The organism is Labrys sp. KB_33_2, assembly GCF_052114505.1.
Classification (GTDB): Bacteria; Pseudomonadota; Alphaproteobacteria; order Rhizobiales; family Labraceae; genus Labrys.
Genome location: NZ_JBFREW010000009.1, coordinates 170,033 through 251,513 on the forward strand (window position 1 = coordinate 170,033; position 81,481 = coordinate 251,513).

An 81,481-nucleotide genomic window follows, 5' to 3' on the forward strand; every position below is an offset into this window, starting at 1 on the left:
GCGCACAACCCGCCAGGGCCGGGCCAGCGCGATCGGTTTTGCCATTCTGAGCGTCGTGGTGGTTCGCATTCTCGGCTTCATCGCCACGCAGAGTCTGAGCGTACACACGGCTGGCGGCGTCTATATCGCATTCGGCGTGCCGGTCCTGACGTCCCTGATCTGCCTTGCCGTCATTACCGGCCATTTGCGCCTGTCGCTGCCGCGCAGCTTGACGAACTGGTACAATGACCTGACTTCGCGCCTCGCCAACCGGACGGCGCGCGCATGATCATGACCTCCACCCTCGGCCGTTACCTCAGCAAGCGCTTCCTGATCGCCATTTTCGGCGTGCTCGCCTTCTTGTTCGTCATGATCTTCCTGCTGGATTTTGCCGAAACCAGCCGGCGCGCCAGCGACTTGCCACATGTATCCGTAGGCTCGATCGCCACTCTGTCTCTGCTGCGGACGCCCTCCATCATCGAGCAGACCCTGCCCTTCGTCTTCCTGTTCGGGGCCATCATCTGCTTCGTCAATCTCAGCCTACGGCTCGAACTGGTGGTGATGCGCGCCGCCGGCCTGTCGGTCTGGCAGTTCCTGGCCCCGCCGATCATCTGTGCCATCCTCCTCGGCCTCCTTGCCGCGATGGCCTTCAACCCGCTCTCGGCAGCGCTGAAAACCAGAAGCGACGTGCTCGATACGCGTGTCTTCGGCTCTCGCCAGGTGCGCGACGACGACAAGAGCCGCTGGATCCGCGATGGCCAGGCGGTCATCCATACCTCGGCCGAGAATAGCGACAACGGCGCGCTGACGGGGGTCACCATCTATGCCCTCGATGCCGATGGCCGCTTTATCAGGCGCATCGAGGCGGATACCGCAAAACTTGACAAGGGTGCCTGGCATCTATCCAAGGTTCAGGAATTCATCCCCAACCAGTCAGTAAAAACCTCAGAAACCGTTGATTTTCCTAGCAATTTGACCAAGTCTCAGGTTGATCAGCAATTTGCGGTGTCGGCAGACAGCGTGTCTTTCTGGAGACTCCCTTCATCAATCGAACAACAGGGCGCCGCGGGACTTGAAGCAAATGACTACCGGTTGCAATATCAGACGCTTCTTGCTCGTCCCCTGCTGCTCGTGGCGATGGTGCTGATCGCCGCGACGGTATCGCTTCGGTTTGCTCGCCTGGGTGGTATTGGTGTGATGATCTTGAGTGGAATCGGGGCGGGTTTCTTGCTGTATGTCGTAACCAAAATGGCCAAGGACCTGGGCATTGCGGGGCTGGTTGCGCCGGCCGTCGCCGCTTGGACTCCGGCCGCCATTGCGGCCCTGATCGGATTTACCGTGTTGCTTAACCAGGAGGATGGCTGATGCGCGTATCAGCTCGCCACTTCCTTACGACCATGCTGTGCACCACCGTTGCGGTTGCAGCGCTGTCGTTTGCGTTGTTGCCATCGAAAGTTCACGCCCAGGAGAACCTGCTCGGGCCCTTGGGTGCACGTTCCGATGGTGCCGGAGGCCAAGGCAGCTCCAACATGGTCCTCAAGGCCAGGGAGATGCAGTATGATCAGGACAACGAGGTCGTAACGGCCATCGGCACGGTGCAGATCTACTACAATGGCCGCGCCCTGCAGGCAGACCGTGTGGTCTATGACCGCAAGGGCAAGCGCGTGCGCGCCAACGGCAATGTCGTGATCACCGAAGCCGACGGCACGAAGACCTATGCCGATAATTTCGACCTCACCGACGATTTCAAGGACGGCTTCGTCAATTCGCTGAAGACGGTGACGGCGGACGAGCTCTATATCGCCTCCAACCGGGCCGAGCGCACCGGCGGCAACGTCACCGTGTTCCAGAACGGCATCTATTCCGCCTGCTCGCCCTGTGCCGACAATCCGCAAAAGCCGCCGCTGTGGCAGATCAAGGCTGTCAAGGTCATCCACAACCAGCAGGAGAAGATGATCTATTTCGAAGATGCTCGCTTTGAGTTCTTCGGCATGCCGATCGCCTACCTGCCCTATATGTCGACCCCCGACCCGACCGTCACCCGCAAGAGCGGCTTCATCACGCCGCGCTATTTCCATAGCTCCCGGATCGGCTATGGGGCCGAACTGCCCTATTTCATCGACCTCGCTCCCAACTACGATCTGACGCTCACGCCCGGCTATGCCAGCAGTCAGGGGCCGACGGGCCAGATCGAGTGGCGCCATCGCACGCTGAATGGCGCCTATTCGGTGATGGCATCGGGTGCCTTTATCAGCGACCCGGACAAGTTCGCCAATGAGGATATTGGCAAGCCGAATTGGCGCGGCTCGATTTCGTCCAAGGGCGAATTCTGGCTGAACGACAAATGGCGCTTCGGCTGGGACGGCTCGCTGCTGAGCGACAAATATTATTGGCGCGACTACCGGCTCGACAATCTGCGGGGCAAGACCGAGGCGACCTCCACCGTCTATCTGACGGGCGTGGGCACCAAATCCTGGTTCGATCTGCGCGCTTATTATTTCCAAGGCCTGACCACGGCCGACGTACAGAAGCAATTGCCCGTCGTCGCGCCGGTGCTCGACTATGACTATATCGTCGACCACCCGGTGCTCGGCGGCGAGCTGGGCTGGAATTTCAATCTGACCAGCCTGACGCGTCAGCAGGCTGCCTTCGACAATATTCTGGGCTACAACTGCGACAACCTCTCTCCGAAAACCCGGACGAACTGCCTGCAGCGCGGCATTGATGGCACCTATACCCGCGCCTCGATCAACGCCTATTGGAAGAAGACCTTTACCGACACCTATGGGCAGCAGTGGACCCCCTTCGCCTATGTCCGCGGCGATCTGGGCTTCACTCAGCTCGACGGCAACCCTGCCGACCAGTTCGTCAGCAACAAGAAGAACGATACGGCCGCACGCCTGGTGCCAGCCATCGGCCTCGACTATCGCTATCCCTTCATCTCGCAGTCCGATTGGGGTACGCAGATCATCGAACCGATCGCCCAGATCATCCTGCGCCCCAAGGCGATGCAGAGCGGCGTCTTCCCCAACGAAGACGCACAGAGCCTGATTTTCGACGACAGCAACCTGTTCGCCTGGGACAAGTATTCCGGCTATGACCGGGTCGAGGACGGCTCTCGCATCAATGCTGGCCTGCAATATTCGCTGACCACGAATGGCGGCGGCTACTATAATGCCATGTTCGGCCAGTCCTATTCCTTCGGCGGCACCAATCCCTACACCACCGGCGACATGGCCAATACGGGCCTGCAGTCGGGACTGGATCGCAACGTTTCCGACTATGTCGGGCGTGTCTATCTGCAGCCGGTGAACAATTTTGCCGTGATGTCGGGTGCCCGCTTCGACCAGAAGAACTGGGACATGCGGCAGTTCGAGATCGGTGTCCTCGGCACCCTCGGACGCCTGAAGGCCGATGTCACCTATGCGCGCTATGATGCCCAGCCCCTGCTTGGGCTCGACGATCGCGAAGGCGTCAACGGCAAGGCCGCCCTGAAGCTGAGCGAGAACTGGATCGCCAGCGCCGGTGCTCTTTACGATATGAAGACGAAGAAATTCGCGTCGAGCTATGCTGGACTGACCTATGTCGACGCCTGCATCGCGCTCGGTATGAGCGTCTCGCGTTCCTATGACACCACGTCGTTGAAATACGACACCACGGTGCAGTTCCAATTGCAACTGCGTGGCCTCGGCGTCAGTGGTAGCCCGAAGGAATTCACCAACAAGGTCTGGAACAACGACTTCGACGATCTCAATGTCACCAAGCCGAGCAGCTATACCGACCGCTACGGCAATCTGAAGACCTTCTGAGATCAAGCGAGCCCATCTGACCTGACAATGCCGACCGAACAGCCCGCCCTGCCGATTGTCTTGACCATGGGAGAACCGGCTGGCATCGGGCCCGAACTGATCGTGATGGCAGGCGCGGCCCGCCGGGAAGGGGCGCCCTTCTTCGTCTATGCCGACCCCGCCCTGTTGTCGGCGCGCGCCAGGCGGATCGGCCTGGACCTTGCCATCATCGAGACCGACGAAGCCGGCGCGCCTGCAGCCTTTGCGCGCGGCCTTCCCGTCGTCCCCCTGCTAAATCCGGTACCCGATCGGCCCGGCAAGCCCAATGTCGCTGGTGCCGGTGCGGTCATCGAGTCGATCGAACGAGCCATACTGTCAATTCGCGAGAACCATGCTCGGGCCGTGGTGACGTCACCGATCATGAAGGAGGTGCTCTACCGCGCCGGTTTCGGCCATCCCGGGCACACCGAATTCCTGGGCGAACTGGCCCGGCGCCATTGGCAGGGCGATGGCAAGCCGATTCTTCCCGATCGAGCCAATGATGGGCAATATCGAGAATCTGCCTTTAGGCCCGTGATGATGATCTGGTCCGAAACCGTCGCGGTTGTGCCGGTCACCATCCACATCCCCCTGGCCGAGGTGCCCACGGCCCTCACCGAGGACTTGATCTACGAAACAGGCCTGATCGTTGCCCAGGACCTCGGGGCCCGCTTCGGTATCGCCGCACCGCGCCTCGCGGTTGCCGGGGTCAATCCCCATGCCGGCGAGAACGGCACTTTGGGCGGCGAGGACAACGCCGTGGTCGCACCCGCCGTCGCCAGGCTCAGGGCCGCCGGCATCGACGCCCGGGGTCCCCTGCCCGCCGACACCATGTTTCATGCCCGGGCGCGGCAAACCTATGATGCGGCCCTGTGCATGTATCATGATCAGGCCCTGGCACCGGCCAAGGCGCTGGCCTTCGACGAGGCCGTCAACGTGACCCTGGGCCTGCCCTTCGTCCGCACTTCGCCCGATCATGGCACGGCCTTCGATCTTGCGGGCACGGGCAAGGCCAACCCTTCCAGTTTCTTCGCCAGCCTGTCACTGGCCGACAGAATGTCACGTTAGAGCAGAGTGCGATTCCATCGAATCGCACTCTGCTCTAACTCCTTGTCTTGGCGCGTCTTTGCGATTCCGGGCAACGCCGTCAGATCGCAAAACGCTTTGGGGCCCGTCATGGTGCAGATCGATACTCTTCCCCCGCTGCGCGAGGTCATCCGCCAGCATGAATTGATGGCCAAGAAGTCGCTTGGCCAGAACTTCCTGCTCGACCTCAATCTCACCGCCAAGATCGCGCGTGCCGGCGGCTCGCTGGAGGGGGTGAATGTGGTGGAGGTCGGCCCCGGCCCTGGCGGCCTCACCCGGGCGCTACTGGCCTGCGGAGCGAGGCACGTGGTTGCGGTGGAACGCGACGAGCGCTGTCTGGCGGCCTTGGCCGAAATTGCCGCTCATTATCCCGGCCGGCTGACCGTGCATGCCGGCGATGCCCTCGAAGCCGATTGGCCGGCCTTGATCGCAGGACTGGAAGGGCCGGTCCGCATCGCCGCCAACCTGCCCTACAATGTCGCCACGCCCCTGCTGATCGGCTGGCTGAAGACCGAGCCTTGGCCGCCCTGGTTCCAGTCGATGACGCTGATGTTCCAGAAGGAGGTCGCCGAACGTATCGTGGCAACCGAAGCGGACGATGCCTATGGCCGCCTCGGCGTCCTGGCCGGGTGGCGGACGGAAGCCGAAATCGTTTTCGACGTACCGCCAAGTGCCTTCGTGCCGCCGCCCAAGGTCACCTCTTCGGTGGTGCATCTGCGCCCGCGGCCGACGCCCCTGCCCTGTACCGCAGCCGCCCTGGAACGGGTCACGCAGGCGGCCTTCGGCCAGCGGCGCAAAATGCTGCGCCAGAGCCTCAAAGGGCTTGGTGGCGATCTGGCGGCCGCGCTGGCCGATACGGGCCTGCGTCCGGAGATGCGAGCCGAGGAAGTTCCCGTGGCCGCCTTCGTCGCCCTTGCGAACACCTTGAAATAGAACCACGAAGCCAGGGGGATCGACGCCCCCCGTCCCGTCAGCGCCCGCGCGTCAGGGCGTCGAGATCCGCCTTCAAGGTGTCGACCAGGCGGCTGACCTGCGACTTGTCCTGGCGCTTCATGCGCTCGACGTCGAGGATTTCCTTGAGCTTGGCATAGGTGGTCTGCAGATCGGTGTTGACCAGCACATAGTCATATTTGGTCCAGTGGCTGATCTCGACGCGGGCATTCTGCAGGCGCTGCAGAATGATCTCCGCGCTGTCCTCGGCCCGCCGCTCGAGCCTCGCCTTCAGTTCGGCCACCGATGGCGGCAAGACGAAGACGGACACGATGTCGGGCCTCATCTTGTTGTAGATCTGCATGGTGCCCTGCCAATCGATGTCGAACAGGACATCGCGTCCAGCGGCCAGCGCCTCCTCAACCGGCCTTGCCGGCGTGCCGTAGTAGTTGCCGTGGACCTTGGCCGATTCCAGCAATTCGTCTCTTTCGCGCATGGTCTCGAAGGTGCCTGCGTCGATGAAGCGATAATGGACCCCATCGATCTCGCTGCCGCGGCGCGGGCGAGTGGTGACCGAGATCGACAGATGCATCGATTTGTCCTCGGCCAGAAGCAGGCGCGTCAGCGTGGTCTTGCCGGCGCCGGAGGGCGAGGAAACGATCAGCAGAAGGCCCCGGCGCTGGGGAACGGACGCAGTGCTACTCATTCGATATTCTGAACCTGTTCGCGGAATTGCTCGACCACTGCTTTGAGAGAAAGGCCGGTCGCGGTCAAGCTGACATCATTCGCCTTGGAGCAAAGGGTGTTGACTTCCCGGTTGAATTCCTGGGCGAGGAAGTCGAGGCGCCGTCCCACCGGCCCGCCCTTGGCCAGGAGATCGCGAGCAGCGGCAATATGGGCGTGCAGCCGGTCGAGTTCCTCGCGTATGTCGGCCTTGGCGGCCATCAGGATCGCCTCCTGGTGCAACCTATCGGGATCGAGCGACGACGACGCATCGAGGAGAGCGGCAATCTGCGCGGCAAGCCGATCGCGCACCGCCGCGGGCTGGCGCGCCGGATTGGCGTCCGCTGCATGCGTGAGGGCTTCGATCTCGTCGATGCGACCGAGCAGGACGCGGGCGAGTGCCTGCCCCTCCTGGCGCCTCATCTCGGCGCATTGGGCAATGGCCTTGGCGAACCCCTCCAGCAGGGCCCCCTGCAGCGCGGTGCGCCCAGCCTCGTCCTCCTCCTGGTCCTCGACCTCGAGCACGCCCTTGATGGCAAAGAGGCCATCGAGGCGCGGTGCTGCCGCATCCACCTTCTGCGAGGCCTCGGCCATCGCCGTGACGATGGCATCGAGCACCGCTTGATTGATGCGGACCACCGGCGCCACGGCGTCACGCTTCAGCGACAGGCCGATCTGACACGAACCACGGGCAAAGGCCGCGCCCAAAGCGGCACGCGCCGACGCCTCCAACGCATCGAATCCCGGAGGCAATCGGAAGCGGACATCGAGGCTTTTGCCATTGACGGTCTTGATTTCCCAGGCCCAGCGGTTCGCGCCGGTCTGTCCTTCTACCCGGGCAAAGCCGGTCATGCTGACAACGGACATCTTCCTACATTCCATACGGTGATTTCAGCGTCCGGCCGGATGATTTTACCGGCAACGAAAACTGAGCGCTCGCCCTCGACGCGCCGTAAGCGCGCCGAACAGAGCCTGACGGAAGATAGAGCCCAAGGGCTCCGCGCTCAAGCCAATCCCATGCAGCCGGCTTACTGCACCGTCTGCGGCGAGTTCAGATCGAAGGTCTTGTCGAGCAGCGGATCATGGGTGGTGTTAGCGACGGGATCGTCAAAGCCACCCTTCTTGGGCTTTGCGGCCTGGGTCGGGTCAGCATTGGGAGCGGCCGGCGCCTGGGCGGCCGGAGGCGTCGAAGGGGCTGGAGACGCCGACGGAGCCGATGGGGCAGGCAGCGGGATATCGGCCGCGGGCGCAGGCGACGGGGCAGGTGCCGGCGGCGGCGTGGGCGCGACCGGAGCCTCGGCCTCGGTCTGCTGCTTGCAGGCCTTGCTGCCCTTCTTGCAGGGCTTGGCCGGGGGCTTGGCGACGGGTGCCTCAGCCGGGGCAGGTGCCGGCGGCGCAGCAGCGTCCGGTTCGGGCGCAGGCGGGGACGGCGCTACTGGGGCGTTGCTGCCCTGTTGCTGGAACTGGCGCCATTTGGCGACATTCTTGTTGTGCTCGTCCAAGGTGGGGGCGAAGGCATGCCCGCCCGTACCGTCGGCGACAAAATAGAGATCCTTGGTGGCCAAAGGCGTCGCCACGGCCTGCATTGCAGCCTTTCCGGGATTGGCGATGGGGGACGGCGGCAGGCCGGATATGGTGTAGGTGTTGAAGCGCGTCGGCTGCGTGAGGTCGGCGCTGGTCAAGGCCCTGTCGAGCTTGCCCTTGCCGCCGACCATGCCATAGATCACGGTCGGATCGGATTGCAGGCGCATGTTCTTCTGCAGCCTGTTGATGAAGACGCTGGCGACATGCGGACGTTCGTCCGCTTGGCCCGTCTCCTTCTCGACGATCGAGGCGAGCGTTACCATTTCCGCCGGACTCTTCAGCGGCAGGTTGGCGGAGCGCTGCTTCCAGATCTGGTCGACTAGGGCCCGTTGCTCTTCCTGCATCTTGCGCACCATGGCCGAACGGGTGGTGCCGCGCTCATATTTGTAGGTATCGGGCAGCAACGCCCCTTCGGCCGGCACCGGCGGGGCATCACCCGTGAGCAGGTCGTCCTGGTTCAGCCGGTCGATGATCATCTGGCTGGTAAGGCCCTCGGGGATGGTGATCGAATGCTGGATCACCTTGCCGTCCACCAGAATGTTCATGACGTCATACATGGAGACGCCCGGCTTGAAGGCATACTCGCCGGCCTTCAGATCATTGCCGTGGCCGAGCATGTAGACGCCGGTGGTGAAGGTGGTGGCGCCATCGATCACACCCTGGCGTTCGAGGGAATCGGCGATCTCGTCGCGGCCGCTGCCCTTTGGCACATAGACCGTCTTGGCTTCCGCCAGCGGCCCGGCCGACGTGAACTGACGCAAACCGAAATAACCACCGATAGCGACCAGCATCAGCAGGACGAAGACGGCATTGCCAGCCACCACAAAGGGATTGCGCACCGCGCTCGAACGTGTCGGCGGCTTGGCGACAGCATCGGGCTGGATCATGTTGCGGGATCCGCGCGAGCCGGCTGCGCCTTTCCCGAAGGAGCGCGAGCGTTCGTTCGCTAGTCCCGAATCATCCCGATCATCGACCATAGAAACCTCGTACGCCTACATAGATGCCCGGCCAGGCCCCGCGAGCGTTACATCTCGCCAAAATGCCAACCTGATTGTGCCGCGCTTGGAAGTAGCAATTTGTTTCGGCAAAAATGCATCAAAATACGAACAATAAGGCGGCCTCCGATTCCGGGAATCGGAAGCCACATCGCGTTTGTTTCAACCGGCATGCCTCGCGAATATGGCGAAAATGCCAGCCGGGCCTCTGCAGCCGCGCGCCGAATCCCGGCGAGACGTCAGTCTGCCTTGCGCAAAATGATGGAGGCGTTGGTGCCGCCAAACCCGAAGGAATTGGAGAGCACCACGTTCACCTCGCGCTTGCGAGCCGTCAACGGCACCAGATCGATCGGGGTCTCCACTTCGGGATTCTCCAGATTGATGGTGGGTGGCACGATCTGATCGCGAAGGGCCAGGATCGAGAAGATTGCCTCGATCGCACCGGCAGCGCCAAGCAAATGGCCGGTCGCCGATTTGGTCGACGACATCGAGGCCGTCGCGGACGCATTGCCGAGCAGGCGCTGAACGGCGCCGAGCTCAATCGTATCGGCCATCGTGGAAGTGCCGTGCGCGTTGATGTAGTCGATCTCGCCGACGGAGATCCCCGCCCGCTTCACCGCCATCTGCATGCTGCGGAAGGCGCCGTCACCATCTTCGGACGGTGCGGTAATGTGATAGGCGTCGCCCGAAAGACCATAGCCGATGACTTCGGCATAGATCTTGGCGCCACGCGCCTTGGCGTGCCCATACTCCTCCAGCACGACGCAACCGGCACCCTCGCCCATGACGAAACCATCGCGATCGCGATCATAGGGGCGCGAGGCGCGCGCCGGTTCGTCGTTGAAGGAGGTCGACAACGCGCGGCAGGCGGCAAAACCAGCAAGGGCGAGACGGCAGACCGGAGATTCGGTACCACCGGCTACCATCACCTCGGCATCGCCGAGCGCGATCAGGCGGGCGGCATCGCCGATGGCGTGTGCGCCAGTCGAGCAGGCCGTGACCACCGCATGGTTCGGCCCCTTCAGGCCATGGCGGATGGAGACCTGGCCACCGGCCAGATTGATCAGGCGGCCGGGAATGAAGAAGGGCGAGATGCGCCCTGGGCCGCGATCCTTCAAGGTCAGCGCGGCGTCTTCGATGCCCTGCAGGCCACCGATACCCGAGCCGATCAGGACACCGGTCTCTTCCTGATCCTTCTGCGAAGCAGGATGCCAACCGGCATCGTCGAGAGCCTGGGTCGCGGCGGCCATGGCAAAGACGATGAAATCGTCGACCTTGCGCTGCTCCTTGGGCTCCATCCACTGGTCGGGATTATAGGTGCCGTTGCTGCCATCGCCAGCCGGGATCAGGCCGGCAATCCGGGCCTTGAGATCCTCCGTCTCGAAACGGTCGATCTTGACGATGCCGCTCTTGCTCGCAAGGAGATTGGACCACGACGTTTCGACATCGCCACCCATCGGGTTGACCATGCCGAGACCAGTTACGACAACGCGCCTCATAGAACCTCCAAAGGCCGGGGAATCGCCCTCCCCGGCTACTCAAACCCGATTGATCGCAAGATTGCCTGGCGCAAGGCTAGCACAGAATGCGGACGCTCCGAGGATCGCCCCTTCCAATGCTTCGAACGCATTGCCCTTACGCTGAACTGGCAGCCTCTATGTCTGCTGACACTCCAGACCTCCCGGCAATGATGCAATCTCGTCCCCCGGCCGGTCGATGGATGGATATCGGGGAGCCTGCGCTCCCCGATCGTCTCAGGCCGTAGCCTTGGTCAGGAACTTGACAGCATCGCCGACGGTCAGAATCGTCTCTGCGGCATCATCGGGGATTTCGCAGTTGAACTCTTCCTCGAAAGCCATGACCAGCTCAACCGTGTCGAGAGAGTCAGCGCCCAGATCGTCGATGAAGCTCGCATTCTCGGTGACCTTGTCCGGATCGACGCCGAGGTGTTCAACCACGATCTTCTTCACGCGGTCTGCGATATCGCTCATTTTTCGTTCCTTTGATAAACCAAGACTGCCTGCCGGCACTTTATTCCGCCGCCGGTTAGGCGGTCGGTATTTGATAGTTCCTTGAGCCGGGGCCAATCCTTCGATCGGCCTCCGATTATCCCGGACAATCACATTCATAGGGGCCATCGGAATGTCCCTCGGCGGTGATTAACACACTTCAAATGCCATTGCCAGCGGGCATCCCACCAGTGGAAACCACTGCGGAATTGACTTCTAACTCGTTCAAATCATTGCCATTCCGCCGTTAATATTCAAAGTTTGCCCGGTGGTGTAGGCAGCCTCCGAAGAGGCAAGGTAAACGGCTGCGGCCGCAATCTCGTCGACATGGCCGAGCCGATGCACGGGGATAGCGGCAAGGATCGGCTCCATTTGCTTCTCGTTGAGGGCATCCGTCATCGCCGTTTCGATAAAGCCCGGCGCGATGCAATTGACGGTGATTCCGCGGCTGGCCACCTCGTGGGCCAGTGATTTGGACATGCCGACCAGGCCGGCCTTGGAGGCGGCATAATTGGTCTGCCCCGGATTGCCGATGACACCGGACAGGGAAGCGATGTTGATGATGCGTCCGGTGCGGCGCTTCAACATCCCCTTCACGGCGGCTCGCGACAGATGGAAAGCGGCGGAAAGATTAACGGCGATGACGCTATCCCAGTCCTCGTCCTTCATGCGCAGCATCAGATTGTCGCGGGTGAAACCGGCATTGTTGACCAGAATGTCCAACTGACCGAGGGCTGCCTCGACATTCGGAACCAGCGTGCCGAGCTGTTCCTTATCGGTGAGGTCGCAGGCGAAGACATGAGCACGGTCACCGAGCTTGGCCGCCAGTTCCTCCAGCACCGCCTTGCGCGTGCCCGAAAGCGCTACCGTAGCGCCCTGGCGGTGCAGCGATGCGGCAATGGCCGCTCCGATTCCGCCCGTGGCTCCGGTCACCAGGGCTGTCTTGCCAGTAAGGTCGAACATCGTCATCCCCAATCGAGTGCTGCCGGTCGCTGCGGGCGCACCTTTATTGTTTATCCTCACCCGAAATGGCCACCTGCTGTCGGACGGGTGGCCGCGGGCCCTTTCATCGCAAGGTCGGCGCGAATGCCGCGACATCGTCCGGCGTGCCAATGCTCACCGCTTCTACGCCGGAGGCTATGCGCCTGACCAGCCCGCTCAGAACCTTTCCGGAGCCGACTTCCGCCAGCTTGGTGACACCGGCTCCGGCGAGATATTCGACGCTTTCGCGCCAGCGCACCGTTCCCGTCACCTGCTCGACGAGACGACGGCGGATCTCGGAAGGATCCACGATCGGCCGGGCGAGGACATTGGCGACGAGGGGCACGGCCGGGGCCGCGATGGCAACCTTCTCGAGCGCCTCGGCCATGGCATCGGCGGCCGGCTGCATCAGGGCGCAATGGAAAGGCGCTGAAACCGGCAGGAGGATGGCACGCTTGGCACCCTTGCCCTTGGCGATCTCCAGCGCGCGCTCCACCGCTGCCTTGGTGCCTGAGATGACGACCTGGCCCGGTGCATTGTCGTTGGCGGCCTGGCAGACCTCGCCCTGCGCCGCCTCGGCGGCGACGGCAACTGCCTGCTCATAGTCGAGGCCGAGAAGAGCGGCCATGGCGCCAGTACCCACCGGCGTCGCAGCCTGCATCGCCCGTCCGCGAATGCGCAGCAGCCGAGCCGTATCGGCGATCGTCAGTGCACCGGAGGCAGCCAAGGCCGAATATTCGCCGAGCGAATGGCCGGCGACGAAGCTGGCATGTTTCTTGAGGTCGAGGCCGGCCTCGTCCTGCAGCACGCGGAAAGCCGCCAGCGAGACGGCCATCAGGGCCGGCTGGGCGTTCTCGGTAAGAGTGAGGTCGTTCTCCGGGCCATCCCAGATCACGGCCGTCAGCTTCTGGCCAAGCGCAGCGTCGATCTCGTCGAAGACGGCGCGGGCGACGGGAAAGGCATCGGCTAGCGCCTTGCCCATACCCACGCTTTGGCTTCCCTGGCCGGGAAACGTGAAGGCGATACTCATGCAAGAACCCCGTTTGAGACGGCGCGTTGAGACAATAGGCTGGTGCCTAAGTCAAGTCCGAAGCATGACAATACCCGTACATCTTGCATAAATTCGGCAAAACTCGGCCTTTTGTGGCCGTCGGCGGAGGCGTTCGGCAATTCGGCTCACGAGGATGGCATCAGCGCCAAACTTCCCTGTATCGAGAACTGATCGAACTTGCTCCAGATACCCGCGGATATTGCGCCTCGGGGGTTCTCAATTCTTGAGGGCCGCCATCTTCTTCTCGACTTTCGCAAGAAAATGACGACGTTGCGTTTCACTGGCTTCGTCCAGGCGGTGCAAGGCCAGCCACAAGGTGCGGCAGCGCGGCGCGCAAAGTGCCCGCAAGCCACGCAGAAGAATGTTTCGGCCCGGCGCCTTCATGAACAACGTCCACCACCACCAGGGCGATCCCAACGTGGAGATAACCGCCAGCAAGCGGATCTGCGTCAGCACCGGCCCGATCGCCTTGCCATTTTCGGGCATGGTGAAAGTGGCATGCGGCACCCAGACCCGCTCGAGCCAGCCCTTCAGCATGGCGGGCGGTCCGTACCACCAGGTGGGGTAGATGAAGATCAGGCCCTCGCACCAGCGAAGGTGCGCCAGGTGCTCAGCCACGGGCGCCTCGTTGCTTCCGCGTTCGTGGTAGCCGCGCCGCTCCTCCGCGCTCATGACCGGGTCGAAATTCAGGGCGTACAGGTCGATCAGTCGCACCTCATGCCCCGCCCTTTTCAGCGTTTGCAGCGCCGTATCCCGAATGGAGGCGCCAAAGCTTTCCGAACACGGATGGCAGTAGACGAGGAGCAGTTTCATCGCGAGCACTCTGAGTATCGTGCCGAAAAGTGGACACCTGTTTTCGGCAAAAATGATGCGACAACAATAACCTATGGCTCGGACCCGATTCAGAAATCGGGTCCGAACCATAGTCGGAAAATGATTCCGGATCCCTGCATAAGAGCCCGGAGTACGGCGCTTTTCCAGTACAGCGGGAAGCGTGACTCAAGCGGTGATCAGCTCGAAGCGATCGACGTCGACCATGCCCATGTCGGTGATCTTGAGATGGGGAATTACCGGCAGGGGCAGGAACGCAACCTGCAGGAAGGGCTCGGCCAGGGTGACGCCGAGGGATTTGGCGGCCGCGCGCAGCGGGATCAGGCGATCACGCACCTCCTCGAAGGTGAGCAGGCTCATCAATCCCGCTACCGGCAGTGCCAATTCGGCCAGGATGACGCCATCCTGGGCTACTGCGAAGCCGCCGCCGATCTCACCGAGATGGTTGACCGCCAGCGCCATGTCCGCGTCGTCGGCGCCGACGACGCAGATATTGTGCGAATCGTGCCCCACTGAAGAAGCGATCGCCCCCCGCTTCAGGCCGAAACCCTTGACGAAGCCACGCCCGATATTGCCATTGACGCCGTGCCGCTCGACCACGGCCACCTTCACCACATCCTGGTCGAGGTCGATGCCGCGATAACCATTCTGATAGGGCAGGCTCAGCCGCAGATGCTCGGTGATGATCTTGCCGGGCGCCACTCCCATCACCGGCCCCGTCGGTCCGCTCGCCGCCACACGGAAATCGGCGGCCGAGACACAGGGGGCTCTAATAGAGCCTAGACCCACCGGCGCAATTCGGGTCCGTCCCTCGAACAGGCCGTCCTCCACCAGCCGGCCCGCACTGATCACCTGTCGTACAGCGCAATGATCGAGATCCTCGATGAGCACGATGTCGGCCCGCTTGCCCGGCGCGATCACGCCGCGATCCTTGAGCCCGAAGGCCATGGCCGCCGACAGGGTGGCGGTGCGATAGACCGCGAGCGGCTCGGCACCGAGGGCGATGGCGGTGCGGATCATGAAATCGAGATGGCCCTCTTCGGCAATGTCGAGAGGATTGCGGTCATCGGTGCAAAAAGCGAGATAGGGCGAATTACGGATGGTGATCAGTTCCGCAAGAGCGTGCAGATCCTTGGAGACAGAGCCCTCGCGGATCAGCAGCGTCATGCCCTTGGCGAGCTTCTCCCGGCCCTCCCTGGCCGTCGTCGTCTCATGGTCGGTGCGGATGCGAGCGGCGAGATAAGCGTTGAGATCGGTGCCTGACAGCAGCGGAGCATGACCATCGATGTGACCGTCCTGGAACGGCAGAAGCTTGGCGAGGCAAGCGGGATCGGCGTTGATCACCCCCGGAAAATTCATGAATTCGGCCAGGCCGATCACGCAAGGGTGGTTCATGAACGGCTCGAGGTCCGCGGCCTCGAGCCTCGCACCGGCGGTCTCCAGATGGGTCGAGGGCACGCAGCTCGAAAGCTGGACGCGCAGATCCAGGGCCGTATGGCCGGCGGCTTCCAGGAAGTAGCGGATGCCCTCGACACCGACAACATTGGAGATCTCGTGCGGGTCGCAGATGGCGGTGGTCACGCCATGGCGCAGCACGCAGCGATCGAACTCGGCTGGCGTGACCAGCGAGGATTCGACATGCAGATGCGTATCGATGAATCCGGGCACGGCCACGAGCCCCCGCCCATCGATCTCGCGCCGGCCGCGATAGCTGGCATAGGTCCCGACGATGCGGTCCCCGCCGATGGCGATGTCGGTCTCGGTCAGATCGCCGCTGACGAGGTCGAGCAGGCGCACATTCTTGATCACCAGGTCAGCCGGCTCGGTGCCTCGCCCCTGGGCGATCAATCGGGCGAGTTCACTGGCGTCCATCCGGGCGATTCCTTCTGCTTGCAAGCGATCAGCTTAGACCTCGGAGCGCGGACTTCCAGTCCGCTCTTGGAAACGTCGTGCTTTGGAAGAAAGGAAGAGCGGATATTGCGCCATGCCCGCATGACGCTGAGAAGTCCGCGCTCCAGGCTTTGCCTCAGCCCACCACCCGTCCATCCGCCACCGTGATGACCTTATCGGCTCTGCCGTCGACGTCCTCGGGCGTATGCGTCGTCATCAGTACGGTCAGGTTCTTCTCCCTGCGCAGCGTGTCGATGAGATCGACCATGTCGGCGCGCATGGCGGGATCAAGCCCCGTCAACGGCTCGTCGAGCAGCAGCAGCGGGCGCGTGGTCAGCATGGCGCGTGCGAGCGCCACGCGCTGGCGCTGGCCGCCGGAGAGCTCGGAAGGCAGCCGCGCTTCCATGCCGCCCAGGCCGACATGATCGAGCATCGCCGAGATGGCCTGACGATTGGCCGCGGAGAGCCTCAGGGATGGCGACAAGGCCAGGCCGGCGTTCTGCAGGGCGGTGAGATTGGGCAGGAGATTATGGTCCTGGAAGACGATGGCCACGGGCCTGTCGGCCGGCTTCAGAGGCAGGAGATCGACACCATCGAAGCTCAACCGGCCGCTCTCCGGCTTCTCAAAACCGGCAATGGCGTGCAGCAAGGTGGACTTGCCGCCGCCGGATGGACCGACCATGGCCGCCAGCGCGCCGCGGGAAACGGTGAGGTCGTAGCGCCCGGTCCAGTCGTCGATGGTGATGGTGAGACTATCCACGACGAGCATATCGGCCTCCAAACCGTCCAGCCACCAGAAACAGGACCAGCACCAGCCCGGCGAGCAGCGCGGCGATGCCATCGGCCTCGGCGACACGATAGGAACCGAGCTTGGCATAGAGCAAGGCCGGCAGCGTCACCAGACTCTGCGAGCCGAACAGGGCCACGACACCGAGATCACCGAGCGACAGCGCCATGGCGAGGGCGAAGCCCGCCGTTGCGGAGGGTGCCAGCAACGGCCATTCGATCAGACGCAGCCGGGTCCAGCCGGTCAGGCCGAGATTGTCGGCCAGCCGGCCGTAACGCTCCTGCGCCAGGGCCATGGGCGGATCGACGAGCCGGTGCACGAAGGGCAGCGCCATCATGGCGTTGACCAGCACGAGAGCCGGCATGGCCACGAAGTCGGTGACGCCCAAAGCCCGGGCGATCACGTAGAGGCCGGCGGCGAAGGCCAATGGCGGTGCGGCTAGCGTGAGCAGGGGAGCCGCCGCCATCAGCCTGGCAAGGCGCGGCCAGCCCTGCCCCATCAGGGCCAGGCGCGAGCGCGACAGCAGGAGGGCGGCCGCCAGCGACAGCGAGGCAGCCGCCAATGCGACCACCAGGCTGGTCGCCAGAGCCCGGGGTACCTGCGGGTCAATCCCTGCCAGCAGCGTGCGGCCGGCATGGAGGACGGCCAGCAAGGGAGGCAGCAGCAAAAGCAAAGCGAGGCCGATGACCACCGTATCCGCCAGCCGCAGCCAGCCTGCTTCCCGATCGGGCCGCTCCAATTTGCGCCCGAGGCTGGCGGCTTCGGGAGGACGCACCAGCAGGGGCGCCGCAAGCGTCACCAGCACTGCCATGGCAGCAATCTGCAGCAAGGCCAGCACGGCGGCCCTGGCGAAATCGGCATCGGAATGGATGGCCTGGTAGATCGCAACCTCGAAAGTGGCGCTGCCGGGGCCTCCTCCGAGCGTGAGGGGAATGGCGAAAGAGGTTGCGCAGGCGATGAAGATCAGGAGGGCCAGCGCCGGCAGGTCCCGCTGCAGCACTGGCCAGTCGATACGGCGAAAAATGGTTGAAGGCGGCAGGCCGAGCGAGGCCGCCAGCCGCCAATGCTCCCCCGGCACGGTCTCCAGTGCCGCGAGGAACACCCGGCTCGCGAAGGCTCCGTTGAAGAAGACATGCACCATCAGAATGCCGGTAAGCCCGTAGAGCGAGATGCCCGGCAGGCCGATGGCCCCCAGCACGGCGTTGACGATGCCGGCCCGGCCATAGATGCCGGCAAAGGCGAACACGGCCACGATCGAAGGCAGCGCGGCCGCGACGCCGAACAGAGCCAGCAGCAGGCGGTGCCCTGGGAATTGCCGCCGGGCCAGCGCCAGGGCAACCAACGCCCCGAACGACAACGACAGCAAGGTGGAGAGCAGCGCCTGATAGACAGTGAAGCCGGCAATCGAGACGAGATAGCCGACATTGCCCTGCCAGGCATCGCCGCCAGCCGCGAGGAACAGGCTGGCGAGCGCTGCGAGCACGAGCGCGGCAAGGGCGCCAAGGAGAATCAGGCCGGGCATTCAGGATGGAGCGCGTTTATCCTCCCCTGGAGGGGGAGGGTGGAGGCTCGGCGTTTCGGAGCCACTGTCAGCTTCATTCGTCTCTCGTTCGTCACTTGGCCATGGCGGCCAGCCATTCGTCGATCCAGGCCTTACGATTCTCGGCGAGCTTGGCGGGATCGGCCATCAGGGCCTTGGCCGGAACGGCAACGGCCTTGAAGCTCTCCGGAAGTCCTGCCGCCGGCGTCTTGGCCGGATACATCCAATTGGTCTCGGGCAACGCAGCCTGGGCCTCGTCCGAGAGCAGGAAGGTGAGGAATTGACGCCCGAGCTCCTGTTGCTTGGAACTCGCCACCACCCCGGCGACTTCGACCTGGGTCTGATGGCCTTCCGGGAACATCGCGGCCTTGTAGTTGGTCTTCTTCTCGGCGCCGATGTGATAGGCGGGCGAGGTCGAATAGGAGAGCACCATGTCGGCCTCCCCCTTCAGGAACAGGCCATAGGCTTCCGACCAGCCCGAGGTGACGGTGACGATGCGCGGCTTCAGCGACTTCCAGGCCTCGGGGGCCTTGTCGCCATAGACGGCCCTGACCCAGGCGAGCAGGCCGAGGCCCGGCGTGGAGGTGCGCGGATCCTCGATCACCAGCTTGGGGCCGTTCTTGTCGTCGACCAGTTCCTTCAGGCTGGCCGGCGGGGTCTTGAGCTTGTCGCTGTCATAGACGAAGGCGAAATAGCCCCAGTCATAGGGAATGAAGGTCTTGTTGGTCCAAGGTTCGGGCAGAGAGAGCTTCTCGGCTGCCACGCCATGCGGCACGAAAAGACCGGACTTTTCCGCCTCTCCCATCAGATTGTCGTCGAGACCGACGACAACATCCGCCTTGGTCGAGGCGCCTTCAAGCTTGAGCTTGGCGAAGAGAGCGCCGCCGTCATCGGCGGTGACATAGGTCAGTTTGCAGTTGCACTTGGCCTCGAAGGCGGTTTGCAGCGGCTTGCCGGGACCGTATTCGCTCGAAAAGCTCTCATAGGTGTAGACGGTGAGCACCGGCTTGTCCTCGGCCGAGGCCGTCGTGGCAACGGTGGCCAGTGCGAGAGCGGCGAGCAGTTTCCTCAGCATAGCGTCCTCCATGTCGAAAACGGTTCGATACGGACGACGGCGGTGAAGAAAATTGCGGTGAAGCTGAAAGCTTCGAAGCTCATCCCTCCGCCGGCACGACCCGGATCAGGTTCGATGGGTTAGACGAAGCTTGCGGCCACCGTCTTCTCAGCCCTTGCGGGCACCCCATGAGACGATTCCCGTGTTAGCGCTTTCCCGAGGCAAGGGAAAGCCCGTTTCGTGGCGGAGATCGCCCACGGCCGACAAGGCGCAAAACTGAAGAGGTTATCCGCCTGCCATCAAGCGATGCCGAGCCGGGCCGCTGCGAAGGGCCGAAGGCGCGGATCCTCATAATCGGGAATCGCCAGTTCCACGCCCGCAGCCAGCAGTGCCTCCTCGCTCATGCTGGTAGCAAGACCGATCACGGCAAGGCCCGCTGCCTTGCCGGCCGTGATACCCGAGCGTGAATCCTCGAAGGCCAGGCTGGAAGCAGCCATTCCCTGCAGGCGTTCCAGGCCAACGAGATAAGGATCCGGATGGGGCTTGGGATTGGTAACCTCGGCGCCGATCACCACGGTAGGGAAGCGCTCCACCAGGCCTAGATTGACGAGTTGATGCTCCGCATTGTCCCGCGGCGCATTGGTGACCACACCGATCGGCACGCCGTTCTTTTCGAGCCAGTCGAGAAAATCCGTCAGCCCCTTTGCCGGCTTGAGCCCGACGAATAGGCTGCGAAACATCGCCTCCTTGTCGTCGACGAGCTTGAGTGCGACATCCTCGTCCAGATCCTTCAGGAAGTTCCTGGCGAGCAGGCTGTTGGGCTGGCCCATGATCTCGGAAACATAGGTATCAAGGGAGAGTTCGATGCCATGTGGCGCCACCATCTCGCGCCAGGCCTCGTAATGCAGGTGATCGGCATCGACCAGAGTGCCATCGAGATCGAAAAGGGCAACGGACTTCACGAAGCAAAACCTTCCAAAACAGGCGAGAGCTGAGGCTCTTCGCGGAACTGCACGGCATGGAGGGCGGCATAGCGCCCCCCTTTGGCGAGCAGCTCTTCATGGCTGCCCTCCTCGACCAACCGACCGCCGTCGATCACGCAGATCTTGTCCGCCTCCTGGACGGTCTGCAGCCTGTGGGCGATCACCACGACGGTACGGCCAGCGCAGAGATCGTCCAGAGCGTTCTGGACGGCCTGCTCGGACTGGGAGTCGAGCGCTGCAGTGGCTTCGTCCAGGAGGATGACCGAGGCATCGCGCAGAATGGCGCGCGCAATCGCGATGCGGGCGCGCTGGCCGCCGGAGAGCTGCAGGCCGCGCTCACCGACCTCGGTGTCGTATTCTCGGTCGAAATCCACGATGAAATCATGGGCATGGGCTGCTTTGGCGGCGGCCTCGATCGCCTCCTGTGACGCGCCTGGCCGGCCGAAGGCGATGTTCTCCCGGATGGTTCCGGCGAACAGGAACACGTCCTGCCCGACATAGGCCATGGCGCTGCGCAGACTGGCGACGGAAACCGACGCGATATTCTGCTCATCGATGCGGATCGTCCCGGAGCCCGGTTCGTAGAAACGCAGGATCAGGTTGAGCACGGTCGACTTGCCGCTACCCGACGGCCCGACCAGGGCCGTGGTCTTGCCGACTTCGGCGATCAGGGAGAGATCCTGCAGGACCGGCTCGTCCGGCTTGTAGCCGAAATTCACACGGTCGAAGACGATGTGGCCACCCTTGTTGACGAAAGCCGGCTTGGCCTCCTCGATCGGCCCTTCGCGCGCCGGTTCATCGACGATGTCGTAGAACATGCTGACGCCGGTGACGGCCGCGTTCAGATCGACATTCACACGGGCCAGAGCCTTGGACGGGGCATAAGCAATGAGGAAGGCGGCCAGAAAGGAAGTCAACTGGCCGACGGTGAGTTGGCCCTCGGTGATGCGCCAGCCGCCATAGACGATCACGGCCGCGATGGCAAAGCCGGCCATGGTCTCCATGATCGGGCCGGTCCGATTGCCAAGCCCGGCCATCTTGTTGGCGGCCGATTGCGCTTCGGCGACCCCGCCCGCCATGCGCTCCCGCATCGCCTCTTCCATGCCGAAGGACTTGACCACCCGGATGCCCTGCGAAGTCTCCTGGATGATGCCGGTGATGCGAGCAGTACTCTGATATTGGCGGGTCACCACGCGCTTGATGCGCTTGGTAATGTAGCGGATGCCGAGCACTGCCGGCGGCATCACCACAATGGCGGACAGGGCCAGCAAGGGATCGCGGATGATCATCACGGCGATCAGGGCCGCGACCTGAAGCACGTTGGAAACGGAGGTGACCAGCAAATTGGAGGCAATGCGCGAGCAGTTGGCGATGAAGCTATTCGAGGTCACCATCTCGGTGGAATGGCGCGCGGTGAAATAGGCCATGTCCTGCTGGACGACATGGTTGAACAACCGCTGCTGCACGCTGGCAATGATGGAATTGCCGATACGGGCGAGCACGGTGTCCTTGGTATAGGCGGCCGCACCGCGAACCAGGAAGACCGCAACGACTATCAGCGCAAGGCCGGCAATCTGCCCCATGCTCTGCTTTTCTGCCATGGCACCAATGACCGGGCCGATCAGCCAGGCCACTAGCCCCCCCATCGACGCTTCGATGGCGCCGGCCGCGATCGCCATGCCATAGGCGCGGGTATGCTTGCTGCCCTCGTCGGAGAACAGGCGCCGCAGCAAGGGTATGGCAGGCACTGAATTCTGGGCCTTGGTCGAAATGGTGGTCACTCCTAAGCGGATTTGCGCCTTCTGGTGAACCCAATAAATCGCAAAACGCTCTGACAATTGCCGCGCTTCTATCACCGGCGTGAAATTAAGGCCAGATGGGGGCACTGGTACGGCGCCAGACAAGATCGGTGATCAGGCAGCCGGAAAACGGGCAAAAAGAGCCTGCGCCTCCGCCATGCCCTCGGGATCATTGACATTGGCAAAGGGGTCGAAGGGGTCCGCCGACCATACCACCTCAGCAAAATCGTGCCGCCGCAGGATGGTCTCGACCCGGCGCTGATCTTCCTCCACCAGGGCCTGCCGCAGAGCGGCACGCAGATGAACGGGCCAGAGCGCCGCGGTCGGGTGACGCCGGCCGGCGGAGACCGCGACGGCACCTCTCCCCGTCTGCGTACCGGCACGCAATCTTGCCACCAGGTCTTCAGGCAGGAAGGGCGCGTCGCAGGGCACCGCGATCACCTCGGCAAAACCGGCCTGCGCCGCATGATCGAGACCGGCGAGCACGCCGGCCAACGGTCCCGGGAAATCCGGCACGCCGTCCGGCAGGATGGGGAGGCCCAGCGTTTCAAAGCGCCCGGCATCGCCATTGGCGTTGAGAAAAAGCGCATCGACCTGAGGGCGCAGGCGCCCAGCGATGCGCTCGAGGATCGTTTGCCCGCCCAGAAAGGACAGTCCCTTGTCACCGCCGCCCATGCGCCGCGACAAGCCGCCGGCGAGGATCACCCCCATGACGGCGCCATCAGCTTTCTTGATGTCCTGGTTCAAAGTCACTGCCCCTGCGGTTTTCCAGGATCAAGGACACCGTGCTTGGCCGATAAAGCCGTCGTTTACAAGGATGCCGATCTGAAGATCGGCACACCATGCCTCGCCTGCCTCACCTGCGTAAAGCCATCGCCTACGCGTTCCACGTCCGCGCCATCCCCCGCAAGTCTGGGATGCGTCGCGACGACGCACAATGGTTGAATGGCGGCCTCGGGCTCGCTACAGCGATAGATATGTCCGCTTTTCCGCCCTCGCCACCGGCCGCCGACCAAGCCTTGCACAGCAATCCGGCCTTGCGCAGCAACCCGGCCTCGCGCATCGACCTGCGCGGTCTCAAATGCCCGCTGCCCGTGCTGCGCGCGCAAAAGGAACTGGCACGCCTTGCTCCCGGCGACCGTCTCATCCTCGAATGTACCGATCCGATGGCGGCGATCGACCTGCCCAATCTCATGCGCGAGACCGGTGACATCTATGAAGGCCGCAGCGAGGAGCCCGGCTTCACCGCCCACCATATCCGCAAGGCGCCCACGCCATGATGCGGCTGATGGGCCTGTCGGGCTGGAGCGGCGCCGGCAAGACGACTTTGATCGCCGCCTTGATCCCGGCCTTGCGCCGTCGAGGCCTGACGGTGTCGACTATCAAGCATGCCCACCACGCCTTCGATGTCGACAAGCCGGGCAAGGATTCCTACATCCACCGCGAATCGGGGGCGCAGGAAGTGCTGGTCGCCTCGGCTCATCGCTTCGCTCTGATGCATGAGCTGCGCGGGGCGCCCGAACCCTCGCTCGGCGAACTGCTCAAGCGCCTGACGCCAGTCGACCTCGTCATCGTCGAGGGCTTCAAGCGCGATCCGCATCCCAAGATCGAGGTGCACCGCACCGCGACCGACAAGGACTACATCTATCCGGCCGACCCTTACATTCGCGCCATCGCCACCGACGCGCCCGGCCCCTTCCCGATGCAGCGCTTCGACCTCGACGACATCGAGGGGATCGCCGATTGGGTCATCCGCGAGGCCGTTCCCATCGAACCTGGGGGCGTCTTCGCTCTCTGAGCAATCAGAGCGCCTCCATTCCCTCAGCCAGCCAAGGCAGATCACAGCCGGGAGTTCTCCATGTCGATGCGCCCTCTCCTCCTCGTCACCGGCGGAAGCCGCGGCATCGGGGCCGCAGTCTCACTCAAGGCCGCCGCAGCAGGCTACGACCTCATCATCAACTATCGCAGCGACCATGAAGCTGCCGAGGCCGTGGCGCGGGCCGCCCGCCTTGCCGGGGCGCGGGTTCTCGTCCTCGCCGGCGACATGGCCAGGCAAGATGACATCGCGGCCTTGTTTGCCGCCATCGACGATTTCGGCAGGTTGACCCACCTCGTCAACAATGCCGGCATCACCGGCAAGTCCGGCAAGCTCGCCGACACCGATCCGTCCATCATCCGCGAAACCATCGATCTCAACGTCACCGGCGCCATCCTGGTGGCGCGCGAAGCGGCCAGGCGGCTTTCGACCCGGCTGGGCGGATTGGGTGGGGCCATCGTCAACATGTCATCCGCCGCAGCCACCTTGGGCTCGCCCGGCGAATATGTCTGGTATGCCGCGTCCAAGGCGGCGATCGACGGCTTGACCTATGGCCTTGCCCGCGAGCTCGCCAATGAGGGCGTGCGTGTCAACGCCATCCAGCCCGGCATGGTCGATACCGAGATCCATGCCCGCAGTACGGGCGACGCCGGACGTGTGGAACGCATCAGGCCAAGCATTCCCATGCAGCGCATCGGCTCAGCCGAGGAGATCGCCGACGCGACACTTTATCTGTTGTCCGAAGCCTCGAGCTACGTCACCGGCTCGATCCTGCGGGTATCGGGTGGTCGCTGAGGCATTGGCTGGAAACAACTAAAACGCTGCCTTTGTCATGCCCGGGCTTGATCCGGGCGTCCCGCGCCTCCCGTCTTCAACGTCTGGAGGGGCCGTGGATTGCCGGGTCAAGCCCGGCAATGACAAAGGTCGGGCCAATTCGATCCGTTTATTGACGGACGAATCCCAAAGCAAATACCGGCCTTAATATTCGCGTTCGTAGTAGATGCCGCCCTTGGAACCGTCGGTGCCGGCCTGGCCGCGCAGTTTGAGGTTCTTGGTGACGTCGAGATTGATGGTGGCGTCTGTCTGGCCGCCCACGCCTGAGGTTACGCCGAGATAGATCTTGTCGCCGATATAGGTGCCGGCCTGCACGGCCGCGTTGCCGCTGGAATCGGTGACCACGCCGAGATTGTCGAGCCCGGTCGACTTGCGGATCTTGTCGAGCAGGCCGGGGCCGGAAGGACCGCCAGCGAGCTGGGCCACGGCGGTGGCAAGCTGGGCGAGCTGCAGCGGCGACAGGTCCTGGATGCTGCGACCGAACAGGAACCGGGCCATCACCTCGTCCTGCGGCAACTGGGGCACCGAGGAGAGTATGATCTGCGGATCGGAGGCGCGTCCGGTCACGCGTACCGTCACGGTGATCGCGCTGTTACGGGTGGACGCGGCGAAATCGATGTTGGGATCGAGATCGCCGACAAGGGTCACCTTGCCGCTGTCGAACACGATGTGCTGGCCGATGACGTCGAGCGAACCGCGCCGCATCTCCAGGAAGCCCACCGGCGCGATGTTGGCGACCGAGCCCTTCAGCGCCATCTGGCCGCCGAGTTCGGCATCAATGCCGCGACCGCGCACGAAGATGCGGGCCGGCGCGTCGATGGTGAGATCGAGCACCACATTGGGGCCGGAACTGGCTTTGCCCTTCTTGGGCTTGCCAGCCGCAGCGGTGTCCTTCGCCTTTGCGAGGGTCCGGGCCACCTCACGCGGCGGCTTGAGATGCTTGACACCGAGCATGGCGGCATTGGCGGCAAAGCGTTCGGGAATGGTGATCTCGGCCCGCTGGATATCGATACGGCCACCGATAACCGGCCTGGCCATCAAGGGCCCGCGTATCGTGATGTCGCTGGAGACGATTGCCGTCGCCAGATTGCCGTCGGTGAGCTTGGCGTTGCGCGTGGTGATCTTCAGGTCAGCGGCGAAATCGGGCTTCAACCCGACCGAACCGCTGACGCCGATGCTGCCGCCGCCTTGGGTGGTGGCACTGAACTGGGCAATGGTTGCCCGGTCGCGGTCGAAGCGGATGGTGCTGCCGATTCCCGTCAGCTTCATGCCGGTCTCGGGATCGGTCACCGTGCCGCCGGCGATCACCGCCTGGCCTGATACTGATGGCGCCGAGATCGATCCGCCGGCCTTGGCATTGAGGGTAAGCGTGCCGGTCACGCGGCCGCCACGGTCACGCAAGGCGCCATTGGCCAGAGCGAGCGGCGCCGAGGCCTGCACGTCGACGGAGAGGCCTGCTCCCTGCAAAGGGACACGGCCGCGCGCCGTGACCGACAGACCTCCGGCTCCCGTCAGGCTGGCATTGCCGATGGTGACGGCCTTGCCCGCATAGCGGCCATTGGCGGCAAGCTGCAAAGCCGGAATGCCGAAGCCCTTGGTGGCGGCGACGCCGAGGCCGGCGCCCTTCACGTCGAACTCCGCCACCGGGTCGGCCGGTTTGCCGGAGAGTTTCACATTGGCCGACAGCGTGCCGGTGGCACCGAGGCCCGGGGAGGCGATATTGGCGAGCGACAACGGCAATTGACCGACGACGACGTTCATCGCCAGGGTCTCGCCAACCTTGCCGTCGATAGAGACGACACCACCCTGCCCGATCCGCAGCACGGCCCTGGGGATCGAGACCCCGCTCTTGCGGCTGGCGATGGTGACGGGAGACTGGAGGGAGGCTGAGATGCCCTCCTGCGAGACGTTGAGCGTATCGAGCCTGGCGTCAAGTCCATCCCCGGCTGGCTTCACCGCACCCGACAGGGCCAGTTTGCCGCGAGGCATCGTGCCCTGGAGCTGGAAGGCGGTCGCATTCTCGCCTTCTGACTTGGCGGTGGCCTGCAACTGATTGAGGATGAAGGAGCCGGCCTGAACATTCGACGCGTTGACGGTGCCCGAGAGTGCCGGCACACCTGTGAGGTCGCGGCCAGTCAAGTCGACCGTCGCGGAGCCGATGCTATTGGCTTCGACCTTGAGCGCCTTGGCCTGTGCCTTGATCGCGGCGTTCTGCTTGGTGCCATCGACCGAGAGCCCGATATTGGCGGTGAGCGATCCCGATGCCTTGACGAGCAGAAGCGGCGCGATCGCCGCCATATCCGGGATCGCGGCGTTGAGCTGGCCGCTGGCGCGCCCGTTCGGGGTCACGGCAAGGTCGCCGGCGAGCTGGGCCGCGCCGGCTCCGACATTCAGGCCGTTGATCTGATGTGTGCCATCCGGCAGGGTTGATATCGTCGCCCCCGCCTTCACCGGCATGCGGTCGAGCTGGCCGGCGAGCGAAAACACGCCATTGACGGCGGCACCGGCAACGCTGCCGGTGAAATTGGCTTTGCCATCGGTGAAGGGCTTGCCCTGAAGCACCAGCCTGGGCGCGATGAGATCGGCGACGACATCGGGTTTTTCGGCGCTGCCCTTCAGGCTGGCATTGACCTCGACGGCACCGGAGGCACGGTCCGTCACCAGCTTGATATCGGACAGGTTCGCGGTGGCCTTGAAGTCCATCGCCTTGGCACCATAGAGCCCATCCGCCGAGGCGTTGAACTGCTGGTTGACGAGGGTGATCTTGTCGAAATGCAGTCCTTCGGTATCGCGCCGGACGCCGCCCTTGAGGCTGGTTGCCCCCTTGAGGACGGCATCCAGGCGCGGATCCCCGAGCACGATGTCACTGGCCTTGCCCTCGACGGTCAAGGCGAGACCGCCGCCTGCCACCGCGACGTCACCCTTCGCGGTCAGGTCTGCCTTGCCGCGCAATTCGCGTCCCGCCAGACCGGAGAAGACCGAGATATCGGGCGTGGCCAGCGAGTAGATGCCGCTCATCTTGGCGCCGACGATGCCGGTGAAGCCGGCCTGGAAAGCATTCGCTGCCAGGCGCACGCCATCGACGACCACCGGCTGCCCCGCCTGCCATTTGCCGGCGGCGGTGAGGCCGAGGCTGCTGCCGAGCGCCTTGGCCAGACCCGGATCGGAGGAACTGAGCTTGTCGCCGCGTCCATCCACCTTGAAGGTGAGGCTGCGCTTTTGCGGATCGGCGAGGTTCCGGGCATCACCGCCGGCCTTGATGGTGGCGCTCTCGGCGGCGACCGTGCCGGCCGCCAGCTTCTGCAGATCGAAATTCGCCGTCCAGCCGCCGTCACCGAACTGGGCCGCCAGCGTCATGCCCTTGATGCGGGCGTTGCCGCCCGGCAGCAGGATGTCGTGGCCATCCTCGGCACCGAACTTGCCGTCGAGCTTGAGGTTGGTCGGAAAAGCATCGGCCGAGAGGGCGCCCGACAAAGCGAGGTCGAGTACGCCGGATTTGATGGTGGCATGCTTGAGCGCATAGCCCCCGCCGGCCACCTGCCCGCCCTCGACCGAAATGGCCGACTGGCCACGGACGAAATCGGCATAGGCGGGATCGACCAGCCGCTCCAGATTGCCGCCGAGATCGGCCTTGAAGGTGACGCCATCGGTCCCCTGCGCCAGCATGGCCTTGCCGCCGAACAGCTTGTTGCCATCGGCCGAGAGAGCGATGTCGGCAGCGAAATTGTCCAGGGGTCCCGAACCGACGATGGTGAAGCCGAGCGGCGGCGAGCCCGGTACTTTCAGCATGCTGGTCAGGAAGCCGCCATGCGGTTCCTGCAGCGAAAGATTGAGACCCAATTGCTTGGTCGCATTGTCGAAGTCGGTGGTGAAAGTGAGATCGCCACCGGCGGGCTGCGTCCGCTTAATCAGCAATTCCGAATGCAGCTTGCCGTCTGCCAGCAGGGCATTGCCAGCAACGTCGAACACCGTGTCCTCGCCCGCCAGTGCCGCCGAGATCTTGACCACGGGTACGGCAAGCTTGCCGAGCTTCACCGAAACCGGTAGCTCGGGCAGGGAGAAACCACCCTCGCCCGCGGCCGGCTGCACTCCCTGAGGCGGATTGGGCTTGCGGGTGATCTCGATCGAACCCGCCTCCAGAAGGTCGACATCGAGCTTCTTGCTCATCAGGGCGAGCCGGCTCCAGACCAGATGGGCGTCCTTGATGGTCAGCCACACGCCCTGCCGATCGGCGATGGTGATGGAAGAGATTTTCACATCAGACGACAGGGCGCCATCGATCTGGCCGAGCGAGATCTTCTGGTCGGGCGTCGAGATGGTGTCCTCGACATAGGTGATGAACCAGGACTTCTCGCTGGCGTCATCAGCCCGCGCCGGCGCAAGTTCCCTGAGGCCGAGGGGCACGGCCACGACTGCGACGGCCGTTAAGAGAATGATCCGGCGCCGCATCAGAAGCTCTCTCCCAATCCGATATAGAGGGCGAAAGGCGGCGTGTTCTTCTTCTTGACCTTGCCATCCTCGATGACGAAGCCCTTCACGGGTGTGAGGCCCCGGGCGATGTCCACCCGGATCGCCCCGAGACTGGTATAATAGCGCAAACCGACGCCTGCGCCGATCTTCATGTCCTCGTCGAAGGAGGGATAGGAGGTAGAGAAGGCGCTGCCTGCGTCGACGAAGGGGACGATGCCGATGCTGTCGGTCACCTTGATGCGCATTTCGAGCGAGCCCTCCAGCAAAGAGCGGCCGCCCACCACGAAGCCATTGTCGAGCTTGGGACCGAGGCTGCGGAAATTATATCCGCGCACCGAGCCGCCACCGCCGGCATAGAACATGCGATCGCCTGGCAATTCGTTGGCCGGCGCCCCGACGATGGAGCCGACCGCAACCCGGCCAGCCAGGACATAGCGTCCCATCGCGTCGAAGGAGAAATAAGCCGAGCCGTCGATACGGGTCATCGCGCCGAAATTGCCGAACTTGGCCTCGTAGAACGGCTCGAGCGTGCCCTTCAGGCGATAGCCGCGCGTGGGCTCGAGCTTGTCGTCGGTGGTGTCATAGGCGAGTTCACCGGGCAGGCTGAACAGCAGGAGATTGCGCTTGCCGTAAAAGTCTTCGACCTGGTCATATTCGCCGTTCAGCGCGATCTTGCCGGTCAATCGCTCCGAGAATTCGTGGGCAAGCCCAATGCGCGCACGGAAGGTGTTCTGCGAATAGGGATCGTAAACCTCGCGCTTGGCCAGCAATTGCGCGGTAAGATCCGTGAACGGATCGAAGATCCCCGGCTTCACGAAGGTGACGCCGCCCGAATAGGTGAACTTGGTCGGATCGGTGGAATCGACGCCCGCCACGGTCGCATCGAAACGCAGGCGCTCGGCTTCGCCGAACAGATTGCGGTGCTCCCAATAACCGTTGAGGCCGATGCCGTCGGTGGTGGAATATTCGGCACCGGCACCGAAGACATGCAATGGGCGCTCCGACACGGTGATCATCAGCGGCATGGTGCTGTCGGCCGCAATCGCGTCGCCCTCGACGATGCTGGTGGTCGAGAACACCTGCAGGCGCTGCAGGCGCCGCTTGGCGAGTTCGATCTCGGCCGGATCGTATTGGTCGCCCGGCCGGAGGCCGGTCTGACGCGCCACGAAGGCTGGATTCATGTCCTTGGTGCCATCGACGGTCATGCGCCCGTAATGGGCCAGGCGCCCCGGCTCGACCGCCAGCGTGACATCGAGCCTGTTGTTGACGTGGTCAGCGGTGATGACGCGTGGCAGGGCCTTGGCCTTGGGGTAGCCCTGGCGGCGCCAGGCATCGATCATCGCCTGCTCCGCCGACAGTACGATGTCCGAATTGGCCTGGTGGCCCGGCTCGAGGCCGAGACGCTCGGGCGTCTTGGTCTTGGGAATGTCGTCGATCGGGCTGTGCGGCGCCCGGTTTTCCAGCCGGATCCGGCCGAAGGTGAAGACGGGACCGGGATTGACGTTTACAACCACCGGGACCGGGTGAGGCAGGGTAGCGTCGACGGGAATCTCTTCGAGCTTGCGCCCATTGACCAGGATCGAGATCGAAGCGCCATAGCGTGCATTGGCATAGAGCGTACCGAGGATACGATCATATTCGGTCCGCGCCTTGGAGAGGAAGGCAGGCGTGCTCGGCGGCGGCGTTTCGTCCTTGCCGCTATACAGAGAGGACGCGCCCTCGACCGCCGACTTGATATCCTTGTCCCCGCCCGCAATCACCACTTCGATCTTGTAGGTCTGGGCGTCGGGCGAAACCGGCTTCTCGTCCGATCCGAAGAAATTATAGCCGAAAAGCTTGAAGGCTGCGGCGGGTTGGGGCTTCGCCCCGGCAATGAGCGCCATAACGGCCACCGACAAGGCCAGCCCCTTGGCCAGACGCTGCCGCGCCGGCATCAGGCGTTCGAGCCTGCTGAGCCCCCTCATCGCCTGTCGATCGCCCCACGCCATAGACCAGCGCCCCCACTAAACCCCGATACGGGGGCGCCGCCCCGGAGGTGAACCTTACGCCAAACGACCTCTTCCGATCAACCCATCACCGTATATCATCATGAACAAACGGTTAATTACGTAATCAATCGTATCGATCGAATAAACTGTTCCTCCACGACATGCGCTGAAGTTTGAACATTACCCGTATGCTTAGGCACGTAATTCACACTAAATGGCACATATTTGCATTCGCATGTAATCGACAGATGTTTTTCTACAGAACGCTTATCGAAAACCTGGAAACCGCGCTGCCATAGGGCGTAAAAATAACTTTACGTCACATCAATCGTATACAAATGGTAAAAACCAACGCTACGAGGCAAACAGCCACTCCGTCTCCCGCGACCCAATCCGGAAGGCACACAAAACCGGCCAGATCAGAGCCCCCACCCGGCGAACAAAGACGCGATCAGCTGCCTTTAGGATAGTCGTAGGCCAGCAGGCGCATATTGGCATAGCCCTGGTCGCCGATCCGGGTCCAGAGCAAGGTCTGCTGGCGAAAGCCGAAATAGGAGGCGGCGAGACGGCGCATGAACTCGTCGCCATTGTCGATGATTTCACTCAACACCTGACCGCTGGCCGTGCCGAAGGCCTGAAATACCTCGTCGGGGAATTGCTTGAGAACAACGCCTTGCTGCGTTACCGCCTGGGCGATCGCTGCCGGCGCCCGGGCGCCATATTCAGCCAGCGAGCGAGTATTCTCCTCGGCACAGGCGACTTCGATCGCCACTTTGTGAGTTGCCGGCAATTCGTCGTATTTCGCGCGGTTGATCTGGAGTTGCAGAGCGGCGCAGGGCTCCTGGAAGCCCGGCCAGTAGCAGAACTTGGCGGCATTGTGAAAACCGAAGCTGAGATCGTTGACCGGCCCCATGAACTCGGCCGCATCCAGTTCCTCGGCCTGGAGCTTGGGCAGGATCTGCGAGCCCGGCATCAGCACCTGCTGAACGCCGAGCTTGGCGAGAGCCTGGCCGGCCAGGCCGCCGATGCGGAAACGCAGGCCCTTGAGATCGGCGACACTGTTGATCTCCCGGCGGAACCAGCCGCCGAGGCGCGCGCCGGTATTGCCGGCCGCAAAGGCCTTGATGCCGAATTGCCCGCCCAGTTCATCCCAGAGCGCCCTGCCCCCGCCGGCATAGAGCCAGGCATCGAATTCCTGGGCGATCAGGCCGAAGGGAATGGCAGAGAAAAAGGCGAAGGCAGGAGACTTGGACAGATAATAGGCCGACATGTCGTGCGACATCTCCACGTCGCCCGACATCACGGCCGCCATGTTCTGGTCACCCGGCACCAGTTCGCCGGCCGCGTAGAGCTTGATGGTGAGCTGGCCCTGGGTGAGCACGCCGATCCGGTCGGCCAGGCGCTGGGCTCCCGTGCCCGCTCCCGGCAACCCCTTCGGCCAGGCCGTCGCCATCCGCCATTCGATCAGGTTCTGCGCCAACGCCGGAGCGGCAAGCATGGTGGCGCCGGCGGCGGCAGCTCCAGCGAGAAAACGACGTCGGGTCGACATGAAGAGGGTTCCTGTTACGCAAGACTAACACCCAGCCGAGGCGAGTAAGCAGCGTACAAGATGAACCGGGGCTGAACTGAGGCCGGGTTCTCCGCCCCCAATATCGCCTATCCGGCCAGAGCGTCCCGATAATCGGCAGTTGGCGACGCATCGTCCTGGGTGCGCTGAAGCTTCTCGCGGGCCTCATCGGCCTCGCGCTGGCGGTTCCACATGCCGGCATAGACGCCACCGTGAGCCAGCAACTCCTCATGATTGCCACGCTCGACGATCACGCCCTTGTCGAGCACGATGATCTCGTCAGCATTCACCACCGTCGAGAGACGATGCGCGATCACCAGCGTGGTGCGGTTCTCCGAGATGCGCTCGAGCGCAGCCTGGATCTCCATTTCAGTGTAGCTATCGAGCGCCGAGGTCGCCTCGTCGAGCACCAGCACCGGCGGCCCCTTCAAGATGGTGCGGGCAATGGCGACGCGCTGCTTCTCCCCGCCCGACAATTTGAGGCCGCGCTCACCGACTTCCGTTTCGTAGCCCTTGGGCATGCGCCGGATGAAGGTGTCGATCTGGGCAAGGCGGGCCGCCTCCTCAACCTCCGCATCGGTCGCATCCCAGCGACCATAGCGGACATTGTAGCGGATGGTATCGTTGAACAGCACCGTATCCTGCGGCACCATGCCGATGGCGGCGCGCAGCGATTTCTGGGTGACGTCGCGCACGTCCTGCCCGTCGATCAGCACGCGCCCGCCATTGACGTCATAGAAGCGGAACAACAGCCGCGAGATCGTCGACTTGCCGGCGCCCGAGGGACCGACGATCGCCACCGTGCGGCCTGCCGGCACGTCGAAGGAAAGCCCCTGCAGGATCGGGCGGTCGGGATCATAGTTGAACACCACATTCTCGAAGGTCACGCGGCCCTCGCGCACCTCGAGCGGCGCGGCGCCCGGCCGGTCCTTGACCTCGGTATCCTTGTCGAGCAGCTCGAACATGGTCTCGATGTCGGTGATGCCCTGCTTGATCTCGCGATAGGCAAAGCCGAGGAAGTTCAAGGGGGTTGCCAGTTGCAGCCACATCACGTTGAGCAGGGCGATGTCGCCGACGGTATTGACGCCGTGGTAGACGCCCAGGCCGGCCAGCAGCAGCGAGCCCAGCATACCCGCCATGAAGATGATGCCCTGGCCGATATTGAGCCAGGTCAGGGTGATATAGGTCCGGATCGCCGACTGCTCGTAGGAAGCCATCGCGCGATCGTAACGGGCGAGTTCGCGCTCCTCGTTGGAGAAATACTTGACCGTCTCGTAGTTGAGCAGGCTGTCGATCGCCTTCTGGTTGGCGTCCGTGTCGGAATCGTTCATCTCGCGGCGGATCGAGATGCGCCATTCGGTCGCCTTGATGGTGAACCAGACATAGAAGGCCGTCGTGGCGAGCACGATCAGGGCGTATCGCCAGTCGAACTGCAGCAGCAGCATGATCAGGTAGAGCGTCAGCTCAACGATGGTCGGCAGTATGTTGATGGTGGCGAAGCGGACGATATTCTCGATGCCGGTACGCCCGCGGTCGATCACCCGCGACAAGCCGCCGGTCTTGCGCTCGAGATGATAGCGCAGGCTGAGATTGTGGATGTGCTCGAAGGTCTCGATCGCCAGCCGCCGCACGGCGTACATGAACACGGCGGCGAACAGGCCGTCCTTCCACTGCGAGATCGCCGTCATCAGGATGCGCGCCGCGCCATAGGCCACCAGCATGGTGAGCGGCACGCCGGCCAGCATCACCGCCAAGGTATGGCCCGTAAGCTCGCGGTCGCCGCCGACGGCGGCCAGCCCATCGGTCGCCCATTTGAGCGTGTAGGGTACGACCAGGGTGATGAGCTTGGTCAGCAGCAAGAGCACGAAGGCCCATATCACCCGCATGCGCAGATCCGCACGATCTTGTGGCCACATATAGGGCCACAAATGCTTCATCGTCTGGAGAAAGGCCCCCTGGTCGGCGCTGATGCGCTTGGGAGCGGTGGAAGGGTCGGCGGATGGCATGAACGGGCTTTCGACCGGCGAGCGGAAGATCGCCGGCATCAGGAGTTTTCTGGCAATGACGCTGCGTAGTTAGGTCTGCAGCGGCATGACCGCAAGCGTCTTGCGATGAAATCTCGCTGCGCCAGGCCTCGTACAAGGCCCGCATCCCACTCGGCTCAAGGCGTTTTCTTATCCGGCATGACGAAGATCTGGCCCGGATAGATCAGATTGGGATTGCGGATCTGATCGGTATTGGCGTCATAGATCCAGGTATAGCGGATGCCCTGGCCATAGACCTTGCGCGAAATCCGCCAGAGATTGTCGCCCTGGAGGATCGTCGTGGTGCGGATCTCGGGGATCACGGCCACAGAGGGCGGTGGCGACGGTTGGGCCGGCTTGGCCTCGCTCGTCTGCACTGGTGCCGTCTCGGGGGTCGCGGGGTTGGAGGCGGATGGCGTCGTGGCGGATCGTGGCACCACGGTATTGCCGGAGGCCGGCGGCACGGCCTCCGCCTGTGCCGGCGACGAGGCGGCTCCCGTGGTTCCCGCCCCCTGCGTGCCGGGCTCGATGGCCGGAGAGGCGCCTTGGGCCGGCGCGGAAGCCGCTGCCGGCTGCGTCTTGTCACCCGGGGCCGGTGTGGCGGCGCCGGGCACTGCGGTAGAGGGCGTGGTCGCCGCTTGCGGCGGCGTTGCAGCGGGCTGGCCGCCACGGGTGGAGCCTGAACGCGACGGCGTGGCGATCGCCGCCACCACGGCCGGAGCCGAGGCCGAGGGTGCCTTGTCGACCATGGCGAACGGGACTTCGGCCCGTGTCAGCACCTGCCCGTTGGCAGCCGCGACATCGTCGACGCGAACCCGGTAATTGCCCGGCTGCATGCCCTTCTCGATCGTCATGCCGAAGGTGCCGTCCTTGGCCGCCGTCACGCCGGTCACCAGCGTATCGTTGAGATAGATGCGCAAGGCGGCCCCCGGCTCCGCCCGACCCGTCACGAAGAAACGGCCCATCTCGTCCGCCTCGACGGTCCGAATCGAAACATTGGCTCGTGAAGATCCCTTGTCCGCCTCGACAGATGCGGTTGCACCTGCCGGAGATGGCGCTGCCGGCTGCTCGGTTGGCTTGCTCGTCGGCGGCGCCGCGTCGGTCAATACCTTGGAGGGCTGGTCGGGCGAGTTGAGCACGACCACCACCTCTTCGCCCGGCTTTTCAGGAACGCGGACAGAGAGGGTTTGCTCAGACAAGGTCACCCGCCCGTCCGGCGATGTGGTGCGCAGGGTCAGTTCGCAGGGGCCCTTCGGCAAAGCGGGCGGCGTGATCGCCCAGGTACCGTTGATGTCGGCAACGACGCGGGCATAGGGGTTGCCATTGCGCAGCAGTTCCACCGTGGCGCCGGACGCGGCTCGCCCTGCAATCACCGCGCTGCCGGCCGGCTCGATGCGGGCAATATCGAAGGTCGGGGCGGTCTGTCCCTTGGCCGCATCCGGTTTCGGCGCCTCGGGCTTGGGAGGCTGGGGTTTGGCGGCTTCAGTTTTGACGGCCTCGGGATGAGCCGCCTCCGTCTTTCCAGAATCGGGCTTGCCAGGATCGGGCTTGCCAGGATCGGACTTGGCTGCCTCGTTGCCAGTTGCTGGAACCTTCGCGGCTTCGGTTTTCGCCACTTCGGTATTGCTTCCCGCAGTCCTGGCCGACTCCGGCTTGACGGCTTCGCCGGTCAGCGCGGGCTTCTGCATCTTGTCGGCGGGGGGATTGGCGGTAACTGCCGGCTTGGCATCGCCGACCAGCGGCGACGGCGGCCGGGCAGGCTCGCGCACCAGCACGCTGTAGAGCGTACCGACGCTGACGACGCTCGCGGCTCCCACTATTCCCGCCAGACTCTTCCAGCCCACTGCCATCTTCTACTCCCGATGCAAGAACGCGCACCGTTTCATCAGATTTTACTTACCCGCTTCACCTGCCGGACGAAAGACCTGCACCATCACAATGCTGTCGAACGAGCAAAGTATCGCGCCGACATTTCTTGCCGGCGCCCTTGTCAGGACTTGTACACCGAACTGCAGCGCCATTGCTGCAGAATTGTGATGAAAATCCAGGAACGCACGATATTCTTCATCGGACGGGGCTTGATCGGAAGGTTCCATGAAACGAGCGGCGCTCTTTGTATCTGCTCTTTGCCTGACCATTCTCTTTGGAACCATGCCATCGCAAGCCGGCCAAACAGAGGCTGGAGCACGCCCGAAGAGCTCCGCGATGCGCATTCTCATCGTGCGCAGCGCCGCCGTCGATTGTGAACCCAATTGCGCCGAATGGATTTCCGCCGACGGTGACATCACCGCCGCGACGCCGGCGCTGCTGCGCAAGGTTCTGAAAGCCAGTGGCGGCAGGAAGCTGCCCTTCATCCTCACCTCGCCTGGCGGAGACGTTACAGCCGGATACGCCATCGGCCGCCTGATTCGTCGGGCAGGCCTGGAGGTCACGGTCGGCCGGACCATGCTGGCTCCCTGTACGCCAGAAGAGAGGAAATGCTCCGACACCATGATGAAGGGCCGTCGCGGCTTCGCCAACAATGCGGGAGCCTTTTGCAATTCGGCCTGTGTGTTCGCGCTGGCCGGAGGAGTTGCACGTCACGTCTTTTGGGTCAGCCCGGTCGGTGTTCATCAATTCGCCAGCTCGCGGACTCTAACACGCTGGCGCCAGACCACTCTCAACGGGCGCGTCATCCGGCGAGAGATTCTGTCGGTCAACCGGATCAAGGTAAAGACGACACCGGCACAATATGACCAGGCCGCCCGCTATTTCGCCGAGATGGGAATTGATCCACGTATCAACGGGCTGCTCCAGCTCGCCGACAACAAGAACATTCACGTGATGAACCACAGTGAATTGCTGGAGACGAAGATCATCACCGACGACCAGGATGCGCGGGGCCAGGTCCTGAAACTTCAGACGGCGCTGAATGCTCAAAAAATGTCCGAGCGCATCGCTGCCTTCACTGTGACCGCCGCCGACGTGCCGGCGGGGCTCTATCAGGGCAAGGCTATCATCTCGCATGTCAATTTCCGGCAGGATCCGAAAGGCACTGGCGTCGTGGTGAGCGTTACGCCGACGATCGGGACGCTCCCCTTGCCCACGGCTGACCTGCTCGCCATCATCCAGATCGGCAACCGGTTCGAGTTATCGGACCGGTCGGGCGGAAGCGTCCAGCCGGATTCCGAGCTGACGATCGCCATCGCCCCCGTGACCTTCTGCGTTCTCGAGCACAGCCGCTCCTTGAACTTCACCATCGGCCCGAAACGACGCAGCCCTGTGACGTCTGAAACCGTGTGGGTCTCGACGGGCCGCTTCCGCGATCTCGATCTCCTGTTGGGCAAGGTTTGCGGCAGGCAAGGGAACCTTGCCGATTGATCCGTGCGGCGGCAAAGCAACTTGACCCACCCATGCCGCAGTGCGAAACCGGGGATATGACAAAGCTTCGTTCGATTTGCATCTATTGTGGCTCCAGCAATGGCACCCGCCCCGATTATGTCGCCGGCGCCGAGCGTCTCGGCCGGGACATGGCTGAAGGCGGCATCCGCCTTGTCTATGGTGGCGGCAATGTCGGCCTGATGGGCACCGTCGCCCGCGCCGTCATCGAGAATGGCGGCCGGGTTACCGGCATCATCCCGACCTTCCTGCAGCGCCGCGAGCGCATGCTCACCGAGGTCGAGGAACTCATCGTCACCAAGGACATGCATGAGCGCAAGCGCCTGATGTTCGAGCGGGCTGACGCCTTCGTCGCCCTTCCGGGGGGCGTTGGCACGCTGGAGGAACTGGTCGAGCAGTTGACCTGGGCCCAACTCGGCCAACACAAGAAGCCGATCCTGCTGGTCAATATCGACGGGTTCTGGACGCGCTTCCTCGACATTCTCGACCATATGCGCGAGGAAGGCTTCATTCGTCCCGAGACCGCGGTGGAGGTCTTGGTGGCCAACACGCCCGAAGAGGTCGTGCTGATGGTCAAGGCTGCGATCGAGAAGATCTCGCGGGCCGAAATGGCGATGAGCGTCGCGCCCGAGACGCTCTGACCTTCGCATTGCGAGGCTGCGATCGAATAGGATTGCGCCCTGCGGTGTTCATGCTCCGGCGTTTCGCGGCCTGGCAGTATGGACAATGCAATGAAGAGGTCTTTCCACGTGACTGTGGCGGCACTGTTTTTCAGCGCCGGCCTTTCGCCTCTCGTATTCGCAGGCGATCTCTACGATCTCGATCCCGAGCATACCCAGGCGATCTTCCATATCGACCATCTCGGCTATTCCACCGTCACGGGCAGCTTCCGCCAGTTGAAGGGCATGCTCACGCTCGATGAAGAACATCCCGAGCAAAGCCTGGTCGAGGCAACGATCGAGGCTTCGAGCATCGATACGGGGGTGCCGACGCGCGACGAGGATCTGAGGTCGAGCCAGTTCTTCGACGTCGCCCGCCATCAGACGATCACTTTTCGGACCGTAAAGGTGAAGCGGCGTGGTCCGCGCAGCGCCGATCTCAGCGGAGAGCTGACGCTGCTCGGGATATCCAGGCCCGTGACATTGCGGACCACCTTCAACCAGATCGCGCCGGATCCGCTGCGCGGCAGTCGCATGGTGGCCGGCTTCACCGCGACCACGAGCATCCGTCGCACGGATTATGGCATGAAGGCCTTCATCCCCCTGATCGGCGACGTCGTGCGCATAGACATCAATGTCGAAGCAATCCGCCGTTGAGGAAAAGCCCGCTCGCCGCAACGGGCTCGATCCTCAAACCTCCGCGCCAGCCTTGAGCAGCTTGTAGGTCATCGAATCAACCAGCGCCTGGAAGGAGGCATCGATGATGTTGTCGGAGACGCCCACGGTGGCCCAGCGATCGCCGGCGGCATCCTGGAATTCGATCAGCACCCGCGTCACCGCATCGGTACCGCCTTGGAAGACGCGGACCTTGTAGTCGATCAGCTTCAGGTCCTCGATGACGGACTGATACTTGCCGAGATCCTTGCGCAGCGCCGTGTCGAGGGCATTGACCGGGCCATGTCCCTCCGCTGCCGAGATCAGTTCATCGGCGCCGACCTTGACCTTGACGATGGCCTCGGAGAACACGCCGAGTTCGCCGCGCTCGTTCCAGCGCCGCTCGACATTGACGCTGAAGCGCTCGACGAAGAAGAACTCCGGGACGCTGCCGAGAATACGCTTGGCCAGCAGGAAGAAAGAGGCATCCGCCCCCTCATAGGCATAGCCTTGCGCTTCCTTGTCCTTCAGTGCCCCAAGCAATCTGGAGAGACGGGGATCATCCTTGTCGACGGCCAGCCCCAGGCGTTCCAGTTCGGCCAGGATGTTGGATTTGCCGGCCTGGTCCGAGACCAGCAATTTGCGCCGGTTGCCCACGCTTTCCGGCGGCACGTGCTCATAGGTGGAAGGATCCTTCACCACGGCCGAGGCATGGATGCCGGCCTTGGTGGCAAAGGCCGAGGAACCGACATAGGGTGCATGATGGTCGGGCATGCGGTTGAGCAGTTCGTCGAGCTTGCGCGAGATGCGCGTCAGGTTCTCGAGCCCAGCCGCATCCACCCCGATCTCGAAGCGCTCGGCATAGGCGGGCTTGAGCAGCAATGTTGGGATCAGCGAGGTGAGGTTGGCATTGCCGCAGCGCTCGCCCAAACCGTTCAGCGTGCCCTGGATCTGCCGCACGCCCGCCCTGACGGCCGCCAGCGAATTAGCGACCGCCTGCTCGGTGTCATTATGGGCATGGATGCCGAGATGGCCGCCGGGGATCGTCTTGACGACCTCGCCGACGATGCGCTCAATCTCATGTGGCAGGCTACCGCCATTGGTATCGCACAGGACCACCCAGCGCGCGCCGGCCTCATGGGCCGTACGGGCGCAGGCGAGCGCATAATCGGGATTGGCCTTGTAGCCGTCGAAGAAATGCTCGCAGTCGAGCAGCACTTCGCGCCCACGTGCCTTGGCCGTGGCGACGCTATCGCGGATCGAATCGAGATTGTCTTCCAGGCTGATGCCGAGGGCCATGCGCACCTGATGGTCCCAGCTCTTGGCCACGAAGCAGATCGCGTCCGCCTGCGCATCCAGCAGGCCTGCGACACCGGGGTCGTTGGCGGCCGAGCGCCCTGCCCTCTTGGTCATCCCGAAGGCGGTGAACTTCGCCTTGAGGCCGTTGGGCTGGCTGAAGAACTGGGTGTCGAGCGGATTGGCGCCGGGATAGCCGCCCTCGATATAGTCGACACCGAGATCGTCGAGCAACCCGGCGATCGCCTGCTTGTCGGCGAGGGAGAAGTCGACTCCCGTGGTCTGGGCGCCGTCACGCAGAGTGGTGTCGAAGAGATAGAGGCGATCGCGCGTCATTGCCTGACAGCCTCGGGCGGGGCCGAAAGCACCTTCTTCATGGTGGTGTTGCCGAGCCACTCGTCGCCAAGCGACACCGTGTTGCGCTGCTGGGGCACGAAACCCTGCTTGAGGAAAAAGTCCCGGGCAGTATCACTGGCGTCGACCGTCAGATGATCGGCGCCACGCGCCTTGGCGAGCTGTTCGATGGCTCCATAGAGCGTTGAGGCCACGCCCTGTCCGGCGACCGCCGGATGGACATAGAGCAGGTCGACCAATTCCTTGCCTTTCAGCGCGATGAAGCCGACGGGCGAGCCGCCGATCGTTGCCACGATGGTCAAACAGCCCGCAAGGCGTTTCACCCAGGCCTCCTCGTCATCGGCCGCCTCGGCCCAGGCCTCCTGCTGACCTTCGGAATAATCCTCACCTGTCAGCTCTTGGATACTGGCCCGGAAAATCTCGGCCAGGATCGGTGCGTCGGCAGGCAGGAACGGGCGCAGCCCAGGTTTCGGCATAGCAGGATTCGACGTCGACTTGGCCATCAGAGCTTGACCTCCCAACTGGTAGTACCGTCCTTGTTGTCCTTGACGGTGATGTTCAAGCGGGCGAGTTCGTCGCGGATGCGATCGGATTCCGGCCAGTTCTTCTCGGCACGCGCAACCTTGCGCGCAGCCAGAAGCGCCTCTACCTCCCGCCTCAGCCCATCGCTGACATGCGTGTCACCCTTCAGGGCCGCCGCATCATTGCTGAAGCCCAGAAAGGCAAGCGTCGCCGCCCTGTCGGCCGGATCGGTGATCTGGTGCAGGCGGGCCAGCATGGCCGGCGTGTTGAGATCGTCCGACAGGGCCTCGATCACACCGGCATCGACGCTTCCGCCGGCAGGCACCTCCTCATACCAGCGCAACAGGGTCTGCTGGGCCTCGGTCAAGGCTTGCAGGGTCCAGTCGATCGGCTGGCGATAATGGGTGCGCAGCATGGCCAGGCGCAGCACGTCGCCATGCCAGGCCCGCCCGCCGAAGCGGTCGCTGCCGAGCAATTCGCGAATGGTGATGAAGTTGCCCAGGCTCTTGGACATCTTCTCGCTCTCGACCTGCAGGAAGCCGTTATGCATCCAGACATTGGCCATCACCGGCGTATCGAAGGCGCAGCAGCTCTGGGCGATCTCGTTCTCATGGTGCGGGAAGACGAGATCGATGCCACCGCCATGGATATCGAAGACGTTGCGGGCCGGGTCGTCGCAGCCGATGCCGCCGCCATAGGGGGTGAGCAGCGTCGCCATCGACATCGCCGAGCACTCGATATGCCAACCGGGGCGTCCGGGCGTGGCGATGCCCGAGGGGCTGGGCCAGCCGGGCTGGCGGCCATGGGAGGGCTTCCACAGCACGAAATCCATGGCATCGCGCTTATAGGGTGCAACATCCACCCGCGCACCGGCCAGCATTTCGTCGAGCGAGCGGCGGGCGAGTGCGCCGTAGCGCGGCACCTTGGCGAGCTTCTCCATGGCATGGACGGAGAACAGTACATGTTCTTCAGCGACATAGGCGACACCGCGCGCCACCAGGCGCTCGATGATGGCCTTCATCTCCTCGATATGGTCGGTCGCCCGCGGCTCGACCATCTGCGGCAGCTGCCCCGGCTGGTTGACCTGATCGGGCATCAGTACGCCGAGTTCCCTGATGTCCCGATGGAACTGGGCGAGCGTGCCGTCGGTCAATTCACGGATGGTGATGCCGCGCTCGGCCGCGCGCTCGTTGATCTTGTCGTCGACGTCGGTGATGTTGCGCGCGTAGCTGACGTGCTCGGCGCCATAGGTGTGGCGCAGCAGGCGGAACAGCAGGTCGAAGACGATGATCGGGCGGGCATTGCCGATATGGGCAAAGTCGTAGACGGTCGGGCCGCAGACATACATACGCACCCGATCGGGATCGATCGGCGTGAAATCGACCTTGGAGCGCGTACGGGTATCGTAGAGCCGTAAAACCATGAGTTCCCCACCTCGGCTGGCCGGGGGCGTCCTGCGCTCAAGGTTTTGGGCGAATGACGGCGCCAGCCAGCGTTGCTGCTAGCTGCAAATAATCCGCGAAAGGATGGCCGTCTTTATCATCGCGGGGAGCAATGTGCCATGCGGGCGGCGTTGTCAAGCGACAGGATGGCGTGTCCTTCGATCACCCGGTGATGACGCGCATCAGACCAACGCGTTTTGTGAATTGACGGTAACGGGTAGAATCGCAAACGCGCGCCGAACCATAGAGCGAGGACGAACAAGCATTCTGGCTTGAGCGCACTTTGTTCCGGAGCCGGGCTCATCCGGCTCGGGCAATGATCCGTTTGCCCAAGGCCTGCCCGGGCAATTCGATCAGCCGATAGCCCAGCACGGCGAAAAGCAGGGCAAACAATACGCTCGTCGCGGCGAAGAGGCTGGAGGGCGCCAGGGCACCCGCCAGGCCGATGGCGAAGGGATGCAGGAGATAGGTCGAGTAGCTGACGCTGCCCAGCCATCCGGTGATGCGATTGTCGACCAGCGCTGAGCGGCGGATGCTCGGAATGCCGGCGACCAGCACGAACACGATCGGCGCGACCAGCCAGGGAAACAGCGACTGGTTCATGGTGATATTCGGATGGCTGAAATAGCCGAAGGAGACGATGTTCGAGAGCGCCATGATGACGACGAAGACTCCCGTATCGACAAGAAGGCGCGTCAGCGGCAATTCCCCGGCTTGGGTGCGGAACGCCCGGCAACCCAGGATGGCGGCATAGATCATGCCGATCCGTCCGAGCGGCAGGCGGTGCCCGATCACGAGCGAGATGCCGACCAAGGCGAGCATCACGAGCGGGGCGGCGATGGCCAGCTTGTCGTCGAACTTCCGTCCAAGGCTAAGCAGTGCAACGGCGAAGATCGCATACCAGGCGAATTCGATGCTGAGGGTCCATGTCACACCCAGCAGCGGCGTGGCGCCGACATAGTCCTGTATCAGCAGGAGATTGGCGAGCCAGTCACCCAGCGTGGCGGACTTCACCGCCGAAAAGTCCGGAATAGCGGTGCAATAGCCGAGGAGTGCCATCAGCGCAAAGGCGGCGAACACCAGAGGATAGATACGAAACACGCGCCGAATCATGAACGTTTTGAGGTCGAACCGGCGTCCGGCCGTCATGGGAATGACGAACCCGCTGACGATGAAGAACAGGACGACACCGAACACACCGGGCGAAAGCATGCCAACGATCCACTGGCCGAACCCGCTTTCCTTTTCCGCCACATGCTGAAACAGCACGGCCCCGGCGGCGATGAAGCGCAGCGTGTCGAGAAAGACCACGCGCGGCATGGTGGCCATGGTCCTATCCTCGACGCGTGGTTCCAGCGTGGCCGCAAGTACCGGCGCCGGGAGCGCGTCACCGTTTCTTCCCTGGTTTGGCATGGGGCGGTCCATGGAAGAAACCAGGGGATGGTCAGTCGGCACTTGGGATTTCCTAACAACGTTCAGACGACGGCTCGAGGGCAGTCCGAATATTGAAGGAGAGCAGGAACGGCCTCCCCAGTGCAAGTCCACCTGGCTAAGGAATTGGGACGATGGCCGCTAAACAATAAGGCGCGGGATCAGCCATAATCGTCTTGTCGAAACGTTGCACGCCCTGGCTGCACAAGCCCCATAGTACCAAAGTGGGCCCTCGCCCGTTGAAACGCCGACAAAGGTGGAGCCTTTGCATGTCGGCACTGATGCAGCCCGGCAACAGAGTTTCGCCAAAAATTAAACACGTAGATTTACCGATGTTTAAAAACGCACGGCGATGATAGGCAAGCTCCGCTATCCGGACGGGGCAGACCCCGTTCACATGTGTGATTTCGATGAACCTGCGTACCCTCTCCTTCATCGCGGCTTGCCTGGCTTTCGCCAGCCCCGCCTCCGCCCAGAACGTGGCTTCCTTCGTCGTCAGCGCCGATGATGGCTACGGCGTCGACACCTGCCTGGAAAGCGGCGCCCCCTGCGGCCAGCCGATTGCCAGCGAATGGTGTGTCGCCAATGGCTATGCCAAGGCGGTCGCCTTCCGCCGGCAGACCGAAACCGATATCACTGGCGCCATCAACGCGCCCACACAGGTCGCTGCTGCCTCACAGCCGCACGCTGTCGTGATCACTTGCGAAAAGTGAAGACCTGCGAGAAGTGAAGCCTTGCGAGAAGTGAGGATGCGGGCGGTGGCCCTGCTGGGCCCTGCACTCAGTCCGTGACGAAATCCGCACATTTCTGGGGCGGCTCGCCGGCCCAGGGCATTACCGGCACCGACGAGGTCGAGTTCTTCGGAGATCCTTCGATCAGTTTGTCGGTATAGACCAGATAGACCAGCACGTTGCGCTTGGCGTCGCAGCCGCGCACCACCTGCATCTTCTTGAAGAACAAGGAGCGGGACTGGCGATAGACCAAGGCGCCCTGCTCGAATTTCTCCTTGAACTTGATCGGCCCGACCTGGCGGCAGGCCAGCGAGACGTCCGACACCTCCTCGGCCACCCCGAACATACCCTTGAGACCACCCTTCTCCGGCACGGTGAAGTGACAGGCGACCCCTTCGACATCGGGATCGTCGACACCGTAGACGGCGAGCTTGTCGTCCGGGGTCAGGAATTTCCATACCGTCGACTTGCGGAAGATCAGGTCCGGTTCCTGGGCCTGGGCAGCGACGGGAACTGCAAGGGCAAGTACGATCGCAGCGAGGCCGAAGCAGATTCTACGCAACATGCGGGGTCTCCTCATCGGCCCCCATATGGGAAGGCATCCGGCCGGGCGCTAGAGTGGAGTGTCGACCTCGCTCCATCACTTGATGGAGTTGTGGAAGTCGACACTCTGGCCTCACCCGAGCCGCGCCAATACACGCTCACGGCCGATCAGCGGCAGCAGCGCCTTGAGTTCGGGGCCATGATCGAGCCCGGTCAGCGCCTGGCGCAGCGGCATGAACAGGGCCTTGCCCTTCGCGCCGGTGGCTTCCTTCACGGCCTGCGTCCAGGCGCCCCAGGTGTTCTCGTCCCAGGGCCCGCTCGGCAACAGCGCGGCGGCGCGGCCGAGGAACTCCCGATCCTGCTCACCCGCGGCGACCGGCCCCGTCACCACGTCCCACCACAATTTCGCATCGGCCAGCCTGACGAGATTGGAGCGCACGGCGAGCCAGAAATCCTCACCGCCCTCGATGCCGAGAGCCGTCAGCCGCTGCGAGACGTCTGCAAAGGCCGTCTCATGCAGCAGCTTGGCGTTGAGTGTCTCGATCTCGGCCGGATCGAAGCGCGCCGGCGCCCGCGAGATGCGCGAAAGATCGACCAGCGCGGCCAGCTCCTGCAGCGACGCGATCGGGCGCACGGCCTCGGCCGTGCCGGTCAGCACCGCCAGGCTCGCTACCGCCATCGGCTCGAAGCCGGCCTCGCGCAGCGAACCGATCGACAGCGCCCCGCTGCGCTTGGACAGCCCCTCGCCGCCCACCGTGGTAAGCAGATTGTGGTGGGCGAATTCCGGCACCGTGCCGCCCAGGGCTTCGAAGATCTCGATCTGCACGGCGGTGTTGGTGACGTGATCCTCGCCGCGGATGATGTGGCTGACGCCAAGATCGATGTCATCGACCACGGATGGCAGCGTGTAGAGATAACCGCCATCGGCACGGATCAGCACCGGGTCGGACAGGGAGGAGGTGTCGACATGCGCGGGGCCGCGCACGCCGTCCTGCCATTCGACGATGCGGTGGTTGAGCAGGAAGCGCCAATGCGGACGCCGCCCCTCGGCCTCCAGAGCCGCCTTCTGCTCGGCGGTCAAGCGCAGGGCCGCCCGGTCATAGACCGGCGGCAGGCCGCGCGCCTTCTGCAGCGTGCGCCGGCGCTCAAGTTCCTCCTCGGTCTCGTAGCAGGGATAGAGTCGACCGGCCTCACGCAGGCGGCCGGCGGCGGCATCGTAAAGCGCCATGCGTTCGGACTGGCGCGCCTTCACGTCCGGGACCATGCCGAGCCAGGCAAGATCCACCGCGATGGCATCCGCATATTCCTGGCGCGAGCGGGCCATGTCGGTATCGTCATAGCGCAGGATGAAGCGTCCGCCCGCGCGCTTGGCCACGCACCAATTCAGCAAGGCGGTGCGGATATTGCCGATATGGATATAGCCGGTGGGGGACGGCGCAAAGCGGACGACAGGCGGCATGACGGGCTTTCGAAATTGGAAATATGGCCTGTCCTATACCGCGAGGCCTCCCTTTTGAAGGAGAGATTATGAACAGGCTCCTGCCATTTTTGCTGGCCATGAAATCGCCATCGTGTTTATAACGGAGACGATAATCAATCGCAGCCGGCTCATAGCACCCTTTCCCGGCTGATCATCGCCACTCAGTGAATGCCATCAAAACGGGCATCACGAAACTGACGATGCCCTCGGCATCCAAAACATGACGTTAGGGAATTCGTTGATTATTCATGCCAGCATTCATTGTTTGTTGTCACCTCGAAGGCATTGTGCGGCCAAGTTCGCGGTCGTTCCTGCCGCGACCGGAAATGGGAATAGAGTGATGTTGCGTACCTCCCTGAAGACTGCCGCAGCGGCAGGGGTTCTTGCCGTTCTGGCGACGCCGGCACTGGCCCAGTCCTCTTCCTATACGCCGACGGGATTTTGGGACAACTACATCGCCGGTGGCTGGTCGCTGGAACTCGGCGCGACCGCCGCCATGGGCCCCAACTATGAGGGCGCTAAGGATTTCACCTTCCTGCCCTCGCCGATCATCTCGCTGTCCCGTCAGGGCAAGGGGACCGCTTTCAGTTCGCGCAACGACAATCCGGGCCTCGGCATTCTCGACAATGGCTTCCTGCGCATCGGCCCCGTCGGCAAGCTTCTGCTCAAGCAGGACGGTTCCACCGACGACGATCTCAAGGGCCTCAAGCCGGTACGCTGGGGCGGCGAACTCGGCATCTTCGCCGACATCTATCCGGTCGAGTGGCTGCGTTTGCGCGCCGAATTGCGGCACGGCATCCGTTCGCATCACGGCCTGGTCGCCGATATCGCGGCGGACGCCTTCTATGACATCGCACCGGATTGGCGTATTTCCGGCGGCCCCCGTGTCTCCTTGGCTACGCGCAGCTATTTCGACGCCTATTATGGCGTGAATCTACAGGAATCACTCGCTTCCGGCCTCAGCCCCTATTCGCCCGGCGGTGGCCTGAAGTCGGTTGGCGTCGGCGGTGCGCTCACCTGGAAGACCACGGACAAGATCACCACCAGCGCCTTTGCCGAATATAGCCGTCTTACCGGTCCCGCCTCCAAATCGACCCTGGTCAAGGAGCGCGGCTCCCCAAACCAGTTCACGATCGGCGTATCGGCAAGCTATCGCTTCGACTTCAATCTCTGAGTCGCCCCGAAGCTATCCCCGAGTGCCTGGGCACCCGGGAAATACCTCACCGGCGTTGAAGTGTCCGCGTCGCGACAATCGGCCATGTTGATTGCGGGATCGGTCCCGTGCACCCAGTAGGGGTCCAGCTTCTGCGAGGCCCCGTGAGCCAGTCCGCCGCCCTCCCCCACCTCTATTCGCCGTTCACGATCCGCAATCTGCGCATCAAGAACCGCATCATGTCCACCGGGCACGACACCACGCTGCCCACGGCCTTCGTGCCCAATGACGCGCTGATCGCCTATCAGCAGGCGCGCGCCCAGGGCGGCGTCGGCCTGATCGTGCTGCAGGTTGCCGGCGTGCACGAGACGGCGCGCTACACCTCCCATCTCCTGATGGCAACCAGCGACGACTGCATCCCCGGCTATCGCCGCCTCGCCGAGGTCTGCCATGCCGAGGGGGCGGCGGTGTTCGGCCAGCTCTTCCATCCCGGCCGCGAGATCATGGAGACGGCCGAGGGCACCGCCCCCGTCGCCTACGCGCCCTCCGCCGTGCCCAACCAGCGCTTCCACGTCATGCCGCGCGCCATGAGCACGACGATGATCGGCGAGATCGTCGAGGGCTATGGCGAGGCTGCGCGCCGGCTCGAACAGGCCGGGCTCGACGGCGTGGAGATCGTCGGCAGCCACGGCTACCTGCCCTCGCAATTCGTCAATCCGCGCGTCAATGTACGCGAGGATGCCTATGGCGGCTCGCTCGACAATCGCCTGCGCTTCATCCGCGAGAGCCTTGCCGCCATTCGCGCCAGGACGGGCCCCGACTTCGTCGTCGGCCTGCGCTTTTCATCCGAGGACAGCGATCTCAACGGCCTTACCGCCGAGGAGGTGGCGGAGGTGCTCACCGCCCTCGATGGCAGCTTCGACTATTTCAACCTGACGGTCGGCTCCTCCGCCAGCTTCGGGGGTGCCGTGCATATCGCCCCCGCCATGGCCTTCTCCAGCGCCTATGGTGCGCCATCGGCGGCAGCGGTGAAGCGCAAGGTCAAGACCCCGGTCTTCTATGCCGGTCGTGTCAACCAGCCCCAGGATGCCGAACAGCTGATCGCCAAGGGCGAGGCCGACATGGTCGGCATGACGCGGGCGCTGATCTGCGACCCCGACATGCCTGCGAAGGCCGAGCAGGGCCGTTTCGACGACATCCGCGCCTGTATCGCCTGCAACCAGGCCTGCATCGGCCATTTCCAGCTCGGCGTGCCCATTTCCTGCATTCAACACCCCGAGACCGGGCGCGAGTTGCGTTATGGCAAGGTGCTGCCTGCCAGCTCGGTGAAGAAGGTGCTGGTGGCCGGCGGCGGCCCGGCCGGCCTCAAGGCCGCCAGCATCGCCGCCTCGCGCGGCCATGACGTTACGCTCTACGAGGCCTCGGGCCGGCTCGGTGGCCAGGCCCTGCTGGCACAATTGCTGCCCCGGCGCATGGAGTTCGGCGGTATCGTCACCAATCTAACCCGCGAGGCGGAGCTTGCCGGCGTCGCCGTGGTGAAGAACATCAGGGTCGATCGCGTTTTGGTCGAGCGCGAGCGTCCCGACGTGGTTGTCATCGCCACCGGTGCCACGCCTCGCCATCCTGAATTGCCCGGCGCGGAAACCGCGCATGTCGTCGACGCCTGGCAGGTGCTGCGCGACGAGGCCAATGTCGGCAGTTCCGTGCTGGTGGCGGACTGGCGCTGCGACTGGATCGGCATGGGCGTCGCCGAGAAGCTGGCGCGTGCCGGCTGCAAGGTCCGCCTCGCCGTTAACGGCTACATGCCGGGCCAGCGAATCCAGGCCTATGTCCGCGACCACTGGGCCGGTGTCCTGCACGATCTCGGCATCGAGGTCATCCCCTATGCCGATCTCTACGGCGTCGATGGCCAGACCGTCTATCTCGCCCATGTTACCGGCCGCGAGCCGATCATCATCGACGGCATCGACACGCTGGTGACCTCGCTCGGCCATGAAGCCGTCAATGCTTTGGAAGCCGAGCTGGAAGGCCTGGCTGCGGAGATTCACAGCATCGGCGACTGTCTGACACCCCGCACGGCCGAGGAAGCCGTGCTGGAAGGTCTGAAGGTCGGCTGGGCGATCTGACAGCGATACCTTCCCGCATACGCGGGAAGGTATCGCTCCGAAGGCGGCTATCTCAGAGCGAACGCATCAGCCCGCCATCGACCCGGATGTTCTGGCCGGTGATGTAGCCGGCGCCCTCCGAGGCGAGGAAGGCGATGGTGGCGGCGATCTCCTCGCTGGTGCCATAGCGCCCCATCGGCACGCTGTCGCGACGTTCCTCGGTAGCCGGCAGACTGTCGATCCAGCCCGGCAGGACGTTGTTCATGCGCACATTGTCGGCGGCATGCTGGTTCGCAAAGAGTTTGGTGTAGGCGGCAAGCCCGGCGCGGAACACGGCCGAAGTCGGAAACATCGCCGTCGGCTCGAAGGCCCAGGCCGTGGAGATGTTGATGATGGTGCCGTTCTTCTGGCGGATCATCGCCGGCGCCACCAGGCGGGTCGCCCGGATCACGTTCATCAGATAAACGTCGAACCCGGTGTGCCACTGCTCGTCGGTGATCTCGATAAGCGGCGCGCGCGGCCCATGGCCGGCGCTGTTGACCAGCACGTCGACCCGCCCCCAGCGCTCAAGCGTGAGATCTGTCAGGCGCCGCAGGTCCTCGTTCGACTGGTTGGAGCCAGTGACACCGAGGCCGCCCAATTCCTGCGCGATGGCCTCGCCCTTGCCGGAGGAGGAAAGAATGGCAACCTTATAGCCATCCTTGGCCAGGCGCCTTGCGGCGGCCGCTCCCATGCCACTGCCGCCCGCCGTGACGATCGCTACTTTTTCTGCTGCCATTGAAATCATCCTTCCATATCCCGAAGCGGCGGGAGGCCGCGACAAAGAGCTCATGCTCCTGATATACTGGCAATTCAGGCCTCATTCGAGCCAGAATAGCTATTCTTATCCTGTAGAAAAACTATTGCATGCTGGACACGTTGCCTCGCCTTCCTCCGCTCAGGGCTCTGCGGGCCTTCGAAGCCGCCGCGCGCCATCTGAACTTCCGCCTGGCCGCCGAAGAGCTGAATGTGACGCAGGGCGCCGTTGCCCAGCATATCAGAGGTCTGGAGACCGATCTCGGCGTGAAGCTGTTCGAGCGCCTGCCGCGCGGGCTCGCGCTCACCCATGCCGGGCATAGCTATCTGCCAAATATCCGCCGAGCATTCGAACTCATCGCCGATGCGACATTGGGCCTGCGCCCCGAACCTGCCAGGTTGACGATCAGCGTCACGCCGAGCTTCGCCACCAAATGGCTTATCCCAAGACTGCCTCAGTTCGTTGCCGAGCATCCGCTCGTCGACCTGCGCATTCTGGCCAATGAAGGCTTGTCCAATTTCCAAAGCGACGGCGTCGATATCGCGGTGCGGCAGGGGCGGTTGCCCTTCGGACCGGGGTTGGTGGTCGAGCGCCTTTTTTCGCAGCAGGTAATCGCAGTCTGCGCCCCCACCTTGCTGCCAGCCGGTGCGAACGGCATCGCACCGGCTGAGATCCCGAACCACACCCTCCTGCACGACACCCACAATCTTTGGCCGGAATTTCTCGAAGGGGTGCTCGGCTTCAAGCCCGCTGCCGAACCCAAGCGCATGCGCTTCAACCAGACGGGACTGGCGGTCGAGGCTGCCGCCGCTGGCCAGGGCATCGCACTCGCCAGCCGCTTCCTGGTCGCCGGCGATCTCGCCAGCGGCAGGTTGATCCAACCGCTGGCGGCCGAAATGTCCGGCACCCATGACTTCTACGTGGTGCTGCCGCGCCGGCAGCGCCATCCCGAGCCAACGGATGCGGTTCGGCGCTGGCTCATCGAGACGGCACGGGCGGAAGCGCAGGCAGACGACCCATAGGCGCCAACTTTGCGGAACTCGGTGCTTATCTGGTGGGTCGATCTCCAGATCGACCATCTTGGAAGCGCCGTGCTTGCCGGCAGGAAGATGCCGATCTGGAGATCGGCACACCTCGTTTCAGGCGTCTCCACTCGTAAAGTTAGCGCCTATGGGCGGACGACCGACGCTCAGAAATCCACCGCGTCCGCGCTCACGGTGGTGGAGACGCGATAAAGCGCGGCATCTGGCACGAAGGCAGGCTTGTTGCTGTCCCGGAACCGATTGGTGATCGGATAACGGCGGTCACGGCCGAAATTCTTTTCGGTCACCTTCACGCCGGGAGCGGCCTGGCGGCGCTTGTACTCGGCGAGATAGAGCAGGCGTTCGACCTTGCGCACGGTCTCCTCGTCATGGCCGCGCGCCACGATCTCCGCCACCCGCATCTCGCTTTCGACCAGACAGCGCAAGATATCGTCGAGCACGTCATAGGGCGGCAGCGAATCCTGGTCCTTCTGGTTCTCTCGCAATTCGGCGGAGGGCGCCTTGGTCAGGATGTTCTGCGGAATCACCACGCCATCAGGCCCCCTGGCATCCACCGGTTTCCAACGGTTGCGCAGTTCGCACAGGCGATAGACCTCGGTCTTGTAAAGGTCCTTGATCGGATTGAAGCCACCATTCATGTCGCCATAGAGCGTGCAATAGCCCACCGACATTTCCGACTTGTTGCCGGTGGTCACCACCATGGCGCCGAACTTGTTGGAAACAGACATCAGGATGGTGCCGCGGGTGCGGCTCTGCATGTTCTCCTCGGCGATGCCGCGCGGCTGCCCCTTGAACAGCGGTTCGAGCACCGCCTCAAGCCCGCTCACCGGGGCCTCGATCGGCACGACGTCATAGCGCACGCCCAGCGCCGCGGCGCATTCGAAGGCATCCTTCAGGGATTCTTGCGAGGTGTAGCGATAGGGCAGCATCACGCAATGCACCCGCTCCGGCCCGAGAGCGTCCACCGCCATGGCCGCGACCAGGGCGGAATCGACACCACCGGACAGGCCGAGCACCACGCCGGGAAAGCCGTTCTTGTCGACATAGTCGCGCAGGCCCAGGACGCAGGCCTGGTAATCGGCCTCCTCGCCCTCCTCCACAGTCTCGACCGTAGCAGGCTCGCAAGCCCAGCCTTGCGGCCCTCGCCGCCAAGTGGTGGTGACGACAGCCTCCCTGAAGGCCGGCAGTTGTAGCGCCAGGCGGTGATCGGCATTGAGGGCGAAGGAAGCACCGTCGAAGATCACCTCGTCCTGCCCGCCGACCTCATTGGCATAGAGCATGGGCAGGCCGGATTCGGTGACACGCGCCACTGCGACATTGAGGCGGATGTCGGATTTGTCGCGGTGATAGGGGGAGCCATTCGGCACCAGCAGAATCTCGGCGCCCGTCTCGGCAAGGCATTCCACGACGTCATGGCCCCAGATATCCTCGCAGATTGGCACGCCCAGGCGCACGCCGCGAAAGGCGATCGGACCCGGCAAAGGGCCCGGCTGGAACACGCGCTTCTCGTCGAACACGCCATAATTGGGCAGGTCGTTCTTGAAGCGAACGGCAGCGACGACGCCCTTGTCCACCAACGCCACCGCATTGTGGAGCTTGTCCTTCTCGCGCCAGGGCAGGCCGATCAGGCCGGCCGGCCCACCATCGGCAGTGTCGCGGGCGAAATCCTCCAGCGCAGCACGGCAGGCGTCCTGATAAGCGGCTTTCAACACCAGATCTTCGGGCAGATAACCGGAGATGAAGAGTTCTGTGAACAATACGAGGTCGGCGCCCTGATCGCGCGCGCTTGCCCGCGCCGCGCGGGCCTTGGCAAGATTGCCGGCGATGTCGCCAAGCGTCGGTTTGAGCTGGGCAACGGCAATACGCAGAATATCGGTGCTCATGGTCTCTTCAAAGGCGGATGAGGATCCGCCATCCTTACACCAGCCTTTCGGCCAGCGCGAGAATCCAGGTCAGCCCCGCCAAGGCCAGGGCCGTGAACACCGCCGCCGAGCCGAGATCCTTGACGATACGGATATGGGGATGGCGGTCGGGTGTGACATGGTCCGAGAGCGCTTCGATGGCGGTGTTGAGCAATTCCACCATCAACACCAGCAGGATGACGCCGATGAGGGCAAGGCGCTTCCACCAGTTCTCGGTAACGAAGAAGCTCGCCGGCAGCGCAATGAGCAGGACGATGACCTCCTGACGCACCGCCAATTCGTAGCGGACGGCGTGGGCAAGACCCGCTGCCGAATTGAAGAATGCCTTGACGATTCGCTCCATGACCACTCCCGAAAGTGGAACGCGTTTTAAGGCCAGCCGGGTTCTCTCGCCAAGCGGCAAATGGAAATCGGCCGGGCGCGGAGGTAAATGGCTCCACGGATCGAAGCGCAGCGGCAAGTGAAGCTGTGTTCTCCACGAAACATCGGCCTGTCGTGCCCAGGCGCCATAGACGATACAACGGGGCACCGGACGAGGCGGAAAGCGTCAACCCGTCGCCCCACACAGACATTCGATGGCATTCGCATGAACGAAACGACGACATATCCGTACCGGCCCAAATCGCTGCTGGCCGCGCTGGCCACCGGGTTCTTTCTGCTGTGCGCGCTGTTCATGGGGCATGAGGCGCTGAACAACCACGTCGGCTTGGTCATCAACGGCCTCATCGAGCTCGATTCCACAGGCGCCACCGGCTTCTATTGGCTGATCGCCCTGCTCAGCCTGGGCCTTGTCGCTTTCGGGCTGGCAAGCGTGCGAGCCTCGCTCATGCCGGAGCGCAATGTGACCCTCGCACCGAACGCCGTCATCGTCCCCGCCTCGATCCTGAGCCGGGCAACGACCACCATTCCCCTCGCCGACATTGTCAATCTCAGCCTGCAGACCGGCAGATACCCCCTGCTGCATATCCACCACAACGGTGGAACCACGAAACTGGCGCAGCGCTTCTTCGAGGACAAAGACCGGTTCGGGGATTTCCTGGCGCGCCTGCAGGCTGCCATCCAGGCCTTGAATGCTGCCTCGCAGGTCTCAGTGGGCCCGACCCGTTGGGAAGATCGATGAAACTCCTTTTGCTCTCTGGGGAGACTGAACGAAAAACGGCGGCCGCAAGGATTTGCGACCGCCGGAAAGAAAGCCCAATTTGCCGGTGCTTTCGCCAGGCTTCTCAGCGCTTCTTCTTGTAGTAGACGTCAAGGCAGACGGCGAAGAGCAGCACCAGGCCCTTGATCCATTTCTGGTCGTCGATGCCGAGGCCGAGGATCGACATGCCGACATTCATCACGCCCATCAGCAGGGCGCCGATCACCGCGCCGGTGATCTTGCCGACGCCGCCCGAGGCCGAAGCGCCGCCGATGAAGCAAGCCGCGATGACGTCGAGTTCATAGCCGTCGCCCGCCTTGGGGGTCGCCATGCCGCCGAAGCGCGAGGTGACGATGAGCCCGGCCAGCGCCGCCAGCGCCCCCATATTGACGAAAGTCAGCATGATGAGGCGGTCGGTGTTGATGCCGGAGAGCTTGGCCGCCTTCTCGTTGCCGCCGAGAGCATAGATGCGCCGGCCGATCACCGTGCGGCCGGTGACGAAGACATAGAGCAGCGTCAGCACCAGGAGGATGATCAGCACCATCGGCAAGCCGCGATACATCGCAAGGAGGTAGCCGACATAGATGGCGGCAACCGCCATCAATGTGTTGCGGCCGAGGAAGATTGCCATCGGCTCCTCCTCCACCCCATGCTTGAGCCGCGTCAGGCGCCCCTTGATGTTCATCAGCACGAACAGCGCCGCGGCGACGAGGCCGAGGACGAAGGTGGTGGTATAGAAGCCGGGGGCGGCGAAGGGGTCAGGGATCCAGCCGGCACTGAGCTGATTGAACTCCGCCGGCAACGGACCGACATTGGTGTTGCCGAGCAGGCGATAGGTCAGCCCGCGAAACACCAGCATGCCCGCCAGCGTGACGATGAAGGAGGGAATGCGCAGATAGGCGATGAAATAGCCCTGGATGCCCCCGATCAGCGCGCCGACCACCAAGGTGGCGATTGCCGCCGGCACATAGTGCCAGCCCATCTTCACCATCAGTGTCGCCGCCACCGCGCCCGTGAAGGCGCAGACCGAACCGACGGACAGGTCGATATGGCCCGACACGATCACCAGCAGCATGCCGAGCGCCATGACGATGACGTAGCCGTTCTGGTTGGGGATGTTGTTGATGTTGGACGGCGCCAGCATCCGCCCTTCCGTCATGTATTGGAAGAAGCCGACGATGACGACGAGCGAGATCAGCAGGCCATAGTCGCGGATGTTGCCGCTGATATATTCGAGGATCGATTTCTTGGGCGAAGAGCCTTGAGCTTCCACAGTGTTTGTCGTCATCGTCAATGCCCTTCCGCCCGCATGATGGCGCGCATGATCTTCTCTTGGGTGGCCTCTGCCCCGGGGAATTCGCCTACGAAGCGACCGGCATTCATCACATAGATGCGATCGCACATGCCGAGCAGTTCCGGCATCTCGGAGGAAATCATCAGCACGGCTTTGCCGTCATTCACCATCTCGTTGATGATACTGTAGATTTCGTATTTCGCACCGACATCGATGCCGCGCGTCGGCTCGTCGAGCATCAGCAATTGGGGATTGGAGAACAGCCATTTGGAGAGCACCACCTTCTGCTGGTTGCCGCCCGACAGGTTCACCGTCTTCTGGAAAACGTTCGGGGAACGGATGTTCAGCTTGCGCCTGTAGTCGTTGGCAACCCGCAATTCCTTGATGTCGTCGATGACGGAATTCTTCGACACGCCCTCCAGATTGCTCAACGTGATGTTCTTGATGATGTCTTCTTCAAGGACAAGGCCGAGCTGCTTGCGATCCTCCGTGACATAGGCCAGGCCATTGGCAAGCGCCTTCTGGATGGTGGAGAGATCGACCGGCTTGCCATGCATCAGGGCCTGGCCGCTGATGCGCTGGCCGTAGGAATGGCCGAAGATGCTCATGGCCAGTTCCGTCCGCCCTGCCCCCATCAGACCTGAGATGCCGACGACCTCGCCCTTGCGGACGGTGAGATTTACGCCCTTGACCACCTGTCGATCGGAATGCTCGTGGTGGTGCACCACCCAATCCTTGATCTCGAGGACCGGCTCGCCGATCTTGGGTTGCCGGCTGGGATAGCGGTCCGCCATCTCGCGCCCGACCATGCCCTTGATGATGCGGTCCTCGCTGATCGCCTGGCCGCGGCAGTCCAGGGTTTCGATCGAGGCCCCGTCGCGAATGATGGTGATCTCGTCGCAGACCTTGGAAATCTCGTTGAGCTTGTGTGAGATCAGGATGGAGGAAATGCCCTGCCTCTTGAACTCCAAAAGCAGGTCGAGCAGCGCATCGCTGTCGCTTTCGTTGAGACTGGCCGTCGGCTCGTCGAGGATCAGGAGCTTGACGTTCTTCGACAACGCCTTGGCAATCTCGACGAGTTGCTGCTTGCCGACGCCGATATTGGTGATGAGCGTGTCGGGCGATTCCCTCAGCCCAACCTTGTCCAGCACCTTGCGGGTCTTGCCATAGGTCAGAGGCCAGTCGATCAGGCCGCCCGTGCCCTGCTCATTGCCCAGGAAGATATTCTCGGCGATGGAGAGCAGCGGCACCAGCGCCAGTTCCTGGTGGATGATGATGATGCCGAGCTCTTCGGAATGGCGGATATCCTTGAAACGGCACTCCTGGCCGCGATAATGGATCTCCCCTTCATAGGAGCCATAGGGGTAGACCCCGCTCAGTACCTTCATCAGGGTCGATTTGCCGGCACCATTTTCGCCGACCACGCCATGAATCTCGCCCTCGTTGACCGTGAGGTTGACGTTGCTGAGCGCCTTGACCCCCGGAAAGGTCTTGGTGATGCCCCGCATTTCCAAGATAGCTGTCATAGTGGATGACCTGTGAAAAGGGCGGTTGGCGCTGTCGTGCAAAAGCATTTTCCGACCCTTCGAGATCGGAAAATGCTTCTGTTCGTGGGAGCCCGGGCATCATTCGATCCAGGATGATCGAATGATGCTCCTGCCGCCCGATACCCTAACATGGTTCGGGAGCGACCACTTATTTCAGCTGGTCTTCCTTGTAGTAACCGCCATCGACCAGGACCTGCTTCCAATTGTCCTTGGTGACCAGCACGGGCTTGAGCAGATAGGTCGGCACGACCTTCTTGCCGTTGTCATAGCTCTTGGTGTCGTTGGTCTCGGGCTTGGAACCGGAGGCCACAGCATCGACCATGTCGACCGTCACCTTGGCGAGCTGGCGGGTGTCCTTGTAGATCGTCGAGTACTGGTCGCCGGCGATGATCGCCTTGACGGAGGCGACTTCCGCGTCCTGGCCCGAGATGAAGGGCATGGGCTTGTCGCCCGAGCCGTAGCCGGCCGCCTTCAGCGAGGCGATGATGCCGCGCGACAGGCCATCATAGGGAGACAGCACCGCATCGACCTTCTTGTCGGTGTAGAAGGCGGAGAGAAGATTGTCCATGCGCGACTGGGCGAGCGAACCATCCCAACGCAGCGTGCCGACCTTGTCCATGCCCGTCTGCTTGGACTGCACCACCAGCTTGCCGCTGTCGATGTAGGGCTGCAGCACCGAGATGGCGCCGTTGTAGAAGAAGAAGGCGTTGTTGTCGTCCGGCGAACCGCCGAACAGCTCGACGTTGAACGGGCCCTTGCCGTCCTTCAGGCCGAGGCCGCTCTCCAGCGACTGGGCCTGCAGCACGCCGACCTGGAAATTGTCGAAGGTGGCGTAATAGTCGACATTCTCCGAATTGCGGATCAGGCGGTCATAGGCGATGACCTTCACGCCCTTGGCTGCCGCTTCCTTGAGCACGTCGGCGAGCGTGGTGCCGTCGATCGAAGCGATCACCAACACCTTGTCGCCCTTGGTCAGCATGTTCTCGATCTGGGCAAGCTGATTGGGGATGTCGTCGTCGGCATATTGCAGATCGGTGGCGTAGCCCTTGGCCTGGAGCTGCTTGACGACATTGTTGCCATCGTCGATCCAGCGCTCGGAAGTCTTGGTCGGCATGGCGATGCCGACAGGCCCCTTATCCTGGGCAAGGGCCGGCGATGCGACGGTCATCGCGCCGAAGGCGGCAGCCAAAAGCAAGGATTTGAACAGTTTCACGTCTCTCTCCCAAGTTGACGTTTTCCCGATCCAGGACGGACCGGGTCTGGAAATAGCCCCTCAGCCGACGTCGAGAATCGAAGCGATCCCAATGGCATCTCTTCTCACCCTCGGAGCATGGCCGAATGCGCGCAGAACCATGCCGCCTGAGGGTGTTTCTTCCCAGCCAAGCTCAGAATTCATAAAAGCTTTCCGATGCTTGTCAATTGGTATTACAATTAGCAAACAGATGTTGCGCCACCGCCCCACAAGAAGGGCAGTGGCGCCTCTGGTCATCGCATGTCAATCCGTCATGCGAACGGGCGGCGTTGCGGTCTCAGGTTACCGCCCAGGACGCAGAACCGTTATTTCAACTGATCTTCCTTGTAATAACCGCTGTCCACCAGCACCTGCTTCCAATTGTCCTTGGTGACCAGCACGGGCTTGAGCAGATAGGTCGGCACCACCTTCTTGCCGTTGTCGTAGCTCTTGGTGTCGTTGATCTCGGGCTTGCCGCCGGAGAGTACGGCATCGACCATGCCGACCGACACCTTGGCCAATTCGCGGGTGTCCTTGAAGATGGTGGAATATTGGTCACCGGCGATGATCGCCTTGACGGAAGCGACTTCGGCGTCCTGGCCTGAGATGAAGGGGATCGGCTTGTCACCCGAGCCGTAGCCGGCCGCCTTCAGCGAAGCGACGATGCCGTGGGCCAGGGTGTCGTTGGGCGAGAGCACCGCATCGACCTTCTTGTCGGTGTAGAAGGCCGAGAGGAGATTATCCATGCGCGACTGGGCAAGCGAACCGTCCCAGTTCAGCGTGCCGACCTTGTCCATGCCCATCTGCTTGGACTGCACCGCCAGCTTGCCACTGTCGATGTAAGGCTGCAGCACTGACAGCGCGCCGTTATAGAAGAAGAAGGCATTGTTGTCGTCCGGCGAACCGCCGAACAGCTCGATGTTGAAAGGGCCCTTGCCGTCCTTGAGGCCGAGAGCGGTCTCCAGCGACTGGGCTTGCAATACGCCGACCTGGAAATTGTCGAAGGTGGCGTAATAGTCGACATTCTCCGAATTGCGGATCAGGCGGTCATAGGCGATGACCTTCACGCCCTTGGCGGCGGCGGCCTTGAGAGCATCGGCCAGCGTGGTGCCGTCGATCGCCGCGATCACCAGCACCTTGTCGCCCTTGGTCAGCATGTTCTCGATCTGGGCGAGCTGCCCCGGAATATCGCCATTGGCATATTGCAGATCGGCGCCATATCCCTTGGCCTGGAGCTGGGTGACGACATTCTTGCCGTCGTCGATCCAGCGTTCGACCGTCTTGTCCGGCATGGCGATGCCGACAGTCCCCTTATCCTGCGCGAAAGCCGGCGTCGCGAGGATACCGGCGGCCAAGGCGCTCGCCAGCCACAGTTTTTGAAACAATCCCATAGTGCCTCCCGATTTAATGAGTTACGTACCTCAATTTTTCGTCATTGCAGCGGCAACCCCTCCACCACAATGGTACGATGAATGATAAATTAGCGCCCGGACGTGTCAATGATCCATGATGGACGGACCTCATGGATCGTTAGCGCTGGCACTCAAGCGGCCGGCTCGGTGCCTATCACGCTCCCCAGTCGAGCACGATCTTCCCGCATTCGCCGCGCGCCATCGTCTCGAAGCCCTCGAGATAATCGGCGACGGCCAGGCGATGGGTGATCACGGGACGGATATTGAGCCCGCTCTGCAACATGGCCAGCATCTTGTGCCAGGTCTCGAACATTTCGCGGCCATAGATGCCCTTAATGGTCAGCATCTTGAAGACGATCTTGTTCCAGTCGACGGCGAAGGGCGTGGCGGGGATGCCCAGCATGGCGATCTTGGAGCCCATCAACATGACATCCAGCATCTGCTGGAAGGCTGCCGGCGCGCCACTCATCTCCAGGCCGACATCGAAGCCTTCCTTCATCCTCAGGCGGGTCATCACGTCGCGCAGATCTTCCTTGGCGACATTAACCGGCACGATGTCGGCCACCTTGGCGGCAAGGTCGAGGCGGATGGGATTGATGTCGGTGATCACCACATGGCGCGCGCCGGCATGGCGGGCCACGGCCCCCGCCATGATGCCGATCGGCCCGGCGCCGGTGATCAGCACGTCCTCGCCGACGAGATCGAAGGAAAGCGCGGTATGCACGGCATTGCCGAGCGGATCGAGAATAGCCCCGAGTTCGTCGTCGACTTCCTCGGGCAGCGGCACGATGTTGAAGGCTGGCACCTTCACATATTCGGCGAAGGCGCCGGGCATGTTGACGCCGATGCCCCGCGTGTCGGGATCGAGATGAAAGCGCCCTGCCCGCGTCGCCCTGCTCTTCATGCCGATGACATGGCCTTCGCCCGACACCCGCTCGCCGACCTTGAGGCTGTGCACGGCCGAGCCGATCTCGACGATCTCGCCGGCATATTCATGGCCGACGATCATCGGCACCGGCACCGTCTTCTGCGCCCAGGCATCCCATTTGTAGATATGGATGTCGGTACCGCAGATGCCGGTCTTCTTCACCTTCACCAGGACATCGTTGGGTCCGAGTTCAGGCGTCGGCTCATTGTCCGAGAACCACAGGCCAGGTTCGGGTTTGGATTTGACGAGGGCTTTCATCTGTCAGGGCTTTCTTGGGAGGCCTTCAGGCTTGCCAGGAGTTGAGAACGGAAAACGCGGCGGGTTAAAATCGAAATCGGCTCCAGGCTCATCTTGTCGAAGCAGGTCCACGATATTCTGATCAGGACTGCCGTCGCGAATGCGTGAGAGATCGAAATCAGGGGTCGACTCGTCATGCAACAGGTCGAACATGGTGGGACGGATCGGATTTCGGCCGCGATGGCGATCGTAGCCGGTCAGTACAAAGGCAGGCCGACCGCGATGAGTGACAATCAAAGGCTCACGCCGCGCGGCTCGTTTGGCCCTCGCAAGATTGCGCTCCAAGGTCCGACTGGAGATGAACTTCATCGATGACCTCAATATTCCAGGTGGCCACAATCTGCTGTTGTATCATCAGATCACGCCCAAAGCCTTGCCGGCATCGGTGAAGGCGTCGATGGCAAAATCGATATCGGCCTCCGTCAGCCCGGCCGACATCTGGGTGCGGATGCGTGCCCTGCCCTTTGGCACCACCGGGAAGAAGAAACCGGCGACATAGACGCCGCGCTCGTCGAGCGCCCGGGCCATGTCCTGGGCGCGGCGGGCATCATGCAGCATCACCGGGATGATCGGCGTCTCGCCCTGCAAGAGCTCGAAGCCGGCCTTCTCCAGCCCGGCGCGAAAACGCCTGGTGTTGGCGAACAGCCTTTCGCGCAGATCATCGCCTGCTTGCGCCAGTTCGATCGCCTTCATCGAACCGGCCGCGACCGGCGGGGCCAGCGAATTGGAGAACAGATAGGGCCGTGCCCGCTGGCGCAAAAGATCGATGATCGGCTGGCTCGCGGCGACATAGCCACCCATGGCCCCACCAAGCGCCTTGCCCAGCGTGCCTGTGAGGATGTCGACCTTGTCCTCCACTCCGGCTCGGGCGGGCGTGCCGCGGCCCTCGGGACCGATGAAGCCGGTGGCATGGCAATCATCCACCATCACATTCGCCCCGTAGCGCCCGGCAAGATCGGTCAGGGTCTTCAGGTCGGCCAGATAGCCGTCCATCGAGAAAACGCCGTCGGTGGCGATGACGATGTGGCGGGCATTGTCCGCCCGAGCCGCCTGCAGCTGCACCTCGAGATCGTTCATGTCGCCATTGGCGAAGCGATAGCGCTTGGCCTTGCACAGGCGCACGCCATCGATGATCGAGGCATGGTTCAGGCTGTCGGAGACGATGGCGTCTTCGGCGCCGAGCAGCGGCTCGAAGACCCCGCCATTGGCATCGAAGCAGGCGGCGAAGAGAATTGCATCATCCTTGTTGAGATAGCGGGCGATGGCGCGCTCCAGCTCGCGATGCAGGGTCTGCGTGCCGCAGATGAAGCGCACCGAGGCCATGCCGAAGCCATGGCCGTCCATTGCCTGCTTGGCGGAGGCGATGATCTCGGGGTTGTCGGCCAGACCCAGATAATTGTTGGCGCATAGATTGAGCATCGGCCGACGCCCGGCTTCATTAGCCACCTCGATGCGGGCGCGCTGCGGGCCGGCGATCTCGCGCTCGCTCTTCCACAAGCCATCCTTGGCAATATCAGCCAGGGTGGATTTGACATGATCGACGAGCGACATCGGACGGCTCCTTGCACCTGTTCGGGTTCACAGGCCTAAGCCAAAACCGGCCGCGCTTCAAATGATGAGATCATGCCAAAAGCGGATGGCGCCCCGCTTCGGCTGGCTGCGAAGCGAGGCGCCATGATGGCAGGCGATGTCCTGCAATTATCGCCGGAATTCAGGGCAAGACGCTTCAGAAGGCTTTCGGCACATACATTTCCAACGGCACGGGATGGCGCACATAGTCTTCATGCCGCTCGCGTTCCGGCAAATTCACAGGCGGACGCTCCACCTCGCCATAGGGAATCTGGGTCAGCAGATGACTGATGCAGTTCAGGCGAGCGCGCTTCTTGTCAACAGCCTCGACCACCCACCAAGGTGCCTCCGGAATATGGGTGCGCTCCAACATCACTTCCTTGGCCCGGGTATAGTCTTCCCAACGCCGGCGGGATTCGACATCCATCGGGCTCAGCTTCCACTGCTTGAGCGGATCCTGGATGCGCATATTGAAGCGGAACTCCTGCTCCTCGTCGGTGATCGAGAACCAGTATTTCAACACGAGGATGCCCGAGCGCACCAGCATGCGCTCGAATTCGGGCACCGAGCGGAAGAATTCCTCATATTCGGCATCGGTGCAAAAGCCCATGACATGCTCGACGCCGGCCCGGTTGTACCAGCTGCGGTCGAACAGCACCATTTCGCCGCCGGCGGGCAGATGGGCGGCATAACGCTGGAAATACCATTGCGTACGCTCGCGCTCGTTTGGCGCTGGCAAGGCCGCGACACGGCAGATGCGTGGATTGAGGCGTTGGGTGATGCGCTTGATCACGCCGCCCTTGCCGGCTGAATCGCGCCCTTCGAAGATCACCACCACACGCAATTTGTGGTGCTGAATCCAGTCCTGCAGCCGCACCAGTTCGTGCTGCATGCGAAAAAGCTCGCGGAAATAAAGCCTGCGATCGAGCGTATCGCTGCCCTCTGCGTCGGGCACGCCTGTCAGGATACGATCCAGGCGCGCCTCCTCCAGCTCCAGTTCCAGTTCCTCGTCATAGCCGTCGGCGATCTCCTGCTGGATACGTTCGAGGTTGGCTCTGCTATCCGCTGGCGTGATCATGCGAATACTCCTTGCGCGAGGGGGCTGGTCCATGGTGCTGGATCGTCGTCCGGACGCATAAGCCCAGACTATGATGAAGCCCGTAGTGCAGGAATATTTCAGTTATGTGACATGGGCGATAGGCGCTTCTCGCGGAATGCCTCAGCCTGCCTTCAGCCACTCCACCGCACGATGGGCGATGGCCATCACCGGGGCATTGGTATTGCCGCTGACGATCTCTGGCATGACCGAGCAATCGAACACGCGCAGGCCTTCGATGCCACGCACGCGCAACTGGGAATCGAGGACCGCCATCGGATCATCGTCCCGGCCCATGCGCGCTGTACCGACCGGATGATAATTGGTCTTGACCATGCGCTTGCAATGGGCGTGCAGATCGGCGTCGGAGACCTTATCGGCTCCAGGCAGCATTTCGTGGGAGATCTTCTCCTTGATCGGCGAGGCCGTGAGGAAGGTGCGGGCAAAACGCAGGCCCGCTATCATCAGGCGGATATCCTCCGAATGTTTCAGGAAGCCCCCGTCGACGACCGGTGGCTCGAGCGGATCCGCCGAGCGCAGCTTCACCGTTCCCCGCGATTTCGGCCTGAGCAGGCAGGTGGTGAAGGTGACGCCGTCACAGGCGGCGACATCGGTGACGTCGCGGTCGAGATAGACGGTCGGCACACAATAGATCTTCAGGGAGGCGTCAGCCTCGGCATCGTCAGGATTGGTGAAGACGCAGGCCTCCACCCCCGTGGTCGTCACCGGCCCCTGCTTGCGTAAGAGATAGTCCAGGCCATTGCGGATCATGTTCCAGCCCTTGTCCTGACCGAAATAGCCATAGCGGCCGTTGGAGGCGGCGATCACCGGCACCTCGCAGTGATCCTGCAGATTCTCGCCCACGCCCGGCAGGTCCGCCTTCGGCTTGATGCCATGGCGCAGGAGCTGATCGGCCGGGCCGATGCCCGACAGCATCAGGAGCTGGGGGGTGACGTAGGTCCCGGCGGCGAGAATTACCGTGGCGGCGGACGCCCTGCGGGTTTGCCCCCCCTCGACATAGTCCACGCCGGTGCAGCGGTTACCCTCGATAACGAGGCGCGTCACGATCGCCTCCGTGGCGATGGTGAGGCGTTCATCGTCGCGCACCAGCGGCAGAAAGGCGTCCACTGCCGAGCAGCGGCGCTTGCGCACCGGATCCATGGTGCCCTGCATGAGGCCCACCCCGCGCTGGCGCCCGGAATTGAAGTCGGGATTGAGCGGTTCGCCCAATGACGGCAGCGCTTCGAGGAACGCCCTCGTCATCTCGCAGGTATAGAGCGGCCTGGTGACCTTGAGCGGACCGGTGGTGCCGTGCACCGGCGTGGCGAGGTCGGCGTTGCCCTCCATCGCGATGAAATGCGGGAGGATATCGGCATAGCGCCAGCCCTCCGCCCCATAGTTCTCCGCCCAATTGTCGTAATCACCAGGCTGGCCGCGCATATAGACCATGGCGTTGACAGAGGAACCGCCGCCGAGCACCCGCCCCTGCGGCACAATGGTGGCGCGCCCATCGAGCTGGGGCTGGCGCTCCATCCTGTGCATGGTGAGATAGGTGTCCTTGGCAAGATATTTCATATAGCCGGCGGGCATATGCATGATCGGGTTCATGCTCGCGGGGCCGGCTTCCAACATCAAGACGCGCTGGCCGAGATCGCGCACGAGCCGCATGGCGGTGACGCAGCCCGACGAGCCGCCGCCGACGATGATGGTGTCGTAAGTCATTGCAAATCCGAACCCGTGCCAATTGTCTGACGAGTTCGTTGTGTTTCACAACTTTGCGGGGAGCGCAAACAGATTAGACTGCCGGCGCCGCCCCTGCCCCTAGAGCAAAGCGCGTTCGCGCACGAACGCCTGTTTGCTCTAGCTCTTTGTTTCGACGCGTCTTTGCGATTCTTGCCGATAACGTCAAATCGCAAAAGGCTTTAGCGTGATCAGCACGATCTCGGGCGGCACGCCGAAGCGTACCGGCAGGCCGGTCATGCCGAGCCCCCCCGAGACGATGAGGTGGCGATCCTCCTCGATGACATGGCCATAGGCAAATCGCTTGCCGAAGCGCGAGGGAACATGAAGCACCCCGACACCGGGCAGGACCACCTGTCCGCCATGGGTATGGCCGCAGACCGTCAGCGCGATACGATCGGGTACATCGACGAAGATATCCGGTTCATGCGCCAGCAGGATCGCCGGTGCGTCGTCGCCGATTTTGGCGAGAGTGCCCGGCAGATCATCCAGGCCGTAATTGCCGTCACCCAGGCCGAGCAGCCAGAACGGCCGCCCATCCTTGGTGAGGCGCAACGCCGCATTCTCCATCACCTGGATGCCATGGGCCTTGAAGGCACGGCGGACATTGTCGCCGTCATGCCAGCCGATATCGTGATTGCCGAGCACGGCATGCACGCCGAGCGGCGCGCGAAGGACGGAAAGCGCCCTGGCGCACTCCGACATCGGCACGAAGGAACCGACACCGAAGCGCCCCATGCCGGCCTCATAGTCGCCTGCCAGCAGCACAATGTCGGGCTTCAGGGCGTTGGTCGTCAACGCTATCTGCTCGATATGGGCGGGCGTCATCCAGGGATTGATGGCGTGGATGTCGGCGAGCACGGCAATGCGCAGCGTCGGGCCGCCCCTCCATTGGCGCGGCGCGGGCTGGTACTGCGTCGCCAATAGTCGCCGCGGCTCGACGCCGAAGGCATAGCCGCCGAACAAAAGAGGCGTAGCGAGGCCGGCCTTGAGGAGGAAATTGCGTCTGGTGAGCATGCGGAACCGTGGCGTATTTCAACGAGCGGGCACATACTGACGCCTCTTTGTGGCGCTGCAGCAGCAGCGATATGCAGAAGCGATGGAAAGAAGGCGCATTCGTCGTGGGTGTGACGAGCGAAGTACGGGCCTATGACTACAGTCATAAACTCGTTACTCGGCTGTCGTTGCGAGCGTAGCGAAGCAATCCAGAAGCCGCGATTGCCATGTTTCTCGACCCCTGGATTGCTTCGCTTCGCTCGCAATGACGTAGGAAGATCGCCTGGAAATCAAGATTCCGACCGTAGTGCTATGCTGCTGGTGAACCTCCTGCCCCCAGCGTGATCATCACGATCTCCGGCGGCACGCCGAAGCGTACCGGCAGGCCGGTCATGCCCAAGCCACCGGAGACGACGAGATGACGATCGTCCTCGACGATATGGCCGTAGACAAAGCGCCTGCCATAGCGTGACGGCACGCTTCGCGGGCCATAGAAGGGGATGCGAACCTGCCCGCCATGGGTGTGCCCGCAGATGGTGAGGGCAACACGGCGTCCGCGGTCGAGCATCGGCAGTTCGGCAAAGATGTCCGGCTCATGGGCCAGCAGGATCGCCGGCGAGCCATCGCTTATTTGGGCCAGGGTGCCCGGCAGATCGTCGAGCCTCCTGAGATGGATTCCGCCCCATTGGTCGCCCAGGCCGAGCAGCCAGAAGCCCACGCCACCCTTTTCCAACCTGACCGCCTCATTCTCCAGCACGGGAATGTCGAAAGCGGCGAAAGCGCGCCGAACGTTGTCGCCGCCCCTGCCCCTCCGCCCCAGATCATGATTGCCGAGCACGGCATGCACGCCCAAAGGCGCTCGAAGCAGCGAGAGCGCCTTGGCGCAGTCCTCCATAGAGACATAGGAGCCGATGCCAAAGAGCGGCATGCTGGCCTCGTAGTCACCGGCCAGCAGCACGATGTCCGGATCGAGTGCGTTGGTCGCCCGCGCAATGCGCTCGATATGAGAGGAACTCATCCACGGATTGATGGCATGGATATCCGCCAGCACGGCGATCCTGAGCATCGATCCGGCAGGCCAGCCCTCCGGCACGACCCGATAGCGGGTAACCACTAGGCGTTGAGGCTCGACGCCAAAAGCGTAGCCGCCGAAGAGGAACGGCGTTGCGAGACCTGCCTTGAGCAGGAAATGGCGTCGGGAGAGCATGGCGATCCATGGTTGCCTTCGGGAACGGCAACCATGGCCCACGCCTATGATGCATCGATCGCATCGACATGCAGCGTCGAAGGAAAATCCGCGGAATCACCGCTCGTTGAAGATGCCGCTTTTCTGGGATCCCAGGCAAACATGTCTGCCTGGGAAGAGGCCCGGCGTCCTCGCCTTACTCGGCCGCGATGATGCTCGGCTTCACCTGGCCTGAGCGTTCCTTCTTGACGAGATCCGCCACCATGAAGGCAACCTCGATGGCCTGTTCGGCATTGAGGCGCGGATCGCAATGGGTGTGGTAGCGGTCGGCGAGATCGGCCTCGCTCACGGCGCGGGCGCCGCCGGTGCATTCGGTGACGTTCTTGCCGGTCATCTCAAGATGCAGGCCGCCGGCATAGGTGCCCTCGGCCTGGTGCACGGCAAAGAAGCTCTTGATCTCGCCGGTGATCTGGTCGAACGGCCGGGTCTTGTAGCCGTTCATCGCCTTCACCGTGTTGCCATGCATGGGGTCGCAGGACCACACCACCGAACGGCCCTCGCGCTTCACGGCGCGGATGAGCTCCGGCAGATGCTGCTCGACCTTGTCGTGACCGAAGCGCGCGATCAGGGTCAGGCGGCCCGGCTCGTTTTCGGGGTTGAGGATGTCGATCAGCTTGATCAGTTCGTCGGGCTTGAGCGAAGGGCCGCATTTCAGGCCGATCGGATTCTTGACTCCACGGAAGAACTCGATGTGCGCGTGGTCGAGCTGGCGCGTGCGATCGCCGATCCAGACGAAGTGGCCCGAAGTCGCGTAGGGATCACCCGAGGTGGAATCGATGCGCGTCATCGCCTGCTCATAGCCGAGTAGCAAGGCCTCGTGGCTGGTATAGAAATCGGTGATGCGCATCTCCGGATGAAGCTCCGGATCGATGCCGCAGGCGCGCATGAAGTCGAGCGTCTCGGTGATGCGCTCGGCCAGCGCCTGATATTTCGAACTCTGCGGCGAGTCCTTGACGAAGCCGAGCATCCATTGATGCACATGGGCGAGATTGGCATAGCCGCCGGTGGCGAAGGCACGCAGCAGGTTCAGCGTCGCCGCCGACTGGCGATAGGCTTCGAGCTGGCGGCGCGGATCTGGAATGCGGGCCTCGGCCGTGAATTCGGTGCCGTTGACGATGTCGCCGCGATAAACGGGCAGCTCGATCTCGCCGACCTTTTCGGTGGGCGCCGAGCGCGGCTTAGCGAACTGGCCGGCGATGCGGCCGACCTTCACCACTGGCGAGGAGCCGGCAAAGGTGAGCACCACCGCCATCTGCAGGAAGACGCGGAAGAAGTCGCGGATGTTGTCGGCGCCGTGCTCGGCGAAGCTCTCGGCACAGTCGCCCCCCTGGAGCAGGAAGGCCTCGCCGGCCGCAACCTTGGCGAGCTGGCGCTTGAGCTTGCGGGCCTCGCCGGCAAAGACGAGCGGCGGGAAGGTGGCGAGCGTGGCCTCGACGTCGTTGAGAGCCTTTTCGTCGGGATAGGCAGGCGACTGCTGAATCGGCCTGGAACGCCAGCTCTGCGGTGTCCAACGCTCGGACATGAGTATACTTCCTGTTCTCAGGGCGAACCGGCTATAGCCGCCCTGCACGACTACGATACTTTCACGAGGCCGGCGTTTTCCGGCGAAGGCCGGTTCTATACGCGCCCGGCAAATAGAAAACCAGCGTAAAGCCGCGGTTTTCAGTTCCATTTACGAAATCTTCGAGCAAATTTCGGCAGTTTCCGACAAATCGCAGGGCGTGTCCGATACCAAGCCGCGTCGAGATCGGCTTTTCTCGGGAAGCCCTACCCTCAACTCTCCCGCCCCGCCAGGATCTTGAGTGCTTTCAAGGTCTCCCGATTGAGCGTGCCCCTGGTCGTGCCGCTGTAGAGGCCGCGATCGACCAGGATCGACTGTACCTCCATGCGGGTATCCAGATTCCAGGCGCCCCAATGATCGGTGAGCTGGTTGAAGCTGTATTCGTTGCCGGCAGCGAGCGCCCGCATCAGCCACAACGCCGCCGCCTTGCCGTCGGCCGGAATGCCCGTGCCATTGGCATAGGCAAAGGCAAGGCCCGCCATGCCGTCTGTATTGCCGCGATCGGCGGCGAGCCGGTAATAGGTCACCGACTTGGCGTCATCCTTGGGTACCCCGTCGCCGCTAAGATAGGCATAGGCGATTTTCACCAGAGCATCGTCGTCACCCTGGTCGGCGGCTGCCTGGAACAGCGCCACCGCCTTGGCGCCGTCCTTCGGCACGCCCTGCCCGCTCTGATAAGCCAAAGCGAGATTGCGTGCGCCAGCCGGGTCGCCCTTGTCGGCCGCCGCCTGGAACTGCCGGGCCGCCTCGGCGAAATCCTGCGTGACGCCCTCGCCGTCCCGATAGAGAAAGCCCAGATTGACATTGGCGGTGGCCAGCCCCGCCTCCGCCGCTTTCTTGTAAAGTGCCAGGGCTTCAACCGGATCCACCTTCACGCCGCGCCCGACCTGATATTGATAGGCCAGGGAGTTGAGGCAATCGGCATCGCCCTTGTCGGCGCACAGCTTGAACAGGCGGTTTGCCTCGGCGTCATTGCTCGGAGTGCCGACGCCATCGCGCTCGCGCACGCCCGCCGAGAAGGCGGCGATCAGGCTGCCGAGATCGGCCGCCTTGCGATAGGCATCGAGAGCAGCCTGGTCGTTGCCGAGCTTTTCCTGGGCCCGGCCGAGCTGGAACTGAAAGCGCGCAACAGCAGGATAGCGGCTGACGGCCTCCTGGCAACGTGCCAGGGCCAATGTGCCGTCGAGCGTCTCCATGGAGACGCCATCTACCAGTTTCTGGCTGTCTTCGGGACTGGTGGCCAGGCGATCGCAATCGGTGATGGCCTCTTCCACCTGGGGTTGGGCGGGCACAACGCGCAAGGGGGAAACATGCCGCCCATGGGGCGGGGTGAGATTGAGTGCCGAAGCCGTGTTCGCCAGCAGAATCATGCTGGCCGTCACCACGCCGAACATTGCCAAAGGAGCCCGCATCATGCCCTCCCCGAACCGCCTGCCCTACCGCCCGTATGCGACTGGCCTTGGGTCAGGTCCCGCCACAGAGCAGGGCCGGCAACCTGCAACCGGGCAAAGCGTTCTCGCGATTTACGCGATTTAACGGAGTTGCCACGAATCGCAAAGACGCGTCGAAACAAAGAGCCAGAGCAAAAGTGCGTTTTCGTCAAAATGCGCTTTGCTCTGGTAAAGACCAGCTTAGCGGACGGGGGTGCGCAGCGTCACCAATTCCTCGGCCGCGCTCGGATGCAGCGGCATGGTGGCATCGAAATCAGCCTTTGTCGCGCCCATCTTGACACTGATCGCCAGCAGTTGGGCCATTTCGGCAGCCCCCTCGCCCACGATATGTACGCCGAGAATTTTGTCGGTCACCTTGTCGACCACCAGTTTCATGAAGACGCGATCGCCGCTGCCCGACAGGGTGGCCTTCATGGAGCGGAACGAGGTCTGGAAGATGGTGACACCGCCTCCGCATTTGGCACGCGCCTCATCCTCGCTCAACCCGACAGTACCGATTTCCGGGGTCGAGAACACGGCCGTCGGCACAAGGCGATGGTCGGCGAGCCAGGGCTTATGGCCGAAGACGCTATCGGCAAAGGCATGGCCTTCGCGAATGGCGACGGGGGTAAGATTGATGCGGTTGGTGACGTCACCCACCGCCCAGATTCCCGGCGCTGTGGTGCGCGACTGGTCGTCGACCGCGATGGCGCCGGCGGTATTGACCTCGACCCCCACCGTTTCGAGACCGAGCCCCGCGGTATTGGGCCTGCGCCCGGTCGCCACCATGATCTCGCCGACATGACGCGTCTGGCCGTTGGTGAGAACAACCCGCCGCCCGCCAGCCTTGTCCGCCTCGATACGTTTGAGATCGGTGCGGATCAGGACCTCGATGCCGGCTGCGCCCATCGCCTCCGTCAGTACCCGGCGGACGTCGTCGTCAAAGCCACGCAGGATCGCCTCGCCGCGATAGACCAGGGTCACCTTCACGCCGAGACGCTGCAGCAGGCAGGCGAACTCGACCGCGATGTAGCCGCCACCGACGATGATCATCGTCTCAGGCAGGGCCGGCAGGTCGAAGACTTCGTTGGAGGTGATGGCAAGATTCGCGCCCGGCACGTTCGGCTTGACCGGTGCTCCGCCAGTCGCGATCAGGACCCGGCCGGCGGTGAAGCTGCGTCCGCCATCGAGCTGGATGGTATGCGGCCCGGTGATCTTGGCGCGGCTCGGGAAGGTCGCGACCGAGGATTTTTCCAGATTGGCCGAATAAGCGCGCTCCAGCCGGGTGATCTCGGCTTCCTTGGCGGCGACGAGCTTGGGCCAGGAAAATTCGGCCTGGGGTACCGTCCAGCCAAAGCCGGCCGCCTCGCGGAACTCGTCGGCGAAGCGGCTCGCCAGCACATAGAGCTTCTTGGGTACGCAGCCGCGGATCACGCAAGTGCCGCCGACCCTGAACTCTTCGGCGACAGCGACCCTGGCACCGTGGGAGGCCGCGATACGGGCCGCACGCACGCCGCCGGATCCGGCGCCGATCACGAACAGATCAAAGTCGAATTGCGACATGGTACCCGCCTGATTTCCGGAGCAAAGCGCGTTCACGCCGAACACCGCCTGCTCGAACTCGTCGTTTCCAGCCAAACCAGCGGATTGGCCACAGCGTCTTTGCGATTCTTGCCGATTCCGGCAAATCGCCCCCTTCGTGCCCAGCCGGCTGGTAAAGGCCTACGGAGCGTTCGAAGGAGGCCTGAACGTAAGAAGCGGGACTGATGTGATCAATCCCGCTTCCCGACAATGCTGATATTCGGATTTATTGGGCCGGTGCAGCGGGCTTATCGGCTGCGGCCGGCGCATCACCGGGCGCGTCGGTCGGCGACGGGCCGAGCTTGCCGCCCTTCTTCTCCACCTCTTCGCGCACCCGCTTCATCACCCCGTCCTGCAGATCGCGCGTCCAGCCCTGCACCACCGGCATCGAGTCGCGCAGGATGACCTGCTGCTGGGTAGCGAGCTTCTTGCCGACCGGGCTCTCATAGAAAGTGATCAGCTGCTTGAGCTCGTCCTCGCTGAAACGCGTGGTGTAGAACTTGGCGAGGCTGTTATCGAGCTCGCCCCGCCTCTTCATGAATTCGGGTACCAGCGAGATCGCGGCCTCGTTGATGATCTGGCTGAGCTCGGGACGCTGGCCGGCATAGATGGCGGTCGCCTGCTGCAAATATTGCGGAATGATGTCGTCGAAACCGACGGTGAGGCCGGAAGCCTTCAGAAACTGCACGGCCGTCGCCAATTGCTCGGGCGTGGGCTGGGCGGTATTGCCCGTGGGCACCTCGGCCGTAGGCGCCGGCGTGGCATTTTGCGCCGAAGCCGGCAGCACAGCAGCGCTTGCAAGCAGTCCGGCGACCATGGCGGCGGCCAAGACGCGGACCTGCCCACAAACATGGCGTTGACGAAGCATCATGGAACTCCCATCACAAATCAGGCTGGCCCGATGAAGCGGACTCCCGAAGAGCCGGCGACGTAAGCGCCCTTGGCATATCCGAGAAACAGTCCGTGTTCGACGACACCGGGAATGGTGGACAGGCCCGCCGCCAAGGCAACGGGATCGGGGATCTGTTGAAAGTGGCAATCAAGAATGTGGTGCCCGCCATCCGTGACGAAAACAAGGCCATCGGACTGCTGACGCAGGCGCAATTCACCGGAAAGTTCAAGTTTTGCGGCAATATGCTCGACTGCCGCCCGGGTTGCGCCGAAACCGAAGGGAATGACCTCGACCGGCAGCGGAAAGCGCCCGAGCATCGGGACGACCTTGGATTCGTCGGCGATCACCAGCATCGAAGCCGCCGCCGCGGCGACGATCTTCTCGCGCAGCAACGCGCCGCCACCGCCCTTGATCAGCCCGAGAGCCGGACCGATCTCGTCAGCCCCATCGACGGCCAGATCGAGTTCGGGCGTCTCGTCGAGCGTGGTCAGGGGAATGCCGAGGCTCTTGGCCTGATCGTGGGTGAATTCGGATGCCGGCACACAAATGACATCAAGCCCGTCGCGTACCTTCTCGCCCAGCAGGTCGACGAAATGCTTGGCCGTCGAGCCATGGCCCAGGCCCAGCCGCATGCCACTTTCGACATGGGCGAGCGCGGCTCGGGCTGCTTCGCGCTTCATGTCGTCAGGGTTCATGGCAACCTTGTGCTGTTCGGGTTATCGGGTGGGGGTTATAACGGCTTTGCTGCCGATTGCATCAGTTAAGTTTGAGAAGCAAGGGGCTAGACACAAGGAAAATCGGCCCCACCCCTTCTACCAAGTGAGCCGGCCATGCGCCGATTGCAGCCTTTGCCTATTTACCCGGCGGCGTGCAGATGACCTGATCCTTCCAGACATAGCACACGCTCATCGTACCGGTGCGCTGTTCCACCCGGAACACCGAACTCTCGCGCTCATGGCTGGAGGCGATCAGCGTGTAGTCGCCGGGCTCCTGCTTGCCGGCCCCTTCACCGGCCGGAAAACAAAGGGTGACGCCGGTGTTGTCCTCCTTGACGCCATATTGGCAGGCTCCCACCTCGCCGGTCAGCCGGTCGACCCGGTAGATCCGGTTGAGGTCCTTTTGCGGCGCCGCGACGAAGACATAGTCGGCGGCAAGCGCGGGACCGGCGGTGAGAAGAAGGGCAGCAAGGCCTAGCGAACTCTTCATGATGACTGGCTCATCGTTTCCTCGGCGGAGCACATCGTCCCGAATGCCTGGGGCGTCGTGTCACACGCCCTAGTCAGGCGTGATCGAAGCCGGTTACATTCATATCGACGATAGGGTCCTATCTCGAATCGTGAATTTTCGAATCTCCGCTTGCCACCCAGACATGGCATTTTCCAGACCAAGCCGGAAAGAACAGCATGATGCAGCCGCGGACAGCGATCTTCGATCTCGACGGAACATTGGTGGACAGTGCCCGCGATCTGATGGGAACGCTGAACTTCATCCTGGCCCGCGAAGGGCTGCCCGCCCTGCCGGTCGAAAAAGCGCATAGCCTCTTGGGCGCCGGTGCCCGTGCCCTGCTGGAACGCGGTTTTGCCGAATGCGGCCAGACCATCGAACCCGCCCGCATGGATGTGCTCTATGGCGACTTCCTCGACTATTACGGCGAGCATCTGGCCGATGAGACGGTGGCCTTCGACGGTGTCGAAGAAACCTTGCAAACGCTCAAGGCACGAGGCTGGGTGCTCGGCGTGTGCACCAACAAGGTCACCGAACATTCGGTGCGCCTGATCGAAGCCTTGAAGCTGGCCCCCTATTTCAGCGCGATTTGCGGGCGCGACGCCTTTGCCTGGTTCAAGCCCGATCCGCGCCATCTCACTCTCTCGATCGAAGCTGCCGGCGGTGATCCCGCCCACGCCATCATGGTGGGCGACAGCAAGACCGACATCGATACGGCGCTGCGTGCCGGCCTGCCCTCGGTCTGCGTGGATTTCGGCTATACCGACATTCCTGCCACCCAATTGGGGGCAACACGCGTCATTTCTCACTTCGATGAACTGATTTCTGCGATCGATGCGATTACCGGCTTGACAGCGCAGCCGGCTTTATCCAAATAGGCCTTCCCTTCGGGGGCGCGTAGCTCAGCGGGAGAGCACTCCCTTCACACGGGAGGGGTCACAGGTTCAATCCCTGTCGCGCCCACCATTTTCTTCTTAAAATTCAATACGTTACAGGGCATCCCATAGGGAATGCCCTGCGGGCTCGCCTATGGGCAGCACCGGGGAAGCACGATTTCGCTCTCAAATCTGCAATCCAAGGCAGATCACAAATCCGTGAAGAGATTAAGGTTGCTGCTGCGCCGAGATATTTTTCGTCACGGGGGTAGCCTTCTCCGTCACACTGATTCTCGCACCCTCAGAGCCTTGGTTAACACTCGTGCCGATCGAACACCCCTCGCCGACTATCTCCACCATCAAGTCGCTTTATGCTCATGCATTTTGCTGCGCCTTCAAAGGCTGCAACCGCCCGCTCTATCGTGTGGATGAAAACACGGGCGCAAGAGTTCTAAATTCCAGGATATGTCATATTAATGCTCGTAGCGAGCATGGCCCCCGCTGGGATGCGGCTCAATCAGCGAAGGCCAACAGAGCGCCAGAGAACCTGCTGCTCATGTGTCCGGAACACGCAAGCGCCATTGACGAAAAGGACAGTCTCGCCGCCTATCCGGCCGAATTGTTGCGCGAGTGGAAGACCGAACAACTGGCGGCTTATGACAGGATACGACAAGGTTGGGCAGTCACCGACGATATGGCCAAGGAAACGCTGCAAGCCTCGACGGTGGATCAGAGCATAAATCTCAAAAATTCCACCATCGTCCTTCGAAGTGAAGGAGGTCGCGCGCCCGGCGCGGGAGGAGCGGGCGGGCCGGCATTCGGGCCTAACTCGCGTGGTGGCAATGGCGGGGCCGGCGGCAATCTCCAATCTGACGCGGCTAAGGCCATGCCGGAAGGTGTCGTCATTCCGCTGGCGGGCATGCCGGATTTCGAGGTTTCGGAGAAGTTGGAAAGCCCTCCTGGTGCGGGCGGTGCCGGTGGGGCGGCATTTGGAGAAAATAGCCAAGGTGGCGATGGTGGCAACGGGGGAAACTATTACGGCGCGCAGTTGGATATGGCCAAACTTCGGGCTCTAGGCTTTCACCATTTCCAAGTGGTTATAGGAAAAGGCGGAGAGCCGGGAATGCTGCCGGGGCAACACCCATCAGCCGGTGACAGCACCAAGCTAATTGCAATTGCAGAAGACGGCACAACGATTGGCGAAATATCCATCGATGGCGGAGCTGCGGCCGAGCCCCCGGGGCTACCTGATGGCGTACGCGAGATAACCTCCGGCGATATCGAAGGCGAATTCAGAATTACCACTATCATGCCGGGAGACATCATCACGGAATACGGCGGGCGCCTCTGCATTTTAGGAGGAAGCGCACGCAGTATCTTGATGCCCGAGCTACCAATCGAGGCCGTTTTGACCATCCTATACATTGCTAGATGGAAAAAACTCGAAGACCAGCAGTCAGTCGGATTTTTCGTCTCGTTGGATCGGCCCGACGGTACTGAGGTAGCAAGGCATTCGGTAATGGTTCCTGCTGAGGCCGTTAGCGATGGCTACAGGCAATGGATCATTCAATTGGGGGCAGCATTCGATACCGAGGGAGCCTGGATCCTTCGCGCTTATTCAGGTGACTTTTTACTGGCAAAATACGAAATCGAAATAGTCTTGGCCAAGGGCTAGAATTGCCCCGGACTGGCATTCGGCCCGCACCACCACAGCCGACGCTCCTCCCGCGCTGCAGCCCCGGCCTTCCAAGGCCGGGCTAGATCTTCACGGACAAGCTGCATGCCGGCATTGAGCCCAGAGGGGCTGCCGACACGGAGCGCCCCAAGGGTGCGCCCGTAGAGGTCGCTGTGACCATCCCGCTCCACATAGACCACCTTACCCCTGATCAGCTGTACCAGCCTGGCCTTGGCCTTAAGGCCCTGCTGCAGGCCCTCTGCGCAATCGGGGTGGAGACCTCAGGCGCATCGATGTCTCGCAGCCTCACCCGCTCCGCGCATCCCCGGCCCGGCTTCTTGCAGGGCAGCGCGACAGTATCCCCGTCGAGAACAACGATACGGCTGCCGTCGACTGGCTCATAGGTCGCGGCGCGGGCTGGCGAGGCGAGGAAAATGGCGAACAAGGCGATACGCAGAACTGTTTTCATTCTTCCCTCATACCATCAGCCATTGGCCGATTTCGATATCGGCACCCACCGGCCGCGCACCTTGTGCAGGCCTTTCCGCGCCATGCAGGCGGCCCGCTCCTCGTCGTTCCAGGCCTTTCGGTTGAACCATTCCCCACCGAAGCGCGCCTTGAAGCGTTCCGCATGCTCCAGATCGGCAAAGCAGAAGACCACGTAATGCACGGTATTCCGGCTTACCGAATGCCCCCGGGGGCAAAGGCTCAAGCCTTCGTCGCGACAGAAGCCATGGACGACGTCATAGTTTCTGCCTCCGCAGGTTTCATGAGGGATGCGGATCTGGTGGGGCCAGCCGCGGTCGATCATTGGCGGATAGAGCTCGTTTCGGCGCATCACCAGCGGCCGCGCATGAAGCCTCGGGAGATGCCCTCGGCCAGGCGGCTGGCGGCCTCTGTCTGAGCTGCCAGGTCGGCCTGCAGATGATCCGTCAGGATGATCAGGGCTCGTACGGCCGCCCTGGCGTCGCCGTCACAGGCTGCAATCGCTTTATTGACCCGGGCATCCAGGTCCAGCGGCGGCCCTACCGCCTTGTTGTCGACCGATCGACCTATCATTCTATCCCCTCCAAGGGAGGCGGAAGGCTAGGCCCGCGGTCTGGTCGTGTCCAGCGGTTTGTTCTTTTTTTGTTCTCATTGTATAGGTTGCCGGCGGCGCCGCGCCAGCGATCGAGACGGAGGGCAATATGTGCGGCAGAGTGCATCAGAACGGCCCGGATTTGCCCGGCATCAGCTCGGAAATGGACGCGTCCGAGGAGGAGTTGACCCGGGCCTACAAAGAGAACCGCAATGGCGCGCCGGGCGAATGGTTCTGGATCATCCGCCGGCACCCCGGCCACGGCCGTACCGTGCACACGCCCATGAAATGGGGCTTGCTGCCGGCCTGGCTGAAAGATCCCTCCGGCTGGAAATACCCGTCGAACGCCCGGAAAGAGACCGTCAAGACCAATGGCGCTTTCAAGCTGCCCTATCGGCGCAAGCGCTGCCTCCTGCCGATCCAGCTATTCTATGAGTGGCAGAAGATCCTCGAGGATGGCAAGCCGCTCAAAAAGGTCCAATGGAAACAGCCTTACGCGATTGCCATGAAGGACCGTCAGCCCTTCGCCGTCGCCGGCCTATATGACACGTGGACCGATCCCGCGACCGGGCAGCAAACCAATACCTTCACCGTAGTGACCTGCGAGGCGAACAGCCTCATGGCGACCATCCACGACCGCCTGCCGGTGATCCTCGCGGCTGAGAATTACGAGCGCTGGATAGCCTGCATTGAAGCGGATCCCGATGACCTGATGGTTCCCTACCCATCGGAACTCATGGAAATCTGGCCGATTTCGAGCAAGATCAACAGCTCGGCCTACAAGGCGGCGGACGTCGCCGACCCGGTCGATGTGCCGGTGCCGCGGGCCGGCCTGGCGCCGAACCAGCCCGGCTTATTTTAGCGAGCAGAACAGCGTTTCAAACGCGACTTGGCGGGCAACGCCTGATGGGACATGCAACAAATCGTTAGCCCGATTAGGGCATCGTGATACCCTACCCGCTTCCAGATCGAGGGGCCGACCATGATTGATACAGTCGAATACCCTCTTCGTATTGAGCATCTCAGCCGGGACACCATTCCGATGGTGAGGCTCGCCGAATACCTGTCCGATTTTGCCAAACTGCTCGGATCGCCGGATCAGGTGCATTTTGAGGGCGTCAGATCTGGTAGCGCTGTGCTCGTCGCTCGCGTCGAGGAGCACGCAAAGCCTTTGGTCTCGCCGCGCCTGAGAGCGGTTGCTCGAGGTGAAGGACCGGCGGATGCAATGAGCGCCTGGCGTAGGATCAATGAGCGTCTAACTGACGACAAGACAACAGCATCCCTGACCTTGCCAGGTGGCGAGGTCATCATGTTCCTGGGCGCGCCAAAGCCGGAGCGACCGATGGGGCCGATAAGTCAGCCGACCGCAATCCAGGGGAGGTTAATTCGCCTCGAAGGAACCGGCGATGCTGTTTCTGTAGGCATCGATGATGACGCAGGCATATCAGGCAAGATCCTGATCAGCGCTGAGCGCGCCCAGGCGTTGGGCTCCCATTTCCAGCGATACGTGCGCTTAACCGGCATGGGAAAATGGAAGCGCACCAGCGAAGGACAGTGGTTGCTGGAGCGCCTGGAAGCGACCGCGTTTGAAGTGCTTGACGATACTCCGCTACCCGACTTGCTGCGCCGGGTCCGCGACCTTATCCCGACGGGTGCAGCCGCGAACGCAATCGAAATGATCAAGGACCTCCGTCGCCCATGATTGTTGTCGATGCAAATTTCCTTGTTCTGATGTTCGAGCCGAACGCAATGCCCCAGGTGGATCGCGGGCATGATCGTGTTACCCATTTCATTGATGAGCTCGCACGCTCCAAAGAGGATGTGATGATTCCCGCGCCCGTCCTGTCCGAAGTAGTCGCGGGACGAATTGATCGAGCAGAGGAAATTGTGCAAACGCTTAGCTCACAGCGTGCGTTCATTATTCAAGATTTCACCCCCGTAATTGCTATTGAGACCGGCTATTTAATTCGCGCGGCTGTCGAGAGATCGAAGGCCGCCGATCGGCCGCCTGGCTGGCGCGTTGCGATGAAATACGATGCAATGGTCGCTGCAACTGCAATAGTGTGCCGGGCTAGAGCGATCTGCACGGATGACGGCGGTTTTGACCCCTACGTCATCGGCAAAGGCGTAGACGTTCTCCGAATTACAGAACTGGCATTGCCGCCCTCTAAGCAGGAAGCTCTGCCGTTCTAATCGCGTCAGCAAATAGGGTTTTTTGATATACAGCTAGCCCAACTCAGAAATACGTTTTCGACCTATTTCTTGCCGCCTAGGTGTTTAGTCCCGGCATTTGGTGGATTGGATTGAGGGTGAAGTTTTCCGGTTCGATTGTCCATCGTTTGCAGATGAACTCGTAGGCTGTGAGCCCCTTCAGTGTCTTCAGGCGCCGGCCAAAATTGTAGGCATTGACGAAG

The 81,481-nt window shown here is 62.7% G+C and carries 71 protein-coding genes, 1 tRNA gene, 1 pseudogene and 1 riboswitch (1 of these 74 only partly in view); of the genes and pseudogenes, 22 read left to right on the plus strand and 51 right to left on the minus strand.

From position 1 onward, the window contains the following. The 5 genes from lptF to rsmA form a co-directional block, all read left to right on the plus strand. On the plus strand, positions 1-268 hold the 3' end of the coding sequence (gene lptF, locus AB4037_RS17465) for an LPS export ABC transporter permease LptF (RefSeq protein WP_434957121.1). 899 nt of this gene lie to the left of the window's left edge; 268 of the gene's 1,167 nt are visible here — the last part of the coding sequence; its start codon lies beyond the left edge, outside the window; it ends in the stop codon at positions 266-268. After that, complete coding sequence (gene lptG / locus AB4037_RS17470; RefSeq protein WP_441772368.1) at positions 265-1,344, plus strand: LPS export ABC transporter permease LptG; 1,080 nt, start codon at positions 265-267, stop codon at positions 1,342-1,344. Before lptF ends, lptG begins: the two co-directional genes overlap by 4 nt. Next, positions 1,344-3,788 (plus strand): LPS-assembly protein LptD, encoded by a 2,445-nt coding sequence (locus AB4037_RS17475; protein ID WP_434957123.1) that lies wholly within the window; start codon positions 1,344-1,346, stop codon positions 3,786-3,788. The genes lptG and AB4037_RS17475 overlap by 1 nt, the downstream gene beginning before the upstream one ends. Before the next feature lie 27 nt (positions 3,789-3,815). Further along, positions 3,816-4,874 (plus strand): 4-hydroxythreonine-4-phosphate dehydrogenase PdxA, encoded by a 1,059-nt coding sequence (pdxA, locus tag AB4037_RS17480; protein WP_441772369.1) that lies wholly within the window; start codon positions 3,816-3,818, stop codon positions 4,872-4,874. A 108-nt stretch (positions 4,875-4,982) separates the two neighbouring features. Further along, complete coding sequence (rsmA, locus tag AB4037_RS17485; protein ID WP_434957125.1) at positions 4,983-5,825, plus strand: 16S rRNA (adenine(1518)-N(6)/adenine(1519)-N(6))-dimethyltransferase RsmA; 843 nt, start codon at positions 4,983-4,985, stop codon at positions 5,823-5,825. Positions 5,826-5,862: 37 nt separating this feature from the next. Here rsmA and gmk read toward each other — a convergent pair whose 3' ends face one another. The 15 genes from gmk to mobA all read right to left on the minus strand — a co-directional run bounded on the left by gmk (position 5,863) and on the right by mobA (position 22,760). Beyond that, entirely contained in the window at positions 5,863-6,528 is a 666-nt protein-coding gene (gene gmk, locus AB4037_RS17490; protein WP_434957126.1) for a guanylate kinase, read from the minus strand. Then, the gene (locus AB4037_RS17495) at positions 6,525-7,412 is read right to left on the minus strand and encodes a YicC/YloC family endoribonuclease (RefSeq protein ID WP_434957127.1); all 888 of its coding nucleotides are present in this window, start codon (positions 7,410-7,412) and stop codon (positions 6,525-6,527) included. The genes gmk and AB4037_RS17495 overlap by 4 nt, the downstream gene beginning before the upstream one ends. A 161-nt stretch (positions 7,413-7,573) precedes the next feature. Next, positions 7,574-9,016 carry an endolytic transglycosylase MltG gene (mltG, locus tag AB4037_RS17500; RefSeq protein WP_441772370.1) on the minus strand — a complete coding sequence of 481 codons (1,443 nt, stop codon included), beginning with the start codon at positions 9,014-9,016 and terminating at the stop codon, positions 7,574-7,576. 347 nt (positions 9,017-9,363) lie between these two features. Beyond that, complete coding sequence (gene fabF / locus AB4037_RS17505; RefSeq protein WP_434957129.1) at positions 9,364-10,623, minus strand: beta-ketoacyl-ACP synthase II; 1,260 nt, start codon at positions 10,621-10,623, stop codon at positions 9,364-9,366. A 255-nt stretch (positions 10,624-10,878) separates the two neighbouring features. Next, the gene (locus tag AB4037_RS17510; protein WP_068287214.1) at positions 10,879-11,115 is read right to left on the minus strand and encodes an acyl carrier protein; all 237 of its coding nucleotides are present in this window, start codon (positions 11,113-11,115) and stop codon (positions 10,879-10,881) included. A gap of 243 nt (positions 11,116-11,358) precedes the next feature. Then, positions 11,359-12,096, minus strand: coding sequence for a 3-oxoacyl-[acyl-carrier-protein] reductase (gene fabG, locus AB4037_RS17515; RefSeq protein ID WP_434957130.1), 738 nt, complete (start codon positions 12,094-12,096; stop codon positions 11,359-11,361). A 103-nt stretch (positions 12,097-12,199) separates the two neighbouring features. Further along, positions 12,200-13,144 (minus strand): ACP S-malonyltransferase, encoded by a 945-nt coding sequence (gene fabD, locus AB4037_RS17520; RefSeq protein WP_441772371.1) that lies wholly within the window; start codon positions 13,142-13,144, stop codon positions 12,200-12,202. 237 nt (positions 13,145-13,381) lie between these two features. Further along, positions 13,382-13,978 (minus strand): NAD(P)H-dependent oxidoreductase, encoded by a 597-nt coding sequence (locus AB4037_RS17525; protein ID WP_441772372.1) that lies wholly within the window; start codon positions 13,976-13,978, stop codon positions 13,382-13,384. Between the two features lie 186 nt (positions 13,979-14,164). After that, a complete protein-coding gene (gene ade, locus AB4037_RS17530) occupies positions 14,165-15,868 on the minus strand; it encodes an adenine deaminase (RefSeq protein WP_441772373.1) in 1,704 nt (567 codons plus the stop codon). Positions 15,869-16,022: 154 nt separating this feature from the next. Then, positions 16,023-16,655 carry a thiamine ABC transporter ATP-binding protein gene (locus AB4037_RS17535; protein WP_434957134.1) on the minus strand — a complete coding sequence of 211 codons (633 nt, stop codon included), beginning with the start codon at positions 16,653-16,655 and terminating at the stop codon, positions 16,023-16,025. Further along, a complete protein-coding gene (locus tag AB4037_RS17540) occupies positions 16,639-18,195 on the minus strand; it encodes an ABC transporter permease subunit (RefSeq protein WP_441772374.1) in 1,557 nt (518 codons plus the stop codon). Before AB4037_RS17540 ends, AB4037_RS17535 begins: the two co-directional genes overlap by 17 nt. 91 nt (positions 18,196-18,286) lie before the next feature. Further along, positions 18,287-19,288, minus strand: a complete 1,002-nt coding sequence (thiB, locus tag AB4037_RS17545) for a thiamine ABC transporter substrate binding subunit (protein ID WP_441772375.1) — start codon at positions 19,286-19,288, stop codon at positions 18,287-18,289. A gap of 65 nt (positions 19,289-19,353) precedes the next feature. Further along, positions 19,354-19,466, minus strand: a riboswitch (TPP riboswitch). A gap of 100 nt (positions 19,467-19,566) precedes the next feature. Next, positions 19,567-20,229, minus strand: coding sequence for an HAD family hydrolase (locus tag AB4037_RS17550; RefSeq protein ID WP_441772376.1), 663 nt, complete (start codon positions 20,227-20,229; stop codon positions 19,567-19,569). Next, entirely contained in the window at positions 20,226-22,031 is a 1,806-nt protein-coding gene (locus AB4037_RS17555) for an ABC transporter ATP-binding protein (RefSeq protein ID WP_441772377.1), read from the minus strand. Before AB4037_RS17555 ends, AB4037_RS17550 begins: the two co-directional genes overlap by 4 nt. 132 nt (positions 22,032-22,163) lie before the next feature. After that, positions 22,164-22,760 (minus strand): molybdenum cofactor guanylyltransferase MobA, encoded by a 597-nt coding sequence (gene mobA, locus AB4037_RS17560; protein WP_441772418.1) that lies wholly within the window; start codon positions 22,758-22,760, stop codon positions 22,164-22,166. Positions 22,761-23,026: 266 nt separating this feature from the next. Between mobA and AB4037_RS17565 the strand changes: the two genes are divergently transcribed. From AB4037_RS17565 to AB4037_RS17575, 3 genes are read left to right on the plus strand one after another with little or no spacing between them, the layout of a single operon-like run. Then, the gene (locus AB4037_RS17565; protein ID WP_441772378.1) at positions 23,027-23,329 is read left to right on the plus strand and encodes a sulfurtransferase TusA family protein; all 303 of its coding nucleotides are present in this window, start codon (positions 23,027-23,029) and stop codon (positions 23,327-23,329) included. Further along, complete coding sequence (gene mobB / locus AB4037_RS17570) at positions 23,329-23,847, plus strand: molybdopterin-guanine dinucleotide biosynthesis protein B (RefSeq protein ID WP_434959664.1); 519 nt, start codon at positions 23,329-23,331, stop codon at positions 23,845-23,847. Before AB4037_RS17565 ends, mobB begins: the two co-directional genes overlap by 1 nt. Before the next feature lie 60 nt (positions 23,848-23,907). Next, the gene (locus AB4037_RS17575) at positions 23,908-24,660 is read left to right on the plus strand and encodes an SDR family oxidoreductase (protein WP_441772379.1); all 753 of its coding nucleotides are present in this window, start codon (positions 23,908-23,910) and stop codon (positions 24,658-24,660) included. A 183-nt stretch (positions 24,661-24,843) separates the two neighbouring features. Here AB4037_RS17575 and AB4037_RS17580 read toward each other — a convergent pair whose 3' ends face one another. The 6 genes from AB4037_RS17580 to AB4037_RS17605 all read right to left on the minus strand — a co-directional run bounded on the left by AB4037_RS17580 (position 24,844) and on the right by AB4037_RS17605 (position 37,102). After that, positions 24,844-29,148 carry a translocation/assembly module TamB domain-containing protein gene (locus tag AB4037_RS17580; protein ID WP_441772380.1) on the minus strand — a complete coding sequence of 1,435 codons (4,305 nt, stop codon included), beginning with the start codon at positions 29,146-29,148 and terminating at the stop codon, positions 24,844-24,846. Next, on the minus strand, positions 29,148-31,133 hold the full coding sequence (locus AB4037_RS17585; RefSeq protein ID WP_434957143.1) for an autotransporter assembly complex protein TamA: 1,986 nt from the start codon (positions 31,131-31,133) through the stop codon (positions 29,148-29,150). The genes AB4037_RS17580 and AB4037_RS17585 overlap by 1 nt, the downstream gene beginning before the upstream one ends. A 475-nt stretch (positions 31,134-31,608) precedes the next feature. After that, positions 31,609-32,706 carry a TRAP transporter substrate-binding protein gene (locus AB4037_RS17590; RefSeq protein ID WP_441772381.1) on the minus strand — a complete coding sequence of 366 codons (1,098 nt, stop codon included), beginning with the start codon at positions 32,704-32,706 and terminating at the stop codon, positions 31,609-31,611. A gap of 107 nt (positions 32,707-32,813) precedes the next feature. After that, positions 32,814-34,769 carry an ABCB family ABC transporter ATP-binding protein/permease gene (locus tag AB4037_RS17595; RefSeq protein ID WP_441772382.1) on the minus strand — a complete coding sequence of 652 codons (1,956 nt, stop codon included), beginning with the start codon at positions 34,767-34,769 and terminating at the stop codon, positions 32,814-32,816. Between the two features lie 116 nt (positions 34,770-34,885). Then, positions 34,886-36,598 carry a LysM peptidoglycan-binding domain-containing protein gene (locus tag AB4037_RS17600; protein WP_441772383.1) on the minus strand — a complete coding sequence of 571 codons (1,713 nt, stop codon included), beginning with the start codon at positions 36,596-36,598 and terminating at the stop codon, positions 34,886-34,888. 42 nt (positions 36,599-36,640) lie between these two features. Continuing rightward, complete coding sequence (locus tag AB4037_RS17605; protein WP_434957147.1) at positions 36,641-37,102, minus strand: hypothetical protein; 462 nt, start codon at positions 37,100-37,102, stop codon at positions 36,641-36,643. Between the two features lie 139 nt (positions 37,103-37,241). On the opposite strand from AB4037_RS17605, the gene AB4037_RS17610 reads away from it, so the two are divergent. The 3 genes from AB4037_RS17610 to AB4037_RS17620 all read left to right on the plus strand — a co-directional run bounded on the left by AB4037_RS17610 (position 37,242) and on the right by AB4037_RS17620 (position 39,442). Further along, positions 37,242-38,108 carry a hypothetical protein gene (locus AB4037_RS17610; protein WP_441772384.1) on the plus strand — a complete coding sequence of 289 codons (867 nt, stop codon included), beginning with the start codon at positions 37,242-37,244 and terminating at the stop codon, positions 38,106-38,108. Positions 38,109-38,164: 56 nt separating this feature from the next. Further along, positions 38,165-38,767: a TIGR00730 family Rossman fold protein gene (locus tag AB4037_RS17615; RefSeq protein WP_441772385.1), complete on the plus strand. Its 603-nt coding sequence runs from the start codon at positions 38,165-38,167 to the stop codon at positions 38,765-38,767. 90 nt (positions 38,768-38,857) lie between these two features. Then, positions 38,858-39,442: a YceI family protein gene (locus tag AB4037_RS17620; protein ID WP_441772386.1), complete on the plus strand. Its 585-nt coding sequence runs from the start codon at positions 38,858-38,860 to the stop codon at positions 39,440-39,442. A 33-nt stretch (positions 39,443-39,475) separates the two neighbouring features. Here AB4037_RS17620 and cimA read toward each other — a convergent pair whose 3' ends face one another. The 4 genes from cimA to AB4037_RS17640 form a co-directional block, all read right to left on the minus strand. After that, complete coding sequence (gene cimA, locus AB4037_RS17625; protein ID WP_441772387.1) at positions 39,476-41,071, minus strand: citramalate synthase; 1,596 nt, start codon at positions 41,069-41,071, stop codon at positions 39,476-39,478. After that, positions 41,068-41,565 (minus strand): GNAT family N-acetyltransferase, encoded by a 498-nt coding sequence (locus AB4037_RS17630; RefSeq protein WP_441772388.1) that lies wholly within the window; start codon positions 41,563-41,565, stop codon positions 41,068-41,070. Before AB4037_RS17630 ends, cimA begins: the two co-directional genes overlap by 4 nt. Before the next feature lie 26 nt (positions 41,566-41,591). Then, positions 41,592-43,034 carry a cysteine--tRNA ligase gene (cysS, locus tag AB4037_RS17635; protein WP_434957153.1) on the minus strand — a complete coding sequence of 481 codons (1,443 nt, stop codon included), beginning with the start codon at positions 43,032-43,034 and terminating at the stop codon, positions 41,592-41,594. A 319-nt stretch (positions 43,035-43,353) separates the two neighbouring features. Next, positions 43,354-44,382 (minus strand): acyltransferase family protein, encoded by a 1,029-nt coding sequence (locus AB4037_RS17640; protein ID WP_441772389.1) that lies wholly within the window; start codon positions 44,380-44,382, stop codon positions 43,354-43,356. 512 nt (positions 44,383-44,894) lie between these two features. Between AB4037_RS17640 and AB4037_RS17645 the strand changes: the two genes are divergently transcribed. Beyond that, a complete protein-coding gene (locus AB4037_RS17645) occupies positions 44,895-45,197 on the plus strand; it encodes a hypothetical protein (RefSeq protein ID WP_434957155.1) in 303 nt (100 codons plus the stop codon). A 67-nt stretch (positions 45,198-45,264) separates the two neighbouring features. Here the strand turns inward: AB4037_RS17645 and AB4037_RS17650 are convergent, their stop codons facing one another. Both AB4037_RS17650 and gltX read right to left on the minus strand, forming a co-directional pair. Further along, positions 45,265-45,780: a CreA family protein gene (locus AB4037_RS17650; RefSeq protein ID WP_441772390.1), complete on the minus strand. Its 516-nt coding sequence runs from the start codon at positions 45,778-45,780 to the stop codon at positions 45,265-45,267. A 111-nt stretch (positions 45,781-45,891) separates the two neighbouring features. Beyond that, the gene (gene gltX, locus AB4037_RS17655; RefSeq protein WP_441772391.1) at positions 45,892-47,217 is read right to left on the minus strand and encodes a glutamate--tRNA ligase; all 1,326 of its coding nucleotides are present in this window, start codon (positions 47,215-47,217) and stop codon (positions 45,892-45,894) included. 361 nt (positions 47,218-47,578) lie between these two features. Here gltX and AB4037_RS17660 point away from each other — a divergent pair, with 361 nt between their 5' ends. Continuing rightward, positions 47,579-48,412 carry a MipA/OmpV family protein gene (locus AB4037_RS17660; RefSeq protein ID WP_434957158.1) on the plus strand — a complete coding sequence of 278 codons (834 nt, stop codon included), beginning with the start codon at positions 47,579-47,581 and terminating at the stop codon, positions 48,410-48,412. Positions 48,413-48,555: 143 nt separating this feature from the next. Continuing rightward, positions 48,556-50,517, plus strand: coding sequence for an oxidoreductase (locus AB4037_RS17665; RefSeq protein WP_441772392.1), 1,962 nt, complete (start codon positions 48,556-48,558; stop codon positions 50,515-50,517). 52 nt (positions 50,518-50,569) lie between these two features. Here the strand turns inward: AB4037_RS17665 and AB4037_RS17670 are convergent, their stop codons facing one another. After that, the gene (locus tag AB4037_RS17670; protein WP_441772393.1) at positions 50,570-51,274 is read right to left on the minus strand and encodes an SDR family oxidoreductase; all 705 of its coding nucleotides are present in this window, start codon (positions 51,272-51,274) and stop codon (positions 50,570-50,572) included. Positions 51,275-51,402: 128 nt separating this feature from the next. On the opposite strand from AB4037_RS17670, the gene gcvA reads away from it, so the two are divergent. Next, a complete protein-coding gene (gene gcvA / locus AB4037_RS17675; RefSeq protein WP_441772394.1) occupies positions 51,403-52,314 on the plus strand; it encodes a transcriptional regulator GcvA in 912 nt (303 codons plus the stop codon). A gap of 167 nt (positions 52,315-52,481) precedes the next feature. Here gcvA and AB4037_RS17680 read toward each other — a convergent pair whose 3' ends face one another. Beyond that, complete coding sequence (locus AB4037_RS17680) at positions 52,482-54,218, minus strand: NAD+ synthase (protein ID WP_441772395.1); 1,737 nt, start codon at positions 54,216-54,218, stop codon at positions 52,482-52,484. 34 nt (positions 54,219-54,252) lie between these two features. Beyond that, complete coding sequence (locus tag AB4037_RS17685; protein ID WP_441772396.1) at positions 54,253-54,600, minus strand: diacylglycerol kinase; 348 nt, start codon at positions 54,598-54,600, stop codon at positions 54,253-54,255. Positions 54,601-54,843: 243 nt separating this feature from the next. Between AB4037_RS17685 and AB4037_RS17690 the strand changes: the two genes are divergently transcribed. Next, positions 54,844-55,377: a hypothetical protein gene (locus tag AB4037_RS17690; RefSeq protein ID WP_441772397.1), complete on the plus strand. Its 534-nt coding sequence runs from the start codon at positions 54,844-54,846 to the stop codon at positions 55,375-55,377. Positions 55,378-55,480: 103 nt separating this feature from the next. Here AB4037_RS17690 and mmsB read toward each other — a convergent pair whose 3' ends face one another. The 17 genes from mmsB to AB4037_RS17775 form a co-directional block, all read right to left on the minus strand. Then, positions 55,481-56,683, minus strand: a complete 1,203-nt coding sequence (mmsB, locus tag AB4037_RS17695) for a multiple monosaccharide ABC transporter permease (RefSeq protein WP_434957165.1) — start codon at positions 56,681-56,683, stop codon at positions 55,481-55,483. Between the two features lie 2 nt (positions 56,684-56,685). Further along, positions 56,686-58,263, minus strand: coding sequence for a multiple monosaccharide ABC transporter ATP-binding protein (gene mmsA, locus AB4037_RS17700; protein ID WP_434957166.1), 1,578 nt, complete (start codon positions 58,261-58,263; stop codon positions 56,686-56,688). 121 nt (positions 58,264-58,384) lie between these two features. Continuing rightward, positions 58,385-59,404 (minus strand): multiple monosaccharide ABC transporter substrate-binding protein, encoded by a 1,020-nt coding sequence (chvE, locus tag AB4037_RS17705; protein ID WP_210250091.1) that lies wholly within the window; start codon positions 59,402-59,404, stop codon positions 58,385-58,387. A gap of 389 nt (positions 59,405-59,793) precedes the next feature. Beyond that, positions 59,794-60,858, minus strand: coding sequence for a multiple monosaccharide ABC transporter substrate-binding protein (gene chvE, locus AB4037_RS17710; protein ID WP_434957167.1), 1,065 nt, complete (start codon positions 60,856-60,858; stop codon positions 59,794-59,796). Positions 60,859-61,033: 175 nt separating this feature from the next. Beyond that, a complete protein-coding gene (gene tdh / locus AB4037_RS17715) occupies positions 61,034-62,065 on the minus strand; it encodes an L-threonine 3-dehydrogenase (protein WP_434957168.1) in 1,032 nt (343 codons plus the stop codon). A 3-nt stretch (positions 62,066-62,068) separates the two neighbouring features. Further along, positions 62,069-62,413 (minus strand): type II toxin-antitoxin system prevent-host-death family antitoxin, encoded by a 345-nt coding sequence (locus tag AB4037_RS17720; RefSeq protein ID WP_441772398.1) that lies wholly within the window; start codon positions 62,411-62,413, stop codon positions 62,069-62,071. A gap of 45 nt (positions 62,414-62,458) precedes the next feature. Further along, on the minus strand, positions 62,459-63,655 hold the full coding sequence (locus tag AB4037_RS17725; protein WP_441772399.1) for a glycine C-acetyltransferase: 1,197 nt from the start codon (positions 63,653-63,655) through the stop codon (positions 62,459-62,461). A 175-nt stretch (positions 63,656-63,830) separates the two neighbouring features. Then, a complete protein-coding gene (gene ppk2 / locus AB4037_RS17730) occupies positions 63,831-64,751 on the minus strand; it encodes a polyphosphate kinase 2 (RefSeq protein WP_441772400.1) in 921 nt (306 codons plus the stop codon). A gap of 141 nt (positions 64,752-64,892) precedes the next feature. Then, positions 64,893-66,491 carry a GMC family oxidoreductase gene (locus tag AB4037_RS17735; RefSeq protein ID WP_441772401.1) on the minus strand — a complete coding sequence of 533 codons (1,599 nt, stop codon included), beginning with the start codon at positions 66,489-66,491 and terminating at the stop codon, positions 64,893-64,895. A 183-nt stretch (positions 66,492-66,674) separates the two neighbouring features. Beyond that, positions 66,675-67,526, minus strand: coding sequence for a metallophosphoesterase (locus AB4037_RS17740; protein ID WP_441772402.1), 852 nt, complete (start codon positions 67,524-67,526; stop codon positions 66,675-66,677). 289 nt (positions 67,527-67,815) lie between these two features. Next, positions 67,816-68,712, minus strand: coding sequence for a metallophosphoesterase (locus AB4037_RS17745; protein WP_441772403.1), 897 nt, complete (start codon positions 68,710-68,712; stop codon positions 67,816-67,818). A gap of 175 nt (positions 68,713-68,887) precedes the next feature. After that, positions 68,888-70,273, minus strand: a complete 1,386-nt coding sequence (locus AB4037_RS17750; RefSeq protein WP_434957175.1) for a class II 3-deoxy-7-phosphoheptulonate synthase — start codon at positions 70,271-70,273, stop codon at positions 68,888-68,890. 251 nt (positions 70,274-70,524) lie between these two features. Continuing rightward, on the minus strand, positions 70,525-71,724 hold the full coding sequence (locus AB4037_RS17755) for a tetratricopeptide repeat protein (protein WP_441772404.1): 1,200 nt from the start codon (positions 71,722-71,724) through the stop codon (positions 70,525-70,527). A 219-nt stretch (positions 71,725-71,943) separates the two neighbouring features. After that, entirely contained in the window at positions 71,944-73,305 is a 1,362-nt protein-coding gene (gene gor, locus AB4037_RS17760; RefSeq protein ID WP_441772405.1) for a glutathione-disulfide reductase, read from the minus strand. 244 nt (positions 73,306-73,549) lie between these two features. After that, the gene (locus tag AB4037_RS17765) at positions 73,550-74,194 is read right to left on the minus strand and encodes a DUF2059 domain-containing protein (RefSeq protein WP_434957178.1); all 645 of its coding nucleotides are present in this window, start codon (positions 74,192-74,194) and stop codon (positions 73,550-73,552) included. Positions 74,195-74,211: 17 nt separating this feature from the next. Next, positions 74,212-74,910: a ribose-5-phosphate isomerase RpiA gene (rpiA, locus tag AB4037_RS17770; protein ID WP_441772406.1), complete on the minus strand. Its 699-nt coding sequence runs from the start codon at positions 74,908-74,910 to the stop codon at positions 74,212-74,214. A 157-nt stretch (positions 74,911-75,067) separates the two neighbouring features. Beyond that, the gene (locus AB4037_RS17775; protein WP_434957180.1) at positions 75,068-75,421 is read right to left on the minus strand and encodes a hypothetical protein; all 354 of its coding nucleotides are present in this window, start codon (positions 75,419-75,421) and stop codon (positions 75,068-75,070) included. A gap of 197 nt (positions 75,422-75,618) precedes the next feature. Between AB4037_RS17775 and AB4037_RS17780 the strand changes: the two genes are divergently transcribed. The 3 genes from AB4037_RS17780 (at position 75,619) to AB4037_RS17790 (ending at position 77,989) form a co-directional block, all read left to right on the plus strand. Next, positions 75,619-76,317 carry an HAD family hydrolase gene (locus AB4037_RS17780; RefSeq protein ID WP_441772407.1) on the plus strand — a complete coding sequence of 233 codons (699 nt, stop codon included), beginning with the start codon at positions 75,619-75,621 and terminating at the stop codon, positions 76,315-76,317. A 13-nt stretch (positions 76,318-76,330) separates the two neighbouring features. Next, a tRNA-Val gene (locus AB4037_RS17785) sits at positions 76,331-76,405 on the plus strand. 231 nt (positions 76,406-76,636) lie between these two features. Then, entirely contained in the window at positions 76,637-77,989 is a 1,353-nt protein-coding gene (locus tag AB4037_RS17790; RefSeq protein ID WP_441772408.1) for a hypothetical protein, read from the plus strand. Positions 77,990-78,200: 211 nt separating this feature from the next. Here the strand turns inward: AB4037_RS17790 and AB4037_RS17795 are convergent, their stop codons facing one another. From AB4037_RS17795 to AB4037_RS17805, 3 genes are all read right to left on the minus strand, one after another. Next, entirely contained in the window at positions 78,201-78,458 is a 258-nt protein-coding gene (locus tag AB4037_RS17795; RefSeq protein WP_441772409.1) for a hypothetical protein, read from the minus strand. A gap of 15 nt (positions 78,459-78,473) precedes the next feature. After that, positions 78,474-78,659 (minus strand): hypothetical protein, encoded by a 186-nt coding sequence (locus tag AB4037_RS17800; RefSeq protein WP_441772410.1) that lies wholly within the window; start codon positions 78,657-78,659, stop codon positions 78,474-78,476. 167 nt (positions 78,660-78,826) lie between these two features. Continuing rightward, positions 78,827-79,048 (minus strand): hypothetical protein, encoded by a 222-nt coding sequence (locus AB4037_RS17805; RefSeq protein WP_441772411.1) that lies wholly within the window; start codon positions 79,046-79,048, stop codon positions 78,827-78,829. Positions 79,049-79,188: 140 nt separating this feature from the next. Between AB4037_RS17805 and AB4037_RS17810 the strand changes: the two genes are divergently transcribed. The 3 genes from AB4037_RS17810 (at position 79,189) to AB4037_RS17820 (ending at position 81,260) form a co-directional block, all read left to right on the plus strand. Then, complete coding sequence (locus AB4037_RS17810; RefSeq protein WP_441772412.1) at positions 79,189-79,929, plus strand: SOS response-associated peptidase; 741 nt, start codon at positions 79,189-79,191, stop codon at positions 79,927-79,929. A gap of 120 nt (positions 79,930-80,049) precedes the next feature. Further along, the gene (locus tag AB4037_RS17815) at positions 80,050-80,769 is read left to right on the plus strand and encodes a hypothetical protein (protein ID WP_441772413.1); all 720 of its coding nucleotides are present in this window, start codon (positions 80,050-80,052) and stop codon (positions 80,767-80,769) included. Then, positions 80,766-81,260, plus strand: coding sequence for a type II toxin-antitoxin system VapC family toxin (locus AB4037_RS17820; protein ID WP_441772414.1), 495 nt, complete (start codon positions 80,766-80,768; stop codon positions 81,258-81,260). The genes AB4037_RS17815 and AB4037_RS17820 overlap by 4 nt, the downstream gene beginning before the upstream one ends. Before the next feature lie 76 nt (positions 81,261-81,336). Here AB4037_RS17820 and AB4037_RS17825 read toward each other — a convergent pair. Continuing rightward, positions 81,337-81,481, minus strand: a pseudogene (locus AB4037_RS17825) (IS481 family transposase); the annotation flags it as partial.

Excerpts from the sequence above, each read along its gene's own strand:
- AB4037_RS17750 (WP_434957175.1), bottom strand. The coding sequence starts at position 70,273 with ATGTCCGAGCGTTGGACACCGCAGAGCTGGCGTTCCAGGCCGATTCAG.
- AB4037_RS17670 (WP_441772393.1), bottom strand. The coding sequence starts at position 51,274 with ATGGCAGCAGAAAAAGTAGCGATCGTCACGGCGGGCGGCAGTGGCATG.
- AB4037_RS17745 (WP_441772403.1), bottom strand. The coding sequence starts at position 68,712 with ATGCTCTCCCGACGCCATTTCCTGCTCAAGGCAGGTCTCGCAACGCCG.
- mltG (WP_441772370.1), bottom strand. The coding sequence starts at position 9,016 with ATGATCCAGCCCGATGCTGTCGCCAAGCCGCCGACACGTTCGAGCGCG.
- AB4037_RS17615 (WP_441772385.1), top strand. The coding sequence starts at position 38,165 with ATGACAAAGCTTCGTTCGATTTGCATCTATTGTGGCTCCAGCAATGGC.
- gcvA (WP_441772394.1), top strand. The coding sequence starts at position 51,403 with ATGCTGGACACGTTGCCTCGCCTTCCTCCGCTCAGGGCTCTGCGGGCC.
- ppk2 (WP_441772400.1), bottom strand. The coding sequence starts at position 64,751 with ATGATCACGCCAGCGGATAGCAGAGCCAACCTCGAACGTATCCAGCAG.
- mobB (WP_434959664.1), top strand. The coding sequence starts at position 23,329 with ATGCGGCTGATGGGCCTGTCGGGCTGGAGCGGCGCCGGCAAGACGACT.
- AB4037_RS17630 (WP_441772388.1), bottom strand. The coding sequence starts at position 41,565 with ATGCCGAAACCTGGGCTGCGCCCGTTCCTGCCTGCCGACGCACCGATC.
- AB4037_RS17620 (WP_441772386.1), top strand. The coding sequence starts at position 38,858 with ATGAAGAGGTCTTTCCACGTGACTGTGGCGGCACTGTTTTTCAGCGCC.
- tdh (WP_434957168.1), bottom strand. The coding sequence starts at position 62,065 with ATGAAAGCCCTCGTCAAATCCAAACCCGAACCTGGCCTGTGGTTCTCG.
- AB4037_RS17815 (WP_441772413.1), top strand. The coding sequence starts at position 80,050 with ATGATTGATACAGTCGAATACCCTCTTCGTATTGAGCATCTCAGCCGG.
- AB4037_RS17775 (WP_434957180.1), bottom strand. The coding sequence starts at position 75,421 with ATGAAGAGTTCGCTAGGCCTTGCTGCCCTTCTTCTCACCGCCGGTCCC.
- mobA (WP_441772418.1), bottom strand. The coding sequence starts at position 22,760 with ATGGGGGTGATCCTCGCCGGCGGCTTGTCGCGGCGCATGGGCGGCGGT.
- chvE (WP_210250091.1), bottom strand. The coding sequence starts at position 59,404 with ATGACCGTCGCATCGCCGGCCCTTGCCCAGGATAAGGGGCCTGTCGGC.
- mmsA (WP_434957166.1), bottom strand. The coding sequence starts at position 58,263 with ATGCTTTTGCACGACAGCGCCAACCGCCCTTTTCACAGGTCATCCACT.
- AB4037_RS17585 (WP_434957143.1), bottom strand. The coding sequence starts at position 31,133 with ATGAGGGGGCTCAGCAGGCTCGAACGCCTGATGCCGGCGCGGCAGCGT.
- AB4037_RS17610 (WP_441772384.1), top strand. The coding sequence starts at position 37,242 with ATGAAGGGCCGTCGCGGCTTCGCCAACAATGCGGGAGCCTTTTGCAAT.
- AB4037_RS17600 (WP_441772383.1), bottom strand. The coding sequence starts at position 36,598 with ATGGCAGTGGGCTGGAAGAGTCTGGCGGGAATAGTGGGAGCCGCGAGC.
- fabG (WP_434957130.1), bottom strand. The coding sequence starts at position 12,096 with ATGTTCGACCTTACTGGCAAGACAGCCCTGGTGACCGGAGCCACGGGC.
- rsmA (WP_434957125.1), top strand. The coding sequence starts at position 4,983 with ATGGTGCAGATCGATACTCTTCCCCCGCTGCGCGAGGTCATCCGCCAG.
- AB4037_RS17780 (WP_441772407.1), top strand. The coding sequence starts at position 75,619 with ATGATGCAGCCGCGGACAGCGATCTTCGATCTCGACGGAACATTGGTG.
- AB4037_RS17495 (WP_434957127.1), bottom strand. The coding sequence starts at position 7,412 with ATGTCCGTTGTCAGCATGACCGGCTTTGCCCGGGTAGAAGGACAGACC.
- AB4037_RS17535 (WP_434957134.1), bottom strand. The coding sequence starts at position 16,655 with ATGCTCGTCGTGGATAGTCTCACCATCACCATCGACGACTGGACCGGG.
- chvE (WP_434957167.1), bottom strand. The coding sequence starts at position 60,858 with ATGGGATTGTTTCAAAAACTGTGGCTGGCGAGCGCCTTGGCCGCCGGT.
- AB4037_RS17725 (WP_441772399.1), bottom strand. The coding sequence starts at position 63,655 with ATGTCGCTCGTCGATCATGTCAAATCCACCCTGGCTGATATTGCCAAG.
- AB4037_RS17475 (WP_434957123.1), top strand. The coding sequence starts at position 1,344 with ATGCGCGTATCAGCTCGCCACTTCCTTACGACCATGCTGTGCACCACC.
- AB4037_RS17685 (WP_441772396.1), bottom strand. The coding sequence starts at position 54,600 with ATGGAGCGAATCGTCAAGGCATTCTTCAATTCGGCAGCGGGTCTTGCC.
- AB4037_RS17540 (WP_441772374.1), bottom strand. The coding sequence starts at position 18,195 with ATGCCCGGCCTGATTCTCCTTGGCGCCCTTGCCGCGCTCGTGCTCGCA.
- cysS (WP_434957153.1), bottom strand. The coding sequence starts at position 43,034 with ATGGTTTTACGGCTCTACGATACCCGTACGCGCTCCAAGGTCGATTTC.
- AB4037_RS17595 (WP_441772382.1), bottom strand. The coding sequence starts at position 34,769 with ATGCCGGCGATCTTCCGCTCGCCGGTCGAAAGCCCGTTCATGCCATCC.
- AB4037_RS17765 (WP_434957178.1), bottom strand. The coding sequence starts at position 74,194 with ATGATGCTTCGTCAACGCCATGTTTGTGGGCAGGTCCGCGTCTTGGCC.
- AB4037_RS17795 (WP_441772409.1), bottom strand. The coding sequence starts at position 78,458 with ATGAAAACAGTTCTGCGTATCGCCTTGTTCGCCATTTTCCTCGCCTCG.
- lptG (WP_441772368.1), top strand. The coding sequence starts at position 265 with ATGATCATGACCTCCACCCTCGGCCGTTACCTCAGCAAGCGCTTCCTG.
- AB4037_RS17755 (WP_441772404.1), bottom strand. The coding sequence starts at position 71,724 with ATGCGGGCTCCTTTGGCAATGTTCGGCGTGGTGACGGCCAGCATGATT.
- AB4037_RS17605 (WP_434957147.1), bottom strand. The coding sequence starts at position 37,102 with ATGAAGGGCAGCTTCCTGCCGCCACTGGCTTTCAGAACCTTGCGCAGC.
- fabD (WP_441772371.1), bottom strand. The coding sequence starts at position 13,144 with ATGAGTATCGCCTTCACGTTTCCCGGCCAGGGAAGCCAAAGCGTGGGT.
- AB4037_RS17565 (WP_441772378.1), top strand. The coding sequence starts at position 23,027 with ATGTCCGCTTTTCCGCCCTCGCCACCGGCCGCCGACCAAGCCTTGCAC.
- AB4037_RS17805 (WP_441772411.1), bottom strand. The coding sequence starts at position 79,048 with ATGATAGGTCGATCGGTCGACAACAAGGCGGTAGGGCCGCCGCTGGAC.
- AB4037_RS17740 (WP_441772402.1), bottom strand. The coding sequence starts at position 67,526 with ATGCTCACCAGACGCAATTTCCTCCTCAAGGCCGGCCTCGCTACGCCT.
- mmsB (WP_434957165.1), bottom strand. The coding sequence starts at position 56,683 with ATGACGACAAACACTGTGGAAGCTCAAGGCTCTTCGCCCAAGAAATCG.
- AB4037_RS17525 (WP_441772372.1), bottom strand. The coding sequence starts at position 13,978 with ATGAAACTGCTCCTCGTCTACTGCCATCCGTGTTCGGAAAGCTTTGGC.
- gor (WP_441772405.1), bottom strand. The coding sequence starts at position 73,305 with ATGTCGCAATTCGACTTTGATCTGTTCGTGATCGGCGCCGGATCCGGC.
- AB4037_RS17660 (WP_434957158.1), top strand. The coding sequence starts at position 47,579 with ATGTTGCGTACCTCCCTGAAGACTGCCGCAGCGGCAGGGGTTCTTGCC.
- AB4037_RS17575 (WP_441772379.1), top strand. The coding sequence starts at position 23,908 with ATGTCGATGCGCCCTCTCCTCCTCGTCACCGGCGGAAGCCGCGGCATC.
- gmk (WP_434957126.1), bottom strand. The coding sequence starts at position 6,528 with ATGAGTAGCACTGCGTCCGTTCCCCAGCGCCGGGGCCTTCTGCTGATC.
- pdxA (WP_441772369.1), top strand. The coding sequence starts at position 3,816 with ATGCCGACCGAACAGCCCGCCCTGCCGATTGTCTTGACCATGGGAGAA.
- thiB (WP_441772375.1), bottom strand. The coding sequence starts at position 19,288 with ATGCTGAGGAAACTGCTCGCCGCTCTCGCACTGGCCACCGTTGCCACG.
- AB4037_RS17640 (WP_441772389.1), bottom strand. The coding sequence starts at position 44,382 with ATGGCCACCATGCCGCGCGTGGTCTTTCTCGACACGCTGCGCTTCATC.
- AB4037_RS17650 (WP_441772390.1), bottom strand. The coding sequence starts at position 45,780 with ATGTTGCGTAGAATCTGCTTCGGCCTCGCTGCGATCGTACTTGCCCTT.
- AB4037_RS17645 (WP_434957155.1), top strand. The coding sequence starts at position 44,895 with ATGAACCTGCGTACCCTCTCCTTCATCGCGGCTTGCCTGGCTTTCGCC.
- AB4037_RS17735 (WP_441772401.1), bottom strand. The coding sequence starts at position 66,491 with ATGACTTACGACACCATCATCGTCGGCGGCGGCTCGTCGGGCTGCGTC.
- ade (WP_441772373.1), bottom strand. The coding sequence starts at position 15,868 with ATGGACGCCAGTGAACTCGCCCGATTGATCGCCCAGGGGCGAGGCACC.
- AB4037_RS17580 (WP_441772380.1), bottom strand. The coding sequence starts at position 29,148 with ATGCGGCGCCGGATCATTCTCTTAACGGCCGTCGCAGTCGTGGCCGTG.
- AB4037_RS17820 (WP_441772414.1), top strand. The coding sequence starts at position 80,766 with ATGATTGTTGTCGATGCAAATTTCCTTGTTCTGATGTTCGAGCCGAAC.
- AB4037_RS17690 (WP_441772397.1), top strand. The coding sequence starts at position 54,844 with ATGAACGAAACGACGACATATCCGTACCGGCCCAAATCGCTGCTGGCC.
- cimA (WP_441772387.1), bottom strand. The coding sequence starts at position 41,071 with ATGACGCGCGATCGCCTCTATCTCTTCGACACCACTCTGCGTGACGGC.
- AB4037_RS17720 (WP_441772398.1), bottom strand. The coding sequence starts at position 62,413 with ATGAAGTTCATCTCCAGTCGGACCTTGGAGCGCAATCTTGCGAGGGCC.
- gltX (WP_441772391.1), bottom strand. The coding sequence starts at position 47,217 with ATGCCGCCTGTCGTCCGCTTTGCGCCGTCCCCCACCGGCTATATCCAT.
- AB4037_RS17590 (WP_441772381.1), bottom strand. The coding sequence starts at position 32,706 with ATGTCGACCCGACGTCGTTTTCTCGCTGGAGCTGCCGCCGCCGGCGCC.
- fabF (WP_434957129.1), bottom strand. The coding sequence starts at position 10,623 with ATGAGGCGCGTTGTCGTAACTGGTCTCGGCATGGTCAACCCGATGGGT.
- rpiA (WP_441772406.1), bottom strand. The coding sequence starts at position 74,910 with ATGAACCCTGACGACATGAAGCGCGAAGCAGCCCGAGCCGCGCTCGCC.
- AB4037_RS17510 (WP_068287214.1), bottom strand. The coding sequence starts at position 11,115 with ATGAGCGATATCGCAGACCGCGTGAAGAAGATCGTGGTTGAACACCTC.
- AB4037_RS17680 (WP_441772395.1), bottom strand. The coding sequence starts at position 54,218 with ATGAGCACCGATATTCTGCGTATTGCCGTTGCCCAGCTCAAACCGACG.